Genomic DNA, 115343 nt, shown 5'->3' on the forward strand with positions numbered 1-115343 from the left:
CCAAACGGGAAAATGCGGACACAACAAAAAACAACAAACAAAAACCACCAAACACACTATTGAGTTCTCAAACAACAGCCCCGACTGACGCGCAAAGATCTCGCGGCGAAAAGCCGCGATATCTACTGCGGGCAGATGAGGACTCTCACCAAAGTGAGTGACCTCTCGGGAGTCGGCCGCGCTCTCCGGGCTGGGCCCGTGTCGCAGCGACTCCGATAAGTTACGTCAGGGATAACGCGGAGTCAAATGGCCTGCTAGAACCGGTTTTTCGCCCTGATCCCAGCGCGCGCACGGCAAGCGTGCGTTGACTGCTGAGATGACAACGCGCGGACGCGCGTAGTTGTTCCCACGCCGTGAAAACCCTCTGACCTGCACATTGCAGCCCCGTCGCCATCACGCTCTGCGGACACCGGCGATGTTGCGCTTACCGCGGCGCAGCACGAGCCACTGACCGTGCAGGAAGTCCGACGCCTGCGGCGTCCACTCTTCTGTGGCGATCTTCACGTTGTTCACCGACACTCCACCCTCGGCGATCGTCCTACGAGCGGCACCCTTGCTCGCCGAGAGACCCGTCGCCACCAGCAGGTCGACGATCGAATCCTGCCCTGCGGGAGGCACTTCCACGACCTCGCTGTTGCCGGCCTCCCGCAGCGCGGCCGCAAGGGTGGGCTCGTCGAGATCGGCGAGCTCTCCCCTACCGAAGAGCGCCTGGCTCGCGTGCTCCACTGCGTCGGTGGCCGCCTGACCATGGATGAGCGTCGTGAGCTCGCGCGCCAGACGGCGCTGGGCGGCGCGCTCGTGCGGTCGCTCCGCGGTGGCTTCCTCGAGCGCGGCGATCTCGGCTGCGTCGAGGAACGTGAACCACCGCAGATATCCCACGACGTCGGCATCGGCGGTGTTGATGAAGTACTGGTACCAGGCGTACGGGCTGGTCATCTCGGGATCGAGCCACAGACTGCCGCCCCCGGTGGACTTGCCGAACTTGCGCCCCTCGGAGTCCGTCACCAGCGGAGTGGTCAACGCATGCGCCCCGGCACCGGCCTTCTGCCGGACCAGCCGGACGCCGGCGATGATGTTCCCCCACTGATCGGAGCCACCGATCTGCAGTGTGCACCCGTACCGCTGGTGCAACTCCACGAAGTCGTTGGCCTGCAACAGCATGTAACTGAACTCGGTGTAGGAGATGCCGTCGCCCTCGAGACGACGACGCACCGTGTCCCGGTCGAGCATCACATTGACCGAGAAGTGCTTGCCGACATCACGGAGGAATTCGATGGCCGACATCTCCTGAGTCCAGGACAGGTTATCGGCGATGATCGCGCCGGTGGGTGAGTCGTCGAAATCGACGAACCGCTCCAGCTGACCCCGGATGCGTACAGCCCACTCGGCGATGGTGTCGGCGGTCTGCATCGTGCGCTCGCCGACCTCACGCGGGTCACCGATCATTCCGGTCGCGCCGCCCGCGAGCACGATCGGGCGGTGCCCGGACTGTTGGAATCGCCGCAGGGTCAGCAGCGGGATGAGGTGCCCGGCGTGCAGGCTGGGGGCGGTCGGGTCGAACCCGGAATACACGGTGACGGGTCCGTCGGCCAGGGCTTCGCCCAATGCGTCACGGTCGGTCGACTGCGCGATCAGCCCGCGCCAGTCCAATTCCTCGAGGATGTTGCTGCCCACCCACCGATCTTCCCGTACTAGTCACTTTCGCCGGGAGCGGGTGCCCGCGGGCTGCGCCGATAGGGGGATACCTCCATACGACCCGGCACCCAGAAGCGCCACGGCCGATCGGCAGCCTTGCTGACCCCCGTCCGGGGCCCCGCCGCCCCAGGTAGCGGGCGCGCCAGTGAAAGTTGGACCGGCGCAAGCGGATCGAAGAGATCCAGGCCGTTGTCTCCCATCTCGATGCCCAGCGCAGAACACAGATTGCCCGGCCCGCGCGCCAGGGCGAACTCCGTGACCAGCTCGCCCCGCCGCATCCGGGCCGGACCCACGCCATCCTCGATGACGGCCGCTCGGAGCAACACCGCGCCCGCGACACCGTCGGTGGCGCACACCACATTGGCGCACACGTGGATCCCGTGACTTCGATAGGTGTACAGCCGACCCGGCGGCCCGTACATCACGGTGTTTCGTCCCCCGCGCCCGCGAAACGAGTGCGACGCCGCATCCGGCCAGGGCCCGTCATCCGGACCCCCGTAGGCCTCGACTTCCACGATCGTGGCCGTGACATCGCGTCCCGTCAGCCGGGCACCGAGCAGCATCTGCGCTGCAAGGACGGGGTCCACAGCCAGACGCTGCGCCCCGGCGGGGCGTTCGATGTCGCCGCCGTCCACCATGTCGGGCCATCCTACGGCCGGGTCTTGACACCGTCCCGTTGCCAGGCGCAGTATTCATCGCATGATGAGTTCATCGAATGATGAATTAGGGGTCGAGGCGACGCCCGCCGCCATCGAGGTCGAGGACTTGCACGTACGCCGCGGTGGCAGGACTGCGATCGACGGCGTGACGCTGCGCGTGGACCGCGGCACGATCACCGGATTGCTGGGGCCTTCCGGGTGCGGCAAGAGCACGCTGATGCGCAGCATCGTCGGCACCCAGGTGGTGTCGAGCGGCATGGTGCGGGTGCTCGGGCTGCCCGCCGGTTGCGCCGAACTGCGCCACCGAGTCGGCTACGTCACGCAGCAGCCGACCGTCTATCCGGATCTCCGCGTCGTCGACAACGTGCGGTACTTCGCCGCGCTCTACGGCAGCGAGGCCACCGACGTCGACAACGCCCTGGCCGCCGTCGGTCTCGACAGCCATCGCACCGCGCTCGCGGGCAATCTCTCCGGCGGTCAGCGCACGCGGGTGTCGCTGGCCTGTGCGCTGGTTGGCCATCCCGAGGTGCTGGTCCTCGACGAGCCGACCGTTGGCCTCGACCCGGTTCTGCGCACAGAACTGTGGGACCGCTTCGCCGCTCTCGCGCGACGCGGCACCACGCTCCTCGTGTCCAGCCATGTCATGGACGAGGCAGACCACTGTCAGGACCTGCTTCTCATGCGCGAGGGACGCCTCCTGGCGCACACCACTCCGAACCAACTCCGAGAGGACACCGCATGTCAGTCGTTGGACGAGGCGTTCCTGTCCGTCATCCGGCGCGACACCGCAGCCGCACCGGCCTGACGTCGGGCCGCGCGAACCTGGCGCCGCGCGCCTACCTCGCGACCACCGTCCGCATCCTGCGGCAGTTGGCCAGCGATCACCGCAGCGTCGCGATGATCCTGGTGGTGCCCAGTCTGATCATCGCGCTGATGTACTTCATGTTCGACGCGGTACCGACCCGACCGGGACTACCGTCGCCGTTCGACAACGCATGCCTGGTGCTGCTGGGCGTTTTTCCGCTGATCGTGATGTTCCTGATCACCTCGATCACCATGCAGCGCGAGCGGGTGTCCGGCACGTTGGAGCGCATCCTCACCACCCCGCTGGGCCGCCTCGACCTGCTCGCCGGTTACGGAACAGCGTTCTCGCTCGCCGCAGCCGCCCAGGCCACCCTGGCGTGCCTGGTGTCGTTCTGGCTGCTGGATCTCGAGACGGCAGGCAACCCGGTGTGGGTGTTCGTCATCGCGATCGTCAACGCCGTGCTCGGGGTCGGGCTGGGCCTGCTGTGCAGCGCGTTCGCACGCACCGAGTTCCAAGCCGTGCAGTTCATGCCGCTGGTCATCGCGCCGCAGCTGCTGCTCTGCGGCATCGTCGTGCCGCGCGAGCAGCTACCCGACTGGCTGCAGTGGGTGAGCAACGCGATGCCGGCCAGCTACGCTCTGGAGGCACTCCGCCAGGTCGGCGCCCACGCCGAGCTGACGTCGCTGGCCGTCCGCGATCTGCTGATCGTCGCCGCCTTCGCGGTGTCGGCGCTCGCCCTGGCCGCAGCGACACTGAGGCGAAGGACACCGTAGCGACCGTGACGACCGAGCAGGATCGCAAACGTCCGGGACGTCCCCCCGGCGCGTCGGACACCCGCGATCGCATCTTGGCCGTCGCACGAGACCTGTTCGCCCGCAATGGTTTCGACAACACATCGATCCGCTCCATCGCCGCGGGAGCGGGCGTGGACGGTGCGCTGGTTCACCACTACTTCGGCACCAAGACCCAGCTGTTCGCCGCCGCGATCCACATCCCGATCGACCCCATGACGGTGATCGGTCCGCTGCGCGAGGTCCCGGTCGATCAAATCGGCCATGTCCTGCCGTCGCTTCTGCTGCCGCTCTGGGATTCGGAGCTGGGCAAGGGATTCATCGCCACACTGCGGTCCATGCTGGCCGGCAGCGACGTCTCGATGGTGCGGAGCTTCCTGCAGGACGTCATCGCCGCGGAAGTGGGCGGCCGGGTGGACGATCCGCCCGGCACCGGCCGAATCCGCGTCCAATTCGTCGCATCACAACTGGTCGGCGTCGTGATGGCGCGCTACATCCTCGAGCTGGAACCGTTCCGATCCCTACCCGTGGACCAGGTCGTGGAGACGATCGCACCGAATCTGCAGCGCTACCTGACCGGCGATCTCCCCGGGCTCGGTTAGGACTCGCTCGCCGCGGCGACCAGGCGCCGATGCTCGTCGTCGTCCACGGTGACGGCCTCGTCGATCAGCAGGACCGGGATGCCGTCGTCGATGCGGTACTTGCGCTGCAGACGGGGGTTGTAGAGACACCCGTCGACATAGAGCAGGGGACCCCGATCTTGGGGGCACACGAGGAGTTCGAGCAGTGCGGGTTCGAGCGTCATCCCGTCCGACCGGGCATCGGGAAGATGTTGTCGTCGGGATCCTTGATCATCGGGTTACCCGGACCCCAATTCGGCCCCATCGGCGCCTGCACGATGCCCGGAGTCGCCGGCGGCGGCACCGCGGGCTGCTGGACCTGATTGGCTGCCTGCATTTTGATCTTGCGCTGCGTCGCGAGCGTCGCCTGCAGAGCCTCGACCAGCGGAGCCTGATTCGGACGCTTGTCGAGGGCGTCCGCAAGGGCAGCGGTATTGGCGCGCGAAGGCTTGAAGCCCTGCATGCGCAGCGTCATCACCTGATCGATCAGCTTCGAGACCTGACCGCCGCCCGACCCGGTGTTGTACTGCTCGTTGATCATCACGAGGATCCGATCGGGTGACACCGGCGGAGGCGCATCGCCTGTCGACGGCGCTGCGGCCGGATCAGCGGCCGCCAGCGGAGCCGACAGCCCCGCGGCAATGCCTCCGACCAGCGCGGCACCGGCAAGCGCGGTCCCGGCGGCGCGGCGCCAATTGCGTGGTGACATGAATCCTCCTCGGAGTCGCCAGCGCGAGCCTAACAGTGAGGCGCGCACCGGGCATCACTGCTGTGTGCCGGCAATCTCGCTGCGAACAGCCGCAGTCAACCGCTTGTACAGATGGGTATCGGCGTCTCGATACCAGGCGTTACGGGACGCCTTCGGAACACCGTCGGCCTGCATCGGCCCTGCCAGAGGCCGGTACGTGGCGGTCAGTGTCATATCGGGCACGACGTGCACGATGTCAGGTGCGGCGCCGACAGGTATATCGGCCAGCGCCTCGGACACATCGGCGGCGGTGACGCTGCCGCCGGGACGCAGGGCCAGGGCGGTCACCGCTAGCGTCTGAGTCTTGGTGGGCACCGCGTAGGTGACGGCCATGTCGACCGCGCCGAGACGCCCGACTGCGTCGTTGACGGTGGCCGCGAACACCGGTCCGCGGGCGGTGTGGATCACCGCTGCGCGGGTGTCGACGAGCCAGTAGTCGCCGTCCTCGTCGCGGCGGAACAGATACTCGGTCGACACCCAGGTGTCGGCGGGTGCGAACACTCCACGCTTGACCGACGCCAGCGGGTCGACCGGGCCGCGCGGATGCGCGAGCAGGACGCCGACCTCGTTGGTGTCGGCGCGACGGACGAACCCGCGGTCGTCTTCGAGGATCAGGTTGTCCTCCGGGTCGTAGGCGGCCAGCGCGATCTCGCCGCCACCGGGCAGCGGCCTGCCCTTACTGCCCACCTTGGCGCCCGCGACGTTGGCCAGCACAGCCTGCCCGTCGGTGGTTGCGAAGAATTCGACGACCTTCGCCGGTGCGAACTCCTCCACGACCCGTTTCCACAGACCGCTGGGCATACCCGAACCGATGAACACGCGCACCGGGTGGCTGCCGGTCAGCGAGAAGGCAGGATCGTCGATCACCTCGCGCAGCATCGCCCACGTGTAGGACACCACCGTCACGCCGTATTGCCGGATCTCCTGGACGAAGCGGTCCGGCCGCGGACCCCGCGACAACGCGATGCGCGCACCGGCCACGACCGCGCCGCCCAGGCTCACCAGCAGACCCGACTGATGGTGCAGAGGGGTGAGGCAGTAGACGGTGTCGTTGCGGCTGAGGTTCGCCGCCGACGCGGTGCCGAACGCCGACAGCGCCCACCGGTAGTTGGTGATCTGGCGGGCGACCATGTCACCGCTGATCGTGCTGAACCCGATGAACGCCAGATCGCGGGCGAGCCCTGGGTTCGGGCGGTACCAACCGGGCAGATCCACCCGGTCCGGGTCGATCTGTTCCATGTCGATGACGCCGGCATCGTCGGGCAGGTGCAGATCGCGCGATTCGCCGCCACCGAGCACCAGCACCCGGGTGTCGAGCGTGCGGGCGGCATCCAGGTGGCCCGGGTCGGCGATGATCTCGGTGACCGCGCCCAGCCGCGCCGCGGTGGCGAGATCGGCGTCGGGCGGCATCAGCACCGCGACCGCGCCCAGGCGGGACAACGCGGCGATCGCGACCAGCGCGCTGGGCCGGGTGTCCATCAGCACGCCCACCCGGGCGCCCTGGCGCACTCCGACTCCGATGAGGCCGCGCACGACGTTGTTGATGCGGCGATCGACCGCCTCGTAGGTGTGCACGCGGCCGTCGAACAGCAGCGCTTCGCCCTGCGGGGCGTCGCGGGCCTGCTCACTCATGATGCGGCCCAACGAGATCCGGGTGTGGTCGTTGACCTGTCCCAGTCGCGCGAGGCGGGGCAGGGTGCGGGCGGTCTCCACGGCGAGCGTGCGGGCCGAGCGGTTCGCCGCGACGAGCGCGTCGGCGGCCGACTTCGCCAGCGTGAGCGCCATCTCCGTCGCCGCGGCGGTTCCGTGCGCCAGCCGGGAGGTGAGCGAGACACCGCTCTCCGACGATGCCGCCGGTTGCAGCGCCATCGGCGCGACACCGTCGGGCATGGCGCCGGCCCCGTCGAGCCAGCGCACCCACTGTGCCACTGTCGGCCACGTCTGGCTGGCCGCCTTCGAACCGACCACGAGCCCGAAATGTCCTGCCCTGATCATGAATTCGTAGACATCGGCCTGTGGCGCGGCCCGCTTGATACCGCGCACGGATGCGGGTTGGCCGATGTCGTCGACCTCGCCGACGACTGCCAGCACGGGACAGTCGATGTCCGAGAGCGTGACCAGATCGCCGTGCACGGAGAAGCCACCGGTCATCATCCGGTTGTGGGCGATGAACTGCTTGAGCAATTCCGAGATCGCCGGACCCGACCATGCGATCCAGCCGTCGGAGGCCAGGAACCGGCGCTGCTGCTCGCGCGGGAGCAGGGCTTCCCGGTCGTGCAGCTGCAGCAGGAACTCCAGCCGCGACTGGGCTGTCTTGATCGGGTCGAGCATCTGGAAACCGGTGCGCGCCATCCAGCCGGGGATGTCGATGCGGCTGAAGACGTGGTCGGCCATGAAGTCGGCGGCGGCCGGGGCGAGGCTGGCCGGCAGGTTCATCGGCAACGCGGCCAGGGTGTCGACCGGCGAGCCGAACGCGATGATGCTCGCCAGATCCTTCGAGCGCCGGTAGGCCGCAGTCTGATAGGCGAACATGCCGCCCTGCGAGTATCCAGCCACGTGCACGTCGCGCCCGGTCACCGACTTGACCGTGTCGATCGCCTCGCTGAGAGCGACGATGTGGTCGGCCAGGTTGCGTTGCATCCCGCCCTCGACCTTGTCCGGCGACCCGAAGTCGATCACCCACGGGTCGACGCCCGCGCGGTGCAGGATGCCGACCGCGCCGTCCTGGCGGGTGACGTCCCACATGTCGGCCGACATCATCATGGGGTGGACCATCAGCACCGGTGGGCCTGCGGGTTTGGCGCCGGGCCGGGTGTCGGGCGGGAAGTAGCGGCGCAGCCGGTACATCGGCACGCTCTCCACGATCTGGAACGGTGAGGGCACCGATCCGGTCTCCAGACCGCCGTAGCGCAGCACCTCGAGACCGTTCTGGGCGGTCGCGACCAGTCGGCCGACCGGTCCGGTGATCGCCGAGAGATCCACCAACGCCTGCTCCCCTATCGCCGACCCCGAACCCCTGATCCCCCCAGTGCAGACGTCATCATGGCACAGCAGAGGCCTATCATCGGCGCCTGATGGCGAACCTGATCAACCTGGAAAAGGTCACCGTGGGCTACGGCACCCGCACGTTGCTCGATGCCGTCAGCCTCGGTGTCGAGGAGGGCGACGCGATCGGCGTGGTCGGCCGAAACGGCGACGGCAAGACGACGTTGCTCAAGGTGCTCACCGGCACGCTGGCACCCGACTCCGGGCGGGCGACCCACACCTCCGGCCTCTCGGTGGGCTACCTGCGGCAAGCCGACGACTTCGCACCGGAGGACACCGTGCGCGGTGTGATCGTCGGGGGCCGGCCCGACCACATCTGGGCCGCCGAGCCGACCACCCGCGCCGTCGTCGAAAACCTGTTGGCCGAGGTGTCTCTGGACGCCCGGGCGGCGGATCTGTCCGGTGGTGAGCGGCGCCGCGTCGCGCTCGCCGAGGTGCTGCTGGCCAACCACGACGTGCTCGTGCTCGACGAACCCACCAACCACCTCGACGTCGAGGTGATCGGCTGGCTGGCCGGGCACCTGTCCGCGCGGCCCGCCCGGGCACTGGTGGTGGTCAGCCACGATCGCTGGTTCCTCGACGCCGTCGCCACGAGCACCTGGGAGGTGCACGACGGCGTCGTCGACGCCTACGAGGGCGGCTACGCGGCGTTCGTGCTGGCGCGTGCCGAACGCATGCGCATGGCCGCCGGCACCGAGGCCCGGCGCAGGAACCTGATGCGCAAGGAACTGGCGTGGCTGCGGCGCGGGCCGCCCGCGCGGACGTCGAAGCCGAAGTTCCGCATCCAGGCCGCCAACGACCTGATCGCCAACGAGCCGCCGCCGCGCGACTCGCTGATGCTGCAACGATTCGCCACCTCACGGCTCGGCAAAGACGTGTTCGATCTGCACCGGGTGAGTCTGCAGGTGGGCGATCCGCCGCGCACGCTGCTCGACGGCATCGACTGGTCGATCGGGCCGGGCGCGCGCATCGGACTGGTCGGCGTGAACGGCACCGGGAAGACGTCGATCCTCAAGCTCCTGGTCGGTGACCTGCCGCCGACGTCGGGCACGGTGAAACGCGGCCAGACGCTGTCGATCGGCTACCTCAGCCAGGCGCTCACCGAATTGCACCCCGACGAGCGGGTCCTCGACGCCGTCGAGAGCAAGAAGCGCCTCACCGAGGTCGCGGGCGGCCGCGAGGTCAGCACCTCGACGCTGCTGGAGGATTTCGGGTTCACCGGGGACAAGCTGACCACGCGGCTCGGCGAACTGTCCGGCGGTGAGCGGCGGCGGTTGCAGTTCCTACGGCTGCTGCTCGACGAACCGAACGTGCTGCTGCTCGACGAACCGACCAACGATCTCGACATCGACACGCTGACCGTCATCGAGGACTACCTCGACGGCTGGCCCGGCACGCTGATCGTGGTCAGTCACGACCGCTACTTCCTCGAGCGCGTCAGCGACGTGACCTACGCGTTGACAGGCGGTGGGCGCTGCGATCTGCTGCCCGGGGGCGTGGAGCAATACCTCGCCGACCGGTCAGCAGCGGCCACCCCGGCCCCCGCCCGGGCCGAGCCGGTGCGGGGCGAATCCGGCGCCGCCCGCGATCGCCGCGCCGGCAAGGAGATGGCACGGATCGAGAACCAACTCGCCAAACTCGACGATCGGATCGCCGCCCTGCACGAGGCGATGGCCGATGCCGCCGCCGACCACGTGCGGGCCGGCGAACTCAACGGCGAGCTGAGCGACCTGCTCTCCCGTAAGGACGACCTGGAGCAGGCCTGGCTCGAATTGGCCGAGGACGCCGGATGAGTACGACCCAGATACGTACGACGGCGGAGTATCTCGCCCGCCCGTTCGTGCTGTTCTGGCGGTACTGGCCTCAGCTCGCCGCGTGTTATCTGCTCGGGCTGCTGGGGCGCCGAGCCGCGATCGAGCTGGCCGCGTGGGCCGGGTACGACAACGATCTGTGGGCCTCTCTGATCATGCCGCTGGCCGGTCTCGCCCGGCTCGGGTCCTACGTCGCGATGTTCTTCGTGATCCGGTCGGGCATTCCGGCGTTGGCGGCGCTGCCGCCGCGGACCGCGCGCCGCGTCGACGTGTTCGCCACCGTGATCGTGCCGTTCTTCGCGATCTACCTGGCGTGGAAGATGTTCGCCGAGGACTGGATCGCCTACGAACAACGGGCGCTGGGCTATCGGATCGGGCAGAGCATGACCACCCCTGGTGGGGTCGAACTGCACCCCGAGGCACTTCCGGGAGGCACGCTCACCGTGGTGCTGATCGTGACGGCACTCGTCCTGCGCTATGTCCTGAGCCGCTTCAAGGATCTGATGCCGCGGTGGATGATCGCGGTCCGGGTCTACGTGGACGCTCTGTGGGTCTTCCTCAGCCTCAGCTTCGCGGCCAGCAAGGACGTCACCTTCTTCGTCAACCCGAGCGGTTGGCTGCAGCAGCGGCGGATCGTGGTGTGGTTCACCGACACTCGCGCAGAGCTGTTCTCCCACTTCCGGCCGCTGGAGATCCTGTGGGACACGGTCACCTGGACGGTGAGCACTGTGTTCGGGGGCGCCACCATCCCGCTGCTGTGGCTGGCCGTCGCCGCGATCGTCTACGGGGTGTCGATGCCGGCGGATTGGCGCAGCGCCGCTCGCCGCGTCGCCGGTCAACGTGCCGACCTGCTCTTCGAGCGGGCGTCGACGCGACAGAAGCGGGTGCGGGACCGGTGGTCTCGGCTGTCCGATGTCCGCCGCGACGAGGCGCGCGACGTGCTGCTGTCCCGGCTCGGCAACTACCGGCCGATCACCGATTCTGCCCGGCTCATCCTGCACGGCGGCGTGATCGCGTTGGCGCTCTACGTGCTCGGCTATCTCGGGCTGGCCTGGCTGGACATGGCGGGCAGTTTCTACCGCCCCGAGGTACGCACCGGACAATTGTTCCGCGGCGCGGCGTGGCTGCTCGGGCCGCACCCGGAAACCTACTGGGATGCCGTCCGGCCCACGCTCGTCTTCCTGTCGAATCTGATCATCGAGCCGTTGCGGGTGTGCCTGATCGCCTCGACGGTGGCGTACTGCCTCGAACACGTACGCGCGCAACCGGTTACAGCAGCACCCGCACAGTGATCTGGCCGTTGTGCGTCACGTCCATGGCCGTGGGCACGACGTCGTCGGGCAGCAGGAACGTGAACTGGACGGGGCCGGGCAGGTGGCAGAGCGATGTGACCCCGTCGGGCGGGATCGGGGTGTAGCCGCCGACCCCCTCCGCCGTCCAGCGCGTCGTCCCGTCGGTGATCACAGCGGTGCAGTAGCCCTGCTGCGGGGTTCCCGACCGGTCGAAGTCGAGCACGGTCAACACCGTGCCCTTCGGCAGCGCCGGCCCGAACCGAACGGGGCTGCGGTTGAGATGCGTGACCTTCGTCAGCCGCCACGTCTCTCCCCCGGCCGAGCCGCTCTCGCCCTTGGGGATGACGACTTCAGGTTGCACGGAGTGTCGGTAGGTCGACCAGTCCGGTCCGAAGTCGATGACGACGAACACGGCGATTGCGCAGGCGGCCGCGACGGCGCCCAGCACGTTGCGCTGCCACAGCGCGGTCAACCGGCCGCTCATGCACGTGCCTCCGGCGGAACCAGCTCGAGGTCGGCGCCGCGGCTGACGGCCTGAGGTGGGATCGTGATCACCAGCCGCGAGTCGAGCAGGTCACTGCCCACCCAGACCCGCAGCGTCAGTAGGTCGGGGGCGCGGCCGTCGACCAGTTCCGACGCGACGTCGAAGACCCAGCTGCCGCGCTGCTCGATGCCCGGCGCCAGCGCTCGTCCGAGGGTCTTCGTCAAGAACCGGTCGGTGGGGATGTAGGTGTTCGCGCCGACCAACAGATCAGCGTGCGGCACATCGGTACTGCCCAGCGCCTGCATCGTCGTGTCGACGACCACCCACCGGCCGGCCGCCGGTACCGAGTTCACCGTCGGCGCAACGCTCACCGCGGTGACGGTGGCAGTGACGCCACGGCCGCGGACCGGCTCGCCAGCTTTCCCGTGGACGTCGAACGGTCCGTAGAGATCGGTGGGTGTGGGCAGGTTGTGCCAGACCAGTGCCGCCGCTGCGATCAGCACGATGACACACACCGCCGACAGCACCGACCGCATCCTCGTCGCGGTCATGCCGGTTCCTTCACGGTCAGCTCGGTGACGCCGTAATCGGTGAGGCTGTCGAGCCACTCCTTGCCGCCGTAGGCCACCATCAGTTGCTTGAACTGCTTCTTCCACACCCGCACGCTGATCGTGTCGCCGGGCCGAACCGCGTTCTGCGGCACCACCCACAGGTACGCGAGCTTCTCCGTCAGACCGGGTCCGAGGGTCTGGATCGGCGACCCGTCGCGGAAGCGGAACGCGCCGAAGAACTCCTTGCCGTTCACCATGCGCAGGTCCAGCTCGTTGCGGAGGCGGCCGGGCACCGTTCCGTCATTGGCGAGCGTGACGGTCACTCCGAGGTAGAGCTTGCCGGGCTGGGCGGGGCCGATCGTGCGCGTGCCGGCGGTGACCTTCGGCAGCAGCGAGGCCCCGTGGATGTTCACGGTGTACTGACCGTCGGAGAAATCCTCATCGGCCGCGAACGGGACCGCTCCGGTGTTGACGGTGTCGAGTCCCCCGAACAGTGCGGCGACCGCGAGGACCGTGGCCAGCGCGGCCTTCCACCACTGCCGCAGCGGGCGTTGCGCCAGCCAGCGCCGGAGCCGAGCGCGCCGGCTGGTCGCCGTCTGCTGCTCGCCGGAGTCCATGGTGCCGAATGCTAGCGGCGCAGCCGGATTCGCAGTTCGTCGGCCGCGGCTCGCACCGCGCTCAGCTGTCGGGCCACCTGCACGGGCGCGGTGCCGCCCCGCGCATCGCGCGAGTTCACCGACCCTTCCACGGTCAGGACGTCGCGAACTTCCGGCCCGAGGTCGGGATGGATCGCGGCCAGTTCGGCGTCCTCGAGGTCTTCGAGGCCGACGCCCCGGGCTTCGGCGGCGCGCACGGCAGCACCGGCGGCTTCGTGCGCCACCCGGAACGGCACACCGCGCCGCACGAGCCATTCCGCGACGTCGGTGGCCAGTGTGTAGCCCAGCGGGGCGAGGGCGACCATGCGGTCCTCGTCGAACTCGAGCGTCGACACGAGTCCGGCCATCGCGGGCAGCAGCATCTCCAGCTGTGCCGCCGAATCGAAGACGGGCTCCTTGTCTTCTTGGAGGTCCCGGTTGTAGGCCAGCGGCTGGGCTTTGAGCGTCGCGAGCAGTCCGGTCACGTTCCCGATCAGCCGACCGGCCTTGCCGCGTGCGAGCTCGGCGATGTCGGGGTTCTTCTTCTGCGGCATGATCGAACTGCCCGTCGACCAGGCGTCATGCAACCGCACATACCCGAATTCCGTTGTGCTCCACAAGATGATGTCTTCGGCCAGCCGAGACAGATCGACGGCGATGAGGCCGAAGACGAACGCCGCCTCGGCCGCGAAATCCCGTGCGGCGGTGGCATCGACAGAGTTGTCGGCGGCGGCGGTGAAACCCAGCTCCTCGGCGATCGCATCCGGGTCCAGACCCAGCGACGACCCGGCCAGAGCGCCCGAGCCGTAGGGCGACACCGCGGCGCGCTTGTCGGCGTCGACGAGCCGGTCGATGTCCCGCAGCAGCGGATGGGCATGCGCGAGCAGGTGATGCGCGAGCAGGATCGGCTGCGCAGACTGCAGGTGCGTCTTGCCGGGCATGATCGCCGTGGGATGCGCGGCGGCCTGGGTGGACAGGGCGGCGACGACCTCGAACACGCCGTCGGCGATCCGGCGTATCGCGTCGCGCAGCCACATCCGGAACAGCGTGGCGACCTGATCGTTGCGCGACCGGCCGGCACGCAGCCGCCCGCCAAGATCGGCACCCACGCGGTCGATCAGGCCACGCTCGAGCGCGCCGTGCACGTCCTCGTCGGTCGCGATCGGGCCGAAGCTGCCGTCGGCGACGTCGGTACCGAGACTGTCCAGCCCGGCGAGGAGCCCGTCGCGCTGGTCGTCGGTGAGCAATCCGGCACGATGCAGGACCCGTGCGTGCGCCTTCGATGCGACGACGTCATAGGGCGCCAGCACCCAGTCGAAGTGGGTCGACTTGCTCAGTGCGGCAAGCGCATCCGACGGCCCGTCGGCGAACCGACCACCCCAGAGTGACCCCTCGTTCGTGCTCACGTCAGCGCCCCCGTCCCGCGTCGAGATCGACCTTTTGGTGGATTCCACTCGCACTTTCCCGCCCAAATGTCGGTTTGGGCGATGAGGGGGTGCTCACAGCTGTTGCTCTTCGCGCAAGCGGCTCATCGGTCGCCGGCCAGGTCCCGCCGCGCCGACAGGCTCGACGAGAGCCCGTGCACGTGCACGAAGCCCTTCGCCGCGGACTGGTCGAACGTGTCGCCCTCGTCGTAGGTGGCCAGGTTGAAGTCGTACAGCGACTCGGCGCTGCGCCGGCCGTTGACCGCGATGTGGCCGCCGTGCAACACCATCCGGATCTCACCGGTGACGTGCTGCTGGGTGTGCGCGACGAACGCCTCGAGCGAGGACTTCAGCGGCGAGTACCACAGGCCGTCATAGACCAGCTCGCCCCACTTGCGGTCGGTGCCGCGCTTGAAGCGGCCGAGTTCGCGTTCCAGCGTGACGTGCTCGAGCTCGGTGTGCGCGGTGATCAGCACCATGGCACCGGGCGCCTCGTAGATCTCGCGGCTCTTGATACCGACCAGGCGGTCCTCGACGACATCCAGGCGGCCCACCCCCTGCGCCCCGGCCCGAGCGTTGAGCGCCTCGATGGCCTGCAGCACCGTCACCGGCTGGCCGTCGATGCTCACCGGCACACCCTTGTCGAACCCGACGATCACCTCGTCCGGGCTGCTCCAGTTGACCGTCGGATCCTCGGTGTAGTCGTAGACGTCCTTCGTCGGGGCGTTCCAGAGGTGTTCCAGGAAGCCGGTTTCCACGGCCCGACCCCACACGTTCTGGTCGATCGAGAACGGCGACCGCTTGGTCACGTTGATCGGGATGTCGTTCTGCTCGGCGAAGGCGATCGCCTTCTCCCGGGTCCACGCGTAGTCACGCACCGGGGCCAGCACCTGCAGATCGGGCGCCAGTGACGCGAACCCGACCTCGAAGCGGACCTGGTCGTTGCCCTTGCCGGTGCAGCCGTGCGCGACGATGCCGCCGCCGTGCTCACGTGCCGCGTCGACGAGGTGCTTGACGATCAGCGGCCGGCTCAGCGCCGAGACCAGTGGGTAGCGATCCATGTAGAGCGCGTTGGACTGGATGGCCGGCAGGCAGTACTGCTCGGCGAACTCGTCGCGGGCGTCGACCACGACGGCCTCCACCGCGCCGCAGTCCAGAGCCCGCTGACGCACGACCTCCATGTCCTCACCGCCCTGCCCGAGGTCGATGGCCACCGCGACCACCTCGCGGCCGGTCTCCTTGCCGATCCAGCTGATGGCCACCGAGGTGTCCAGACCGCCGGAATACGCCAGGATGACGCGCTCGGACATATGACTCTCTCCCTTGTTCGTGTCACGCTTTGGCGAGGCTCTCCAGAGCCTCGCCGAGTTCAGCCCCGGTCATCGGCTCACGCGCGATGACGAAGATCGTGTCGTCGCCGGCGATGGTGCCGACGACATAGGGCAGTGCGGCCCGATCGATCGCACTGGCCAGATAGTGCGCAGCACCCGGGGGTGTGCGCAGCACCGCGAGGTTGGCGCTGGCGTCGGTGGCGACCAGCAGGTCTCCCAGCAGTCGCGACACCCGCTCGGTGCCGCCGGTCACCCCGCGCACGGGGCTGCCGTCCTCGGGGACGATGTACTGGCCACCGCCACCGTCGGCGCCGCGTAGCTTGACCGCGCCCAGCTCTTCGAGGTCGCGCGACAGCGTCGCTTGCGTCACTTCGATACCGTCGGCGGACAGCAGCGCCGCCAACTCCCCTTGGCTGCGTACCGGCTGCGCGGACAGCAGCGCGACGATGCGCGCCTGCCGGCCCGCGCGCGTGGAGGCGGTCACGAGTTCTCCAGCAGCCACACCAGCAGCGCTTTCTGCGCGTGCAGCCGGTTCTCGGCCTCGTCCCACACCGCGCTGCGCGGACCGTCGATCACCTCGTCGGTGATCTCGTGCCCTCGATGGGCCGGAAGGCAGTGCAGTACAACAGCTTCCGAGTCCGCCTGGTCGAGCAGCTCCGCGTTCACCTGGAACGGACGGAACGGCCTGACCCGGTCGAGACCGTCGTTCTCCTGACCCATGGAGATCCATGTGTCGGTCACCAGCACGTCGGCACCGGCGGCGGCATCACGCGGATCGTCGGTCACCCGCACCGTGGCGCCGGTCTGGTGGGCGCGGGTCTCGGCGGCAGCGACGAACATCGGGTGCGGGGCGAAGCCGCGCGGCGCCGCGATCGTCACGTGCACGCCGGCGGTGACGCCGCCGAGCATCAGCGAGTGGGCCATGTTGTTGGCGCCGTCGCCGAAGTAGCTCAGCCGCAGCCCGTTCAGACCGCCCTTCCACTCGGCGAGCGTCTGCAGATCGGCGAGCACCTGGCAGGGGTGGAATTCGTCGGACAGCGCATTGACGATGGGGACGCTGGAACCGGAGGCCATCGCGGTCAGCCGCTCCTGCGCGAACGTGCGCCACACGATCGCGTCGACGTAGCGGGAGAGCACCGCGCCGGTGTCCTCCAGCGTCTCCTCCCGGCCGAGCTGGGTGCTTCTCCCGTCGACGACGACGGCGTGCCCGCCGAGCTGGGCGATGCCCATCTCGAAAGAGAACCGCGTTCTGGTCGAGTTCTTCTCGAAGATCACCGCCACGCCGCGCGGCCCTTCCAGCGGCCGGCGGCTGAACGGCTCCCGTTTGAGCTCGGCGGCCAGCGCGAGCACCTCGGCCTGCTCGGCCGGGCTGAGATCGTCGTCGCGCAGAAAATGCCGGGTCATGATCCGCTCGCGGCATCGAGAATGGCCGGCAGTGCGGCGACGAACGACTCCGCCTGCTCCTCGGTGAGCACCAGCGGCGGGGCGAGCCGGATGATCTGCGGCGCAGCGGCATTGACGAGGAAGCCGGCATCGCGGGCGGCGGCCTCGACGGGCTTGGCGACCTCGGCGGTCAAGACGATGCCGCGCAAGAGGCCGCGGCCGCGGACATGGTCGATCAGCGGATGACCGAGCGCCTCGATGCCGTGGCTCAGCGTCTTGCCCAGCACGTCGGCGCGCTCGATGAGGCCGTCGTCGGCGAGCACCTTCAGCACGGCCAGGGCCGCGGCGGTGCACACCGGGTTACCCCCGAAGGTGCTGCCGTGCAGGCCCGGGGTCAGCAGCTCCGCGGTCGGTCCGATGGCCAGGCACGCCCCGATGGGCAACCCTCCGCCGAGCCCCTTGGCCAGCGTGACGATGTCGGGGGTGATGCCGTCGTGTTGGTGCGCGTAGAAAGCTCCGGTCCGCCCGATGCCCGTCTGCACCTCGTCGAGCACCAGCAGGGCGCCGTGGCGCGCGGTGATCTCCCGCGCAGCGACCAGGTAGCCCGCCGGCGGAACGACGACGCCACCCTCCCCCATGATCGGTTCGAGGAATACCCCGGCAGTCTGGTCGTCGACGGCCGCGCGCAACGCGTCGACGTCGCCGTAGGGCACGTGCGTGACGTCGCCGGGCAGCGGCTCGAAGGGTGCCTGCTTGGCGGGTTGACCGGTCAGCGCCAGCGATCCCATGGTGCGACCGTGGAATGACCCCTCGGCGGCAACGAGTTTGGTGCGTCCGGTCAACCGGGTGATCTTGAACGCGACCTCGTTGGCCTCGGTGCCGGAGTTCGCGAAGAACACCCGGGCGGGCGCCCCGAGGTGACCGACCAGCGCCTCGGCCAGGGCGATGCCCGGCTCCGTGGCATAGAGGTTGGAGGTGTGGCCGAGCGTGCTCATCTGCCGGTGCACGGCCTCGATGACGGCGGGATGGCCGTGGCCCAGCACGTTGACCGCGATACCGCCGAGCAGGTCGACATAGGACTTGCCGTCGCCGTCGGTGACGACGGCGCCCGCTCCGCTGACCAGCGCCACCGGCGGGGTGCCGTAGTTGTGCATCATCACCGCGGACCAGCGGTCAAGCAGTGTCTGGCTCATGAGGGCACCACCTTGGTTCCCGCGCCTTCATCGGTGAACAGTTCGGCCAGCACGCAGTGTTCGACGCGGCCGTCGATGACGTGCGCACTGGGGACGCCGCCGGTGATCGCGCGCAGGCATGCCTCGATCTTGGGCACCATGCCCTCCTCCAACGTCGGGAGTAGTTGCGTCAAAGCAGCGGAATCGATTTCGCTGACCAGGGAGCCGCGGTCCGGCCAGCTGGTGTAGAGCCCCTCGACGTCGGTGAGCATGAGCAGCTTCTCCGCGCCGAGCGCCTCGGCCAGGGCAGCGGCTGCGGTGTCGGCGTTGATGTTGTACACGCGCCCTTCGACGTCCGGCGCGATCGTCGACACGACGGGGATGCGGCCGGCGGCGATGAGATCGCGCACCGCGTCGGTGCTGACTCGCTCGACGTCGCCGACGAGGCCGATGTCGGTGGCCACTCCGTCGACGAGCACACTGCGGCGCACCGCGGTGAACAGGTGCGCGTCCTCGCCGGTGATGCCGACGGCGTAGGGCCCGTGGGCGTTGATCAGGTTGACCAGTTCCCGGCCGACCTGACCGAACAGCACCATGCGGGCGACGTCGAGCACCTCGGGTGTGGTGACCCGGAAGCCGCCCTTGAATTCGCCTGCGATGCCGAGCTTCTTGAGCATCGCGCTGATCTGGGGGCCGCCTCCGTGGACGACCACCGGATGAACACCGCAGTTGCGCAGGAAGACCATGTCCTCGGCGAACGCCGCTTTGAGCGTGTCGTCGGTCATCGCGTTGCCGCCGTACTTGACGACGACGATCTTGCCGTGCAGCGCCTTGAGCCAGGGCAGCGCAGCGGCGAGCACCAGCGCCTTCTGCGATGTCGCGATGCTCATGAGCTGTACGCCGAGTTCTCTTCGACGTAGGCGTGCGACAGGTCGGTGGTGCGGATCGAGGCCGAGGCGGCGCCCACACCCAGATCCACCGTGACTGCGATGTCCTCACCCGTGAGGTCGACCTCCCGCGCGCCCGGCGCCCCGACGCTGTCCACACAGACCGGAAAGCCGTTGAAGGACACGGTGATGCGGTCGGCGTCCAGCGGCACCGGCGCCATACCCACCGCGGCGAGCACCCGGCCCCAGTTGGCGTCGGAGCCGAACAGCGCGGTCTTGACCAGGCTGTCGCGGGCGATCACCCGCGCCGCGGTGACGGCGTCGTCCTCGGTCGCCGCCCCAGTGACGGTGACGGTGATCCGCTTGGTCACGCCTTCGGCGTCGGCCTGCAGCTGGGCGCAGAGGTCCTCGCAGACGGCGAGCACAGCGGCGTCGAGGTCGTCCTGGCTCGGTGCGATCTCCGAAGCCCCCGAGGACAACAGCAGCACCGTGTCGTTGGTGGAGCAGCTGCCGTCGACGTCGAGCCGATCGAAGGTGGCCGCGGTCGCGCGGCGCAGCGCACGGTCGAGGGCGGCGGCGTCGGCCACCGCGTCGGTGGTCAGCACGCACAACATGGTGGCCAGCGACGGCGCCAGCATGCCCGCGCCCTTGGCCATGCCGCCGACGGTCCACCGGTTCTGGTGGTGCAGCGCAACCTGTTTGGGCACGGTGTCGGTGGTCATGATCGCGCGCGCGGCCTCTTCCCCACCGGTGAGGCCGCCGGCCATCTCGTGCACGATCTCGGTGACGCCGGCGCGCACCTTGTCCATCGGCAGGCGGTCACCGATCAGGCCGGTCGAGCACACCGCGACCTCGATCGCGCCGGTCTCGGTGCCCCAGTCCGACAGCGCCGCCGCGACCGCCTCCGCGGTGGCGTGGGTGTCTTGGAATCCGGCAGGGCCGGTGCAGGCGTTGGCGCCGCCGGAGTTGAGGATCACCGCGCGCAGCCGACCGGTGGTGAGTACCTGGGTCGACCACAGCACCGGCGCGGCCTTGACCTTGTTGCGGGTGAAGACGCCAGCCGCGGCGTGATCGGGGCCCTCGTTGAACACCAGGGCGAGGTCGAGCGCGCCGGATGCCTTGATGCCGGCGGAGATTCCCGTCGCCCGGAATCCGGCAGGCGCGGTCACCCCCTGCGTGCGCAGCAGCCGGGCGCTGTCGGCCAGGTCGGTCACGGAGCCACCCCCACGGTCGTCAGTCCATCGGTCTCGGTCCAGCCCAGTGCCAGGTTCATCGACTGCACGGCCGCGCCCGCGGTGCCCTTGACCAGGTTGTCGATCGCGGCGATCGCGACGAACGTCTGGGCGTCGGTGTCGACGGCGATCGCGAGCTGGGCGGCATTGCCACCCACCACGGCACCGGTCTGCGGCAGCCGTCCTTCGGGGAGCAGGTGCACGAAAGGCTCAGCGTCATAAGCCTTCTCGTAGGCAGCGCGCAGATCCGACACCGAAGCCTGGGTGCGTGCGGTGCAGGTGGCCAGGATGCCGCGGGCCGTCGGGATGAGCACCGGGGTGAACGACACCGACACGTCCGCGCCGGCGGCCACTGCAGCCAGACCCTGGGCGATCTCGGGGGTGTGCCGATGCTTGCCGCCCACGTTGTATGCCCGTGCCGAGCCGATCACCTCGGCCGCCAGAAGGTCGACCTTGGCGGTCCGGCCCGCACCGGAGGTGCCGCTGACGGCCACGACGGTCACGGCCGGCTCGACGAGTCCCGCTGCCACCGCGGGCCACAGCGCCAGCAGCGCAGCCGTGGGATAGCAGCCGGGGACGGCGATCCTGGTGGCGCCGCGCAGACGGTCACGCGCGCCGGGCAGCTCGGGCAGACCGTAGGGCCAACTGCCTGCGTGCTCGGAACCGTAGAAGCGCTCCCACGCGGCGGGATCGGTGAGTCGGAAGTCCGCGCCACAGTCGATGATCACGGTGTCGGGGCCCAGCTGCTCGGCCAGCGCGGCGGAGTGACCGTGCGGCAGACCCAGGAACACGACGTCGTGGCCCGCCAGCACCTCGACCTCGGTCGGCTCGAGGACGCGATCGGCGAGCGGCAGGAGGTGGGGGTGGTGTTCTGCGAGTGTGGTGCCGGCACTCGCCGCAGCGGTCAGTGCTCCCAGGGTGAGGGTGCCCTGCGCGTAGGCGGGGTGCCCGAGCAGCAGCCGCAGGATCTCCCCTCCGGCGTATCCGCTGGCTCCGGCCACGGCGACGGATGTCATGGCGTCGATCTTTGCATTCTTATGCAGGAAGATGCAAATTCATTATTGCAGCTGGTCAGCGCCGCTGCTGGGCGCCGACCGCGGCGGCCGCGGCGGCCACCGCCGCATCGCGTGCGGCGCTGGCCTCGTCCTCGGTCAGCGTCCGATCGTCGGCGCGGAAGCGCAGCGCGAGCGCCAGCGATTTGCGGCCCTCGCCGACCTGCGGACCGCTGTAGACGTCGAAGAGCCGGACGTCTTCGAGGAGGTCACCCGCACCGTCGCGCACCGCGTCGACGACCTCCTGCGCGGGCACGTCGTCGTCGACGACGAGCGCGACATCCTGGAACACCGCGGGAAACGGTGAGACGCGCGGAGCCGGCAGCAGCTCGGTGATCGGCACCGCGTCGAGGTCCAGCTCCACCGCACAGGTGCCCTTCGGCAGACCGGAGCGCTCGATCACCGCGGGGTGCAGCTGCCCGGCGTGCCCGACGACGGTGTCGCCGAGGCACACCGCAGCGCACCGGCCGGGGTGCCAGGGCAGGTACTCGACCGCGCGCAGCGTGAACTCGACGCCGGCCGCCCGGCCGACGATCCGGACCGCCTCGAAGGCGTCGAACGGTTCCACGGGACGTCCCGGGCCCCACGGGCCGGCGGGTTCGCGCAACCCGGTCAGCACCGCGGCGACGTGCTGCGGCTGGCGGGGCAGCGACGCGTCCAATGTCGCGATCTCCTCGTCGGTGGGGCGCCGGTCCGTGGGGATGCGGTCCACGGCCCGCGTCGCGGTCGTGGGTTCGACGACCTGCGCCAGCGCGAACAGCGCCGCATCGGCGGCTCCACGGGAGACGTTGCGGCTCAACGCTTCCAGCAGGCCGGGCAGCAGCGTGGTGGCCAGCGCCGGTCGATCGGATTCGAGGGGATTGAGCACTCGGGTGGTGGTCCGGCGCGGGTCGTCGGCCGCGAGTCCCCACTGGTCGAAGATTCCCGCGGGCAGGAACGGCGTCGGCAGGATCTCCACGTAACCGCCGAGCGCGAGGGCCTTTCCGATCGCTCGGCGCCGCTTCTGCACCGGGGACAGGCCGCGCCCGGCGGGCGCGGCAGGCAGCACCGACGGGACGGCGTCGAGACCTTCGAGGCGCATCACCTCTTCGACCAGATCCGCGGGTTCCCGCAGGTCGGGGCGCCAGCTGGGCGGTACCGCCGTGAGGTCGTCACCGTCGACGGTGACCGTGGCACCGATCTGGGTCAGTCGGCGCTGGGCGGTCCCGGCCGGGTACTCGACCCCGGCCATGCGGTCGGGCAGGGTGACGGGCATGCGGACCGGCGGCGGTGACCAGTCCTGCCGCGGCGGCTCACCCCGCCAGTCGGTGAGTGTCGGTTGTGCTGTGCCGCCGGCGATCTCGGCCAGCAGCGCGGCTCCCCTGTCGAGGGCGGCGACCGAGATCGCCGGGTCCACGGTGCGTTCGTAGCGGCGACCGGCCTCGCTGTGCAGACGGAGCCGGCGCTGGGTGCGCGACACCGCGGCCGGATCCCAGACCGCGGCCTCGAGCAGGACGTCGGTGGTGCTGTCGCGCACTTCGGTGGTCCCGGCGCCCATGACACCGCCGATCGCAGCCGTCGCGACGTCGTCGACGATCAGCACGTCGGCCGGGTCGAGCCGACGGTCCACATCGTCGAGCGTGACCACGGTCTCCCCCGGCTCGGCGAACCGAACCCGGAAGCCACCGTGGATCAAGCTGTGGTCGTGCGCGTGCATGGGTTGGCCGAGCTCGAGCATGACGTAGTTGGTCACGTCGACGGCCGGGGAGATCGCGCGAATTCCGCTGAGCAGCAGGCGGCGCCGAAGCCACCAGGGTGAGACCGCCGTGGGGTCGATACCGGTGACGGGGCGCAACGTGAAGCGCTGTACGCCGGCCGCGGGATCGATCGCCACCGGCAGCGCCTCACCGTCGCTGGGCAGCGCGGGTACCTCGAGCGCCGGATCGACGTAGTCCAAGTCGTAGGCGTTGGCGATCTCGCGGACCAGGCCACGCACCGACAGGCAATAGCCACGATCCGGGGTGATCGCGAGGTGGAAGACCACGTCGTCGAGTCCCAGCACCTCGTGGGCGGAGTCCCCCGGTGCCGCCGTCTGCGGCGGGAGCACAAGGATGCCGGAGTGGTCGGCGCCGAGGTTGAGCTCGGCCGACGAGCAGATCATGCCGTCGGACGTGCGCCCGTAGGTCTTGCGGGTGGCGATCGTGAACTCACCGGGCAGCACAGTGCCGGGCAGCGCCACCACGACCAGATCGTCGACCGCGAAGTTCGTTGCGCCGCAGACGATGTCGCGTGGTTCCTCTTCACCGACGTCGACCTTCACGGCGCGGATGGGCTTCTTGAACTCCGTGAGTTCCTCGATCGCGGCGACGCGGCCGATCGTCAACGGGCCGCGCACGGGTCCGACGGGGATGATCTCCTCGACCTCGTGGCCGATCCGGGTCAGCGTCTGCTCGAGGTCCTCGGGCGTCACGTCCCAGCCCGGAGCTCCGGCTGCTACGACGTCGCGCAGCCAGCTGTAGGGAAGACGCATCAGGCGCCCACCCCGAACGGCAGCGAGAAGCGCACGTCACCTTCGACCATGTCGCGCATGTCCGGAATGCCGTTGCGGAACTGCAGCGTGCGCTCCAAACCCATACCGAACGCGAAACCCGAGTACTCCTCGGGGTCGATACCGCACGCGCGCAACACATTCGGGTTGACCATGCCGCAACCGCCCCACTCCACCCAGCCAGGCCCGCCCTTCTTGTCGGGGAACCAGACGTCGACCTCGGCAGACGGCTCGGTGAACGGGAAGAAGTGCGGCCGCAGCCGGGTCCGCCCCTGCGGCCCGAACTGCGCACGCGCGAACGCGTCCAGCGTGCCGCGCAGGTTCGCCATGGTCAGTCCTTTGTCGACGGCGAGTCCCTCCACCTGGTGGAAGACCGGTGTGTGGGTGGCGTCGAGTTCGTCGGTGCGGAAGGTGCGGCCGATCGAGACGATGTAGACGGGCAGCTCCCGCTCGAGCAGCGCGCGGATCTGCACCGGGGAGGTGTGGGTGCGCAGCACCTGCCGGGAGCCGTCAGGCGCCACGTGGAAGGTGTCCTGTTCGCTGCGGGCAGGGTGATCGGGCGGGAAGTTCAACGCGTCGAAGTTGAACTGCTCGGTCTCCACTTCCGGTCCCTCGGCAAGCTCCCACCCCATCGCGACGAAAGTGTCCGCTACGCGCTCGGCCAGGATCGTGATCGGATGCCGCGCGCCGATCGGTTGCCGACTCGACGGCAGCGTCACGTCGATGCGCTCGGCCACGAGCACCGCGGCGTCGCGTTCGGCGCGCAGCGCCGCCAGCCGCTCGTCGTAGGCGCCCTGCGCGGCGGTCCGTGCGACGTTGACGCGCTTGCCTGCGTCGGCCCGTTCGGTCTTGGGCAGGCTGCCCAGTGCCTGACGAGCCAGAGCGATCGGTGAGCGGTCCCCGAGGTGCTCGGTTTTCGCGCGCGCGAGGTCGTCGAGGGTCGCCGCCTCGGCGAAGGCGCGACCGGCCGCACTGACCGCATCGGTCAACGCGTCGTCGGTGAGTTTCCCTGGCTGATCAGCCACCCGGCGATCATAGGCGATGGCGCGATACCCTCACGCCGTGGTGATGCGGCCGCTGGTGATCGCAGGAATCTGGCTGCTCGCAGCGGGCGCGGCAGCGCTGACCGCCCTGTCGCATGCGGGGTGGGCCGTCGCCGCGATCGTGCTGCTGGGGCTCGCGACCCTCGGTTCGTGGGATCTGATCCAGCGGCGGCACACGATCCTGCGCCTCTACCCGGTCATCGGCCACGTGCGGTTCCTGATGGAGATGATCCGCCCGGAGATCCGGCAGTACTTCATCGAGTCGAACATCGAGGCCACGCCGTTCGACCGAGAGACGCGCGATCTGGTGTACGAGCGGGCGAAGGGCACCAAGGGCGACGAACCCTTCGGCACCGAACGCGATGTCACCGCGCTCGGTTACGAGTTCCTGCGCCACTCGCTGCGCGCTCGATTCGCCGACGACCTCGACCCGCGGGTCCGCCTCGGCGGCCCGGACTGCACGCAGCCCTACGACATCGCGCTCCTCAACGTCTCGGCCATGAGTTTCGGAGCGCTGTCGGCCAACGCGATCACGGCGCTGAACACGGGCGCCGCCCGCGGTCGGTTCGCCCACGACACCGGCGAGGGCGGCATCAGCCCGTATCACCTCGCCGGAGGCGGGGATCTGATCTGGGAGATCGGGTCGGGCTACTTCGGATGCAGAGACACCGAGGGACGCTTCGACGCCGCCCAGTTCGCCGAGAAGGCAGCACTTCCCGCGGTGAAAGCGATCTCGATCAAACTGTCCCAGGGCGCCAAGCCCGGGCTGGGCGGCGTGCTGCCGGGCGCGAAGGTGAGTCCCGAGATCGCCGAGACCCGCGGCGTCCCGGTGGGCCGCACCGTCGTCTCCCCGCCGGCGCACACCGCATTCGGCACGCCGGTGGAGTTCGCTCACTTCATCGCGGCGCTGCGGCGCGCCTCCGGCGGCAAACCCGTCGGCTTCAAGCTGTGCGTCGGAGCCCGCACCGAGTTCCTGTCGCTGTGCAAGGGTTTCCTGGCCACCGGGATCACCCCCGACTTCGTGATCGTCGACGGTGCCGAGGGCGGAACCGGCGCGGCCCCACAGGAATTCGAGGACCACGTCGGGATGCCGTTGACCGAGGGCCTGATGCTGGTGCACAACTGCCTCGTGGGCGCCGGGTTGCGCGACCGGATCGCGATCGGTGCGTCAGGCAAGGTCGCCAGTGGCGTGGACATCGTCAGCCGGGTCTGCCAGGGCGCCGACTTCACGATGGCCGCCCGCGCGATGATGTTCGCGGTCGGCTGCATCCAGGCCCTCAAGTGCCACACCAATCGCTGCCCGACGGGTGTGGCGACCCAGGATCCCGCTCGCAGCCGTGCCCTCGATGTCACCGACAAGACGGCCCGCGTGGTCAACTTCCAGCGCGCCACCGTCGAAAGTGCCGCGCAGATCGTTGCTTCCATGGGGCTCAACGGGTTTCACGAGCTGTCCCCTGCCATGCTGAACCGCCGCATCGAGGGTCAGCGCACCAGCACCTACGCCGAGATCTACGAGTGGCTGGCCCCAGGCGAACTGCTCGACGACCCGCCGCAGTCCTGGCGCTCGGACTGGGTGACAGCATCAGCCGACGAATTCGCCTGACCTGCTGACGCACGCACCGGTTCCGAGCGCCGCAGGCGTTCGACACCGGCGGCCGCCAGTGCCCCCGCGGTGCCCCATGCGGCGCCCTCGACAACCCCGACCAGACCGTCGGCGAGCATCAGGAACGCGAACGCCCCACCGATACACAGCAGGGCTGCCGTGGGCACCGACCAGCGCGCGCGTGCGTGCAGCCGAGTCGACACGATCATGCCGAGGGCCAGCGCCACCGTGTGCCCGATGTCGGTGAATCCACCGCCACCAGTCACCACGACAACGGCCGCCGCGCACCAGAATCCGATCCAGGCCGCGCGCCATCGGGCGGGAAGGGCCGCGGTGAGCACCCCGACCACGGCCATCGCGCCGTAGCTCATGCCGACGTCGGAGGCCCGGGCGATCGACGCCGACAGCCAGTCGAGTTTGACGGCGGCCACCAGTCCGACGGCCACCAGCAGTGTCGCCCCGACGTGGCCCGTTGCGAAGGTGAGCGCGGTCCGGCCGCCCCCGAGCGTCAACTCGGCCACCAGCAGCAGGCACACCAGGCCGGGGAGCCACAGATAGATCGGGCCGGCGTCGACGACGAATGCGCTGCTGATCAGCGTCCCGAACCGGCCTCGGCTCAGGTTGTGCAGGTTCGTACTGGCGTGACGGATCAGCGCCTCGTGCATCGCCGGGTCCATGCGCACCATCGCGGCGGTGACGGCGGACACCGCCACGGCGTAGCTCAGGGTGAACCGCGCCCGGCGGAGGCCGACCAGGAATCCGGACTGCACCACATCCACTATGCGCCGGACGCGGCGTCGTTCTCGTCCTCGTTTCCTGCGAACTGCCTGCGAGTTCTCAGCCGGTACATCACGAAGTCGTCGGGCACGCCGTCCTGTTTCGCTGCGAAGACGGGCTTGCGGAGCCGTTTCGCGGTGACACCGAGACGGTCGAGCTCCTCCTCCGCGATGCGCTCCAGCGTCGCCGCCGACACGACCAGTTCTCCGCGGGTCGCGCGTTCCATCACCCGGGCGGCCAGGTTGACGTCGATACCCAGCCAGTCCGAGCCGATACGTTGCGGGCGGCCGGTGTGGATCCCCACCCTCATGCGGGGCGTGTACCCGTCCAGCTCGATGGTTCGAATGGCCTCTCTGGCGTTCAGCACGGCGCTCAGCGCGGTGGACGGATCGGCGAAGACCGCCATCAGTCCGTCGCCCATGCGTTTGACGATGTGTCCACCGGCCGCCAGCAGCGGCGGCTCCACGACCTGTGCGACGCGGCGCAGCAACCGCAGCGTGGCATCGTCGCCGGCGCGCAGTGACCAGGTGGAGAACGCGACGAGATCGGTGAACACGAGCGTCACCTCGTCGTTGGCCGGCCGGCCCGACACCCGCTCGGTCAGGGCCTGCCACACCTGAAGCGCGCCGAGGCTCACCTCGCGGGTCAGTGCTTCGCGCTCCAACAGCCGGTCGGCCGCTCGCGCGGCCGCGCGCGGACCTCCCATGCCCGCGACCGACAGCGGATCGCCGAACTCGGGGTCGCCGGGCAGGACACGGCGTGCGCGGCGGAGAAACGCGACGGCCCCGGCGTGATGGTTGACGGTGCGCAGCCACGCCAGTGGCCCCGACGCCTCACTGTCATCCACAGCGGTCAGCGTAATCGAGCGCGTCGGCGCAGCTGAACAGCCAGGTCACCCGCGTGCGACCGCACGATGGCGGCCCGATAACAGGGTCCGCCCGACCGTAGACAACGGCCGTTGTCAGTCATTAGCGTGAAGTGATGCGATCACCGGCGATGGCTCAGCGCACCTCGACATCGGACCCGCTGGGCCCGGACTCGCTGACGTGGAAGTACTTCGGCGACGTCCGCACCGGCATGCTCGGGGTGTGGATCGGCGCGATCCAGAACATGTATCCCGCCCTCGGCGCCGGTGTCGAGGATCACTCGATCCTGCTGCGCGAGCCGCTGCAGCGGGTCGCCCGCTCCGTCTACCCGATCATGGGCGTGGTCTACGACGGTGAACGCGCCGCCCAGACCGGTGCGCAGATCAAGGGCTACCACACGACCATCAAGGGGGTCGACGCGTCGGGCCGTCGCTACCACGCGCTGGACCCGGACACCTTCTACTGGGCGCACGCGACGTTTTTCATGCTGATCATCAAGACGGCCGAGTACTTCTGCGGCGGCCTGACCGACGCCGAGAAGCGGCAACTGTTCGACGAACACGTCCAGTGGTATCGCATGTACGGCATGAGCATGCGGCCCGTGCCCGGCTCGTGGGAGGAATTCTGCGAGTACTGGGACCGCACGTGCCGCGAGGATCTGGAGATCAACCGCGCTACTCGCGACATCTTCTCGATCCGCATTCCCAAACCCCGCTTCGTGATGATGCCCACGCCGCTGTGGGACCAGATGTTCAAGCCGATGGTCGGCGCGCAGCGCTGGATCGCGGCGGGACTGTTCGACCCCGCGGTGCGGGAGAAGGCCGGCATGCGCTGGACGCCCGGCGACGAAGTCCTGCTGCGGCTGTTCGGCAAGCTGGTCGAGCTGGCGTTCGTCGCGGTGCCCGACGAGATCCGGTTGCACCCGCGCGCGGTGGCCGCGTACCGGCGCGCCGACGGCACTGCCGCATCGGACTCCCCGCTCGTGGAAGCGCCCGCGTTCATGGGGCCTCCACGGGAGCGCCGCGGCCTTCCCATGCACTACGTCCCCCACGGCAAGACGCTCCTCGACCGCGCCGGTTCGCTCGTGCACACCACCTTCGCGCTGGCCGCATTGCGGCCGGGGCGTCCGCGGGGCCGCACGGCGGCCTGACGGACCTGACACACTGAGGGCTCCGACCATCGAAGGAGCCCCGCGTGGAGTTCACCGACAGCACGGCGTTGATCACCGGCGCGAGCGGCGGTATCGGCGAGGAGTTCGCGGTCCAGCTCGCAGCGCGCGGCGCCGATCTGATCCTGGTGGCCCGCCGCGCCGACCGGCTCGAGGCGCTGCGTGCACGCCTGGCGGAGCGCCATCCCGGCATCGTCGTCGACATCGTCACCGCCGACCTCGCCCGCCCGGGGTCCGGCGCCGAGCTTGCCGCGCGCGTCGGTGAGCTCGATCGCCGCGTGGACATCCTGATCAACAACGCGGGCATCGGCCTGCACGGCGCGTTCCACACCCAAGATCCCGACGCCAATGCCGGCGCAGTGCAACTGAATTGCGGAACGCTGGTCGATCTGACGGCACGCTATCTGCCCGCGATGATCGAGCGGCGCCACGGCGTGGTGATCAACGTGGCGTCCACGGCGGCATTCCAGCCCACCCCCGGCATGGCCGTCTACGGCGCCACGAAGGCGTTCGTGCTGTCCTTCACCGAGGCGCTGTGGCAGGAATGTCGCAAGACCGGCGTGCGGGTCCTCGCGCTCTGCCCGGGCGCGACAGAGACCGAGTTCTTCGACCGCACCGGCGAGACCTTCATGACCGACGGGCGCCAGAGCGCCACCGAGGTCGTCGACACCGCGCTCACCGCGCTCGACAAGTCGACGCCCACCGTGGTCTCCGGGCTGAAGAACGCCATCCTCGCCTCGGGGTACCGGGTGGCACCGCGCAAGCTCCTGCTCGCCGTGTCGGAGCGGATGCTCAAAGCCGAGTAACGGATCAGCGCTGCGCGGCGCGACGGCTACGGGCCGATGCGTAGAGGCAGATGGCCGCCGCCGAGGCGACGTTGAGGCTCTCCGCCTCCCCCAGCATCGGAATACGGACCCGCGCGGTCGCGAGTGCCGTCACGTCGTCAGGCAGGCCGTGTGCCTCCGGACCGAACAACCACGCCGTCGGGTTCGAGGCATCGACGTCGTCGACGTTAACGTCGCCGTCGAGGACGGTGGCCAGGATCTGTACACCGGCCGCCGTCAACCGTGAGACCACGTGCGGCGCATCGGGTTCGGAGACAACCGGAATCGAGAAGATGCTGCCCGCTGAGGCGCGCAGGCATTTGCCGTTGTAGGGGTCGACGCTCTCGCCGGCCAGCACGACGGCATCGGCGCCCATCGCATCGGCCACCCGGATCAGGGTGCCGGCGTTGCCGGGCTCGGAGATCCCGACGGGGACGGCAAGCATCGTCGGTCCCGCGGCCAGCACGCCGTCGAGGTCGACGCTCGGTTGCTCGCACACCGCGACGAGCCCCACCGGAGTCACGGTGTCGGACAACGCTTTCGCGGCCTTCTCCGTGACCAGCTGGACGGTTGCCCCGGTCAGCAGGTCCGCGAATCGCTGCGCGGCAGCTTCGGTGGCGAACAGCTCGGAAACGAGTCCGCGCCGCAACGCTGCCTCCACGAGGTTGGGCCCCTCGGCGAGAAAACGTGCGGCGCGGCGGCGCCCGGTGTGGCGGTGCAGCTTGGCTGCCGCCACCACCCGGGCAGATCGCTCAGTCAGCTCTGACAGAGTCAGGCAGCCTCACCCGACGGCGCGTTCACGTCCTCGGGCAGTGCGGCCTTGGCAGCCTCGACCAGCGCGGTGAACGCAGCCGGATCGCTGACGGCGATCTCGGCCAGGTTCTTGCGGTCCACCTCGATGCCAGCGGCCTTGAGCCCCTGGATCAGACGGTTGTAGGTGATGTCGTTGGCCCGTGCGGCGGCGTTGATGCGCGAGATCCACAGCTTGCGGAATTCGCCCTTGCGAGCACGCCGGTCACGGTAGGCATAGGTCAACGAGTGCAGCTGCTGCTCTTTGGCCTTGCGGTACAGGCGGGACCGCTGACCGCGGTAGCCCTTCGAGGCCTTGAGTACTGTGCGCCGCTTCTTCTGCGCGTTGACTGCGCGCTTCACGCGTGCCATGGGTGTTTCCTATCTGGGTTGGTTAAGGGAGAGGGCGCGAGCGCCCGAGAGAGTCAGCCGTTGAGCATCTTCGCGACACGCTTGGTGTCGTTGGCAGCCACCGCGGTGCGGCCGTCGAGCCTGCGGGTGCGCTTGCTCGCCTTGTGCTCGAGCAGGTGGCGACGGCCGGCCTTCTGGCGGACGATCTTGCCGGTCCCGGTCTTGCGGAACCGCTTCGAAGCGCCGCTGTGGGTCTTCGCCTTGGGCATGTTTCCTCAGTTCTTCTGTGATGTGTCGGGCTGGTTTTCGGCGGGCTGCGCAGGAGTGCGCTGCTGCGCCGGTGCGTCCGCATCGTGGGCTGCCTTGGCACGAGTCTTCGCGCCGCGGTGCGGCGCCAGCACCATCGTCATGTTGCGGCCGTCCTGCTTCGCCGACGTCTCGACGAAGCCGTAATCGGCGACGTCGGCGCCCAGGCGCTGCAGGAGGCGGAAACCCAGTTCGGGCCGCGACTGCTCGCGGCCGCGGAACATGATCGTCACCTTGACCTTCGACCCGGCTTCGAGGAAGCGAATGACGTGACCCTTCTTGGTCTCGTAGTCATGCGGGTCGATCTTGGGACGGAGCTTCTGTTCCTTGACGACGGTCTGCTGCTGGTTCTTGCGAGACTCGCGAGCCTTCTGCGCCGTCTCGTACTTGAACTTCCCGTAGTCCATGATCTTGCACACGGGCGGCTTGGCGTCCGGCGCTACTTCCACGAGGTCGAGATCGGCGTCGGCGGCGACGCGGAGTGCATCTTCGATGCGCACGATGCCTACCTGTTCACCGCCCGGTCCGATCAGACGGACTTCAGGTACGCGGATGCGCTCGTTGACGCGGGTCTCAGTGCTGATGGGGCCTCCCGGGGTAGATCCTGTTGTCATCACAGAGTCCCCACCCCGGCGGCAGACGTCCCCATAGGAACGAATAAGCCCTGCTCATAGCAGGGCCCAATGCCGACCAGGCCAGACGCCGGTGACGTCGTCACCGATATCCGGACCGGACCGCGCTACCTGTGATAATTCGTCGGCAGGCGGTGGGAGTTGGGACTCCACTTGCTGTCCCTGGCGTTAGCCGGGACGGTCGCGCATGTCAGTCTAGCAGCCATGACCGATAGCTCTGCACATCCCGAACCGGACGCCGGGCCGCCCGCGCGCGAACTGGCCGAGGTGCCCGCGGTCGAGGTGATCACCCGCGCCGCGGTGATGCTGATGAGCGCGGCCGCCGAGAAGCTCGGCCTGTCGGCAGACGACCCCGACGACAGCCCGCACCGCGACCTCGACGAGGCACGACGCCTGATCACGGCCCTGGCGGGGCTGGTGACGGCGTCGGCGGAGTACCTCGGTCCGCACGCCGGACCGGTCCGCGACGGCCTGAAGAGTCTGCAGCTGGCGTTCCGCGAGGGCAGCGCCGCACCCGATGAACCCGGCAAAGGCCCCGGAGAGAAGTACACCGGTCCGGTCTGGTGACGTCGGCGCGCGGCCAACATGCAGCCGCGACGCAGCGTGAGCGCCTATCCTCGCGCCCTATGACCACCACTGGCGTTGCCAGGACCCGTCCCGCACCCAGCTTCGGATGGGTGCCTGCCGCCGCCGGCTGGATCGTCGGCGTCATCGCGACGCTGTCGCTGCTCGCCAGCATCTCGCCGCTGATCCGCGCCGCCATCAAGGTGCCGCGCGAGTTCGTCGACGACTACATCTTCAACTTCCCGGACACCAGCTTCGCCTGGGCGTTCGTGCTCACGCTGCTGGCCGCGGCGCTGGCCGCCCGCAAACGCATCGCGCTGTGGATTCTGAGCGGCTACATGGTCGCCGCAGCCATCTGGAACCTGGTCGCTCTGATCGACGGCGGCGAGCGCTGGTTCGAGAAGGTCGGCGAGATCATCGGTCTCGGCTTCCACATCGTCGCCGTCGTGTGCCTGGTGCTGGCGCGCCGACAGTTCTGGGCCCGTGTGCGCCGAGGCGCCCTGCTCAAGGCGGCGCTCGTCCTGCTCGCCGGCATGACGGTGGGCACCCTGGTCGGCTGGGCGCTGCTCGAGGTGTTCCCCGGCTCGCTGGCCCGCTCGGATCGCTTCTGGTACGCGCTGAACCGGGTGGGTGCGTTCGCCGGAGCGGACTCCGACACCTTCGCCGGCCACCCGCATGTCTTCGTCAACGCGCTGCTCGGACTGTTCGGCGCGCTCGCGCTCATGGTCGCCGCGATCGTGCTGTTCCAGTCCCAGCGCGCCGACAACGCGCTCACCGGCGAGGACGAATCCGCGATTCGCGGGCTGCTGGAACAGTTCGGGAAGAACGATTCGCTGGGCTACTTCGCGACCCGCCGCGACAAAGCCGTCGTCTTCGCACCCAACGGCCGCGCCGCGATCACCTATCGCGTCGAGGTCGGCGTGTGTCTGGCCAGCGGCGACCCGGTCGGTGATCCGCGCGCCTGGCAGGCCGCGATCGCCGCATGGCTGGAACTGTGCGAGACCTACGGGTGGGCGCCGGGGGTGATGGGGGCCAGTTCGACGGGAGCCCAGGCCTTCCGAGAGGCCGGGCTGAGCGCGTTGCAGCTCGGCGACGAGGCGATCCTGCATCCCGACGACTTCCGCCTGTCCGGACCCGACATGCGCGCGGTCCGCCAAGCAGTCACCAGGGCCCGCCGCGCCGGTGTCACGGTGCGGATGCGCCGCCACCGCGACCTGTCCGCCGAGGAGATGGCGGCCGCGATCGAGCGGGCCGACACCTGGCGTGACACCGACGACGAACGCGGCTTCTCGATGGCGCTGGGCCGGCTCGGCGATCCTGCCGACGGTGACTGCCTTCTGGTCGAGGCACTTCAGGACCCGGCCACAGAGGGCACCGAGGAGGTCGAGGTCGTGGCGATGCTCTCGCTGGTGCCGTGGGGCACCAACGGGGTGTCGCTGGACCTGATGCGCCGCTCCCCCGCCTCACCCAACGGCACCATCGAGCTGATGGTCAGCGAGTTGTGCCTGCAGGCCGAGGAGATCGGCATCACCCGGGTGTCGCTGAACTTCGCGATGTTCCGGTCGGCCTTCGAGCAAGGCGCCCAGCTCGGCGCGGGACCAGTGGCCCGGATGTGGCGGGCTCTGCTGGTGTTCTTCTCCCGGTGGTGGCAGCTGGAGACCCTCTACCGGTCCAACATGAAGTACCAGCCAGAGTGGGTGCCTCGCTACGCCTGCTACGAGGACGCGCGGCTGGTTCCGCGGGTCGGGATCGCCTCCGTCATCGCCGAAGGCTTTCTGGTTCTTCCGTTCTCGCGCCGCCACGAGCAGCCTCACACCGGCCACCACACCGCCGTGCCCGGTTCGGTGATCGCCACGGGCACGTTGCACAGCGACGGCACCGCACCCGACCTCGACGGCCTGCGCACCGATGCGCCCGAGGACAGCGGCGTTCCCCGGTTGCCCGAGCAGGTGCGGGTCCGCATGGCCAAGCTGAAAGCGTTGCAAGACGACGGCATCGACGCCTACCCGGTGGGCAGTCCGCCCAGCCACACCGTGGCCCAGGCCCTCGACAGCCCCGAGGGCACAGCGGTGACCGTGGCAGGCCGCGTGCTGCGGCTCCGCGACTACGGTGGCGTGCTGTTCGTCGAACTGCGGGACTGGTCCGGCGATGTGCAACTGCTGCTGGACAATTCGATGCTCGAGACCGGCTGCACCGCGGACTTCACCCGCACCATCGATCTCGGCGACCTCGTCGAGGTGACCGGCACGATGGGACGCAGCCGAAAAGGCGTCTGGTCGCTGCTGGTGGGCCGGTGGCGGTTGATCGGCAAGTGCCTGCGCCCGCTGCCCGACAAGTGGAAGGGCATGACCGATCAGGAGGCCAAGGTACGGGCCCGCTACGTCGACCTCGCGGTCAACACCGACGCGCGTGAGCTGATACGGGCGCGCAGCGCCGTGCTGCACGCGATCCGGGAAACACTGGTGCACAAGGGTTTCCTCGAGGTCGAGACGCCCATCCTGCAGCAGATCCACGGTGGGGCCAATGCGCGTCCGTTCCTCACCCACATCAACGCCTATGACCTCGACCTGTATCTGCGCATCGCCCCCGAGCTGTACCTTAAGCGGCTCTGCGTCGGCGGCGTGGAGCGGGTCTTCGAACTCGGCCGTGCATTCCGCAACGAGGGCGTGGACTTCAGCCACAACCCCGAATTCACGTTGCTGGAGGCTTATCAGGCGCACGCCGACTATCGGGTGTGGATCGACGGCGCCCGGGAGCTGATCCAGAACGCCGCCCAGGCCGCCAACGGTGAGCAGGTGTTCATGCGCCCGCGCGAGGATGGCACCCTGGAACCGGTCGACATCGCCGGACCGTGGCGGGTCACCACCGTGCACGACGCGGTGTCCGAAGCGCTGGGTGAGCACATCGCGCCCGACACGGATCTGGGCACGCTACGCCGGCTCTGCGACAACGCCACCATCCCCTACCTCACGCACTGGGACACCGGCGCCGTGGTGCTGGAGATGTACGAGCACCTCGTCGAGGATCGCACCGAGGCGCCGACGTTCTACACCGATTTCCCCACCTCGGTGTCGCCGCTGACCCGTCCGCATCGCAGCATCGCCGGAGTCGCCGAGCGCTGGGATTTGGTGGCCTGGGGCGTCGAACTGGGCACGGCCTACAGCGAACTCACCGATCCGGTGGAGCAGCGCCGCCGCCTGCAGGAGCAGTCGCTGCTGGCCGCCGGCGGGGACCCCGAAGCGATGGAACTCGACGAGGATTTCCTGCAGGCGATGGAGTACGCCATGCCCCCGACCGGCGGGCTGGGTATGGGCGTGGATCGGGTGGTGATGATGATCACCGGCCGCAGCATTCGCGAGACATTGCCGTTCCCGCTGGCCAAACCTCGTTAGCAGCAAGGTCACAGCCTGCTCCAAGCTTCGGCCGTCAAGGTGGAGACGTGACGACGTCCGGTCCGTTCTTCGACTCCGTGCGCCACCATCTGTCTCTGATGCACGGGTGGTTGCCCGTCGCCATCCAGGTTCTGGCGATCGTTGCCCTCGTGACCGCCATCGGCTGGCGCACCCGACGCTGGCGGATGGTGTGGTTGCCGTGGTCGGCGGTGATCGGAGTGATGCTGACCGTCGGCGCCTACTGGTACACCGAGACCGCGGGTGTCGCCGACGACACCAATCCGGCACCGCAGACGCTGTGGGTGTGGATCGCGTTGTCGGGCATAGCGTTCGGTGTGCTGGTGTCGGGCTGGCGTGACGCGCAGTGGTGGCGACGGGGCGTGGCCCTGGTTGCGGTTCCGCTGTGCGCACTGTGCGCCGCTCTGGCGCTGAACCTCTGGACGGGCTACTTCCCCACCGTGCAGACCGCGTGGAGCCAACTGACGGCGGGCCCGCTGCCGGACCAGACCGACCAGGTGACGGTCAAAGCGATGCAGCGCGCCCACACGATCCCGATCAAGGGCAGCGTCGTGCCCGTCGACATCCCCGACACCGCATCCGGTTTCAAGCATCGCGGTGAGTTCGTCTATCTGCCGCCCGCCTGGTACGCCACCGATCCGGCGCCGCCGCTTCCGACGATCATGATGATCGGCGGAGAGTTCAACACGCCGGCGGACTGGATGCGCGCAGGCAATGCGATCAAGATCCTCGACGACTTCGCGGCCGCGCACCACGGCCAGGCCCCCGTCGTCGTGTTCGTCGACCCGGGTGGCGCCTTCAACAACGACACCGAATGCGTCAACGGGTCGCGCGGGCAGTCGGCAGACCACCTGACCCGCGACGTCGTGCCGTACATGAGAGCCAACTTCGGCGTCAGTCCTGCCGCGGCGAACTGGGGCGTTGTCGGCTGGTCGATGGGCGGCACCTGCGCGGTGGATCTGGCGGTCATGCATCCCGACATGTTCAGCGCGTTCGAGGACATCGCCGGCGATCTCGCGCCGAACTCCGGCAACCAGGCCCAGACGGTCGCCCGCCTCTTCGGCGGCAACAGTGCCGCCTACGCGTCGTTCGAACCGAGCACCGTCATCGCTCGCCACGGCCCCTACCGCGGCGTGCAGGGCTGGTTCGACGTCAACGGCCCGCTGCCGGGGTCGGGTACCGGCAAACCGAACGATCAGGCGATCGCCGCCTCGACGCTGTGCGCATTGGGGAGCAAGTCAGGCATCGACTGCGCGGTGGTCAACCAGCCGGGTAATCACGACTGGCCGTTCGCCTCCACCGCTTTCGCGACCGCGCTGCCGTGGATGGCCAGCGCGATCGGCACCCCGGGGGTGCCGCCCGCGGCGCTGCCTGCCAGCCCGCAAGCGCCGCCCCCGCCTGCGAGCCCGCTCCCGCCGGCGGCCGCCGCAGTGGAAAAGGCGGCCGCTCGCTAGCGGCCGCCGGTAGCGTGGGGATCATGCCCGACGACCCCACCGACACCGGCTACACCGACGACGGAATACCGACGTTCGACGCGGTGCGCGAGAAGATCGAGAACCGGTTCGCGACGTCGCTGGGTTCGACCGAGCTGGCCTCCGAGACCCCGGAGGGACGGGCGGCTTCCGAGCAGTACGACGCGCGGCAGCGCGCGGCAGCCGAGCGGCTGGCGCAGATCAGGCAGTCGATGCACCCGGACGAGGCCGACGGGGATTCTCAGTAGTCGGCTTCGGCGGCCAGGAGCTCGGCCAGGAAGACTCCGTCGCCGGAACTCGCGAGCCGGGTGCGGGCAAGCGTCCGCACTCGCTCACGCGCAGAAGGAGATTCGTCGGCATCGGCGCCGACGGTCACCGCCGCCCCGCTCCAGTCGTGGTCCCAGGCCGCGTCCTCGGTCAGTGGTGACTCACCGTCGAACAGTGGCACGGACGCGGTGCCCGCAGCGTCCAGGGCTCCGGCGCCGGCGTAGCTCCCGCTGCTGAACCGGACCGGAATCCCCTCGGGCGATCCGGCACCCCATACTTGGGCGCGCACCATCGCGGTGACCGTCGGGCCTGTCGCCTGCACCGACCAGGCGACGGTGTTCTCGGCGGCATCGAAGATCCCCGGCGGCACCGCCGCCCACCGCACCGAATCCCGACCCTCGGCGATGGCCTCGCCCAGCCGGCCCGGCCGTGCGTCGGGCCCGGCCGCGAGTGCGTAATCGTCGCGGCGCCTCTGTGCCCCGGAGGCGCCGACAGTTTCCTCGACGGCCCCTTCGTCGGCCAAGCCGAGGTCCTCGGCCAGCGTGAGGCAGGACTGCGCGAGGTCGGCGACACGCGAATCATCGTGCTGAGCAAGCACACTGAACAGGGGCCTGTGCGGGCGCAGCAGATCGGTCACCTCGGCGTCGAACGCGTCGTCGTCGAAGAACTCCTGCGTCGCCTCGGTCAGCACGGCCAATTCGCCGTCGAGAAGGGCCATGTCGAGATCGACGATGCCGTCCTGTCGGCTGGCCGGCCACCACCGCCGCAGCCAGTGCCCCAGCGCCAGGCGATGCAGCGCGTCCAGCGATCCGGGTTCGACGCCGGCGTCCGGGATGTCGACCACCGTGCCCGTGTCCCCCTCGAGCAGCGCCGCCACCACGGCCTCGTGACCACCCGGGCCGAGGACCCGCCACAGCCACTCCGCCTCGGTCACGTCGGTGAACACGATCTGAGGTTGCGCGCCGGCGTCGTCGACCGGCCAGCTCAGCACGGCGCCCGCAACCTCGATGACCGCGGTCAGCGGCGGCGCTGGCGGGGTCGGTCCCGTAGTCCACAGCCCCGCGTCGTTGTGCATCTTCACGACGCCATGCCCTCCGCACCGAGCATCGCCTTGATGCGTTGCCGGTGATCCAGGCTCACCGAACGGGCGACTCCGTCGAGGAGCGCACGCACGTCCTCGGCATCAGAGCACGGCTCCTGCCAGACGTCGCGACCGTGCAGTCGCGCCCACAGCCGGTTCAGGTAGGGCCGGCGGAAGGAGGCGAGCTCGTCGATGACCTGCTGCTGGCGCGGATGTACCGCAGCGCCGTCGGCCAGGTAGCGGCGGGCATGCAGGACATAGGCCTCCTTGCGCAGCCGGGCCTGGACGCGCGAGGACAACCCGTACCGGGGGCACGCGGTCGAATCCAGCGGTGCCAGATCGGTGGCCACCTCGATACCGGCGAGCAGCGTCGCCTGCTTGTCCTCGCCCAGCAACCCCCACGGCGCGGCCGCTCGGTCGACCTCCTCGGCGCACAGCAGCGCGATGTCGGGCAGCTCGTCGCGATCCATACCGCGGCGCAGCGTCGCGCGCACCCGATCCACCACGCTGCGGTCCAGCGGTCGTTCCCCCTCGACCCGCGTCGGCCGCGTCACGGCCGGACAGCGTTGCGGCTCCGCCGACGACAGCCCCAGGTCGGTCAACGACCAGGGCAGGTCCGCGCCGTCGACGCGGGCTGCCGCACCGAGGTTGTAGGGGGTCATGTCGTCGACCAGCGCGGACCACACCCGCGACCGGGCCGCGCCCGCGTTGTGGCCGGCGGCATCGGCCAGCACCGTCGACAGACCCGCCAGGAACGGCGCACTGGCGCCCCGCCCGGGCAGGACATCCCGCCACGCCCGGTCGAGTTGCTCGTCGAGCTCCGCGACGACGGCCGGGTCGGCGACGTGACTGTTCAGCAGGTCGATGGCCGTACGGTCGCGCTCGGCGTGCACGTCACGCAGCACGCGTTCGGCCTCGGCGGCGTCTGCGGGCCCCGCGGTGACTGCGAGCTCGTAGCAGACCGGGAAGTACAGCTCCTGAGCGTTGCCCTGGGTGATGCGCAGCCGGCGGCGCTCACGCTTGAGGAGGTCGAACCACGCGGCGGTGTGCTGCAGTGTCTCGCCCTGCTCGACGATCGCACCGTGCATCTCGGCGGCGACCTCCGCGGTGACGACGGGCGCGGAGTAACGCGTGTTCACCCGCAGCCGCAGAACCAGCGGGTCGATGATGCGTTTCACGGTCCGGGTCAACGGCGCGCCGTCGTCGCCGCTGAGGCATTCCACACCCGGGCCGATCGCCCTCCAGGCAGCGTCGATCACCGCGCGGCGCGGTTGCCGCACGCCCACCGACTGCCCGGCTTCCGCGCTCACGCGAACAGAATAGGAGGTGAGGTGGCATTCCAGGACGCTCATCGCGCACCGTCCACGGCGAAGGTGACCAGCGCGGCCCAATACAGCGGGCTGGCCGTGCCGTCGCCGGCCCGCCAGCGGGCCAGCTGAGCGCGTTGCCACGCGTTCACCGCCCGGCCCGCTTCCGACGCATCGTGGGCGGTGTCGACCGCGACCACCACATCCCCCATCGGGTCGGCCGATTCGATTGCCGCACTGCAGAATCGGCGGAATCCGGCCGTCGTCGGCAACGACCACAGGGTCGCGGTGACCAGCACGGCGCCGTTGAGGATGAGGGCGGCCACCAGCCCGGTCGCCTCGTCGAACCGGTAGTCCCCGCCCGATGCGCAGGCCAACAGCGCGACCCGTGCGGGCATCGGCAGCGCCGCGGCCATCAGTTCCCCGGCGCTCAGCGGGTCAGCCTCGGCGAGGTGGATCGCCGCCCTGTCGGCGTGGCCGACGTCCCCGTCTGCGGCCGTGGCATGGCCGACGTAGAGCAATCGGCCTGGTTCCCGTCGCAGCTGTGCGGCCAGCCAGCCACGGTCGGCCTCCGCGCGGCGGAACAGCTCGAGCGCGGAGCCTGCCGCCGGCAGCACCTCGCGCCGGGTCATCAGCGCGGCGAAATGGCGGGCCACCGGGGTCTGCGGGTCCGGCCTGCCCAGCACCGAGCCCAGCGCAGAGTCTGGCCGCTGACCGGGCACCCGCGGGTCCAGGACCAGCAGCGGCGCGCTGTCGGGCCGCCACGGTGTCGGCCGGCGAGGTGCGTTAGCGATGTTCGGTGGTGCTGCCAGAAGGATGTCGACGAGGTCGATCAGGCGCCGCCCGTCGGCGGGCATCGCGAGGACCGACCAGGGCACCTGAGCCAGTCGTGAGGTAGGTGCCGCGAAAAGGACGGCGCCCGGTTCCGCGGCGGTGTCGACGAGCAACCGCCACGCCGCCTCGGGCATGAGGTGCTCGCCGAGCACCTCAGCCAGGTGTTGTTCGGCCGTCTGGGACGCGAAAGATCCTGCGGTGACGGCTCGTTGCACGGCGTCGGCGATACTCTCCTGGGGACGCGGGTCGGGCAGCGCGTCGGTCAGCAGATCCCGGACGGCGCCCATCGCAGCCTCGTCCATCACCCACGTCACGGTGCTCGCCGGCCTGCCGACCACACGGAGGCTGGCGTAGGTCGCGACGCCTACGTCGGCGTAGCGCAGCAGCAGATGGTCGGCGGTCACGGCCATGTGGACCACTCACCCTCCGCGGCGATGACCTCGCGGCCGTAGCGGGCCGCCGCGAGATCCCGGTACCGGTGCAGCACCAGGTGGCCGTCGGGGTCCATGCGCAGCGGCGGCAGCGCGCCCAGCCGGGTCAGCGGGCCTGCACCGACCACCGCACCACCCGAAGCGACGAGGGCGTACTCCTCGGCCTCCTCGACGGGTACCGTGGCCGTGGCGGTGTCCGCCCATGCGGCGGTCTCCGCTTCGGGAGCGATGAACGTGCCACGGGCGCAGTGATATTCGATCAACTCGCTGACCAGTTCCGTGTTGCCCCACTCCCACGCGACGGCGAAGGCACCCGCGAGCATGCGGGAGGAGACGTAGGTGGCCCAGCGCATGCGGGCGTCGGCGTCGGCGATCGAGTACCGCACCGAATCGACCGCCAGGGCGGCAGGGATCTTCAGCTCGGCCGCTTCCGCCAGTTTCTGCTCGGCGGTCGCGGGGTCGGCCTGGGCCTGGGCGCGCAGCAGCGTGCCGACGTGGTCGTCGAGGCGCGCGTACTGCAACCAGCTGTGCCGGGGCCAGGCGTCCAACAGCGCCCTGGCCTCCTCGACTCGGGCGGCGGCTGCGGCGAAGTCACCGCGAAAGATGTCGACCCAGCTGCGCTGCAACAGGATTCGATGGATGTGCAGGGGCTTGCCGAGTTCGCGCCAGTGGCGCTCGGCGTGGCCGAGGCGCTCGTCGGCGTCGTCGTAGGCGCCGACGGAGATGGCGATCAACCCGAAATACAGCCAGCAGCGGGAGACGTCGTGGGCCCGAATGTGTTCGGCGATGGCCGGATACGCTTCGTGGACCAGTTCCTGGGCTTTCGGCCGATCCCCGGCGGCCCACGACGCGGTCGCGCGCTCCAGCTGGGTGCGGGAGGTGGCCAACCGCCAATTGCGCGCCTTCGCTCGTGCTCCGGCCCTGCGCAGCCACGGCTCGGCTTCGGTGAGCCGGCCCGTTTCGACGCAGAACCGCCCGTAACCGGTGCCCGCGAGAACCCGGAGCGCATCGGAGTGTTCGCTGCCGTCGCCGGGACCGTCGACGGCGTCGAGCACCTGCTGCCACAGTGGCAGGGACTGCACGTGCAGATCGTCGTCGCACAGCGCGACGGCGCAGAGGATGCGCGCATAGGTGATCAGGTAGGCGTGCTCGGCTGCCAGCTCCTCGAACATGCCGGCCTCCTCCATCAGTGCCTCTAACGCCGTTGCGGCCGCTTCGTGTTCGCCGTGCGCTGCGGCGTGTCCGGTCTCCAGGAACAGCGCGCGCCGCGTGTACCGGCAGATCATGCGGGCGATCTGGGGATCTGGTGAATCCGTCGCGACGTAGTTCTGGAGGCAGTCCCGGATTCTCGTGACGGCCTCGGTGACACCGGAATACGCGGTCCGCACGAGGTAGATCTCTCCGAGCTGGGCGAGGACCTCGAGCGCCAGGTCGTCGCGACCGGCGTTCTCGACACGCGGCAGCAGGGACAGCAGCAGCTCTTTGGCCGCCTCCTCGTCGGCGGCGAATGCGAGATGACGAGCTTTGTCGAGATCTTCCTCGATCGTCATCGCGTCATCATAGGAAGCGGCGGGCGTGCGGGGCACGCCCGCCGCTCGATCCGGCATCGTCGTGGCTGCAACGGTCTCAGCTGCAGGTCACGGTCACCGTGAACGGCTTGGAGAGCATGCCGGCCATCGGATTGCTCATGTCGGCACCCACCGCCTCGCCGGTGATCGTGTACCGGTTGCCGTCGACCTTGACCTCGGCCGAGCCGCTCTTGGCGCCCATCGCGTTGGCTACGGCCAGCGCATTGCCGTCGACCACCATGCCGAGCGATTCGACCACCGGGGTGGCCGCGTCGGTCATCACGACACCCAAACCCTGCTGACCGCCGATCGCACCGCTGGCGACCGTGATCTTGCCGCCCTGCTTCACACAGGTGACGGAGTTCAGATCCAGGCCGGCCAGATCGGCCCCGTCGACCTTGACCTCGGTTGCGCCGCCTTGCGCCACCGCGGAGGTGGCTGACTGGGAGCTACCGGGCGCGGGGGTCTCCTTGTCGCTGGAGCAGCCCACCAGCATGGCGGTGCCCGCGGCCAGACCGATCACGCCTGCGACAATTCGCTTCATCGTTGTCATTCCCTTCGTCGTACTCCGCCTCGTTGGCGTCGTGTGAGAACAGTGAAATGGGCGGACTGAGCTACCGATCCCAACTTCGGTGTCGGACGGGGCGACTACGGTCGGGAGACGATGCGCACCATCACCGTCGAGCAGCGCCGCGCCCGTCTCGCGCACCGGCACATGCTGAGTCCGCCTGCGGCAGTCGGGGCGTCGGTGTCCGACGTGACCGAGCGCCTGGTGGCCCTGCATGCCACCGACCCCGCGACGCCGTACCTGTCGCTGTGGGCCCGCCTGCCGGGTTTCGTCCACGACGACGTCGACGCTGCGCTGTACAGGGACCGCTCGGTGATCAAGCACCTCGCGATGCGCAGAACACTGTGGGTGGTGCGGCCGGAGGACCTGCCCGCGGTCCAGGCGGCGGCCAGTGACCGGGTGGCCGCCAACGAGGCACGGCGATTGGCCGCCGACGTGGAACGCGCCGGCGTGGCCGCCGACGGCGCCGCCTGGCTGCACACCGCGTGCGCTGCGGTTGTCCGCCACCTACGAAGCGAAGGCCCCTGCAGCGCAAAGGAACTGAGAGAAGCGCTGGCCGAACTGACCGGCACGTACAACCCCGCACCCGGGAAGGCCTACAGCGCGCAGGGCCATGTCGCGCCGCGGGTGCTGACGGTGCTGTCGGCGCGCGGCCACATCATGCGCGGCCTCAACGACGGTGGGTGGCTGACGTCACGACCGCGATGGACGGCCACCGACACGTGGCTACCGGGCCTCGACACCGCCGCCGACGCCGACACCGCGAGTGCGGAGCTGGTGCGCCGCTGGCTGGCGACGTTCGGCCCCGCGACGCTCACCGACATCAAATGGTGGTTCGGCACGACCCTGACGTGGGCCCGAAAAGCGCTGTCCGCTGTCGACGCCGAGGAGGTGCGGTTGGACGGGAACACTGGGTTCGTCCTACCGGAGGACGTGCACGAGCCAGACCCTGAGCCGTGGTGCGCCCTGCTGCCGTCGCTGGATCCCACGACGATGGGCTGGTTCGACCGGGACTGGTACCTCGGTCCGCACAGGGCCGAGGTGTTCGACCGCAACGGCAACGCCGGTCCCACCGCATGGGTGAACGGCCGCGTCGTCGGCGCGTGGCGTCAGGACGACACTGGGCGCGTCGAGCTGGTCCTGCTGGAGAAGGTGGGCCGCCGGGCGACCGCGGCGCTCGAGGCCCGGGCCGCGGAGCTGACCACCTGGCTCGGCGGTGTTCGGGTCAGCCCCCGGTTCCCGTCCCCGGCGTCCAAGCGCTGACAGTGCCGTCGAGGAATGCGTCGCGGTGGCTGGCAGCCCAGTCGCCGAAGGTGACGGCCGGCCGGCCGGTGATCGTGGGCACTGCCTGCGTCACCTCGGCAGGTTCGGTGACTTCGAATGCCCACTGCGCCATCAGCAGATCGAGGTACTGCGGCGGCAGCACCTGCCCGTAGAGGGCACGGGCGTGCGCATCCGTGAGCACCGTGATGCCGATGGACTCGGAGATCGCGCGGCCGATGAGGCCGACTTGCTCCCGCATCGTCAAGGAGTGCGGTCCGGTGAGGACCACCTTCTGCCCGTCGAGCCGTGAGGTGGTGAGGGCAGTCACCGCGACCTCGGCGATGTCCTCGTCGGCGATGGGCGCCTGTTGCGACTCGGGGAAGAGCAGCCCGACGCGCCGATGCTCACGAATCTGGCCGGCCCAGAAGCGGATTGCATTGCGCGCGAAGGCGCCCGGACGCAGGCACACCGTGGCGAAGCCGCCGTCGATGGCCGCGTTCTCCACGGCGAGGTGACGTTGCTTGTTGTATTCGACGAACCGCTCCGTGCGTGTGGTGTCGATGGTGGAGAGCACGACGACCTTCTGGACCCCTGCCGCTCTCATGTGCTCGACGAGTTCGGGCAGGACGTCCGGTCGGGCGAAGCTGACGAGAAAGACGGCGTCGACGCCCTCGAGTGCGGGGCGCAGTGTCTGCGGCTGATCGAGATCGCTGGGCACCGCCTCCACCGCCGACAACCGCCGGCGGTCCGGCCGGCGGCATGTCGCGCGCACCTCGACATCGGTGTCCCGCAGTTGGTCGATGATCATGGAGCCGACCCCACCGTTCGCCCCGGTCACCAGTACTCGCATCGTCGTGTCCTTTCCGTCGTCCCGACAACGACGGTAGGAACAGCGAATCATCAGCGCCAATCATGAGTGGTGATGTGGGACATTCATCTGATGAATCTGTCCGGGGTGGATCTCAACCTCCTCGTGGTCCTGCACGCGGTCCTCGAGGAGCGCAGCGCCACCAGGGCCGCGGCGCGCCTGCACCTGACCCAGCCCGCGGTGTCGAACGCATTGGCGCGACTGCGGGTCCTGCTCGACGATCCGCTGGTGGTGCGCACGGGCCGCGGCCTCACCCCCACTCCCGCCGCCCTGGCCGTGCAGCCCAGCCTCGACGAGGCGCTCCGCCTCGTGCAGGGAATCGTCTCGGGCCTCGACGTATTCGATCTGGCCACGACGACCCGCGAGTGGGTGATCGCGTTCGCCGATCTGTACGGCCCCCTGCTGTTGCCGGGACTCGACCGCCGGCTGCACGAGCAGGCTCCCCACGCACGGGTGCGGGTGCAGGCGCTGGACCGGATCAGCATCGCGGATGCCCTGGCCAGCGGCGAGATCGATGTGTACATGGGCATTCCGACGACCACACCGGCGGCGTGGCGTTCAGAGCCTGCGTTCACCGACGACATGGTCGGCGTCATCGCGGCAGAACACCCCGACGCCGCCGCCACGATGACGCTCGAACGGTTCGTCGGCCTCCCCCACGCCAACGTCCGGATCAGCGCGGGGCGCGGCCGCGAAGTGGACGACGAGTTGGCTCGTCTCGGCCTCACCCGGCGCGTCCGGCTCACCGTGGCGCACTACAGCTCTCTGTTTCCCGTCGTCGAGAACGGCCACTGCATCGCCGTCGCTCCCCGCCGCCTGGCCGAGTACCACGCCCGCACGTCGGCGATCAGCCTCTTCGCGATTCCGCTGACCCTGCCGACCTATGACGTTCGAGTGTTCTGGCACCCGCGGGCAGACAACGACCCCGGCATCACGGCGTTTCGTCGGATCCTGCACGATGTCCTCGCTGCAGAGCCCGAGCCGATGGTCTAGGCGCTGACCTTTCTGCGGCTGCGTGCCTTCGGTTTCGGCTGCGCCATGCCCAAGGTCTCGGCGAGGAAGTGACCGGTGTAGCTGTCCGGATCGGCCGCCACGTCCTCGGGCGTGCCCGTCGCGACCACAGAGCCGCCGCCCGAGCCGCCTTCGGGCCCCATGTCGATGATCCAGTCCGAGGTCTTGATGACGTCGAGGTTGTGCTCGATGACGATGACCGTATTGCCTTTGTCCACAAGGCCGTTGATGACGGTCAGTAGCTTGCGGATGTCCTCGAAGTGCAGACCCGTTGTCGGCTCGTCGAGGATGTAGATCGTTCGGCCGGTCGAACGCTTCTGCAGCTCGGAGGCCAGCTTCACGCGCTGCGCCTCACCGCCTGACAGCGTCGGCGCGGGCTGCCCGAGCCTCACGTAACCCAGGCCGACGTCGACGAGCGTCTTGAGGTAGCGGTGGATCGAGCTGATCGGCGCGAAGAACTCCGCCGCCTCCTCGATCGACATGTCGAGCACCTCGGCAATCGTCTTGCCCTTGTAGTGCACCTCGAGCGTCTCGCGGTTGTAGCGCGCGCCCTGGCACACCTCGCACGGCACGTACACGTCCGGCAGGAAGTTCATCTCGATCTTGATCGTGCCGTCGCCCGAACACGCTTCGCAGCGGCCGCCTTTGACGTTGAACGAGAACCGGCCGGGCTGGTAGCCGCGCACCTTGGCCTCCGTCGTCGCGGCGAACAACGTTCGGATCTTGTCGAACACGCCCGTGTAGGTCGCCGGGTTCGATCGCGGCGTCCGGCCGATCGGTGACTGGTCCACCCGCACCAGCTTGTCCAGATGGTCCAAGCCGTTGACACGGGTGTGCCGTCCCGGAACCAGGCGGGCGCCGTTGAGCTTGTTGGCCAGCACCGAGGCCAGGATGTCGTTCACCAGAGTCGACTTCCCCGACCCGGACACTCCCGTCACCGACGTCAGCACGCCGAGCGGGAACGCGACGTCGATCTCGCGCAGGTTGTGTTCGCGCGCCCCGACGACGGTCAACTGACGCTTCTTGTCGGGCACCCGGCGCATCGTCGGAACCTCGATCTCCTCTGCGCCTGACAGATAGGCGCCAGTGATCGACTTCGGGTTCTTCAGCAAGTCCTTGTAGGTGCCGCTGTGCACGATCTGACCACCGTGCTCGCCGGCGGCGGGACCGATGTCGACCACCCAGTCGGCGTGGGCGATGGTGTCGAGGTCGTGTTCGACGACGATCAGCGTGTTGCCGAGGTCCCGGAGCCGAACGAGCGTGTCGATGAGCCGGCGGTTGTCGCGCTGGTGCAGGCCGATCGACGGCTCGTCGAGCACGTACAGCACCCCGACCAGACCCGACCCGATCTGAGTGGCCAGTCGAATGCGCTGCGCCTCGCCACCGGACAGCGTGCCGGCAGCGCGTGACAGCGACAGATAATCCAGCCCGACGTCGAGCAGGAAGCCCAACCGGGACTGGATCTCCTTGAGCACCTGCCCGGCGATCGCCGCCTCACGGGTACCGAGCGTGAGCGCGTTGAGGAATGCGGCGCAGTCGGCGATCGACAACTCCGCGACCTCGGCGATCGACTTGGCGCCGTACTCACCGGCCGTCATCGTCACGGCCAGGATCTCGGGCTTGAGGCGGGTGCCGTGACACTCGGGGCACGGCACGTCGCGCATGAAGCCCTCGAGGCGCTCCTTCATCTGCTCGGAGTCCGTCTGCTCCATGCGGCGCTGCAGGAACGCCAGCACGCCTTCGAAGTCGGCGTAGTAGGACCGCGTACGGCCGTAGCGGTTCTTGTACCGCACGTGCACCTGCTCGTCGCACCCCTCGAGGATCGCTTTGCGCGCCTTGGCCGGCAGCTTCTTCCACGGGGTGTTCACGTCGAATCCGAGCTGGTCCCCCAGGCCTGCGAGCATGCGGGTGAAGTATTCCGCGGTGTGCCCCATCGACCACGGGGCGATCGCCCCCTCGGCCAGCGTCAGATCGGGATCGGGCACCACGAGGTCGGGATCGACCTCCTTGCGGATGCCCAGGCCGGTGCACTCCGGGCACGCGCCGTACGGCGAGTTGAACGAGAACGACCGCGGTTCGAGGTCGTCGACGGCCAGCGCGTGCCCGTTGGGACACGCCAACTTCTCGGAGAACCGCTGCTCGCGATGCGGATGATCGTCTTCACGGTCGACGAATTCGAGGACGACGATGCCGTCGGCCAGGTTGAGCGCGGTCTCGACCGAGTCGGTGAGCCGCTGCTTGGCCGACGCCTTGACCGTGAGGCGGTCGACGACCACCTCGATGTCGTGCTTCTCCTGCTTCTTGAGTTTCGGCGGATCCGTGAGCGGATGGACCACGCCGTCGACACGGACGCGGCTGTAGCCCTGCGTGTTCAGCTTGTCGAAGAGGTCGACGAATTCACCCTTGCGGGTCCGCACGACCGGCGCGAGGACCTGGAAGCGCAACCCCTCGTCCATCGCGAGCACCTGGTCCACAATCTGCTGCGGCGTCTGGCGCGCGATGCGCTCCCCGCAGACGGGGCAGTGCGGCGTACCGGCGCGGGCGTAGAGCAGACGCAGGTAGTCGTAGACCTCGGTGATGGTGCCCACGGTCGACCGCGGGTTGCGGTTGGTGGACTTCTGGTCGATCGACACCGCCGGCGAGAGGCCTTCGATGAAGTCGACGTCGGGTTTGTCCATCTGTCCGAGGAATTGGCGGGCGTAGGCCGACAGCGACTCCACGTAGCGGCGCTGGCCCTCGGCGAAGATCGTGTCGAATGCCAGCGACGATTTGCCGGACCCCGAAAGCCCGGTGAACACGATCATCGCGTCGCGCGGCAGATCCAGATCGACGCCACGCAGATTGTGCTCCCGGGCACCCTTGACAACTAGGCGGTCAGCCACGGTGTCCTTTCCCTCCGAGAAGAAGACGTGCCCGATGCGTCCTCTGGACGCAGTACAGACTCATGCTAAGTCGACCCACCGACAGGTTTCACCCGGCGGTGGCGGCGCAGGTCGCGCAGCGAAGTACCGTGGGTCACCATGACCGTCGTCGACGACAACTACACCGGCCACGTCGAGGCGCGCACCGCGGCGCGGCGCACACTGCCCGGCGCGTCCATCGTGAAGGCCTCGGTGGGTCCCATGGACAACAACGCCTACCTGGTGACCTGTTCCCGCACCGGCGAGACGCTACTCATCGACGCCGCCAACGACGCCGAGATCCTTCGCGGCCTGATTGCCGACCACGCGCCGACCCTGTCGTTGATCGTCACCACCCACCAACACCAGGACCACTGGATGGCGCTCGAAGAGGTGGCGGGCGCCACCGGCGCCCCCACCGCAGCGCACCGGCTCGACGCCGACCCGTTGCCCGTCACTCCCGAGCGCGTCCTCGCCGACGGCGACCGCATCGACATCGGCGACCTGCACTTCGACGTGATCCACCTGCGGGGCCACACGCCCGGCTCGGTGGCCTTGGCGCTGCGCGGCGCCGACACCGGCCAGGACGGGCAGGACCGCGTGCACCTGTTCACCGGGGACTGCCTGTTCCCCGGGGGCGTCGGCAAGACGTGGAAAGAGGGGGACTTCGAACAGCTGCTGGGAGATGTGAGCAGCCGGGTCTTCGACGTCTTCGCGGATTCGACCGTCGTGTACCCAGGGCACGGCGACGACACCACCCTCGGGACCGAACGCCCACACCTGGACGAGTGGCGCGAACGCGGCTGGTGAGCCAGCGCGTGCCGAGATCGGGTCCAGCTGTGCTCAGTCACCCGACTGATGCACCGGCGACTCACCCGCGTGCACACTCACGGAATGTCACACGGCCAGGACAACGTCGCGACCGTTGAGACACCGCTGACCGGTTCGGCACCTCCGGTTCGCGCCGCGCAGAGCATTGCGAAATTTCTGCAGGACAACGGCGTGCAGTACGTCTTCGGTGTTCCCGGCGCGAAAATCGATGCGGTGTACGACGCTTTGGTGGACGTCGACATCGACGTAGTGGTGTGTCGTCATGAGCAGAATGCGACGTTCATGGCGGCGGCGATCGGCCGACTGACCGGGAGACCAGGAGTGGTGCTGGTGACCTCGGGTCCGGGGACGAGCAATCTCACAACGGGACTGTTGACGGCCACCACCGAACAGGATCCGCTCGTGGCGATATGCGGTGCGGTACCGCGGGCTGATCGTCTCAAACGCACCCACCAGTCGTTGGATGCTGCGGACCTGTTGGCGCCGGTGACGAAGTTCTGCGGAGAAGTGGACGCCGCGGAGAACGTCTCGGAGACGTTGGCCAACGCCTTCCGGGCCGCGATGGACGAGCCGTGCGGCGCCGCGGCCGTCGTGCTGCCCGCCGACGTGGCCGCCGAAAGGACCACCACACCGGTAGTGACGGCGTCAGCCGTCCCCCGGTTGGGTCCGGCTACCGCGCAGGACATCGAGGATGCTGCCGCGTTGATCGCCACCGCCACGCGGCCGGTGCTGCTGGTCGGTAGTCGCGGCGCGTCACCTGCGGCATGCGCCGCGATCCGCGAGGCCATCACCGGTTCCGATCTTCCTGTGATCGAGACGTTCCAAGCCGCGGGGGTCATCTCGCGGGATCTGGAGAACCACTACCTCGGCCGGGTGGGTCTCTTTCGCAACCAACCTGGTGACGTGGTGGTGGCGCACGCCGACGTGGTGGTGGCTATCGGCTACGACCCGGTGGAATACGATCCCGCTCAGTGGAACTCGGATGTGAAGCGGCCAGTGATCCACATCGACTCGGTCATCGCAGGTATCGACAACCACTACCGGCCTGCGCTGGAGCTGCGCGGTGACATCGCAGCGACAGTGCGAGCGCTCGCCGCGACGTTGCGCCAGGTGTCGTTGGCCGACGATGCCGCCGCCGCGGTCGACGAGCAGCGGCAGCGACTCGCGGCGATCGACGACGAAGCCCGGCGTAGGCGTCCGTCAGACGCGGGTCTACCTCCCGCAGCGGTGGTGCTCGCCCTGCGGGAGCACCTTGCCGATGATGCGACCATCACCTGCGACGTCGGGTCGGTCTACATACACATGGCCCGCCACTTCCGGGTGTACCGGCCGCGTCATCTCCTGTTCTCCAACGGCCAGCAGACGCTCGGTGTTGCTCTTCCGTGGGCGATGGCCGCTGCGCTGACCCGCCCTCACACGCAGGTGGTGTCGATCTCTGGCGATGGCGGATTTCTCTTCTCCGCACAGGAATTGGAAACAGCACACCGGTTGGGGCTGACGCTGATCCACGTGATCCTGCGCGACAACACCTACGACATGGTCGGGTTCCAGGAAGTCCTCAAGTACGGCCGAAAGTCCGGCGTGCAACTCGGCGATTACGACGTCGAACACTTCGCCGCCGCGTTCGGCGCACGGGGTCATCGGGTGTCCACGATGGCCGAATTCCGTGCCGCGCTCGAGACGGCGACCGACCACCGCGGGATCTCGATCATCGACCTGCCCGTCGACTACAGCCACAATCTGGAATTGGCCGCCGATCTCGCCGATGACCCTTTCCACTGAGCCCCCACCGACCACAGCATCAGAGGAAACCCGATGCCTCGCGATCACGACGATCACGCCCACGGCGCACTGGTCCGGCTCGCCGAGTCCGTTCACCACCGCCTGACGGTCCGCCGCCAGAGCCCCCACACGGTATTCCAAACATCAACGATGGCAGCGCTTCTCGCGGGTGTGTACGACGGAGACGTCAGCATCGCCGAGCTGCTCGAGCACGGCGATTTCGGTGTGGGTACGTTCAACCACCTCGACGGAGAGATGATCATCATCGACGGCGTGTGTCACCATCTTCGCTCCGACGGATCGGCCTCGCGTGCCACCGGAACGGAATTGACACCCTTCGCCGTCGTGACGTGGTTTCGGCCGCAGGTGTCATTCACCGTGGCGAGACAAACCACACGCGCTGAACTGGCTCAGATGGTGGCGGAGAAGATCACCAGCAGAAACGTGGTTCATGCGGTGAAGGTCCGCGGTCGATTCAGCGAGGTGCGCACCCGCACGGTCGCACAACAGGACAAGCCCTACCCACCGCTGACCCAGGCGACGCGAGGCCAGGCCGAATCGATCGTCACCGACATCGACGGAACGTTGGCGGGCTACTTGACGCCGGACTACGAGCAGGGCATCTCGGTCGCCGGATACCACCTGCACTTTCTCGCTGACGACGAGCACAGCGGCGGGCACAGCCTCGACTTCACCCTCGAGTCGGGCACAGTCGAGTTGGACACCGACGACGAGATTCAGCTGAGCCTGCCTCGCACCGAAGCATTTCGGCGCGCGGCGCTGTCGACGAGTTCGGTTGATGCTCAGGTACGTCAAGCAGAGGGTGGCTAGCGGCCGGGCCCGTAGAGGCCGAAGCGTAGGGCGGGATCATCGGGAACCCAGGTGTTGGTGAACTGGGAGCGTTCGGCCATGGCGACGACACGGCGCAGCAGTGCCTCGCTGAGCTGCAGCTGCGCCGGTTCCCATGTGGCGAGGGCCGCGGCGACGTCGCCGCCGGCCTCGCGCAGTGCTGCCGCCAGTGCCCAACCGTCGGCTGCTGCCTTTGCGGTGCCGGCCGCAGCGTGAGGCCGGGTGGCGCACGCCGCGTCTCCGATCAGGGCGACCCGTCCCTGCGCCATGCGGGTGGAGCGCACGTCGGACAGAACTTGCAGGTACGGGGTCCGGGTGGATGTGACCACTTCCGCGACCGCGGGGGCCAGAAGGTCAACAGCGTCGCGCTTCATCTCTGTGATGTAGCGGTCCTGGACCTGGCCCGGGTGCACCGACACCGCGCCGGAGATGCCGCGCTTGTCGATGAGCATTTCGGTGAGGTCGGGGCCGGCAGGGACATTGCGGTACCAGACATAATTCATCAGCCGATCGTCGAGGCTCACGCTGTTCTCACCGGGGATGGGGTACATCGTGATGTGCGAGTGCGGTATCACGTCGTAGGTGATGGCGTCGCGCAGGACCTCCTGGGTGGTCTGGGCAAGGTCGCTCAGGGCGACGGTGCCGCGCCACCCGATGTATCCGGCGTAGCGCAGTACCGCGTCGGGATCGAATCGTTGTCGCGCAACCGATGTCACCCCGTCGGCGAACACGATGAGGTCGGCCGATTCGGTGCGCCCGCTGACGAATCGAACGGTGGCGCACTGATCGCCTTGGCTGAATCCGCAAGCGAATTCGCCGTAGTGGTAGTGCTCGGCGCCGAAGTCGGCCAGCAAGGCCCGGTAGAAGGTGCCCCATGAGGTGTAGGTCCAGGTGCACTCTTCGCGGTAGCGACGTTCCCCGGTGCGGTCGAGATATTGCACGTAGTTGGTCGCGGTGCTGAGGTCGGCGATGTCCTGGGTGCTGCGTTCGGTGAACCAGCGTGTGGTGTCGGGTTGGAGCACGATGCCGCTGCCGCGCCCGTCGAGTGCGGTGGATGAGCGTTCGTAGACCTCGACCTGAAATCCGAGGTCTCGCAGCAGCAGTGCGGTGGTGAGGCCGCCGATCGAACCGCCGACGACAATGGCCGTGCCGTCGCCGTGATGGGTCATGACGGGCCTTTCTCGGAGGAGGGCGTGCCGACCTCGTCGTGAGAGGGGTCGACCGGCAACGTGTGGCCGCGGGTTTCGCGGGCGAATGCCAGGCCGATGAGCGCGACCAGCCCGAGGGCGGCGACGCAGGCGGTGGCCAGGCCGAGGTTGCCGCCGAACCACGAGGTGGCGATCGCGCCTGCGGTCAGCGGGCCGAGAGCGGTGATGTAGCGGCCGACGCTGTTACAGACCGCCAGTGCGGTGGCGCGCACGCTCGGCGGGAACAATTCGGGACCGTAGATGAACGTGCCCGACAGTGCGCCGAAGAGGCCGAATCCCAGAAGTGGCATGGCGATGAGGAATTCGGTGTAGCTGCGATCGAAGGGGAAGGTCCAGGCGACCATGATCGCCGACACCACGAAGCTCATCAGAAATGTCGCGCGGCGTCCGACCGCGTCGGCCAGGAAACCCCAGGACGCGTAGCCGACGATACCGCCGGCATTGAACAGCATCGCGGCGATGGCCACCCGATGGTCGGCGACGTCACGGGTCAGCTGTTCGGCGGCAGAAATCTGGCGCAGCATCTGCGGATACCAGGTGGTGACGCTCCAGAAGGCGATGAGGGCACCGGAGGCGAGCGCGGTGCACACCAGCATGGGCCGCAGCAGCGGCGGTTCGAACAATCTGCGAAGCACGAACCGATCCGCGGCGGTGTCGGTGCCGAGTCGCTTCCGCTCTCGACGTGCGTTCATGTGAGATTCGATTTCGGGGGGCTCGGGCACATAGCGGCGGATGAACCACACCAGCAGGGCGGGGAGGCCGGCCAGGAACAGCATCGCCCGCCAACCATGGTGACCGAAGAGTGCGTAAGCGCCTGCAGCAGCGAAGAATCCGGCCGCGTAGCCCGACATCATGATTCCGCACGCGCGGGATCGGTAGCGGTTCCGCCACGTTTCGGCGATCAGCGCGGCGCCGACGGGCGCCTCGACACCACTTCCGAGTCCGGCGATGAAGCGCAGGATTCCCAGCTGCCACCAGGTGTCGGCGAAGGCGGCCAAGGCGCTGAACACGGCGTAGGTCACGATGCCCATCGACAACACGCGAGTGCGTCCGAAGTAGTCGGCAAGCAAGCCGAACAGGATGCCGCCGGTGGCCCATCCGATGAGGAACAAGGCCACGGTGAGGCCACCGTAGTAACCGATTGCGGAGGGCTCCACCTGAACCCCGCTGCGCGGCAGGAGTTCGGTCATGGCCGGTCCGAGGACCAGGATGTAGAGGCTGCCGGCGAATCCGTCGAGGCCCCAGCCCAGGGTGGTGCCGGCGAGCACCAGCCATTGCGTTCGGGTGATCTCGCTGCGCCACCCTGCGTTGGGTGTGGTCATTGTTCTCACCTTCTGTTGTGACTGAGGCGTTTTCATCAGTTCAGCCGTCCCTGTTCGTGTCCGCCGTACCAGTCGACGGGTTCGGCGGAGGTGCGCGTGACGATGGTCTTGATCCAGGAGAAGTCGTCGAACGACTCAGTGCCGGCGTCTTTGCCCATCCCGGATTCCTTCGTGCCACCCCACGGCAGTGACGGTTCGAGGCGATGATGATCGTTGATCCACACCATGCCCGCGGTGATGCGCGAAGCGACGCGGTGGGCGCGTGCCACGTCGAGGGTCCACACGCCGGCGCCGAGGCCGTAACGATTGTCGTTGGCCATCGCGATCGCATCGGCTTCGTCGTCGAATGGGATGACGACCGCCACAGGTCCGAAGATCTCCTGCTGGGCAACAGTCATGTCGATCGTGGCATCGGCCAGGACGGTGGGTTGCAGGAAGAAGCCATCGCGCAGCGAGGCGGGCAATTCAGGTACGGCCCCGCCGGCGGCCAAGCGGGCCCCCTCTGTGATGCCGATCTCGATGAGATCGGTGACCTTGTCGCGTTGGCGAGCGCTGATCACGGGACCCATCTGGGTATCGGCCGCAGTGGGGTCACCGATCCGAATGCTGGAGGCGCGGTGCGCGAGGGCGGCGACGAAAGCGTCGTATATGCCGCGTTGCACCAGGAACCGTGAACCGGCGACACAGGATTGGCCGGCAGCGACGAATGCGGCGAATGCCGCACCCTCGGCGGCGTCGACGGGGTTCACGTCATCGAAGACGACGACGGGTGTCTTGCCGCCGAGTTCGGCTGTCACACGAGCAAATCGCGCGGCAGTGGCGACGGCGGCGGCTCGTCCCGCCTCGGTACCGCCCGTCAGGGTGATCTTGGCGACATCGGGGTGCTGGGTCAGCCGAACTCCTGCTTCGCGAGCACCCGTGACGACGTGGAGCACACCGTCGGGAAGACCAGCCTCAGCAGCGATCTCAGCGAGCGCCAGCGTCGTCAGCGGGGTCAGTTCGGAGGGCTTGACCACCACGGTGTTGCCGTTGGCCAGTGCCGCCGACAGACTGCGGGCAAGGATCAGCAGCGGATGGTTGAACGGGGTGATGATCCCGCACACGCCCAGCGGTATCCGCTGCTGGTAGGTCAGGTGCGGACCGTCGCCGGGGAGGACGGCCCAGCGTTGCGCGGCGAGGAGTCCGGCGTTGTAGCGAAACCACTCTGGCACGCGGGACAGTTGAGCGCGGGTCTCGGTGATGGGCCGTCCGTTGTTCAGGGCTTCGAGCGTGTAGAGCCGTTCCGCGGAGGCTTCGACAGCGTCGGCAATGCGCAGCAGGAGGCGGGCGCGTTCGCTACGTGTCATCGCCGGCCAGGGTCCGGACTGGAAGGCGGCCAGCGCGGAAGCCACGGCATCGTCGATGCCAGAAGCGCCGTGCTCGGCCACAGTCTGGATGGTGGCTCCGGTGGCAGGGTTGACGATGCTGCGGGTTCCCGGCGTCGACGTCACCTCGTGCGGGTGTGTCGTCTCGTTCACGGTGTGGGTCATGACATGAGTGTCGTCACAGTGAATGCGGTTCTCAATGTCTCGGCTGACACTACTTGGGATGCTGGTATGTTCCCGACGACATATCGATCGCATTCCCGAGCTGCCACGGTGCGCCGACCGTCGTCACCGCGCTGATACCGACGCAACTGCGGCGTGCACCGAGCTGATCGCACTGGAGCCCTCCCCCACCGCTGCGGCAACCCGCTTGATCGAACCCGATCTCACGTCACCGACCGCCATCACCGCGGGCAGGCTCGTCTCGAAAGGCAACGGGCGCCGAGAAAGCGCACCCCAGCGGGGACCAAGCGCGTCGTCGGGTATCTGCGCGTCGGTGAGGATGAACCCGTGATCGTCGAGGGCGACGCCGGTCAGCCAGCCTGTGGCGGGCGCGGCGCCGATGAAGCAGAACAAGCCGATGCAATCGCGACGGTCGACACGGACACTGCCGTCGTCGAGGGTGGTGGTCGTGGTGATCGCCGCGAGGTGGTCGGCGCCGTGCAATCCGGTGATCTCGGTGCGAGTGTGCACCGTGATCCTGGGATGGGCCAGGATTCGATCGGCGAGGTAGGCCGACATGCCCGCGGTCAGTGACGTACTGCGTATGCATATGTCGACCACGCTGCCGCGCTCGGCGAGAAACAGTGCAGCCTGCCCTGCCGAGTTCGCTCCGCCGACAACGGTCACCGGGGAGGAGGCACATGCGCGTGCCTCCAGTTCCGTTGCAGCATAGAAGATCCCAGCTCCCTCGAAGTCCGACCACCGATGCAGGGGCAGCGATCGATACTGCGCGCCGGTCGCGACGACGACCGCTCGTGCGGTGATGACGCCGCCATCGGCCAGTCGAACCTCGATGCCGTCATCGGCGCAGTGGATGCCGGTGACGCGGCGAGGGGCGTCGATGCGAGCGCCGAACTTCTGTGCCTGAATTGCGGCGCGGCCGGTGAGGTCGGCGCCGCTGAGACCGGAGGTGAACCCGAGATAGTTCTCGATGCGGGAGCTGTTGGCCGCTTGACCTCCCGGCGCGACAGAATCCAGCACCAGCGTCCGCAGCCCCTCCGACGCACCGTAGACCGCAGCGCCCAGTCCTGCCGGGCCCGCTCCGATCACGACCACGTCGACATCGGCATCATCGATCTCGCGATGAGTGAAGCCGAAAACATCAGCCAGGTGAGCGGGTGTAGCGCGGCGTATGACCATGTCGGCAGTCATCACGGCAGGGAGATCGGCTGCGGTCAGCGCGGCGTCGCGGGCCAACCGGACACCTGCCTCGGAGCGGAAATCGCTCCACGTGAAAGGCAATTGGAGGCGGTCGAGGTAGGTGTGCAGGGCCAGCGCGCGTGCTGACGGAGCGCCGGCGAGGATCTCGATGGTGCCGGCCTGCCGAGTCAGCAGGTTCTGCCTGCGGGCCACCAGGGCCCGCAGGATGACATCGGATAGGTCGGGTTGCTCGTCCATCAGACGGCGGAACTGCAAGGGGTCGATTCGCACGACCGTGCCCGCGGTGGACACGCGGCCGTCGAAGTAGGTGGCTTGACCGGTGAGCAGATTCAATTCCCCGCTGAACTGACGAGGTCCATAGTGTGCAACCACCTTCTCCGGCGTGTCGGAGATGGCGCGCCGGACCACTTCGATCGTGCCCGTCTGCACGAGGACCATGTCGCAACCGGCTTGGCCCGCCTCGAACAACAATTGGCCGGCGGTGACGTTGTGTCTAGTTCCATAGCTGCTCAACACTTTCCACTGGTCGTCAGTGAGAAGTGGGGCGGCCGGGTTGTCGCCGGCTCGCGCCGAGCAACCCAGCGCCACCGCCAGCGCCGAGGTCGTCTGCCGAAGCGCGGCCACAGCTGCAGCGGTATCGGCCAATGCATCCAGTGCGACGAAGTCGTGGATGGTGCCGCCGTAGCGCACCGAGGTGGTGGGAACACCGGCATGCCGCAGCAGGGCGGCCAATGCCTCTCCGTCATCGCGGACCGGGTCGGCTTCGGCGGTGATGACCAGCGTCGGCGGCATGCCGACGAAGCGGGCGTGACCGGCACTCAGCAGGGACGCCTCGTCGCCGCTCGGGTCGTCATCGCCGGTGTGGTGCTCCCACCACCGTTTCACGGTCTCCTCGGAGAGGAGGAATCCGTCGGCGAAGTCCCGATGCGACGGTCCGCTGCGGCCGGGATCGGCCAGTGGACACACGAGCGCAACGTAGAGCAACTCGAACTGTCTGCACTGCAACGCTTTTACGGCGACCGCCGCCGCGAGCGTGGCTCCGATCGAATCTCCGACAAGGGCAATACGGGTCGGATCGATACCTCGTGGGGCGCCGTGTTCGGCCACCCATCGGCACACCGCGTGAATCTGCTCGACGGTGCGCCGACTGCTGGTCTGCCAGGCATCGCCGTAGTCCGGGCAGACCACGGTGGCGCCGGTGTGCACGACCAGATGGTGCACCAGTCGGTCGTGGATGATCGCCGCTCCGGACATCAGTTCCCCGCCACGCACGTAGACGATGGCCGGCACCGGGTCGGTGATGGCGGTGGGTCGCACGATGCGCACCGTGATTACCCCGGAGTCTTCGCAGTCGACGACGCTCCACTCCTCATGGTCGGAGTCGACGGCAGCCCGCTGCTCTCCCGACGACGTCGAGTCGCCGGACAGCAGCGCCTGCACTGCGGGGTCGAGTCCTGAGGTGCTCACCTGACCGGCCATCGGATGATCCCTTCGTCGAGTCGGCTCCACCTTCTCCCAGGCAGTCGAGGCTGCCATCAGTCGGTTGACTGATGACAATGGTTGGCGTGCGGGCCTTTTGAGATGTGCCCGTGCCGGTCACCGCGCACTCAGTCACCCGACTGATGCGGCTATCGCGCGCGGTGTCACACACTGACGACATGACAGCTGTTGACACCTTGGCCGATGAGTTCATCAAGGTCTTGCCGGGCGCCGGGGCGGTGATCACCAACGCCACCGACCTGACTCGGCACGGTCGCGACTTCTGGGGGTTCGGCGGCACCCCCGGATTGCTGCTGCGGCCCCGCACCCGTGACGAGGTGGTCGCCATCGTCACCGTCGCTGCGGAACTGGGTGTCTCCCTGGTGACCCGAGGTGGCGGCTCCAACTGTGCCGCAGCCGTCATGGCTGACCCGAGCCGAGTGATGATCGACATGTCGGCGATGAATCAGATCCTGGCCGTGGACCCGGATGGCCGCACAGCGCGCGTTCAACCAGGAGTGATCAACATTGCGCTGCAGGAGGTTCTGGCGCCACACGGGCTTTGCTTCTCGCCGGATCCGGTATCGGCGCATCTTGCGACCGTCGGAGGCAACATCATCGAGAACGCCGGCGGCCCGCACGCACTGAAATACGGCGTCACCTACAACCACGTGCTCGAGGCCGAGGCGGTGCTCGCTGACGGGACGGTGATCCGGCTACGCGCCGACGACGACGGTGCCGATCTACTCGGCATCCTCATCGGGTCAGAAGGCACCCTGGCCATCCTCACCGAGGCCACCGTGTCGTTGCGCCCACTCCCGCCGGTGACCCGCAGCCTGATGGGTAGTTTCGCGACGACCCACGCAGCTGCGGACACAGTGGCCGCGATCATCGAGACCGGCACTGTGCCCGCGTGTGTCGAATGGCTTGACCACGCCGGCATAGTGGGCCTGCAGCCCTACGCCGACACCGGATATCCCCCCGATGCGGCCGCGATCGTGCTGATCGACATCGACGGCACGGCCCAAGAAGTGGAGCGAGACTCCGCGGTCGTGGAGGCGGTGCTGCGACGCAACGCCGTCGAGGTCCGCCGCGCCGATGACGACGATGCCCGAAACAAGCTGTGGTTCGGGCGACTGCACGCACCCGACACTGTCGTGCAGAGCGGCAAGGGCTTCTTCATCGGCGACGTCACCGTTCCGCGTCAGCACTTCCCCGAGATGCAGGACGCGATCCAGGCGGCCGCCGCCCGCCACGCCGACGGTCTGCTGTTCATCATGGTCTGCGGGCACGCCGGGGACGGTGACCTGCATCCCTTCACGTTCTACGACCGCGACAATCCGAAGGCGCCCGCCGCGCTGCGGGCGGCCAACGACGAGATCGTCGATGCCGCTCTGCGTCTGGGTGGGACCATCACCGGCGAACACGGGGTCGGCACCGAGAAGCGCCTGTTCATGACCAAGCGATTCACCGCGGTCGAGATCTCGGCCCAGCGGGCGATCAAACGCGTTTTCGACCCACGCGGCCTGTTCAATCCCGGCATCATGTTGCCCGACCAATCCGTCGACGAACCCACAGTGGGGCGGTTCGAGGCCGCGGTGCGCAGGGCGCTGAGTCGACATCGGCCGGCCGCCACGGGAGGACAACCCGCTCGAGACGGTGCTGCGGCGCCCCCTCCGGGTGAGCGGGAACCGTCCGGCCCGAGCACCGAGATCACCGTCAACAAAGCCAATCTGAGCTTGGTCGTGGGAGCCGGGGTGACGCTCGCCGACCTGGCGGCATACCTCGACGAACAGCACGTCGGCTGCGCGGCGATCCCGACGCGGGCCACCGGCCGGACTGTCGGTGAGTTGATAGCCACCGCCAGTGGCAGCGAGCGCGACGCCATACGTCACGCTCTTCTGGGCGTGGACGTCATCCTGCCCGATGGTGACGCGCATGCGCGGTTCGGTGGGGAGAGCATGAAGGACGTCGCCGGATATGACACGAAGCGACTGTTCATCGGCAGCGGTGACGCGTTCGGGACCGTTGGCGCGGCCATCTTCAAGATCACGGTCGATCGCGCCGCGGCCTGAGTGCTAGGGGGTCATCGGCTATCACTGCCGGCGGTCGCCGTGTCCGCAGCGAGGAACTGCGGGCCGGTGGGGCCGAGACCGGACTGCGCGGCCAGCCGAACACCGGCACGAGCGACGGCATGCAGATGGTGCAACCGTGCCCGCTCCCACAGGCCCAATGAGGGCAGCGGAAGCGCGGTTCCGGGGACCCACCCCGCCAACGTCCGGGCAAGCCCGGCCGCGTCGCCGAACGCCTTGGAGGTGCCCGAGGCGGTGTGGGGTCGTACCGTTCCGGCGGCGTCGCCGATCAGCACCACGTGATCGGCGACCATGCGGGCTGGGGGGAGGTCGTACACGGGTTGCAGGAACACCCGAGACGCAGCGATCAGTTCGTCGAAGGCCGCGGGTAATCGGCTGGCAGCCAGATCGCGAAGGGCGGTCATCGAGGCGTCGCTGAGTTCCCCCGGCGGTAAGAACTGTTCGAAGCGTTGCCCGCTGCGTCCGGTCACGAGCGATGCGACCCGCGCCTCGGCGGTGTTGACGTACAACACCCAGTTGACACGACGCAGGCCCGCGGAGGTGTGCCCGGTGGACCCGGGCACCAAGTAGCACAGCATCTGCAGTCCCGGAACGGCGAAGATGGTGAATCGCTCGGCAAGCAGATCGACCAGGCGCTCAGAGATCTCAGCTTCAGCCTCGAGTCCCCGAAACGCCACGTAGCCGCTGTATCTCACGTCGTCTCGCCCGGTGAGCAGTCGCCGGGTCGTCGACCCGATGCCGTCTGCGCCGACGACGACATCGCCGGTGGCGGTGTTCCCGTCACCGAATGTCGCGGTCAGCGCAGTTTCGCCGCCCGCGAGGCCGGTCAGTGTGCTGTCGAGTCGTAAGACGTCGCCGAGCGGCTCACGAAGGGCGTGATACAGGGTGTCCCAGGCGGTCATCCACTGCGGCGCCGAGTAGCGATGGGGGTCACCATCGTGATGCAGCTGCTGACGTTCGGCCAACAGCACGCTGACCGAGGGCACCGACCGGCCGAGTCGGGCGAGCAGATTGGCGACCTCCTGCTGCATGACGATGCCGGCGCCACGCGGCTGCGTGCGGTCCACCGACCGCTCGTACACCGCGACATCGGCTCCGATCGAACGCATTTCGTGGGCACACGCCAGCCCACCGAGGGATCCGCCGACGATGAGCGTGTGCATCTCAGCCGAACGCCCTTGCATAGCGGACCGGATGGGACAGGTGGTGGCCGAGATGATCGGCAGCCTGCCGAATCCACGCCGGGTTGCGAAGCAGTACGCGGGCCAGGAACACCGCGTCGGCGTTCCCGTCGGCGATGATCCTGTCAGCCTGCTCCGGGTCGGTGATGAGCCCGACTGCCGCAGTGGGAATGTCGACGTCCCTGCGCACCCGAGCGGAGAAGGGCACCTGGTAGCTGGGTGAGACGGGAATGGTGGCATCCGGTGCCGATCCGCCCGAGGAGACGTCAACCAGATCGACACCGAGGCCCTTGAGCCGCGCGGCCAGCTCGACGGTGTCGGCGAGCGTCCACCCCGGCCGGACGTCGTCGGTGTCACCGGCGAGCCAGTCAGTGGCCGAGACGCGGAAGAACAGCGGTAGTTCGTCTGGCCAGACCGAGCGCACCGCAGCGACGACTTCGAGGGCGAACCGCATCCTGTGCTCCAGGGGGCCGCCGTAACCGTCGTGACGGTGATTGGAGTGTGGCGACAAGAACTGATGGATCAAGTAGCCATGGGCGCCGTGAATCTCCAGCGTCTGGAAACCGGATTCGGCGGCGCGGCGCACCGCGTTCGCGAACGCCTCGACGATGGCTGCGATGTCGTCGGTGCTCAGCTGCGCCGGGGCAGGCAACCGCCCGAACGCCACCTCGCTGGGCCCCACGGTTTCCCAGGGCTGGTGCGGGGGCCGGTTCTCGTCCGGCCAGGGAACCCCCGTGGAGCCCTTACGCCCCGCGTGCACTATCTGGATGCCGGGGACAGTCCCCTGGTCCTTGAGGAAGCTGGTGAGACGGCGAAACGACTCCGCCTGAACGTCATTCCAGAGGCCCAGGTCGTGGTGACTGCTTCGCCCCAACGGGTCCACGGCGGTGGCCTCCACCATCACCAGCGCGGCACCGGCCACCGCGCGGGAGCCCAGGTGTTGCAGATGCCAGTCGGTGGGTGAGCCGGTAGCGGGACCCTCGGGGACGCCGGCGAACTGCATCATCGGCGACATCCAGGCCCTGTGGGCGTAGGTGATGTCCCGCAATGTCAAGGGCGAGAAAAGATGTGGCATCGTGATCCCCGATCAGCCTGTGAGAAATTCGAGAAGGTCGGCATTGATGACGTCGGCGTGTGTGGTGGGCATCCCGTGCGGGAATTGGTCGCGGTAGGTGCGCAGGGTGCTGTTGCGCAACAGCGCAGCCGATTTCGGTCCGGCCGCTACATAGGGCACGATCTAGTCGTCGACGCTGTGCATCACCAGCGTCGGGACAGTGATCTTCTTCAGGTCTTCGGTGAAGTCGGTCTGCGAGAACGCGACGATGCCGTCGTAGTGCGACAGGGCGTCGCCCATCATGCCCTGGCGCCACCAGTTCTCGATGATCGCTTCTGACGAAGGGACGCCGGGCTGGTCGAAGTTGTAGAACGGTCCCGCGGGCAGTGCGCGGTAGAACTCCGATCGGTTTGCGGCGAGCTGGGCCTGCAATCCGTCGAACACGCTCTTGGGCAGTCCCTCCGGGTTGGCATCGGTCTGCACCATCAGCGGCGGGACGGCACTGATGAGAGCGGCCATGGACGCGCGCTCTTCGCCATGGCGGGCCAGGTACCGAACCACTTCTCCGCCGCCGGTGGAGTGACCGATGTGGATGACGTCGTGCAAGTCGAGGTGCCCGACGAGGGCGGCCAGGTCATCGGCGTAGTGATCGAGATCGTGCCCACCCGGTGTTTGGGTGGAACGTCCGTGGCCGCGCCGGTCGTGCGCGATCACACGGTAGCCCTGGGCCAGGAAGAAGAGCATCTGGTTGTCCCAGTCATCCGACGAGAGCGGCCAGCCGTGACTGAAGACGATCGGCTGCCCGTGCCCCCAGTCCTTGAAGAAGATCTCCGTCCCGTCGGCGGTGGTGATGGTGGCCATGAAAGCTCCTCGGTGGTGATCGGTGACTCGGCCTCAGGACCGTCCGACGCCGAGCGCGTCGACGGGATTGGTGGGCGTGCTCGACCATCGGTGGCCAGGCCGTTGTCGACCTCGGGTCGAGTATCGGCGAGGACGTTCCCAGCGTCATCAGTCGTGTGACTGATGGCTCGGGTTCGCGCAGGTGGGAGCGTTGCACGATGAGCCGAATCGTCGAGGGACGGTTTATGATCGACGCAGATCACGCGGTGACAGGCCGCGTCTGGGCGGCAGGGCGCGGCGTGTGAGTTTCGATGGACGACCTGGTGGTGTGGTTCTCGACCCGGCAGCCGCCGAGTTGGTCGAGGCGATGCGCACGCCCCCGACGCTGCGGGACCTCGGACCCGAAGACGGTCGAGTGGCGCTGCGCGAAGTCCAACAGAGCAGCATCGCAGGTCCGGGGATCGTGGCGAGATTTCACACCGCCGAGGTGGGGCCGTCGGATCTGACCGGGTTCTGGATCGTGCGACCAGAGGATGCCGTCGGGCCGCTTCCCGCGGTTCTGTACCTGCACGGGGGACGCTGGATGTTCGGCGATGTCGACACCCACGCCGCCGTCATCGGAGAGTTCGCGCTGCGGTGTCAGGTGGCGATGGTGGTGCCCGAGTACAGCCGCACCCCGGAGGCGCGGTATCCCGTAGCGCTGGAGGAGTGCTACGCAACGCTGCGGCGGATCTACGACGACGCTGACGAATTCGGTTTGGACGCAAAGAATTTCGCCATTGCCGGCGACTGCGCCGGGGCGACCTTGGCGGTCGCGGTCGCAATGGTGACCAAGTCCCGCGGCGGCCCGCGCCTTCGCGCTCAACTTCTCTACTATCCCCCCACCGACGCATCGTGCCGATCGGAGTCGCACCGGACTTTCGCTTCGGGATATCTGATCAGCAGCTCTGAGCAAGCGTGGTACTGGGACCAGTACTGCGACGGTGACGTCGAATGTCCCACGGTGTCACCGCTCTACGCGACACACGACGATCTGAGCGGTCTGCCGTCGACCCTGATCGTCACCGCCGAAGCAGATGTCGTCCGCGACGAAGGCGCGCACTTCGCCGTGAAACTACGGCGCGCGGGTGTCGAGGTGACGGCGGTGCGCTATCTGGGCGCGGTGCACGACTTCGTGGTGCTCAGGCAACTCGCCGACAGCCCACCCACCAGGGCGGCGGTTGAACAGGGTGTCGCATTCCTCAACGAGGCCCTCCTGCGATGACCTCCACCCGTACTGTGTGCCCCGTCGGCCGCGCCGACGCGATCGCGGCTGTATCGGCGGTCGCCGGTGGCGTCCCTGGCGCCGCCCCGGCGCTGATCGTGTTCGGGGCTGCCGGCATCGGAAAGACGACCCTGCTGCACTACGTCATCGACCATATCGGCGACCGGGGCGTCGTGTTGCCCACCTCAGGCACGGCACGATCACCGTTGCGGGTACGGATGGTCAAGTTGCTCTGGCCATTACGCGACCACGTCGCCGGCCTGCCCCGCGCGCTCCGCGAGGAACTCGACGATCTCTTCGACGGCTCTGCCGCAACGGCACTGCACCGTGACCTTCTCATCGACGCCGTCACCGCATTGCTCGACGCAGCCCGCGTCCCGGTGTTGCTGACCGTCGACGACATCGACCAGGCCGATGACGACGCTCGCGGCCTGCTTCTCGCTGTGGCCGCGCAGCTGACCGGGACGCGCGTGCGAGCCGTCCTGGCTGCGCGTCGGCGCGATGTCCTCGGTGGTGCCGCACGATCGATCGCGACACTGGACCTGGGCCCGCTGTCGGCGTCTGCATCAGCCGAACTGCTTGATGCCCAGCTGATTCAACCCGACCGAAGTGTTCGCGGTGAGATCATCCGCTGGGCGCGTGGCAACCCGCTGGCGTTGATCGAGTACGCCCGCGCCTACGGCCGCAATCAAACCAAGACATTTCACGGCGCCACGTTGAACGAACTGGCCGGCTACCACCCGGTGTTCGTGGATCAGATCTCCGCGCTCCCCGCCGACACGCGTCGGCTCCTGCTCGTGGCTGCAGCGGCCACCGGGTACGAGACCATCGACGCCATCACTGCGGCCGCAGGCCTCGACGATGACTTCACCGCATGGCAGCCGGCCCGCGCCGCGGGCATCGTCGAGTTCACCGACGACCGACATGTCGTCTTCGCGAACGCCATGATCCGTTCGGCCGCATTCGCCGACGGAGATCTGGGCTCTCAACGCAGCGCGCACCGCGCGCTGGCCGCCAGTCAGGGCCTCAAGGACAGCCTGCGGGCCTGGCATCTGGCTGCCGCGGCGTCCGAGCCGGACGAGACGATCGCCGCAGCCTTGGAAGACACAGCCATCGCCTCGTCGTGCCTGGGCAGGGAATTGGAATTGGCACGCGCACTCCAGCGGGCAGCAGAGATGAGTCCTCGGCGTAGCGACGCCGCACGGCGCTACGCGCAGGCCGCCAGTGCCGCGAATTTCGGGGGCGATCCCGGTTGGGCACACGCGCTGACCGAAGTCCCCCTCACCGAGGCCGACGATCCCGATGTCGCGGGTTTCGCGGCATTGACCGGTGCGTCGGTACAGCTGCAGTACGGGCGCGTCACCGAGTCCTTCGACACGATTCGCGCCGTCCTGGACGGCCGTCGGCCCACCGACACCCACCTGCAGCTCGCGCTGCTCTACGCGGCAGCAGGCGCATCCTTCTACACCGGTGCCCGCGAGCACCGCCAACACCTGCAGGGTTGGTTGCCGACCATCGAGACACCCACCGCGCCGAGCCGCTACGCGGTTCCATTCCCCACCACCGTGGCACCGTTGCAGCTCGCATACGTCAGGATGTATGCCGAGACGGCCGCATCGACGACGGCGCGACCCCGTGAATTCGACCGCGCATGGTTGCGGACCCAGTCCCACCAGGACGCAACGGCTCGTACGGCACGACAACTCATCACCGGAGCGATGGCGTACGCCTGCGAGGAAAGCGCCATCGCCGCCGCCGAACTGGGTCACGCCGTGGACGACATGTCAAAGCTGACGGGACTACGCGGGTTCGCCTTCGCGCTGGCACCGCTGGCGTGGGCACTGCTCGACACCGGCCGGTGGGACGAGTTGACTCACCTGTTCGGGCTTGCCGACTCAGCGACCGCCGTGCATTCCATGGTCCTGGTCGAGCGTGAGATTACTGCCTGCGCAGCTCAATTACACGCGTTCCGAGGCGACGTCACGGCAGCAGCCGCTGCGCTCGGCCGCGCTCGCAACGTCACTCCCGGCACCGGCACGCCCCCGCCGGCGACCGACGTGGCTCTCACCCGCGCCTCGGGCTGGATGGCGGTGGCTGCCGGAGACTTCGACGAAGCCTTCCGCCGATTCCGAGCGGCTTTCCAGGACAACGCCGATCCGGTCCACTTCGTGGTTTCCTACCGCGCGGTGGCCGACATCGCGTGGGCGGCCGCGCGATGTGGGCGAGCCGAGGAGGTCGCGCCCCTCATCGCCAAGATCGGCCGCCACGTGATGACCAGGCCCCCCACCCGGCTTCGTCTGCTCCAACATCAGGCCCTCGCCCTGACCACCGCCGGCCACCGTGCCGAACACCATTTCAAGCTCGCCGTGTTCGACCCCGCTGGCGACCAGTGGCCGCTGGACAGGGCACGGGCTCGGCTGCATTACGGCGAGTGGCTTCGACGGGCCCGCCGCCCCGCCGAAGCGAGATTGCTGCTCGGCGCGGCGTTGGAGGTGTTCACCCGACTCGGCGCTGCACCGCTGGCCGACATCGCGCGCAGCGAACTGCGTGCCGCTGGCGTGCTCACCGACGAGCCGGCCTCCCCCGATGCCCTGCAGGACCTGACCGCCCAGGAACGTCAGATCGTGACGATGGCGGCGTCCGGAATGACCAACCGTGAGATCGCAGACCGACTGAAGATCTCGCCGCGCACGGTGGCATCCCACCTGTACCACGTGTACCCGAAGCTGGGTGTCACACGCCGTCACGAATTGCGTGTGTTCACCACCTGACCTATGGCTGATCGCTGTGCGCGGCGGTGCCAAGCGTGCTCTTCAGCACCGAACAAGCCTGTGCTAGAGCCGATTTCGCTGCCGGCGATTGCCGCAGAGCGGTCAAGACGACGAAGTCGTGGATCGTACCCTCGTAGCGCACGGCCGCCGAGGCGGCGCCCGCCGACCGTAACCGCGCCGCAAACGCCTCACCCTCGTCGCGCACGACATCTGCCTCGGCGGTGATGATCAACGACGGTGGGAACCTCGCGAGGTCAGCATCGTCGGCGCGCAACGGGCACACTGTGGCGTCCAGACGTGCGTCCACATCGGGGGCGTATTGATCCCAGTACCACTGCATGTCATCACGACGCAATCCGTAGCCGCGCGCGAACGTTCGATAGGACTCGGTGGCGAAGTTCGCGTCGACTACCGGGGTGAAGGCCACCAGCTGCTCGAACTGAAACGTCTTGCGCCGAAGTGCCGTCAGGATCAGGCTGATCGCGAGGTTCGCGCCTTCGGAATCTCCGGCGATCGCCAGGCGGTTCGGGTCCAGTCCGTGATCTGGCCCGCGTGCGACGATCCAGGCTGCCGTGGCATACGCCTGCTCCAGCGCGAGTGGGTAACGCACCTCGGGTGAGCGGGAGTACTCGAGAAAGACCACGGCAGTCTGGGTTCGCACCGCGATGTCGCGCACTAGGAGGTCATGGGTGGCGGCGTCCCCGCGGACCCAGCCACCGCCATGCAGATAGAGCACAGCCGGCGCGGGGCGTTCCAGCCGCGGCGGCTCGACGATGCGGATGCGCAGTGCGTCTCCATCGGGTCCCGAGATCGTGATCCAGCGTTCGCTGACCCCGGGCTCCGCCGTCGTCGAGCGTTGCAACTCGACGAATGCCGCGCGGTGCATGTCCACTGACGCCACACCCGCCGGGACACTGCGATCTGCGATGTCGACGAACGCCTGCGCGGCGCGATCCAACGCCACGCCGTGCGGATTGGCGGCCCCGCCACCGCGCTCGCCGGAGATCGACACGCTCCTCAGTGTGGGGTAAACCGCGTGTATGTTCATCAGCCGGGTGACTGAGATCAGGGGAGACCGAATCCCGTCAGTCATATGACTGATGACCTGCCACACCCCCTACGTTCAGGCTGGTTGGCTGAGGCTAGTCAGGAAGGGCAGCGTGATGACGACGGCACCAGAGGCCATGGGACGGCCCATCAGCCGCGTCGAAGGCTTCGACAAAGTGACCGGCAAAGCCCAGTACACCGCCGACGTCGTCCTCCCTGAACTCGCGCACGCGGTGTTGGTGCAGACCGAGATCCCGCACGGCCGCGTCACCGAAGAATCTCTGCGAACCGCCGCCGTCGTGGTCGGTGGTGCACCGGGCGTACTGCATGTCCTGACGCCCCTGAACTGCCCGCATCTGCGTGCCTTGCCGCGGGACCTGACTTTCGATCTGCCGCTGGAGCGACGTCCGCCGCTCTCGGATCTCACCGTTCAACACGTGGGCCAACATCTGGCCATGGTGGTGGCGGACACCCTGGAGAACGCCGTCGCCGCCGCATCGCTGTTCACCGTGAACTACGAAACGGCACCAGCGCAATTGAACGCCCACGCCGTCGTGGAGCAGCCGACCGCGCCCGACGAGAAGGACGGCCAGATCCGTCACGGCAGCTACCTTCCCGATCACTTCGTGAAACTGCACGAGGAGAAGCTGCAAGACCACCGGGGCCAGCCCCCGTCCGCAGGCCCGGACACGATCCGCATCGACGCGCACTACACGACACCGACGAATGCGCACTACCCCATCGAACTCTCGGCGACCATCGCCCACTGGGATGGCGACCACCTCGACGTTCACGACAGCACCCGGTGGATCGCCGGCGAGCGGACCGCATTGGCCGCTTACCTCGACATGCCGGAGGATCGCATCCGCATCGTCGCACCACTGGTGGGCGGCGCCTTCGGGTCGAAGAGTTTCCTGTGGATGCACGTGGTGTTGTGCGCGGTCGCTGCGCGAGCCGTGGATCGGCCGGTGAAGGTCGTGCTCACGCGGGACCAGATGTTCACCTCGACGGGGCATCGTCCCCGGACCTACCAGGACCTGTCACTGATCGCCGACACCGGCGGTTCGATCCTCGGCACCGAGCATCACACGTTGACCGAGACGTCCACTGTCGCCCACTTCTGCGAGCCAGCCGGCCTTTCCACCCGTTTCTTGTACTCCTCCCCCAGCCTGGTCGTCTCCCATCGCGCCGCGCGAATCAACTCGCCCACACCGTGTTTCATGCGCGGCCCGGGCGAGGCGCCGGGATTGTTCGCGCTCGAGTCCGCGATCGACGAACTGGCCGAGAGACTCGGCATGGACCCGCTCGACCTGCGCGTCCGCAACCACGCAGACATCGATCAGGCGAGCGGTAAACCCTGGTCGGGCAAGCACCTGCTCGAGTGCTACCACGACGGTGCACGTCGGTTCGGCTGGAACGATCGGCCACTGACCCGGCGGGCGATGCGCCGCAACGGCATTCACGTCGGTTGGGGTATGGCGACCGCCACCTACCCTGGTCGTCGGATGCCCGCGGGATGTCGCGTGGAGACCGACGCGCAGGGCAGCGTGCGATTCTCATCGGCCACCCACGAAGTCGGCAACGGCGTGCGCACCGTGATGACGCAGGTCGCCGCCGACACCACCGGACTGCCGATGTCCCGGGTGACTTTCCTGTCTGGCGACTCGCTGTTCCCGGCGGCCCCCTACAGCGGCGCATCCCAGACCACGGCCACAGTCGGTTCTGCCGTCTTCGCGGCCGCCACGGAGTGGAAACGCCGATTCGCCGACGCGGTGGTCCGTGACCAGTTCTCGCCGTTCCATGGCTGCGAACCCTCCTCTGTCGACATCAGCGCCTTGGCTCCGGAAACAGCCGCCGCCTATCGCGACACACTGAGCTTCGACATCACCAGCGACGAGGGCGAGCAGCGGGCAGAAGCGTTCCAGTCGTTCGGTGCTCACTTCTGCGAAGTCGAAGTCGACGAGCAGATCGGACGAGCAAGCGTCACCCGGTGGGTCGCCGTCATGGACTGCGGTCGGGTGCTCAACCCGAAACTGGCCCGAAACCAGGTGATGGGAGGCATCACCTTCGGGCTCGGCATGGCGCTCCTCGAGCAGGTCCCGCACGACGAAACGACCGCGCTTCCCATCGGGGAGTACTACCTACCGACCCACGCCGATCGCCCAGAATTCGATATCTCCTTCATCGACAAGCCCGACTACGGGCTCGATCCGATCGGCGTGCGGGGCATCGGCGAGATCGGTACCTGCGGGGTGCCGGCTGCGATCGCGAATGCCATCTACCACGCCACCGGCACGAGGCTGCGTCACCTGCCGATCACTCTGGAGGACCTCATGCGCCCCTACCAGCCGCCGAACCCCACCTCGTGACGACCAGCGACGCCGACACCGGGCACGGTGGGCCAGACCGCCAGCGCGGCTACCGCCTGGAACTGCGCATCAACGGCGACCTCCATCGAATCACTGTCGACCCCCGATCGACCCTGCTGGACCTGCTTCGGGAGCGACTCCACCTCACCGGCACCAAAAAGGGCTGCGACCATGGGCTGTGCGGGGCCTGCACAGTGGCAGTGAACGGTGAGCGGGTCGTCAGCTGCCTCACACTGGCGGCATCGATCGACGGGGCCGATGTCCTCACCATCGAAGGAATCGCAGACGGAAACCAACTGCATCCAGTCCAGCAAGCCATGCTCGACTGCGACGGATTCCAGTGCGGATACTGCACACCCGGTCAGATCTCGTCAGCCCACGCGATGTTGGCGGAGCACCAGCGCGGAGACATCAGCACGAGCACCTTCGAGGGCACTCGCAACGATGTGATCGCCGGATGTCGCAGGCTGACGACGCCGGAGATTCGAGAACGGATGGCGGGCAACATCTGTCGGTGCGGCGCGTACGCCAACATCGTGGCGGCGATCCAGACGGTGGCCCAGGAGCGGCACCTGTGAAGACCTTTCAGTTTCGCCACGCCACCTCCGTCGCCGACGCCATCGACGCCGCCACCACCACCGGGGCGAAGTATCTCGCCGGAGGGACGAACCTCATCGACCTGATGAAGGGAGGCGTCGAACAGCCCGAGGCGCTGATCGATCTTCGGCGCCTCGGCCTCACGTCCGTCTCGGAGACCGACATCGGAGGCGTCTTCATCGAGGCAAGCGTCACGAACAGCGTCGTGGCCAACCACCCGCTCATCCGGACGCAGTACCCCGTGCTGTCCCATGCGATCCTCAGCGGCGCCACCACCCAATTGCGCAACATGGCCACCGTTGGTGGAAACTTGTTGCAGCGCACGCGATGTCCGTACTTCATGCAGACAACCTTCACGGCGTGCAACAAACGCAACCCAGGCACCGGTTGTGCTGCGCGACACGGATTCAACCGGGAACACGCGATATTCGGCGCCAGCGACGGATGCGTGGCGATCCATCCCTCCGACATGGCCGTGGCACTGGAAATCCTCGACGCACAAGTGCACGTGCAGAATTCGACGGGCCGACGAACCGTTCCGATCAACGATTTCTTCGCTCTACCCGGCGGGACGCCCGAGACCGACAACACGCTGCAGCCGCACGATCTGATCCTCGGCGTCGAGCTGCCGCCCTCCAGATTCTGCGACAACTCCTGGTACCTCAAGGTGCGCGACCGCCACAGTTACGCGTTCGCGCTCGTGTCCGTCGCCGTTGGTCTTCACCTCGACAACGATCGCATCGTGTCAGCAGGGCTCGCCTTGGGTGGTGTGGCCGCGAAGCCCTGGCGGTTGCATGACGCCGAAGCCAGCCTGATCGGGCAGGCGCCTACAGCAGAGACCTTTCACGTCGCAGCGCAGCTCGCGATGACCGGCGCGCAGCCACTCAGTCAGAACGGATTCAAGATCGACCTGGGCCGCCACAGCGTGGTCAAGGCGCTCACCCTGGCCGCAGTCGACCGCGGTACCGGGGCCTGAGACCGGTTCCTTTCCCCGCAGCAGCGCACGTGTTAGAACCTACGAACATGAACACCGATCAGCACACCGCCGAACAATTCTCCAAGGTGCAGCGTGGCGCCGGCTTCATCGCAGCCCTCGACCAGAGCGGCGGCAGCACCCCCAAGGCGCTGAAGCTGTACGGCATCGACGAAGACGCCTACTCCGGTGACGCGCAGATGTTCGATCTCGTCCACGAGATGCGGACCCGCATCATCACCAGCCCGAGTTTCGACGGCGACCGCATCCTGGGCGCGATCCTCTTCGAGGACACGATGGATCGCGACGTCGAGGGCAGGCCCACGGCGGACTACCTGTGGAACGTCAAGAGCATCGTGCCGTTCCTGAAGGTGGACAAGGGTCTGGCCGACGAGCAGGACGGCGCGCAGGTGATGAAGCCGATCCCCGGGTTGGACGATCTGCTCGCCCGTGCCCGCGACAAGGGCGTCTTCGGGACCAAGATGCGCTCGGTCATCAAGGCACCCGGCGCCGGTCTGCAGGCCGTGGTCGACCAGCAGTTCGAGGTCGGCAGGCAGATCCTCGCCACCGGTCTGGTGCCGATCATCGAGCCCGAGGTGGACATCCACAGCCCCCAGAAGGCCGAGGCCGAGGATCAGCTGAAGGCCGCGCTGCTGGCGGCCCTCGACGGCCTCGACGAGGCGGTGATGCTGAAGCTGACACTGCCCAGCGTCGACGACCTGTACCGCGAACTCGTCGACCACCCGAAGGTGGCGCGCGTGGTCGCGCTGTCCGGCGGTTACGACCGCGACGAGGCCTGTGACAAGCTCGCAGCGAACCACGGTGTGATCGCGAGCTTCTCGCGCGCTTTGACCGAGGGGTTGACCGCGCAGCAGAGCGACGACGAGTTCAACGCGACGCTGGACGCGGCCATCACCGCGATCGCCAAGGCATCCGCAACCTGAGCACCACGGCGTGACGAAACCCTGGGTCGGTTCTCCGACCCAGGGTTCGTTGTCGTTCGGACGTCAGGACGTGTGGACGATCAGCACGTCGGACTTCGCCCGGCGGGCGACGTTGGCCGGCACCGATCCGAGCAGTCGGCCGGCGATGGTGCTCAGTCCGACATTGCCGACGACGAGCAGGTCGGCGCCCACTTCCTCGACGAGATCGACCAGCGCATCCACCGGAGCGCCGACAACGGCCTTCTCCTCGATGTTCTCGGCGCCAGCGGCCTTCGCCCGGTCCCGCGCCTCACGCAGGATCGCGTAGATCGGGGCATTGCCGGACATCTTGTACCCCTCGTCCTTGAGCAGGTCCGCGGCGCGCTGGTCCTCGCCCTGAGGGAAGTACGCCGTCGAGACGATCAGTTTGGCGCCCGCGCCGGCCGCGATCTGGCCGGCACGATCCACCGCGCGCAACGAAGAGTCCGAACCGTCCGTGCCGACCACCACGGTTTGGTAGGCGCTCATTCAAATCCTCCCGATGTGAGTTGCTGCTCTGCCATTCCCAGGCCAATCGTGACAGTAACCCGGTATCCGGCGAACATGGGTGCGAATCACGACACCAGTGCGCCATTTGCCCAGGATCGGCGCTGCCGTGCGCTGGCAACGTCACCTCGGGGGTGGCGGCGTGACCTGGCCGACATGGCATCAGGGTGCACGGGCGCGGGTGCGCCTCGTCCGCGGCAGCGGATCAACCGCCAGGTCCTGCCGCAGGTGTGTACTCGGCCGCGGGAACATCCTGCTGCGCAGACAATTTGGTGTCGACGGCGAGGCCGACGACACGCCGCGCAGCGAATGTTGCGGCCTCGTCGATCATCCCGTTCCACATGTAGGAATAGTGGGCGAACATGTCGAACCCTTTGGAGCAATAGGGATCGTTGGTCGCGCAGAGGTCGATCGTCTTGCTGCCGTAGAGCGGACTCAACGTGGTCAGCGGACCGAGGTTGGCGTAGTCGCGTGACGGGTTGCCGAAGACCGCGATCGCCGAGACGTGACTGACCATCGCGTCGGGCAGCGGTGAGGGCGTGAAGAACCACAGCTTCTTCTTCCCGATGGTGATGAGGTCGATCACCCCGGCGCCCTGGGAGATTCCGCCGAGCACGATCTTGGTCTGAGGACAGATACCGGCGATGTACTGGACGTGCTTGTTGGCGTCGACTGCACCTTCGGATGTCGACTTCGAGAAGTCCCAGCTGGCGGAGTAGTCGACCGCGTAGGCCTCGATCTTCTTGGTGTTCAACTTCTTCTGCAGGGATTTGACGAAGAGCGTACCGACCGGGCCGAATCCCGGCTTGTCGCTGGTGCCCCGCGCGAAGACGACTTCGACGTCCGGGCACGAGGCCGCCGCAGCGACGGGTGCACGAACGGACAAGGCACACAGCGCCAACACGATGGTGACCGCAATCCCGAGCGCACGAGCTGCCTGGCGAGTGCTCACGCGATCACCGTGTCACAGTTTCAGCAAACATAGCGAGTTCGGCAACTCAATGGTGATCGATGCGTTGCCGAACTGTGTCGCAGCTGCGCCATAAAGCGTTGTGACGTGCTGCAATTCACAATCACCTTTTCGCTATGTGGATAGCGAATCCCCCGGGATGTCGAGCTCAGTGGGCGGCGCCGAGCTCGACGAGCAGCACACCAGCCACGATCAATCCCATTCCGGTGAGCATGGTGGGCGTGAGCGGCTCGCGGAACAGGATGCGCGACGCCGCAGCGGTCAGAGCCACCCCCGCCGCGGCCCAGATGCCGTAGGCGACACCGAGCGGCATGCCGTGCTGCAACGACGCGGACAGCATGGTGAACGCGACGACATAGCCGATGAGCACGACGCCGTAGAAGGCGCGACGGCCTCCGGCGGCCACCCGTAACGCCAGGGTGCCGGTGACCTCCGACGCGATGGCCCCCATCAACAGCACGTACTGCACTACGGCGCACCGTCCGCGGAGTCCTCGGCGTGACGCGCGCCCATCTCGACCAGGAGCACGCCGGCGATGATGCACCCCATGCCGATGCCCATCAGCACGGTGAACGCCTCACCGAAGACGATCGACGACAGGATCGCGGTCAACGCGACCCCGATCGCCCCCCAGATGCCGTAGGCCACCCCTAGTCCCATACCGCGTTTGAGGACGAGCGTGAGGAACACGAACGAGGCGAAGTAGCCGCCGACCACGACGACGTAGAGCGCGGGCGTGGCGACCGCGCCTTTCAGCGACAACGTGGCGGCGACCTCGCTGACGATGGCGCAGAGCAGGAGAAGCCACGTCACGAGGACTCAAGGTACCCGGGTACCGGTGCGAGCGGATGACGGGATTCGAACCCGTGTAAACGGCTTTGCAGGCCGGTGCCTAGCCACTCAGCCACACCCGCACTGCCCGTTACTCTGCCGGCCCGCGCCGCGTCAGCCCAGGCTTGTGCTCACCGTGATCCTTGACCGGGCACGGGGCGGCCGCTGCGGATGGCGGAGACCACCGCCGAGGCTGCCAGCACCGCGAACACGGCGAACAGCCAGTGCGCGGCCGTCGCATCACCGCGATCGGAGACGTTGACCACCACGCCCGCCAGCGCAGCCCCGAACGCGCCGCACATCACCTGCACGGTGTTGATGGCCGCCGCGGCCGCGGGCCCCTCGGCGGGATCACGCACCTTGCTCATCGCCCACGCCGACAGATGCGGCCACGCCATGCCGATCCCCGATCCGGTGATCACCAACGAGAGCGCCCACGCCGCGATGAACCACACCGAGGCGTCCTGCCGCTGCGTCAGCGCACCGATCGTCAGACCCGCCGCCATCACCAGCGGGGCCACCGCCACCACGCGCACGATCACCGCCGGCCTGCTCAACGACGCGCTGGTGATCTCCCCCGCCGTCCACCCCACCGCCAGGCCCGCGCCGAGGAATCCCGCCGCCAGCGGGGCGAGATGGCCGAGCCGCTGCCCGAACAACGGTACGTACATGTCCACCATCGTCGCGGCCATCAACACGCCCAGCGTCAGGTAAACCCACTTCAACGGTCCCGGGGCGAACGCGCTGGGTGGCAACACCGCTGCCCGGGCCCGGCGGTCGACGATCACGAACACCGGGATCAACGCGAGGCCCGCAGCCACCAGAGCCGCCGTCGCCCGCGCGTCATGCGGAACCCCGGCCGCCGAGACCAGCAGCGCCGCCGTGCCGAGCAACAGCAGCGACCGCACCGGGACCCCGACCCGCGCCGGCGGGCTCGCGTCGGCCGGACGGCTGGGCAACGCCACCGGCACCAGGACAGACATCGCCGTCGTCATCACCACGAGCACACCGAAAGCCCAACGCCACGAACCGAACTGGGCGAACAGTCCGCCAGCGGCCGGCCCGACCAGCGTGCCGACCCCCCACATCGCCGACACGAGGGCCGACGCTTTGGTCCAGAGTCGGCTCGGCAGCGCGGTGTTGATCACGGCGTATCCGAGTCCGGCCAGCATGCCACCGGCCGCGCCCTGCACCGTCCGGCCGACGAGTAACAGCTCCATGGTGGGCGCCATCGCACACGCGAGGCTGCCGACCCCGAACATGCTGAGCCCGAGCAGGTATGACCGGCGCGGTCCCCACCGCATCAGGATCGCGTGCACGGCGGTGGCCGCCACCACCGATCCGACCAGATACACCGTGGTCACCCACGCGTAGAGCCGTTGTCCGCCGATGTCGGCGACCGCGCTGGGCATGAGGCTGATCGTGAGGAACTCGTTGGTCGCGTACAGCGCCACGCCGCCGGCGAGCACGGTGGAGGCACCCAGATACCGCGGCCCGAGGAGGTCGCGCCATGTCCCGGCGTTCCGCTGCTGCACCGCAGCCCCGTCAGCGTCGATGTCAGTCACGCCGTTGACCGTAGGACCTCAACAGCCCTTGAGATCAAGCTATTTCAGCCCCGCAGCGTCCATGCCGCGCAATTCCTTCTTGAGATCCTGGATCTCATCGCGGATCCGCGCGGCGAGCTCGAACTGGAGGTCGCGCGCCGCGGCCATCATCTGCGCCGTCAAATCCTTGATCAGATCAGCCAATTCGGCTCGCGGCATGTTGCTGGTGTCGCGCCCCTCGATCACCCCGGCACTCACCGCCCGACCGGGCTCGCCCTGTGCGCGCCGGCCGCGCGAGGCGTTGCGGCCCGAACCGCCCACCTCCACCGCCGCGTCCGTGTCGTCGGCCTCCCGATACACCTGATCGAGGATGTCGGCGATCTTCTTGCGCAGCGGCTGCGGGTCGATGCCGTGCTCGGTGTTGTAGGCGATCTGCTTGGCCCGGCGGCGATCGGTCTCGTCGATCGCCTCCTTCATCGAGTCGGTGATCTTGTCGGCGTACATGTGCACTTCACCGGAGACGTTGCGCGCCGCACGGCCGATGGTCTGGATCAGGCTGCGCGGCGAGCGCAGGAACCCTTCCTTGTCCGCGTCCAAGATCGCCACCAGTGACACCTCGGGAAGGTCGAGGCCCTCCCGCAGCAGGTTGATGCCGATGAGCACGTCGTACTCCCCCAGCCGCAGCTGCCTCAGCAGCTCGACCCGGCGCAGGGTGTCGACCTCGGAGTGCAGGTACCGCACCCTGATGCCCATCTCCAGGAGGTAGTCGGTGAGATCCTCCGCCATCTTCTTCGTCAGCGTGGTGACCAGCACTCGCTCGTCGCGCTCGGTGCGCAGGCGGATCTCCCCGATCAGGTCGTCGATCTGCCCCTTCGTCGGCTTGACGATCACCTGTGGGTCGACCAGACCGGTCGGCCGGATCACCTGCTCGACGAACTCACCGCCGGTCTGGCTGAGCTCATACGGTCCCGGCGTGGCCGACAGATACACCGTCTGCCCGATGCGGTCGGCGAACTCCTCCCAGGTCAAGGGTCGGTTGTCGACGGCCGACGGCAACCGGAAGCCGAATTCCACCAGGTTGCGCTTGCGGGACATGTCGCCCTCGTACATGCCGCCGATCTGTGGGACCGTCACGTGGGACTCGTCGATGACGAGGAGGAAGTCCTCCGGGAAGTAATCGATGAGCGTCGCGGGTGCGGAGCCGGCGGGCCGGCCGTCGATGTGGCGCGAGTAGTTCTCGATTCCCGAACAGAATCCGACCTGACGCATCATCTCGACGTCGTAGTTGGTGCGCATCCGCAACCGCTGCGCCTCGAGGAGTTTGCCCTGACTCTCCAATTCCGCCAGGCGAGCCTCGAGTTCGGCCTCGATGGTGGAAATCGCCTGCGCCATCCGTTCGGGGCCGGCGACGTAGTGGGTGGCGGGGAAGATTCGCAGCGAGTCGACCTGCCGAATGATGTCGCCGGTCAGCGGGTGCAAGTAGTACAGCGCCTCGACCTCGTCACCGAAGAATTCGATGCGGACCGCGAGCTCCTCGTACGACGGGATGATCTCGACCGTGTCGCCGCGCACCCGGAACGTCCCGCGGGTGAACGACATGTCGTTGCGGGTGTACTGCACGTCGACGAGCAGCCGCAGCAGTCCGTCCCGGGGCACCTCGTCGCCGACCTTCAGCTCCACCGAGCGGTCCATGTACGACTGGGGCGTGCCCAGACCATAGATGCACGACACCGACGCCACCACCACCACGTCGCGGCGCGAGAGCAGGCTGGAGGTCGCCGAGTGCCGCAGCCGCTCGACATCGTCGTTGATCGAGCTGTCCTTCTCGATGTAGGTATCGGTCTGCGCGATGTACGCCTCGGGCTGGTAGTAGTCGTAGTACGAGACGAAGTACTCGACGGCGTTGTGCGGCAACATCTCTCGAAGCTCGTTCGCCAGCTGGGCGGCCAGTGTCTTGTTCGGCGCCATCACCAGCGTGGGCCGCTGCAGACGCTCGATGAGCCACGCCGTGGTCGCCGACTTACCGGTACCCGTCGCGCCGAGCAGGACGACGTCGCGTTCACCAGACCGGATCCGCTGCTCCAACGCCTCGATCGCCGCCGGCTGATCACCTGCGGGCTGGTACTCGCTGACCACCTCGAAGCGACCGCCCGCGCGCACCACCTGGTCGACAGGGCGGTACTCCGAATGAGCGAGCACCGGGTGTTCAGTCGCGAAAGCCATGTTCACCAGGGTAGAACCCGGCACCGACAACTTCTCTTCCCCGGGGAGGCGCCTATCCTTGTCGGCATCCACCCGCCCAAACGCGAGACCTTCGATCTCGTCGCCCGCACCAACACCGACCCGAAGGGCATCGTGCGCGACGTCGACGTCTTCGCGGTGCACGCCTGGGGTCTGTACATGGCCCGGCCCACCCCCGGGCGGGCACAGTTCGGCTACCTCGAGTCGTGGCTGTTGCCGACCCTGAACCTGCGGGTGACGGTCTTCCATTTCCATCCCGGCCACGAGCGAGACCAGGACTTCTACCTCGACATCGGCGTCTACACGCCGGGCCCGCACCTCTGGAGCGGCGAGGATCACTACCTCGATCTGGTGCTGCGTACCGGCCGCGGGGTGGACGTGACCGACGTCGACGAGCTCGTCTCGGCGGTCCGCGAGGGCCTGCTCGACCCCGCTGACGCCGAACACGCGATCCACACCGCGGTGCGCACCACCGAGGCCCTGGCCCGCCACGGCTACGACCTCGACCAGTGGCTGGCAACCGTCGGCATCACGCTGACATGGCGCGGAGCATAGACTCCGCGGTGTGAGATCGAGCAGACCGAGCCGGACCGCCTGGGCGAGAGCCGGTGCCGCGATCCTCGCGACCGGCGCGCTGATGGTCCCGATCGGCGGCCCCACCGCCGCAGCCGACCCCGCTGTCCCCGACCCCGCAGCCCCCGGCGCCGCACCGCCCGCGCCGCAGGAACAGCACAACGTGATCTACCGCGCCCGCGCCGACGGCACCTCCCGTGGCGCCGTGGTCGCCTACAAGCAGGACGACCAGAACGTCAACAGCGCGCAACCGACCATGCTGCCGGGGCAGACGTTCGAGGTGAACACCGTGCTGACCGATCCCAAGCTCGCCGGCATGCAGATCTCGATCCAGTGGCCCTACGGGTCCAATCTGCACTGCGAGATCCTCGTCGACGACCAGATCGTGGCGCAGGCCGACCAGTTCATCGCACCGCGGTTCTTCCGTGTGAAGGACGATCCGCTGTACGGCACGTTGCAGTGTGGCGCCCCCCTCGACATCCCGGCCGGCGGCGAGCCGGCCCCACCCGCGGAACCCGCGGCAGACGCAGCGCTGCCCGCGCCACCGCCGTCGACGTAGGTCTTGACCCTCACGGGACGTGAGGCAGCAGCCTGGTCTACGTGACGCAGGAGATGGGTGTGGAAGAACTCACCGTCGGTGAGGTCGCGCAGCGATTCGGTATCACGGTCCGGACGCTGCACCATTACGACGACATCGGGCTGCTGACCCCGAGACGACGGAACGCCTCGGGCTACCGGGTGTACACCCCGGCCGATCTGACGCGGTTATCCCAGATCATCGTCTATCGCCGGCTCGAGCTGCCTCTCGAGGAGATCGCGAGCCTGGTGAACAAGGGCGACGAGGTCAGCCATTTGATACGTCAGCGCGAACGCGTCATGTCCCGGCTCGACGAGATGAAAGACCTCGTCGAGGCCATCGATCAGGCATTGGAGAAAGCAATGGCGAACACCCCCATGACCGACGACGACATGCGCGAGCTGTTCGGGGAAGGCTTCGACGACTATCAGGCCGAAGCCGAGCAGAAGTTCGGTGAGTCCGACGAGTGGAAGGAGTCGCAGCGCCGCGCGAAGTCCTACGGCAAAGAGGACTGGATCCGCATCAAAGCCGAGGGCGAGGCGGTCGAGACGGCGCTGTCCGACGCGTTCCGCGCAGGGCTACCCGCCGACTCCCAGACGGCGATGGACGCGGCTGAGCAGCACCGGCTACACGTGAACCGGTGGTTCTACGACTGCCCGCCTCCGATGCACCGCACGTTGGGCGACATGTACGTCAGCGACCCGCGCTACGTCGCCCGGTACGACGACTCGTTCGGCCTGCCGGGTTTCGCGGCCTACTGCCGCGAGGCGATCCACATGAATGCGGATCGAATCGGAGACTGAGCCGGCGCTCAGGGGTCCTGGCGCCAGCCTGACGCCTCGGCCCACGTCCACGCGCGGTGGTATGCGTCGGCGAACCACGGCTCCTTGGCGTCCGCATAGTCCCCGGTGGTCGCGTGGCCTTGCCCGGCGATGTGGCGCTTGAGGTCCAGGTATTCGGCGCGTGCCGCAGGGTCGGCCGTCAGCCAGTCGACGAACAGCAGCGCGAAGAGCTGATTGGGCCAGCCGTCCACCCGCACATGCACGTTGGTCGGACGGCCCGGGTCTGCGGAGCAGAAGAGCCTCTTGCCCCACTGTCCGTCGACGCCGGGCTTCGCCGAGTCCTTGGCGATGTCCTCGGTGATCGCCGTGCGGACATAGCCGGCGCCCAGCAGTGCATCGGCGAGCTCGTCCGCGACGTCCAGCGACGCGACGGTGACCTGCACGTCGATGACGTCTTTGGCGTCCAGGCCCGGTATCGCCGTCGAGCCGACGTGGTCGACGCGTGAGGCGTGGTGCCCGCACGCGGTGCGCAGTCTGGCCAGGATCCGCTGCGCCTGGGCCGGCCACTCGGGATCCGGCGGCACCAATCGCGGCTCGGTCGGAGCGGGCCGGCCCGCGCGAAGGTTGTCGGCGAATGGCTGGATGCGCTCATGCCACAGCCTGCGGGCCGCGCCGACCAGTTCATCGGCAGTGCCCGAATTATCCAGCCAGACATCGGCGACGGCCCGGCGATCGGCCTCGGTGGCCTGTGCTGCGATCCGCGCCCGGGCGTCCTCTTCGGTGAAACCGCGGTGTTCGATCAGCCGCTCGACCCGGACCTGTTCGTCGGCGTGGACGATGATCACCAACGGGAACAACGGCGCCATCTGCGATTCGACCAGCAGCGGGATGTCCTCGACGATCACCGCGTCGTCGTCCGCGGCGGCGATCAACTCGGAACGTCGTTGTCCCACAAGCGGATGCACGATTCCGTTGAGTGTCTTGCGTTTCTCGTCGTCGCTGAACGCGATCGCGGCCAGCGCCGGCCGGTTCAACGATCCGTCGTCGGCGAGGATGTCCTCCCCGAAGGCCTCGACCAGCTTGGCAAGCCCCTCGGTGCCCGGCTCCACCACTTCCCGGGCGATGACGTCGCCGTCGACGACGATTCCGCCGAGTTCGTCGAACGTCGCCGACACCGTCGACTTGCCCGCCCCGATTCCTCCGGTCAATCCGATACGCAGCACGCCACACAGTCTGTCAGGATTCTCTGGCGCGCCTGTCGATCGGGCCCGGCGCAGTTCGTCGATCAGGTAGAGAGTGGACACCAGGTCCCTCCCGACCCGTGAAGGAACACGATGTACTACTTCGCACTGCTGCAGACCCCGGAACGCGAACTCTCCCCCGGCGACCTCGTCGCAGAGATGCAGGCGTACAGCGACTTCCACGCCCGCGCCGCTCACGCTCTGTCCGCAGGCGACGCGCTGTCCCCTGCCGCCGAGGCAGTCCGCATCGATGGCGGGCCCGACCGTCCGGTGATCACGGACGGCCCGTTCGCCGAAGGCGCCGAGGTGGCCGGAGGCTTCTACGTCTTCGACGCAGACAACCTGGACGAGGCGCTCGAGCTGGCCCGGCAGGTGCCCGCCGCCCGGTACGGCGCCGTCGAGGTGTGGCCGATGGTGCACTGGAACAGGCCGGACACCCCGACGACCGGCGGCGACTGGCTGGCGCTGCTGCTGGAACCCGCCGAACAGCTCACCGAGCCGGGGACACCGGAGTGGGTGGAGGGTGCGCGCCGGCACGAAGAACTCGGCCCTGCTGCGGGTCAGCGTGTGCTGGGTGGCGCGCCCCTGCACCTGCCGACGACGGCGACGACGGTGCGGGTGCGCGGCTCAGATGTCTTGCTGACCGACGGACCGTTCACCGAGGGCGCCGAGGTGGCCAACGGCTTCTATCTGATCCGTGCCGGCGACCGCGACCAGGCCGTCGAAGTCGCGTCGATGATCCCGGCCTCCGCGGTGATCCTGCGCCGCCTCGCCGGTGCGGGAGGGCTGTAGCTTCCGTGGCGCATCTGGACGGCGTCTTCCGGCGGGAATGGGGTGCGGCCGTGGCTGCGATCGCGCGCTGGTGCGGCGATCTCACCGTCGCCGAGGACGCCGTCCAGGACGCCTGCGCGGAGGCCGTGCGCGTGTGGCCCCGCGACGGAGAGCCCGACGCGCCCGGCGCATGGCTGGTGACGGTCGCGCGCAACCGGGCCCGTGACCGTCTGCGGCGCGAATCCTTGCGGCCCGGAAAGGAATTGGCAGCCGTGCTCGACGACATCATCGCGCGCACCGATGGCCCGGCGGTCCCGCATCGCATTCGCGACGACGAACTGCGGATGATGTTCACCTGCGCCCACCCCGCGCTGGACCGGCCATCACAGTTCGCGCTGACGTTGCGGCTGGTGAGCGGGCTGACCGTGCCCGAGATCGCCCGCGCGCTGCTGCACAGCGAAACCGCGGTGGCGGCGCGGATCACGCGCGCCAAGGCCAAGATCCGGCACGCCAACATCCCGCTGCGCATTCCGCCCAGCCAGTTGCTGCCCGAGCGCACACCGCATGTGCTGTCCTGCGTCTACTCGGTGTTCACCGAGGGGTACTGGCCCACCGCCGGGCCGTCGCCGGTGCGTGACGAACTCTGCGACGAGGGCGTACGACTGGCGGGCGAGCTGCACGCATTCCGTCCGCACGACGCGGAGATCGCCGCGCTCAATGCTCTTGTTCTGCTACAGGATTCGCGGCGCAGCACCCGGGTGGACCGCCACGGCGCGCTGCTGCCGCTCGAGGAACAGGACCGGCCGAGCTGGGATCGCGCCATGATCGCCCGCGGCCTGCAGTTGCTGAGCAGCGCCGCTGGCTCCGGCGGGCCGTACCTGCCGCAGGCCGTTATCGCCGCCACACACGCCACCGCACCGTCCTGGCAGGAGACCGACTGGCGGACGATCTGTCTGGCCTACGACCGGTTGCTCGGCGTTCTCGATTCGCCCGTGGTGCGCGCCAACCGTGCGCTCGCGATCGGCCTGCGCGACGGCCCGGCGGCCGGGCTGGCCGCCCTGGCCGCGGTGGCCGACGATCCACGGTTGGCCCGATCACCGCTGCCGGTCACCATCCGTGCCGACCTGCTCCGCCGGGCGGATCGACCCGCGGACGCTGCAACGTGCTATCGCGAAGCCTTGCGCCGCAACGGCTCCGAGCCCGCGCGCAGATTCCTGCAGCGCCGCCTCGCCGAATGCGGTGCAGACGACGAAGGCCCCGACTCGGTGAGTCGGGGCCTTCGATCGTGAACTGACTTACGCGTTGCCTGCGAGCTTCTCGCGCAGCGCAGCGAGCTGAGCATCGCTGGCCAGCGAACCACCGGCGGACTCTTCGGAACGCGACGAGCCGTTGGAGGACGCGGGACGGGCCGCCTCTTCCGCCTCGGCCGCAGCGAACTTCTCCATCTGCGCGGTGTGCATCTTGTAGCGACGCTCGGCCTCGGCGTAGCGGGCCTCCCACTCGTCCCGCTGCTTCTCGAAGCCTTCGAGCCATTCGTTGGTCTCGGCGTCGAAGCCCTCGGGGAAGATGTAGTTGCCCTGGTCGTCGTAGCTGTCGGCCATGCCGTACTTCCAGGCCTCGAACTCTTCGCTGTTGTAGTCCTCGTTGGCCTGCTTGAGGCTCAGCGAGATCCGGCGACGCTCCAGATCGATGTCGATGACCTTGACCATCGCGTCGTCGCCGACCTGGACCACCTGGTCCGGGACCTCGACGTGGCGCTCGGACAGCTCGGAGATGTGCACCAGACCCTCGATGCCCTCCTCGACGCGAACGAACGCACCGAACGGCACCAGCTTGGTGACCTTGCCCGGCACGATCTGGCCGATGGCGTGGGTGCGGGCGAAGTGGCGCCACGGATCTTCCTGAGTCGCCTTGAGCGACAGCGACACCCGCTCGCGATCCATGTCGACATCGAGCACCTCGACGGTGACCTCGTCGCCGACCTGAACCACCTCGGACGGGTGATCGATGTGCTTCCAGGACAGCTCGGAGACGTGCACCAGGCCGTCGACGCCGCCGAGATCGACGAACGCGCCGAAGTTGACGATCGAGGAGACCACACCCTTGCGGATGGCACCCTTGGTGAGCTGGTTGAGGAACTCGCTGCGCACCTCGGACTGGGTCTGCTCCAGCCAGGCGCGGCGGCTCAGCACCACGTTGTTGCGGTTCTTGTCGAGCTCGATGATCTTGGCCTCGATCTCCTTGCCGATGTACGGCTGCAGATCGCGGACGCGACGCATCTCGACCAGCGACGCGGGGAGGAAGCCGCGCAGGCCGATGTCGAGGATCAGGCCGCCCTTGACGACCTCGATGACGGTGCCCTTGACGGCCTCGTCCTTCTCCTTGAGCTCTTCGATGGTGCCCCAGGCCCGCTCGTACTGAGCGCGCTTCTTGGACAGGATGAGGCGGCCTTCTTTGTCCTCTTTTGTGAGGACCAGCGCTTCGACCTCGTCGCCGACGGACACAACCTCATTGGGGTCGACGTCGTGCTTGATCGAGAGTTCGCGGGAAGGGATGACGCCTTCGGTCTTATAGCCGATGTCGAGCAGGACCTCATCGCGGTCCACCTTGACGATGGTCCCTTCGACGATGTCGCCATCGTTGAAGTATTTGATGGTCTTGTCGATGGCGGCGAGGAAATCCTCCGCGGAGCCGATGTCGTTGAGGGCTACTTGCGGAGACGTGACGGAGGGACTTGGCATGTGGTGGGTTGCTCCGGACAGGTTCAATCGTAGGGACAGAGAGTGTTTTGTTTATCGCACCCGCGAATAGAACGCACAGGTACCTGTCGAGGTTACTCGACGGGGTACACGCAGGACAAACCCGCCCCATGCAGCCACTACTGTGCTGGGCGTGACACGCGTTCGCCGGGTTGGCGCTCCCCTGGGTCTGCTCATCGCACTCGGCACCGTCGCCGGCCTCATCGTGATCGTCCTCACCACCGTCAACCCGGTCGGCACCTCGATCGGCTTCGTGCTCTCGAGCATCGCCATGACCGTCGTGGTGCTGTCCTACCTCTGGTTGGACCGGTGGGAGCCGGAGCCGCCCCGGCTGCTGCTGTTCGCCTTCCTCTGGGGCACCTCGGCGGCGGTCGTCATCTCCGCGGTGCTGCAGATCCTGCTCGAGGCGTGGGTCCATCCCCCGGGCTCCGGAGACATCAGCCCACTGACCCTCGTCGTGGGTGCTCCGGTGACCGAAGAGGCCGCCAAGGGCGTGTTCCTGCTGATCATGATGACCGGCGTGCGACGCAACGAGGTCAACTCACTCACCGACTGCCTGGTCTATGCGGGTCTGGTCGGCGCGGGTTTCGCATGGCTGGAGGACATCCTCTACATCGGGGGCGGAGAGTCCGTTGCCGAATCCCTAGTGACCGCGGCACTGCGTCTGATCATGTCGCCGTTCGCTCATTCCCTGTTCACCACGATGACGGCCTTCGGGGTCTGGTACGCGCTGCATCGCCGCACCGCCGCAGGCAAGGCCGGCGCGCTGCTGCTCGGCTACGCGGGGGCGGTCCTGCTGCACGCGATGTGGAACGGCTCGTCGCTGCTCGGGGCGGGCGCCTACTTCGCGGTGTACGCGCTGTGGATGGTGCCCGTCTTCGCGCTGGCGATCACGCTGGCCGTGCGCAGCCGGCGGCGCGAGCAGCACGTGGTGGCGGGCAAGCTGCCAGGGATGGTCGCCGCCGGCCTGGTCAGCCCGAACGAGGCGACCTGGCTGGGGTCGCTGAAGACACGAAAGCTCGCCGTCGACACCGCGCACCGCTTCGGCGGGAAGGCCGCCGCGACCTCGGTTCGACAGTTCGCCCATCGGGTCGTCGAACTGGCCTTCGTTCGCGACCGGATCGATCGGGGCTTCGGCGACCACCGCGTGATCGCCCTGCTCCACGAGGAGACCTACGCGCTGTACGCGGCCCGCGCCGCGTCGCCCGCCCTACAGCACATGGCGGGTTTCCGGGCGTTCTGAGCGCCATACTCTGCTGGTGATCCAGCACATCCTCAACTACCTCGGCATCGCTGCCGCCGCGGCGTCGGGCGCCGTCCTCGGCGTCCGCAAGGGGTTCGACGTTTTCGGGATCGCGGCGATGGCGGTGCTGACCGGCGTCGGAGGCGGGGTCCTGCGCGACGTCCTCCTCGACATCGATCCACCGCAGTCCCTGCAGCGCTGGCCCGATGTGATCGTGTGTCTGGCGGCCGCCGCACTGGCGACGCTGTTCGCGCGCACGGTCATCAGACTCCACCACCCGGTGGCCATGCTGGATGCAGTCGGAATGGGCTTCTTCGCCACGTCCGGTGCGGCGCTCGCGGTCGACCACGGCGCCAGTTGGTTCGCCGCAGCTCTCCTCGGCATGGTGTCAGCGCTGGCGGGCACCATCTTCCGCGATGTCACCGCGCGCGAAGTGCCGGTGGTGATGGGGCCCGACGACATGTACGCCGTTCCGGCGATGATGGGCTCGGTGATCTACGTCGTCATCGACTACTACGGCCCGCAGTGGATCGGCGTCGCCGTCGGCACGCTGGTGGCGACGCTGCTGCGGCTGGCGGCGATCACCTTCCACTGGCGGCTGCCGACGGGGCCGCGCGAGCTGATCGTGCGCGGACACCAGCCGCCATAGTCGCTACGTCTTGAAGTAGACGATCTGGTGCGTGGTGGCCAGCAGCGTGCCCGCACGACTCCAGAGCTGCGCGGACTGATCGAAATAGCCACCGGAAAAGCGGTTGGCCGATGCGCAGCCGAGGACGAAATCGTCTCCCGCAGAGGCTAGTTCGGGGCCCGTAGCGTGGAAATAGGTGGTCAGAGAGATCGTGCCGGCCGGCGTGGGCCCGCCCAGCCGCAGGTAGACCCGCGGATAGAAGATGTCGCTGGCCGCGGTGAGCGCGGCGAAATCAAGGGGGCGTCCCAGTCGATCGCGAGCCCACAGCATGGTGGTCGACGAGTCTGCCGGCGCCGCACCCTTCGCCGGAACCGCGCCGTCGATGAAGCGCATGTCGTAGTTGCGGGCCCACGCGATCATCGGCGGCAGCCCTCGTTCCTGCACGTTCTCGGGCGCGGGAACGTGCGGCATGAGCTTCTCGGTGTCCGACCACGTGTCCCGCCGCAGGCCGAACACCGCCGTCGCCGTGGTGGTGACCGTGCCGTCCTGTACCAGTTCGACGAACCAGTGCTGGTTGCTCCGGTTCGTGCGAACGGGGCGCGCGGCGACGTCGAATTCTCCGTCGGCAATGGGTGCCCCGAAGTTGACGGTGAGCGCCAGGGGCTCACCGGTGCACTCCGGGTGCAGTTCGATCGCGCGCAACAGCACGGCCGCCGTCACGCCCCCGAAGGGACCGACCATGTTCGCCCATTCGGCAGTGGTCTTGCCGCGGAGGACGCCGGCCTCGACGGGTTCGAGCCGAATCGACTCGTCGAACGGGTGCTCGGCCACGCGCGTGCCTCCTGCTCAAGCCCACCAATTATGTAGGCTTGTATATATAGCAGACGCTCAATGCGCGGCGGCGTCCCAGCTGCGGCCGTACCCGACCGACACCTCCAGCGGCACGTCGAGGGCATAGGCGGCGCCCATGTGTTCGCGCACCAGCGCCTCCAGTGCGTCCCGTTCGCCGTCGGCGACCTCGAAGAGCAGCTCGTCGTGCACCTGCAGCAGCATGCGTGAGGTCAGCCCGGCGTCGGCGATCGCGCGGTCGACGTTGATCATCGCGACCTTGATGATGTCGGCGGCGCTGCCCTGGATGGGCGCATTGAGCGCGGCCCGCTCGGCGGCCTCGCGCACGTTGCGATTGCTGCTGTCGAGCTCAGGGAGATAGCGCCTGCGGCCGAACACCGTCGAGGTGTAGCCGTCCTTGCGGGCCTGATCGACGACGTCGCGCAGGTAGTCGCGGATACCGCCGAACCGGTCGAAGTACTGGTCCATCTGCTGTTTGGCCTCTTCGGTGCTGATCTTCAGCTGAGCCGACAGACCGTAGGCGCTCAGCCCGTAGGCCAGGCCGTAGGACATCGCCTTGACCCGGCGCCGCAGGTCCGCGGTCACCTCGTCGATCGGGACGTCGAACGCCCGCGAGGCCACGAACGAGTGAAGGTCCTCGCCGGTGTTGAACGCTTCGATCAGCCCCGCATCCCGGGACAGGTGCGCCATGATGCGCATCTCGATCTGGCTGTAGTCGGCCGTCATCAGCTCGCCGTAGCCCGCACCGACGACAAACGCGTCGCGGATTCGCCGGCCCGCTTCCGTGCGGATAGGGATGTTCTGCAGGTTGGGCTCGGTCGAGGACAACCGGCCGGTGGCGGCGATCGTCTGGTTGAACGTGGTGTGGATCCGGCCGTCGCCGGCCACCGAGTTCAGCAGCCCGTCGACCGTCACCTTCAGCCGCGTGGCGTCCCGGTGGGCCAGCAGGTGCTGCAGGAACGGGTGGCCGGTCTTGTCGAACAACGACTGCAGCGCATCGGCGTCGGTGGTGTAGCCGGTCTTGGTGCGCTTGGTCTTCGGCATCTCCAGCTCGTCGAAGAGCACCACCTGCAGCTGTTTGGGTGAGCCGAGGTTGATCTGCTTGCCGATCACCGCGTACGCCGCCTCGGCCGCGTCGCGGATCTGCCCGGCGAACTCGCTCTGCAGTTCGGTGAGCATCTCCAGATCGACGGCGATGCCTGCGGTCTCCAGGGCGGCGAGCACCCGTTGCACCGGCAGTTCCATGCTGCCCAGCAGCGCCGACGAGTCGATGCGGGCCAGTTCCTCGTCGAGCGCGTCGGCGAGATCCATCACGGCGCTGCCGCGCAGCAGCAGGGTCTGCACGGCCTGGTCGTCGACGCCGTCGCTGTCATCGAGCAGCGAGAGTTGTTGCTGCTCAGGGTTATCGGCCCGCAGCTCGCGCTTGAGATATCGCAGCGAGAGGTCGTCGAGGGTGAAGCTGCGTTGGCCGGGCCGCACCAGGTACGCCGCCAGCGCCGTGTCCGAGGTGACACCGGCCAGCGTCCAGCCGCGGCCCTGCAGGTCGTGGATGGCGAGCTTGGCTTCGTGCAGCGCCTTCGGCTGCGACGGGTCGGCGAGCCAGGAGGCCAGCGCGGACTCGTCCTCGGGAGTCAATGCGGCGGTGTCGATGTAGCGGCCGTCGCCGTCCGGGGCGACGAGCGCGAGCGCGGTGGCGTCGCTGTCGAACGCCAGGTGATTGCCCACCACCGCGACACCGAAGCGCCCGCTGTCGGCGCGCTCGGCGAGCCATCCCGCCAACGTGCCCGGCGCCAGGGCCTCGCCGCGCACCTCGAAACCCTCGTCCACTTCGGGATCGGCCGAGGCCAGCGTGTCGAACAGCCGGTCACGCAGCACCCGGAACTCGAGGTCGTCGAACAGGCGGTGGATCTGGTCGCGATTCCAGGGCTGCATTCGCAGCGTGTCCGGTGTCTGGGCCAGCGGAACCTCTTTGACGAGGTCGGTCAGCTCACGGTTGAGGATGACGCTGGACAGGTGCGCGCGCAGCGCGTCGCCGACCTTGCCCTTCACCTTGTCGACGTTGTCGACGAGCGCCTGAAGCGATCCGTACTCCGCGATCCACTTCGTCGCGGTCTTCTCCCCCACCCCGGGGATGCCGGGCAGGTTGTCACTGGGGTCACCGCGCAGAGCGGCGAAGTCGGGGTACTGCGTCGGCGTCAGCCCGTACTTCTCGACGACGGCGTCCGGGGTGAACCGCGTCAGCTCGCTGACACCCTTGCGGGGATAGAGCACCGTGACGTCGTCGCTGACCAGCTGCAGTGAGTCGCGGTCCCCGGTGACCACGAGCACCCGGTACCCCTCGTTCTCGGCCTGGGTGGCCAGCGTCGCGATGATGTCGTCGGCTTCGAACCCCGCCTCGGCCAGCACCGTGATGCCCAGCGCCCCGAGCACCTCCTTGGTGATGTCGATCTGACCGCGGAACTCGTCCGGCGTGGCCGACCGGCCCTCCTTGTACTCCGGATACTTCTCCTTGCGGAACGTCTGGCGGGACACGTCGAACGCAGCGGCGATGTGGCTGGGCTGCTCGTCGCGTAGCAGGTTGATCAGCATCGCGGTGAATCCGTAGACCGCATTGGTGGTGAGACCGCCCTGGGTCTTGAAATTCTCCGCGGGCAGGGCGTAGAACGCGCGGAACGCCAGGGAGTTGCCGTCCAACAGCATCAGGGTGGGTTTCTGATCGGTCGCCGATGCGGTCTTGGCTGGGCTCACGGCCTTCACTCTAGGCATCGCGACCGACACGTCGACCGGCGGGAATGAACGCCAGGTCGGCGCGGTTGCAGCGGAAGTCAAGTTATGTAACATCGTTCTATAACGAGCAGGAGCCCGTCATGACGAACATCGTCTTCATTCACGGCCTGTGGGTCGCCCACACCGCGTGGGAACCCTGGATCGACTACGTCGCCGAGCACGGTCACCACGCCATCGCGCCTGCCTGGCCCGGTGAGCTGCCGACGGTCGAGGAAACCCGGCAGAACCCCGCGGCGCAGGCCGGCATCGGTATCGACGAGCTGACCGCGCACTTCGCGAAGGCGCTCGCCGAGTTCGACACCCCACCCGTGGTGATCGGCCACTCGTTCGGCGGCCTGATCGCTCAGAAACTGCTCGGCGAGAACAAGGCGGCTGCGGCCATCGCGATCGACCCCGCCCCGATCAAGGGCGTGACGGGACTGCCCCTCGCGCAATTGCGGTCGGCGCTCCCCGTGCTGGGCAACCCGCTCAATCGCGGGCGTGCCAAAGCGCTGACGGCGGCGCAGTGGCGCTACGCCTTCGGCAACGCGCTGACGGTCGAGGAGTCCGATGCGCTGTGGGAGCAGTGGTCGATCCCGTCGCCCGGCAGGCCGTTGTTCGAAGCCGCCGCGGCGAATCTCCGCCGGCATTCACCGGCCGCCGTGGACACCGCGAACGCGACGCGCGGGCCCCTGTTGATCACGGCCGGATCGGTCGACCACACCGTGCCGCGCTCGACGGCCGAGGCAGCCCACCGGCTGTACCAGACGGACGCGATCACCGACTTCCACCAGTTCGACGGGCGGGGCCACTCGCTGACAATCGATCACGGCTGGCGTGACGTCGCAGACGACGTGCTGGCCTGGCTTGCCCGCCGGGGCGTCGCCGAGGAGTCGTGACGGTGGCCAGGCGCCGCACCGCGAGCGAACAGGTCTCGGCCGCACTGTTGAGCGCGGCCGAGACCGTCCTCGAGCGCGACGGCGCCGCGGCGATCACGGTGCGGTCCGTCGCCCGGGAAGCCGGGGTGGCGCCGATGGGCGTCTACAACCGCTTCACCAACAAGGACGGACTGCTCGCCGCGCTCGCGCTGCGGGCCTTCGACGGTCTTGCCGCGGCCATCGACGTGGGGTCTGACGACGGCACACCGGCCGACCGGCTGCGCCGCGCGACGCAGGGCTACCGCCGTTTCGCACTCACCCATCCGGCTCGCTACGCACTGATCTTCGCGACCGGATCCCCGGCCGCCGACTCCGCATCGCCAGTGACGGTCCGGGGGCGCGAAGTGTTCAGCACCCTCGTCGACATGGTCGCCGGGCTGCCCCTGCGGGCCGATCTCGACCCGGTGCACGCGGCGCAGGCGATGTGGAACGGCCAGCACGGCGCAGTCACGCTCGAACTCGCCGGAGTCAGCCAAACACCTGATGCGGCAGCGACATTCGCTCAGACCATCGACGCGCTCATCCGCGGTCTCCAGGCCTGAGCGCACGTCGCGCCAGCGCGCAGAACGCGCGCGCAGCCGGACCGGCAGCATCACGGCGCCATGCCCACACCAACCGACCGCGCAGCACCGGCGTCAGCCGAAGTGCGTGCAGGCCGGCGTCACCGCGCACCATCGACCGGGGCAGGATCGCGACTCCCATTCCCCGACGGGCCAGTTCGGCCAGCTCGAGCGGATTCGTCGCCTCGAAGCAGATACCGGGACGCACGCCGGCCACCGCACACGCCTCGTCGAGACGGGACCGCAACCCGGTCCCGACGGGCAAAGAGATGAGCGGGAACTCACACAGCTCAGGCAGCGTCAATGTCGCGCGGCGCCGCAGTGGATGGTCGAGGGCGACTGCGGCCGCGATGATCTCGTCGGTGATCACCGCGCAGTCCAGTCCCTCGGGAGCAGCATCCGCAGCGATCGAGACGATCGCCGCGTCGAGCCGACCGTCGGCCAGCTTGTCGAGCAACACATCGGAGTTGTCCGTGAGCAGGGTGAGTTCCACCTGCGGATGATCTCGATGAAAGTCCGCCATCAGCGCCGCGATGTCGACCGGGTGAAGCGTCACCGTGCCGATCGCCACGGAGCCGCGGACCACGGCGGCCACCTCGTCGACCGCACGCTGGGCGTCCCGAACCGCGGCAAGCGCCGCCCTGGCGTGGGGCAGCAACGCCGCGCCCGCTTCGGTCAGCCGCACCTCACGGCTCGAGCGCGTCAGCAGCTGCTGACCGACCCTGCGCTCCAGACGACGAATCTGGGCGCTGACCGCGGGCTGTGCGACCCGCTCCCGTTGTGCGGCCCGGGTGAAGCTGCCCTCGTCCACGACGGCGACCAGGTATTCGAGCTGACGTAGCTCCATAACGGTTGATTATACGAAGCAGAATGAAGATGTACTGGACTTATGGGTGGTTCCGGTCCACGGTGGAGACATGACCACAGCACCCGTCGTGATCGCCGGGGCCGGAATCGGCGGCCTCACCGCCGCATTGGCGCTACACCAGCGCGGCATCGACGCGATCGTCGTCGAGCGCGCCGCAGACCTGAAACCCCTCGGGGTCGGCATCAACCTGCTCCCCCACGCCGTCCGCGAGCTCGACACACTCGGACTCGGGCAGGATCTGGAGCTGATATCCGTTGCACCGCAAACTATCTCGTACTACGGCACCACGGGGCGGCATCTCTTCTCCGAACCGCTTGGACTGAGCGGTGGGTACGGCCACCCGCAACGTTCGGTGCACCGCGGGGTGCTTCACGACAGGCTGCTGACCGCCGCGCGAGAACGACTGGGCGCCTGCGCGATTCACGTCGGAGCCGCGCTCGACAGTTTCACGCGCACGGGTGAGGGCATCGTGGTTCACACGGCGCGCGGCGATCTCCACGCCGCCCGCCTTGTCGGCGCGGACGGCATCCACTCCGCGGTCCGCGGCGTTCTGCATCCGGGGGCGGACCCGCTGATGTGGTCCGGGGTGCGGATGTACCGGGGTGCGGCACGGATCCCGGCGTTCCTCGACGGCACCACGATGGCGATCGTGTACGGCGACCCCTACCAACTGGTGACGTATCCGATCGGCGACGGACTGGTGAACTGGGTGCTGTTGGCTGACGACGGAGAACCCGGCCCCCTTCCCGGACACGCGCGGTGGAACCAACCCGCCGACCCTCACCAGGTCGCCGCCTACGTCGAGGGATGGGAGCTGGACTGGCTCGATGCCTCGGCGCTGCCCCGGCACAGCGCCGAGGTCTTCGAATACCCGATGGTCGACCGAAACCCGCTGGCGCAGTGGGGAGACGATCGGGTGACGTTGCTCGGCGATGCCGCCCACCCGATGTATCCCGTCGGCGCGAACGGAGCCTCCCAGGCGATCGTCGACGCCCGGGTACTGGCCGAGGAGCTGGTCGCGGATCCGGCACACGGACTATGCACCTACGAGGCGCGCCGACGGCCGCACACCGCGGCCGTCGTCGCCGCCAACAGAGAGATGCACCGGACGGCGCAGCCGACCTCGGATGCGATCGCCCGCGCCACCACGAGATACCGCACCGCCACCGAGAGGAGCACCTCATGACCACCTATGTTCTCGTGCCTGGAATGTGCCACGGCGCATGGTGTTTCGACCAACTGGCCGGGTCCTTACGCGAAGCCGGCCACCACGTCGTCGCCGTCACGCTCAGCGGCGTCGCCGAACGCGCCCACGTGCTGCGCGGCGGTGTGAACCTCGACACCCACATCACCGACGTCGTCGCCGCCATCGACAATGGAACCGCCAGCGACGATCTCGTCCTGGTCGGGCACAGTTACGGCGGGATGGTGATCACCGGCGTCGCCGATCGGATCGCCGAGCGGGTGGACTCGCTGGTGTTCGTCGACGCGGTGGTCCCCCACGACGGCGAGTCCTGTTGGGACCTGGTCAACGACGACGAACGACGCTGGTACCTCGGCGTGGACGAGAGCGGGTTCGGCGTGCCGCCGCTTTCGTTCTTCGACTCGCGCGCGACCGCGCATCCGCTGGCATCGGTGCTGCAGCGCCTGAGGCTGCATGGCGACCTCGGCCGCTTCCGCCAGCGCACCTACGTCTACGCGCTCGACTGGCCGGGAGAATCCCCGCTGAGCCTGTCCTACGACCGCGTGCGCGAGGACCCCGCCTGGATCACCCATGAACTCGACGGCAAGCACAACCTGATGCGCGACAACCCCGACGAGCTGCTCGCCGTCCTGCTCGCGACGAGCCCTCAGTAGCCCAGGAGAGTGCGGAACCGCCGGCCCACGGCCATCGACTGGCCCATACGCTGGATCCAGCCGTCGAGCGCCGCCTTCGTGGCGGCCTCGCCCCAGCCGCGCTCGACGGCCAGGGCCAGCATGCCGGCCTCGTCCACGATGCCGCGCGACTGAGCCTCGCGCGACAAGCTCGCGTAGTCCTCCAGCGAGATTCCGTTGATCGGAGCCCAGATCGGATCGCCGTCGGCGACCGGACGCGTCGAGGGTCCGCCGAACATCGCCGGGTCCACCCCCTGCTGTGTAGCGCGGGCCGCGGTGTCGAAAGCCTTCTTGAAGAACCCCATCAGTGCCTCCTTTTGTCGTCGTGGTGTGCGATCAGTGCACCGCGCTGTGTCGGCTACCGATCCCAAGGTGAAGGCGAACTGGAACACGTTTCAGTTTTTTGACGGAACTGGGTAGGCTGACCGCGTGTCAGCATCCACGCAACCCGCCGTCGAGGGCTGGTTCGCCACCGACGGTTCTGGCGAGGCCTACCTCATCGGCGCCAAGTGCCATCAGTGCGGGACCTACGTCTTCCCGCCCCGCGAGAACAACTGCCCCAACCCCGGCTGCGACGGGGACGATCTCGCGCAGGTGCCCCTGTCGCGGCGCGGCACGCTGTGGAGCTACACCGAGAACCGATATGCGCCGCCACCGCCGTACCCGTCGCCGGATCCCTTCGAGCCGTTCGCCGTCGCCGCGGTGGAGCTGGCCGACGAAGGGCTGATCGTGCTGGGCAAGGTCGTCGAGGGCACGCTGGCCGCCGACTTGAAGGTCGGGATGGAGATGGAGCTGACGACGATGCCGCTCTACGTCGACGACGACGGGACCGAGCGCATCGTGCACGCCTGGAGGATCGCATGAGTCCAGAACCCGTCTACATCCTCGGCGCCGGTATGCACCCTTGGGGCAAATGGGGACGCGACTTCACCGAGTACGGCGTCGTCGCCGCCCGCGCGGCGCTGGCCGAAGCGGGGCTGGACTGGAAGCAGATCCAGCTCGTCGCCGGCGCCGACACCATCCGCAACGGCTACCCCGGCTTCGTCGCCGGTGCCACGTTCGCCCAGAAGCTCGGCTGGAACGGCATTCCCGTCACGTCCAGCTACGCCGCGTGCGCCAGCGGATCGCAGGCGCTGCAGAGTGCCCGCGCGCAGATCCTGGCCGGGCTGTGCGATGTCGCGCTCGTCATCGGCGCCGACACCACGCCGAAGGGCTTCTTCGCCCCGGTCGGTGGCGAACGCCGCAACGATCCGGACTGGCAGCGCTTCCATCTGATCGGCGCAACCAACACCGTCTACTTCGCGCTGCTCGCCCGGCGTCGGATGGATCTGTACGGGGCGACGCTCGAGGACTTCGCGCAGGTGAAGGTCAAAAACGCCCGCCACGGCCTGAACAACCCCAACGCGCGCTACCGCAAAGAAGCGACCATCGAGGACGTGCTGGCCAGCCCCGTGGTGTCCGATCCGCTGCGACTGCTCGACATCTGCGCCACCTCCGACGGCGCGGCCGCGATCATCGTCGCCAGCAAGGCGTTCACCGAGAAGCACCTCGGCTCGGCGTCCGGGGTTCCGTCGGTGCGCGCGGTGAGCCTGCAGTCGCCGCAGTACCCGCAACATCTGCCCGAATTGCCTGATATCGCAACGGATTCCACCGCGGTGGTGCCCGGGCCGAAGCGGGTGTTCAAGGACCAGATCCTCGATGCCGCATACGCCGAGGCCGGCATCGGGCCGGAGGACCTCAGCCTGGCCGAGGTCTACGACCTGTCGACGGCGTTGGAGCTCGACTGGTACGAGCACCTGGGGCTGTGCAAGAAGGGCGAGGCGGAGAACCTTCTGCGCAGCGGTGCCACCACCATCGGTGGACGCATCCCGGTGAACGCCTCGGGCGGGCTCGCGAGCTTCGGCGAGGCCATTCCGGCGCAGGCCATCGCGCAGGTCTGCGAACTCACCTGGCAGCTCAAGGGTCAAGCCACCGGCCGTCAGGTCGAGGGTGCGACCGTGGGCGTCACCGCCAACCAAGGCCTGTTCGGCCACGGCTCGTCGGTCGTCGTCGCCCGCTAGCTGTTCGGCGAGCGCGCGTGTTTGCACGCGACACGCCGCGCCAAGCTGGAATTGCGCGCGCGCTCGCGGCTGAATGAGCGGGTGGCTGACGTCATTTCGGTGCGGGTCAAACCCGGCAGCGCCAAGGGGCCGCTCGTCGAAACAGACATCGACGGCACGCTGACGATCTACGTGCGTGAGCGCGCGGTCGACGCCAACCAGGCTGTCATCCGGGTGCTTGCCGAACATCTGGGTGTGCCACGCAGTCGCGTGACGCTGGCCTCGGGTGCCACCGCGCGGCTGGAGCGCTTCCGCGTCGATTAGCGCGCGGTCAGACCGCGTCGAGCGCGCGGACAACGACGGAAAGACTCGGTGTGTTGCGTGCAGACACGCGCGCTCGCCGAATAGGGGTCAGGCGACGCCGAGGTACGCGGCGCGAATGCTGTCGTCGGCCAACAACTCTCGCGCGTCGCCCGACCGGGTGACCTCGCCGGTCTCCAGGATGTAGGCCCGATCGGAGCGGCTCAGCGCCTGCTGGGCGTTCTGCTCGACGAGCAGCACCGTCGTCCCGGTGGAGTTGATTTCGGCGATGATCTTGAAGATCTGCGAGATCACCATCGGCGCGAGCCCCATCGACGGCTCGTCGAGCAGCAGCACCTTTGGCCGGGCCATCAACGCCCTCCCTATCGCCAGCATCTGCTGCTCGCCGCCGGACAGCGTGCCACCGACCTGAGTCTTGCGCTCGGCCAGCCGCGGGAACGTCTCGAGAATCCAGTCCAACTTCTCGTCATGCTCAGCTTTGGAAGCGAATTTGCGCCCGTAGCAACCCATCTCGAGATTCTCGAGGATCGTCATGCCGGGAAACACTCCGCGGCCCTCGGGTGCCTGGATCAGGCCGTCAGTGACGCGCCGGTGCGCTTTCACCCGGCTCACGTCCTTCCCGTCGAACCACACCGAGCCCGACGTCAGCGGGAGCAGCCCCGAGATCGCTCGCATCATCGTCGTCTTGCCGGCGCCGTTGGAACCGAGCAGCGTGACGAGCTCGCCCTCGTGCACGGTCAGCGACACCGAGTGCAGCGCCTTGATGCGGCCGTAATGCACCACGACATCGCGGGCCTCCAGCAGCACCGGCCGGGACTCAGCTGAGTTCGTCATCGGGCACTCCCAGGTAGGCGGCGATGACCTTGGGGTCTTCGCGGATCTCAGCAGGCAGGCCGTCGGCGATCTTGCGTCCGAACTCCAGCACCACGATGCGGTCTGTCACCCCCATCACCAGCCGCATGTCGTGTTCGATCAGCAGCACGGTGTAGCCGTCGTCGCGAATCTTGCGGATCAGGTCGATCAGCGCCGACTTCTCGCTGGGGTTGAACCCGGCGGCGGGCTCGTCGAGGCACAGCAGCTTCGGTTCGGTGGCCAACGCGCGAGCGATCTCGAGGCGACGCTGGTCACCGTAGGAGAGGTTCTTGGCCTTCTCCTCACCCCGGTGCGCGATGCCGACGAAGTGCAGCAGGGCCGCCGACCGTTCGATTGCCGAGCGCTCCTCGCGCCGGTGCCGCGGCGAGCGGAACAAGGCACCCGGCACCGAGGTACGGTGCCGCGCGTCGGTACCGACCATGACGTTCTCCAGCGCCGTCATCTCCCCGAACAGCCGGATGTTCTGGAAGGTGCGGGCGATGCCCCGGCGGGTGATCTGATGCCGCTTGATCCGTCCGAGCACCTCGCCGTCGAACGTCACCGATCCCGCGGTGGGCCGATAGACACCGGTGATCGCGTTGAAGCAGGTCGTCTTCCCCGCGCCGTTGGGCCCGATCAGGCCGAGGATCTCGCCACGGCGAATGTCGAAGGTGACCGAATCCAGCGCGGTCAGACCGCCGAACTGCACGGTGAGGTCCTTGGTGGCCAGCAGCACCTCGCCCTCGTCGGCAGCGATCTCGCGGTGCACGCCGGCCAGGTCCTCGATGCTCATTGCGCCGACTCCTTCTCCGACGGCCCAGTTCTGAGCAGATTGCGGGCAGCCTTGCCGTAGGTGAGCAGCTGCTGACGCGCCGGGAAGAAGCCCTGCGGCCGGAAGATCATCAGGACGACGAGCGCCAAACCGAAGAACAGGTATTTCAGGTTGCCCATGTCGATGCCCAGGAAGTGCACGCCCAGAAGGCGATTGGGCAGATAGACGATGATGAACGCGCCCAGGATGACGCCGAGCTTGTTGCCCTGACCACCGAGCACGACGGCGCACAGGAAGAGCATCGAGTTGATGATGTTGAACGTCGGGGGTGCGACGTACTGCACCTGGCCGGCGTAGAGCGCACCGGACAGCCCGCCGATCGCCGCACCGATCGTGAACGCCCACAGTTTGAACTTGAAGGTGTTGACGCCCATCACCTCTGCGGCGTCCTCGTCTTCGCGCACCGCGATCCAGGCGCGCCCCACCCGGCTGCGTTCGAGATTGCCGACCAGCAGCAGGATCACGACGATCAGCAGCAATCCCACCCAGAACCACCAGGTGCCGTAGTTCGCGTCACCGGTGGAGTTCGACACGGAGAAGACCCCGCGTGGATTCTTCTCCGTCTCCAGGATGTGCGGAAAGGCAACCCCGTTGAGACCGCGGGGCCCGTTGGTGATGTCGGCCAGGTTGTCGGCCAGCAGGCGGATGATCTCGCCGAACCCGAGGGTGACGATCGCCAGGTAGTCGCCGCGCAGACGCAGCGTCGGGAAGCCGAGGATCAGCCCCGTCAGCGCGGTCACGGCCATCGCCAGCGGAACGCACGACAGCCAGGCCCACGGCTCGCTGAAGAAGCCCGTCGGCCCCATCCTGTTCCAGGGACTCTCCGGGCTGGTCAGCAGCGCCACCGTGTAGGCGCCCACCGCGTAGAACCCGACGTATCCGAGATCGAGCAGACCCGCTTGTCCGACAACGACGTTGAGGCCGATCGCGATGATCGCGACCATAGCGAACTGCGCCATCGTGCCGCCGAAGCTGATGCCGGGGGTGTCGATGAACGGCGGGGTGAACAACGGCGACAGTCCCACGCCGAGGAACAGGATGACGCCGAACACCCACTTCTGAGGACGGGACAGACCGTCCCACCAGTCCGTCACCCGGGAGATGAAGCCGCTCATGGCGCTGTTCATGCTCGTGCCTTTCCGAGGCTCTCGCCGAGTATGCCCGTCGGACGCACCAGCAGGACCAGCACCAGCAGCACGAACGCCACCACGTCACGCCACTGCGTACCGAACACCGCCTGGCCGTAGTTCTCCATGATGCCGAGGATCAGGCCGCCCAGCAGAGCGCCGCGCAGGTTGCCGATCCCGCCGAGAACGGCGGCCGAGAACGCTTTGATGCCGAGCAGGAAGCCGCCCGAGTAGATGATGCCCTGCGGGACCTTCAGTGTGTACAGCAGCGCGGCCGCGCCGGCCAGCAGACCGCCGATCAGGAACGTCGTCATGATGATGCGCTCCCGGGACACCCCCATCAGCGTGGCGGTGGTCGGGTCTTGGGCGACGGCACGGATACCGCGGCCGAACTTCGTGCGGTTGATCGCGATGTCGGTCAGCACCGCGAGCACCAGCGCCGCGACGATGATGACGATCGTGACGTTGGAGATGGCCACCCCGAAGAAGGTGAACTGAGTCTTCGGCTGCACCAACACGATCGGCTGCTGAGCGTTCGGCCCGCCGTAGCCCGGGATCAACTTGGGCAGGATGAACAACACGAACTGCTGCAGTACGAACGACATTCCGATCGCGGTGATGAGGAATGTCAGCGACCGGGCGTGCCGTTTACGCAGCGGCCGGTAGGCGATGAACTCCAGACCGACGGCCGCACCGCCCGAGACCAGCATCGCGAACAGCATCGCCACGCCGAGATAGACGATGGTCAGCATCACCCCCTTGTTGTAGGCGTTACCGCTGGGGGTGAAGCCCAGGATCATGTCGAGCGCGAAGTACGCGCCGAACATGCCGAGCATGAAGATCTCGGAGTGGGCGAAGTTGATCAACCGCAGCACCCCGAACACCAGGGTGTAGCCGACCGCCACCAGGGCATAGATGGCGCCCCAGGACAATCCGTCGATCGTGAGCTGCCAGAAGCTGTCGAACAGCGCCCCGACGTTGAAATTGATGTTGGCGGCCAAGAGCATTGGCGTGGCGAACTCCTCGGAGAGTGCAAAACGCGTCCGAGCCGTCGAGCTCGGACGCGTTTCGCGTCAACAGTTACTGAACCTCGTACATCCAGATCAGCGTCGTAGTGAGCTCACCAGCGGGCGTCCACTGGTACTTGCGAGCCACGCCCTGGCCGTCGTAGTTGCGCACGAAGTCGAGCAGCGCGGGACGGGTGATCGCCCCCGAGTCGATGCCCTTGAGCAGGATCGTGCCCAGGTCGTAGCCCTCGGTGCTGTAGGTGCCGGGCTCCTGGTTGAACTTCTTGGTGTACTCGTCAGCGAACGCCCCGGTGGCCGGGCCGCACGGGCAGGACAGCAGAGCGCCCTTGGAGGACTCACCGGCCTGCTTGACGAACTCCGGATCCTTGGTGCCGTCGGCGCTGACGAACTTGCCTTCGAAGCCGCCGTCCTTGAGCTGCTGGATGAACGGTGCCGCCTCGGCGTAGTAGCCGCTGTAGAACACCGAGTCAGGCGCCGCACCCTTGACCTGGGTGACCGCCGCCGAGAAGTCCTTGTCGCCCTTCTTGACCGAGATGTTGCACGCCGCGTCGGCCACTGGGCCGAGCGTGTCGCGGACCGCCTGCGCGAGGCCCAGGCCGTAGTCGGTGCTGTCGTCGACGACGCACACCTTCTTGTTGCTGAGCGTGTTCTTCAGGTAGTTGGCGACCGAGGGGCCCTGCACACCGTCGTTAGCCAGGCCGCGGAAGAAGGTCTTCCAGCCGTTCTCCGACAGCGTCACGTTGGTCGCTGATGCGGTGGCGGCGACGAGACCGGCCTGGTCGAAGACGCCGCCGGTGGCCTTGGTCTCCCCCGAGAACGCCGGTCCGACGAGGCCGATCGTGTACTGGTCGTCGACGATCTGCGGTGCGATGGCCGTGGCCTTCTGCGGGTCACCTTCGGTGTCGAACGGCTTGAGCTGCACCTGGCAGCCCGGGTTGGCGGCGTTGTGCTTGTCGATTGCGAGCTGCACGCCGTTCTTGATGTTGATGCCCAGCGCGGCGTCGGGGCCGTTGAGCGCCCCGGCCATCGCGATCGACACCGGCGGGCAGGTGGCCTTGCCGTCACCGGCCGGATCGGCCGGCGCCGCACCGCCGGCAGCCTTGACCTCCGCGCCGTTCTCGTCGATCTGCACCTTCTCGACGATCTTGAGATTCGCCTGCGCCGCCTGCTCCTCGGGCGCACCCTGGCTGCAGCCGGCCAAAGCCAGCACAATCAGGCTCGCGCTCCCGAGAGCAAATGCATTGCGTGCCACGCGACCGCGCACGTCCCACCTCCGGTTCATGTGTTGATCGACACCGACGTGCCTCCCCCGGACGGCGTTGGCGGCGGTGCTTCGCCGACGACCATAACCAACGCATCGCCGTGGTGCGCGATGTTGAGGAACGCGTGGCGCGCATCCGGGGTCCGGATTCGATATCCGGCGGTTCCGGAAACGCAGTCTTAACGGACGGGGTGCTGTTTCGCCGTCATTCGGCGGGTGTGGCGGCTTCCGCGGCCGGCGGGTCGAGTGTCTCGAGGACCACCTCGGCGACGCGCTTCATCGTGGTGCGACGGTCCATCGCGGCCCGCTGAATCCACTTGAACGCCTCGGGTTCGGTCATGTTCTGCTTGCTCTGCAGCAAACCCTTGGCGCGCTCCACCAGCTTGCGGGTCTCCAAGCGGTCGGAGAGGTTCGCGACCTCTTTCTCCAGTTCGGCGATCTCGCTGAACCGGCTCACCGCCACCTCGATGGCGGGGATCAGGTCGGTGATGTTGAACGGCTTGACCAGGTAGGCCATCGCGCCGGCATCTCGGGCGCGCTCGACGAGATCGCGCTGGCTGAAGGCGGTGAGGATGACGATCGGAGCGATGCGCTTCGCGGCGATCTCCGCGGCCGCGTCGATACCGTCGCGCCGTGGCATCTTGACGTCCATGATCACCAGATCAGGACGCAGGGATTCGGCCAGGTCGACGGCCTCCTGGCCGTCGCCGGCCTCGCCGACGATCTCGTAGCCTTCCTCGCGCAGCATCTCGGCCAGGTCGAGCCGGATCAGCGCCTCGTCCTCGGCGATGAGAACTCGGTGCGGCGCGGCGGCATCTGTCGGGGACGCAGTCATGCCCCACATTGTGTCCGGCGATGCCCGAATGAGCGAGCGCGGGGCCATCCTCTAAGGTGAGAGGCCGCACGGCGCCGCGCGACGTGCTACCCGCAGTGTTGTAGGCCGCAGTGTTGTCGACAAAGCCCCCGTATCCCAACTGGCAGAGGAAACGGATTCAAAACCCGTCCAGTGTGAGTTCGAATCTCACCGGGGGCACCACATCACCCGGGGCACCTGAACAAGAAGCCCCGCCTCCGTGACGGAGGCGGGGCTTCCCGGGAGAGCTGGAGCGGTCAGCTGTCCGATCCGGTGCTGTTACCGGACTCTGATGACGAAGGGGCGCCGGCCGTCTCGTTCTTCTCCGGCGCGGCCTCCTTCGTGTCCTTCTTGTCCTTCTTTGTCGTCAGCTTCTTCACCTCAGTCTTGATGGTGTCGCTGAGGTCTTTGATGACGTTCTTCGTGACCTTGGCGGTGTCGGCACCGTCGCCGTCGGCATCCGGCGCGCGGTGCTTGCCCACGTAGTCCGACAACGTCTTACGCTCGGCGGTCTTCACGGCCTCCTGCGAGTCCTCCACCGGCACACTGACTTTCAAAGTCCCGTTGGCGGTCGACGGCGCCGCTTCCGGCAGCGGGATGGTGACGATGCCCGTCTGCCACTTCTTCTTCTCGACCACGTTGTTGCGCTTGTAGGCCGAGTCGATGATCGGCTTCAGCATCGCGCTCATCTTCGCCAGCTGCGCCGGGTCCGCGCCCGCCTCGAGCATCGGATGCAGGAGCGGCAGGATCGGATCGTTGTACGGGATCAGGATCGTGGTCACCGTGCCGCCGTCGGCGTTCGACTCGACCTTGTAGCGCATGGGGTCGTTCTCGAAGTCCGTGTTGAACGCCGCGTCGACATGGAGCAGGTCCGCGCCCTGCATCGCATTGAGCACAGCGAGGATGTTGAGCATGTTGTCGGGCATGTCTGCCACACCGTCGTACTCCGCCGACACCATGTACACGTCATACGGGGTGACGGGAATGTCGGGCCGGTACTTGACCCCGGCGTAGTAGAGGCGGCTCGGCGCTCCGTAGATCATGACGTTCATGTGCTCGGCGTCGGGGACCGCACCGCCGGCCTCACGGGTCGCCTCCACCTGACGAAGCGCCTCGAGTACCGAGGGCGCTCCCTTGCTGACCCCGCCGATGGTCAGCACGATGTCTGGGTTGTTGGTCTTGGCGGCGACGACCGCGTTGTAGAGATTCGTCGCACCGACCGGGATGGACTGCGAGAAGTCGGCGTCGCCGGGGAATGGAACGCTGGTGCGCTGGTCGTAGGGGCGGAAGTACCCCCCGAACGCTGATTCCATCTGATCCTCGGTGAGCGTGGCATAGGACCCCTGCCCACCCACCAGCAGCGCCGTCACGCCGTTGCACCCCTGTTCGGGACACGGAGCGACCTCGACCGCGCGAGCAACGGGAGCAAATATCAACGCACCGACGACAATGCTCCCCGCGAACTGAACTGAGCGCTTTCGGACGCGCGCACCAGTGACCTGATTTCCCACCGAGACCCTCCCCCGATCAAATTTAGGAACCCTCCCTGAGCTCCATTAATAGGAATCTAGCAGTAACAAGTAGCACGGTCATGCAGGTTCAGCAAATTATGATCGAGATCGAGGATGTGGCGGTACGCCCCCGCGCCCGACGCAAGCCGTCCCACGGGGGCCACTCACATTTGCGCGTGATGTCGCTATTTCAGCAAGCGAACACGTGCGCCAAGGGACGCCACGGCTGGCACGCTGGTGTTGTGCGCAGTTTTCGCCCGACGCCCGTACGCCGTGTGGCTGGCGTATTGGCGGTGACCGCAGGCATCAGCTATCTGCTGGTCGAAGCGATCGCAGCGGCGCGAGTGCCTGCGTACAGCTACCTGGGCAACGTCGTGAGCGATCTGGGACGCCCGACGTCACCGCTGTCGTGGTGGATGAACGCCGCGTTCCGTGTGCAGGGCATGGCGTTCGTCGTGACTGCAGCCGCGCTGGTCGCGACGGTGCGACCTGCGCGCGGCGCGCTGACCTTTACCGTGTTCGCGTGCCTGTACGGGGCGGGCTCGGTCGTCGTCGGCCTGGTCCCCAGCGGAGGCAGCCAGCCTGCCCAGCTACTTCATGTCGCGGGTGCGACGGCGGCGATCGTCGGAGGCAACCTCGCACTCCTTGCGGCCGCCATCATCGGACTCCCCGACCGCTCACGCGTTTCCCGCGTCCTCGGCTACGGGCTCGGTGCCCTCGGCCTGATCGCTGCCTGCGCGCTGATCGCCACCGATCTGCCCCGGGGACTGTCCGAACGGGTGGCGATCTACACGATCATCGGGTGGCAGGTGGCGGTGGGCGTCCGCCTGCTGCTCAGTAGAGGTCCAACCGACGATCGTCGAGAAGATGAACGTGCTCGGTGAGGTTCTTGTCGCGGCTCAGAGACAGATCGAGGTCGGCCATCGCGACAGCCTCCCCCGGCCCGGCCTCGGCCACCACCCAGCCGTCGGCGCCGACGATCGCCGTGCCCTCCGTCCAACGCTGACCGCGCTCGATACCGGCACGGTCGCACGCTGCGACGGCGACGTGGTTGGTGCGTGCGGTCGACATCGCGGTGATGACCTCACCGGGATGTTCGCCCTCCGGACGCGGGAACAGCGGCCAGTTGACCGGCGCGACGATGAGGTCAGCGCCGTCGACGACGGCTCGGCGGGTCAATTCCGCGAATTCCAGGTCGTAGCAGAGCATCACGGCCACCGTCCCGTGTCGGGTCTGCACGACAGGTGGCAGATCGCGTCCGGGGGTGAAGATCAGTTTCTCCCGGTCCCACAGGTGGGTCTTGCGGTAGACCGCCGATACCCCGCCCCCATCGAGCACCGCCGCGCTGTTGTACAGCACGCCGTCCTCGCCCAGTTCGCAGAACCCGAGTGCGACCCACGAATCCCCCGCTGCCGCAGCCCATTCCGCGAACCGGGGGTCATCGGGAGTCTGCGCCACCGAGCGGGCCTCGGCATCGTCGGCGAGCATGTATCCCGATGTGACCAATTCGGGCAGCACGATGATGTCCGCGCCGGCCGCCCGAGCGTCGGCGATCGCCGCGGCGATACGTTCGGCATTGCCGTCGAGGTCACCGATCCGCGGATCGATCTGGCAGCACGCGATACCCGTCATTCGAGCAGGCTATCGCCGTGATCGGCGATAAGCTCCGCACCGTGCGCAACGTGCGATCCGTCTGCGTGCCCGAGGTGGCACTCGAGGGACGCGCGACCTCGCTCAGCCGCCACCGCGCCGAGGCGGTGTCGCGCCGGGTCAGGGTGCTGACCATCGCTGGATGGATCGCCGCTGCGGTCTCGCTACTGTTCGGCTCGTTCCAGGTCGTCGTCGGCGGCGGGTTCGCGTGGCTGGGCATCGTCAACATCCTGTGCGGGCTCGCCTTCCTGAGCATCCCGCGGCTCTGTCCGCTCGGCGAGGTCGTCGCACCCGTGACGTTCGTGGTCTTCGCGTATGTCTCGGTCGGATTCTTCTGCTACACGATGGGCACCGACTCGGGGCTTCAGTTCTACTTCCTGGTGGCCGCGTCGCTGACCGTCCTGGTGCTGGGCATCGAACGGATCGCATTGGCCTCGGTGATCGCCGGCTCCGGAGTCGTCCTCATCATCGTGCTCGAGCTGACCGTGCCCGACGATCGCGGCCTCGGTCCCTCGTGGTTCCTCAGAGTCGGCTTCATCTCATCGGTGGTGTCGTCGGTCGTGATGATCGTGGCGACGCTGTGGTACACGCTGCGCGAGACCGAGCGCGCCGAACGCGCGATGGAGGCCGAGTACGAGCGCTCCGAACGGCTACTCGCCAACATCCTGCCTGTGACCATCGCCGACAGGCTCAAGGATCCGGCGCGCTCGGTGATCGCCGACAAATACGACGACGCGTCCATCCTCTTCGCCGATATCGCCGGTTACACCAAACGCGCCAGCGACACCGCCCCGGCCGAACTCGTCCGTTTCCTCGACCGGCTCTACACCGATCTCGACGCGCTGGTGGACCAGCACGGGCTCGAGAAGGTGAAGACCAGCGGGGATTCCTACATGGTGGTCAGCGGAATCCCCACTCCACGTGTCGATCACCTGGAGGCTCTTGCCTCACTGGCACTCGACATGGCCGACGCCGTCTCGGGACTCACCGACGCCCGGGGACGGGCGGTGCCACTGAGGATCGGGATGGCGTGCGGGCCGGTGGTGGCCGGCGTCGTCGGCGCCAGGAAGTTCTTCTACGACGTGTGGGGCGATGCGGTCAACATCGCCTCGCGCATGGAGACCACAGACGTCGAGGGCAGGATCCAGGTGCCCGACGACGTGTACGAACGGCTGCGAAACCGGTTCGTGCTCGAAGAGCGCGGCATCGTCGACGTGAAAGGCAAAGGCCCGATGCACACCTGGTATCTGGTGGGACATCGGGCTCCCGCGGTCACACCTTCCGGTTCTCCGACTTGAGCAGCCACGCGAGCTTTTCCAACCCGTCGATCAGCTGGTGCAGGATGTCGGCGGTGCTGGGGTCCTCGTCGTCGACCACGTCGTGCACGTCCCGCAGCGTGGCCACGACCGCGTAGATGCGCATGGTGACGAGGTCGACGACCTGGGCGGTGCTGTGCTCGAAAGCGGGGAACTCGGGCAGCGAGGTGGTCGCGGCGACGGTGTCGGAGCGGCCGTCGGGCACCGCATCGAGCGCGCGCATGCGTTCGGCGACCGTGTCGCTGGCCTCGCGGGCGAAGTCGACGACCTCGTCGAGCTGCAGGTGGAGATCGCGGAAGTTGGTGCCGACCACGTTCCAGTGCGCCTGCTTGCCCTGCAGGTGCAGTTCGATGACGTCGACGAGCACGCGCTGCAGCGCCTCGGTCAGTGCGGGTGATGCCTGGAAGCCGGCGATCTCGGCGTCGGTCCGCCGTGTTTGCGACAGTGTGTTCATACCCATGACAACATCTCCTTTTCTGGACTCAATCCAGTCTAGTGCGTGTCGGTCATCACCTGGTCCTGGCGCTCGAGCAGCCGCGCATAGCCCGCTCCCATCCCGAGCAGAATCAGCCCGACGACGATGAACACCGCCACCCGGAACATCCCGTCGAGCGTGCCCAGGTCGAACAGAAACAGCTTCGCCACCGCGGCGCCCACCAGACCGAGACCCCCGGCGATCGGCACCGACCGGTCGACCCGCGGGAGACGCACGGCGTGGCCGAGCAGCGCCCCCGCCATCGCGATCCAGCAGATGGTCGCGACCATGTGGCCCGCGAAGAAGCCGTGGCCCTCACCACCGATCAGCACACCGGCGGTGACGGCGAACGACGTCACCGCGTAGGCGACGACCCCGGCCGCGGCAGCCGCACCGACCGCGCGCTGCGGGCCTGACCACGACCACGCGATCGTCACAGCGGCGATTCCGATCAGCACGCTCGACACCAGGGTCGACGCGCCTGCGGTCTCCATAGTTGCGGATGCGGAGAGGACGGTGCTCGGCGGAGCATAGGCGAGGTGCATCAGCGCACCGATGCCGGCGAAAAGTCCTGCGGCACAGCGGGCGACGATGTCCCGCCGCCCAGCGACGGCCACCACGACGGCCATCGCGAGCAGCACCGGGCCCGCCACCGGTCCGTCGAAGGCGACAGTCACCGCGATAAGGGCGGTCACTGCGGACAGGGCGGAGAACACCCGGCGGGCGATGCCCGCGATGCCCGGCAGCTGATCGCCGACCAACACGATGGCCAGCAGGACGCCCGCCAGCGCGGCGATCATCAGGGCGGCCACCACGCGCTCGACGACCAACCCGACGCACAGCAGCGGCGTCACCCCCGCAGCGGTCAGCAGCGCAAGGGCGGCCGCACGACGGGAGCCGGGCAGCAGGATCACCGCCGCGACGACGGCCAGCACCGCGGCGATGGCGCAGCCGCCGGCCACCCAGAGGTCGTCTCGCCCGTCGATGTGGCGCACCACGAGCGCGAACAGCAGCGGCAGCGTCGCCGCGGCGGTACGCGCCGCATGCAGCCACCCCCAGTCCTTGCCCAGTTGCACCGGGAGCGAGGCGGCGGCGAGCGCCAGCATGAAGCCGACGAACGGCAGGGTGTCGCCATCGGTGACGACCGGAGCGAGCACGGTCAGCGGGATGAGCACCAGCAGGCCGAGCTGCTCGGAGTCCCAGCGGCGGGCGAGCGTCAGGCCCGCACCGCCGACGGCCGAGGCCAGCAGAAGCCCCACCACCGCGGGAACCCATCCGTAGATCGTCGTGACGGCGATGACGTCCATGTAGCCCGCCGCGATCCCGGTGGCCGTCAGCGCGATCGCGCCGACGCGCCCTCCGGGACGGCCGTGGAGCCGCCATCCCGCACCCACCAGCGCGACGGCGAGCACCGCCCCACCGGCGACGCGGAACTCGGGCGCCAAGATGCCGGCTTGGGCGGCGAGCACGAGCAGCAGCACGACACCGATCAGCGTCACCGCGACACCGGCGACCGCCAGCAGCTTGCCGATCCAGCCCTCGGAACGCTCCCGCGGAGGTGCCGGGGGTGTCCACGCGGGAGGCGGGGCTACCGGCATGGGCACCGGGGCAGGCATCGGCGCCGGCGCGTAGCGGGGAGGCGAGGGCTGTGGCTGTGCAGGCCGCGCGGAGAGAATTCGGTCGAGTTCGGCGAGGTCGGCCGAGACCCGGGCCAGCTGCTGCGAGAGCGTCGTGAACTCCGCGGACAACCGGGCGACGACAGGGGCGTGCGGTTCGGTCATGACGCCATGGTGGCAATCGAATGCCCACACCGGATGAGTACAACTACTCGTCGAGCCCGTGTTCGATCGCGTAGCGCGCGAGTTCCACGCGGTTGGCCACCTGCAACTTTCGGAACGTGGCCTGCACGTGGTTCTCCACGGTGCGGTGACTCAGCGACAGCCGGGTGGCGATCTGCTTGGCGGTCAACCCCTTCGCGACGTGGCGCAGGATCTCGGTCTCCCGCTCGGTCAGGCTCGGTTGTGCGGGGCCCGGCTCGTCGCGCGCGATGCGCCGGTACTCCCCCAGCACGAGACCCGCCAGGCCCGGGGTGAACACCGCCCGGCCCTGGGCCGTCGCCCGCACTGCGTCGGCGAGGTCCTGTTTCGAGGCACTCTTGACCAGGTAACCGGTGGCTCCCGCCTTGACGGCCTCCAGCACGTCGTCGCGTTCGTCGGACGCCGAGAGCACGAGTACCCGCGACGATGGTGACACCGCCAGCACCTGTGCGGTGGCCTGCGCGCCGTCGCCGTCGGAGAGCCGCATGTCCATCACCACCACCGCGGGATTGACCACTGCGGCCCGGCGCGCGGCAGAACCCACCCCGTCCGCCGTCGCGACCACCTCGAAACCGTCGTCGGCCAGATCCCGCGCCACCGCGTCGCGCCAGATCGGATGGTCGTCGACGACCATCACCGTGATCGCGGTACCGTCAGCTCCCATTCGACCCCCATCCCCGGGCCGGTGTGCAACTCCGCCCGGCCGCCCAACCAATCCAACCGTCCCACAATAGATTTCGCGATACCGATGCGGCCCTCCGCCACGGCTTCGGCGAGCCGCCCGTCACGGATTCCGACACCGTCGTCGCGCACGCTCACCGTCACCGCGTCGCCCATGTCCTCCAGCAGAACATACGCGCGGGCACCGTCGCCGGCGTGCGCCTCGACGTTGTCGAGCGCGTTGCCGACCGCGGCGCAGAGCTCGTCGGCGACCGCGGATTCCAGCAGCACCGCGTGTGCGGGCACACTCACCGACACCCGGTCGGTGGCCCGGCGACGCAGCATCGCCGCGAGGTCGGCCTGCGCTCCGCCGACGGCGGTCTGGTCCCCAGCCACCACCAGGCGTCGCAGCGCGCGCTCCTGTTCACCGGCCAGCTCCGCCAATTGCGTTGCCTCACCGCCGATCTCATGACCCCGACGAGCCACCAGCGCCAACACCTGCAAGACGCCGTCGTGCACATGGCGGGACAACCGTTCGCGTTCGGAGACCGACGCGGACAACCGGGCGGCCCGTTCCAGTTCAGCGTGCGCGCGCCGTGCGGTTTGGGCGGCCATCCCGATCGCCAGACCCACCGCCAGCTCGATGACGATCGTGGCGTTGCGGCTCACGTCGACGTTGACGTACCCCTTGAGCACAGCGCTCAGCGACATCACCACCAGACCGGTCAGCATGCCGCCCACCGGACCGAACAGGATGGCTGCCGAGATCGTCGCGTTGGTAGCCCACAGTGTCGTCGGCAGCGACTGGTTGTCGGCGATCCACGCATCCGAGGCGACCAACTCGGTACACATCACCAGGGCGACCACGACCGCCAGCTCGGCCAGCACCCACGCCGGACGGCGGCCGAACCCCTGCAGGTAGGCGACCGCGCACGCCACGCTCCAGCCGACCAGCGCCGCGAAGACCACCCAGCCGCCGAGCGGCCGGGCCAGCTCGTCGTTGACCGCGAGGCCGAAGCCCAGCGCGTAGAGGCAGCTGAGGAGCCGGAACACCTGGGCAGCCCGCCAGAGCGGGGTGACCGGATCCGGCGCTACATCACCTTGGAGAGAAACGCTTGGGTCCGTTCGTGTTGGGGGTTGGCCATGATCGAGCGCGGGTCACCACGCTCGACGACGACGCCGGCGTCCATGAAGGCCAGCTCGTCGGCGACCTCACGCGCGAAACCCATCTCGTGGGTGACCACCACCATGGTCATACCTTCGGACGCCAGCGTCTTCATCACCGTGAGGACCTCGCCGACCAGTTCGGGGTCCAACGCGGAGGTGGGCTCGTCGAACAGCATCAGCTTCGGATCCATCGCCAGGGCACGGGCGATCGCCACCCGCTGCTGCTGTCCGCCCGACAGCTGAGCCGGGTAGGCGCCGGCCTTGTCGGCCAACCCCACCCGGTCGAGCAGCTCCTTGCCCCGCGCGTTGGCTTTGGCCTTGTTCACGCCCTTGACCTGGATCGGCGCCTCGATGACGTTGCCCAGCGCGGTGCGGTGCGGGAAAAGGTTGAAGTGCTGGAACACCATGCCCACCTCGCGGCGCTGCTTGGCGACCTCGCTGGGCTTCATCTCGTGCAGCTTGCCGCCGCGCTCGGTGTACCCGACGAGTTCGCCG

General features: G+C 68.1%; 103 protein-coding genes, 2 tRNA genes and 1 pseudogene (1 of these 106 running past the window's edge). 41 read left to right on the forward strand and 65 right to left on the reverse strand.

Going from position 1 to position 115343, the window contains the following annotated elements:
- Positions 1-393 precede the first annotated feature (393 nt).
- On the reverse strand, positions 394-1674 hold the full coding sequence (gene tyrS, locus ACZY1G_RS24495; protein WP_463818037.1) for a tyrosine--tRNA ligase: 1281 nt from the start codon (positions 1672-1674) through the stop codon (positions 394-396).
- A 17-nt stretch (positions 1675-1691) separates the two neighbouring features.
- Positions 1692-2333 (reverse strand): DNA-3-methyladenine glycosylase, encoded by a 642-nt coding sequence (locus tag ACZY1G_RS24500; RefSeq protein ID WP_463818036.1) that lies wholly within the window; start codon positions 2331-2333, stop codon positions 1692-1694.
- Positions 2334-2394: 61 nt separating this feature from the next.
- Here ACZY1G_RS24500 and ACZY1G_RS24505 point away from each other — a divergent pair, with 61 nt between their 5' ends.
- Genes ACZY1G_RS24505 through ACZY1G_RS24515 form a run of 3 tightly spaced genes read left to right on the forward strand, consistent with a single transcriptional unit; the run spans position 2395 to position 4552 of the window.
- The gene (locus ACZY1G_RS24505) at positions 2395-3159 is read left to right on the forward strand and encodes an ABC transporter ATP-binding protein (RefSeq protein ID WP_463818035.1); all 765 of its coding nucleotides are present in this window, start codon (positions 2395-2397) and stop codon (positions 3157-3159) included.
- Positions 3093-3932, forward strand: a complete 840-nt coding sequence (locus ACZY1G_RS24510) for an ABC transporter permease (protein WP_463818034.1) — start codon at positions 3093-3095, stop codon at positions 3930-3932. The genes ACZY1G_RS24505 and ACZY1G_RS24510 overlap by 67 nt, the downstream gene beginning before the upstream one ends.
- A 5-nt stretch (positions 3933-3937) precedes the next feature.
- Positions 3938-4552: a TetR/AcrR family transcriptional regulator gene (locus ACZY1G_RS24515; protein ID WP_463818033.1), complete on the forward strand. Its 615-nt coding sequence runs from the start codon at positions 3938-3940 to the stop codon at positions 4550-4552.
- Here the strand turns inward: ACZY1G_RS24515 and ACZY1G_RS24520 are convergent.
- From ACZY1G_RS24520 to ACZY1G_RS24530, 3 genes are read right to left on the reverse strand one after another with little or no spacing between them, the layout of a single operon-like run.
- Positions 4549-4755, reverse strand: coding sequence for a Trm112 family protein (locus ACZY1G_RS24520; protein ID WP_463818032.1), 207 nt, complete (start codon positions 4753-4755; stop codon positions 4549-4551). The two genes, ACZY1G_RS24515 and ACZY1G_RS24520, sit on opposite strands and share 4 nt — an antisense overlap.
- Positions 4752-5279, reverse strand: a complete 528-nt coding sequence (locus ACZY1G_RS24525; protein ID WP_463818031.1) for a hypothetical protein — start codon at positions 5277-5279, stop codon at positions 4752-4754. Before ACZY1G_RS24525 ends, ACZY1G_RS24520 begins: the two co-directional genes overlap by 4 nt.
- 54 nt (positions 5280-5333) lie before the next feature.
- Positions 5334-8303 carry an acyl-CoA synthetase gene (locus ACZY1G_RS24530; protein ID WP_463818030.1) on the reverse strand — a complete coding sequence of 990 codons (2970 nt, stop codon included), beginning with the start codon at positions 8301-8303 and terminating at the stop codon, positions 5334-5336.
- 89 nt (positions 8304-8392) lie between these two features.
- Here ACZY1G_RS24530 and ACZY1G_RS24535 point away from each other — a divergent pair, with 89 nt between their 5' ends.
- Both ACZY1G_RS24535 and ACZY1G_RS24540 read left to right on the forward strand, forming a co-directional pair.
- Complete coding sequence (locus tag ACZY1G_RS24535; RefSeq protein WP_463823861.1) at positions 8393-10156, forward strand: ABC-F family ATP-binding cassette domain-containing protein; 1764 nt, start codon at positions 8393-8395, stop codon at positions 10154-10156.
- Positions 10153-11466 (forward strand): hypothetical protein, encoded by a 1314-nt coding sequence (locus ACZY1G_RS24540; protein WP_463823862.1) that lies wholly within the window; start codon positions 10153-10155, stop codon positions 11464-11466. The genes ACZY1G_RS24535 and ACZY1G_RS24540 overlap by 4 nt, the downstream gene beginning before the upstream one ends.
- Here the strand turns inward: ACZY1G_RS24540 and ACZY1G_RS24545 are convergent.
- The 13 genes from ACZY1G_RS24545 to pheS all read right to left on the reverse strand — a co-directional run bounded on the left by ACZY1G_RS24545 (position 11444) and on the right by pheS (position 25169).
- The gene (locus ACZY1G_RS24545) at positions 11444-11950 is read right to left on the reverse strand and encodes a hypothetical protein (protein ID WP_463823863.1); all 507 of its coding nucleotides are present in this window, start codon (positions 11948-11950) and stop codon (positions 11444-11446) included. The two genes, ACZY1G_RS24540 and ACZY1G_RS24545, sit on opposite strands and share 23 nt — an antisense overlap.
- On the reverse strand, positions 11947-12501 hold the full coding sequence (locus ACZY1G_RS24550; RefSeq protein ID WP_463823864.1) for a hypothetical protein: 555 nt from the start codon (positions 12499-12501) through the stop codon (positions 11947-11949). The genes ACZY1G_RS24545 and ACZY1G_RS24550 overlap by 4 nt, the downstream gene beginning before the upstream one ends.
- The gene (locus tag ACZY1G_RS24555) at positions 12498-13118 is read right to left on the reverse strand and encodes a hypothetical protein (RefSeq protein ID WP_463823865.1); all 621 of its coding nucleotides are present in this window, start codon (positions 13116-13118) and stop codon (positions 12498-12500) included. The genes ACZY1G_RS24550 and ACZY1G_RS24555 overlap by 4 nt, the downstream gene beginning before the upstream one ends.
- Before the next feature lie 11 nt (positions 13119-13129).
- Entirely contained in the window at positions 13130-14542 is a 1413-nt protein-coding gene (gene argH / locus ACZY1G_RS24560; RefSeq protein ID WP_463818024.1) for an argininosuccinate lyase, read from the reverse strand.
- Positions 14543-14664: 122 nt separating this feature from the next.
- Entirely contained in the window at positions 14665-15870 is a 1206-nt protein-coding gene (locus tag ACZY1G_RS24565; protein ID WP_463818023.1) for an argininosuccinate synthase, read from the reverse strand.
- A 22-nt stretch (positions 15871-15892) separates the two neighbouring features.
- Entirely contained in the window at positions 15893-16441 is a 549-nt protein-coding gene (locus tag ACZY1G_RS24570) for an arginine repressor (protein ID WP_463818022.1), read from the reverse strand.
- Positions 16372-17295, reverse strand: a complete 924-nt coding sequence (argF, locus tag ACZY1G_RS24575; protein ID WP_463823866.1) for an ornithine carbamoyltransferase — start codon at positions 17293-17295, stop codon at positions 16372-16374. Before argF ends, ACZY1G_RS24570 begins: the two co-directional genes overlap by 70 nt.
- On the reverse strand, positions 17292-18467 hold the full coding sequence (locus ACZY1G_RS24580; protein ID WP_463823867.1) for an acetylornithine transaminase: 1176 nt from the start codon (positions 18465-18467) through the stop codon (positions 17292-17294). Before ACZY1G_RS24580 ends, argF begins: the two co-directional genes overlap by 4 nt.
- On the reverse strand, positions 18464-19336 hold the full coding sequence (argB, locus tag ACZY1G_RS24585) for an acetylglutamate kinase (protein WP_463818019.1): 873 nt from the start codon (positions 19334-19336) through the stop codon (positions 18464-18466). Before argB ends, ACZY1G_RS24580 begins: the two co-directional genes overlap by 4 nt.
- On the reverse strand, positions 19333-20547 hold the full coding sequence (gene argJ, locus ACZY1G_RS24590) for a bifunctional glutamate N-acetyltransferase/amino-acid acetyltransferase ArgJ (RefSeq protein WP_463818018.1): 1215 nt from the start codon (positions 20545-20547) through the stop codon (positions 19333-19335). Before argJ ends, argB begins: the two co-directional genes overlap by 4 nt.
- Complete coding sequence (gene argC, locus ACZY1G_RS24595) at positions 20544-21581, reverse strand: N-acetyl-gamma-glutamyl-phosphate reductase (RefSeq protein ID WP_463818017.1); 1038 nt, start codon at positions 21579-21581, stop codon at positions 20544-20546. The genes argJ and argC overlap by 4 nt, the downstream gene beginning before the upstream one ends.
- A gap of 55 nt (positions 21582-21636) precedes the next feature.
- Positions 21637-24126, reverse strand: a complete 2490-nt coding sequence (gene pheT, locus ACZY1G_RS24600) for a phenylalanine--tRNA ligase subunit beta (protein ID WP_463823868.1) — start codon at positions 24124-24126, stop codon at positions 21637-21639.
- Positions 24126-25169: a phenylalanine--tRNA ligase subunit alpha gene (gene pheS / locus ACZY1G_RS24605; RefSeq protein ID WP_463818015.1), complete on the reverse strand. Its 1044-nt coding sequence runs from the start codon at positions 25167-25169 to the stop codon at positions 24126-24128. Before pheS ends, pheT begins: the two co-directional genes overlap by 1 nt.
- Before the next feature lie 43 nt (positions 25170-25212).
- Here pheS and ACZY1G_RS24610 point away from each other — a divergent pair, with 43 nt between their 5' ends.
- Complete coding sequence (locus tag ACZY1G_RS24610; protein WP_463818062.1) at positions 25213-26790, forward strand: FMN-binding glutamate synthase family protein; 1578 nt, start codon at positions 25213-25215, stop codon at positions 26788-26790.
- Here ACZY1G_RS24610 and ACZY1G_RS24615 read toward each other — a convergent pair.
- Positions 26697-27560: a rhomboid-like protein gene (locus ACZY1G_RS24615; RefSeq protein WP_463823869.1), complete on the reverse strand. Its 864-nt coding sequence runs from the start codon at positions 27558-27560 to the stop codon at positions 26697-26699. The genes ACZY1G_RS24610 and ACZY1G_RS24615 overlap by 94 nt on opposite strands.
- A gap of 8 nt (positions 27561-27568) precedes the next feature.
- Positions 27569-28414, reverse strand: a complete 846-nt coding sequence (locus ACZY1G_RS24620) for an adenylate/guanylate cyclase domain-containing protein (protein WP_463818013.1) — start codon at positions 28412-28414, stop codon at positions 27569-27571.
- A gap of 149 nt (positions 28415-28563) precedes the next feature.
- On the opposite strand from ACZY1G_RS24620, the gene ACZY1G_RS24625 reads away from it, so the two are divergent.
- Both ACZY1G_RS24625 and ACZY1G_RS24630 read left to right on the forward strand, forming a co-directional pair.
- Positions 28564-29583 carry an oxygenase MpaB family protein gene (locus tag ACZY1G_RS24625; protein ID WP_463818061.1) on the forward strand — a complete coding sequence of 340 codons (1020 nt, stop codon included), beginning with the start codon at positions 28564-28566 and terminating at the stop codon, positions 29581-29583.
- A 44-nt stretch (positions 29584-29627) separates the two neighbouring features.
- Entirely contained in the window at positions 29628-30407 is a 780-nt protein-coding gene (locus ACZY1G_RS24630) for an SDR family NAD(P)-dependent oxidoreductase (RefSeq protein ID WP_463818012.1), read from the forward strand.
- 4 nt (positions 30408-30411) lie between these two features.
- Here the strand turns inward: ACZY1G_RS24630 and ACZY1G_RS24635 are convergent, their stop codons facing one another.
- Genes ACZY1G_RS24635 through infC form a run of 4 tightly spaced genes read right to left on the reverse strand, consistent with a single transcriptional unit; the run spans position 30412 to position 32455 of the window.
- Entirely contained in the window at positions 30412-31164 is a 753-nt protein-coding gene (locus tag ACZY1G_RS24635; RefSeq protein ID WP_463818011.1) for a TrmH family RNA methyltransferase, read from the reverse strand.
- Positions 31165-31196: 32 nt separating this feature from the next.
- Positions 31197-31586 (reverse strand): 50S ribosomal protein L20, encoded by a 390-nt coding sequence (gene rplT, locus ACZY1G_RS24640; protein WP_335333540.1) that lies wholly within the window; start codon positions 31584-31586, stop codon positions 31197-31199.
- A 53-nt stretch (positions 31587-31639) separates the two neighbouring features.
- Positions 31640-31834, reverse strand: coding sequence for a 50S ribosomal protein L35 (gene rpmI, locus ACZY1G_RS24645; RefSeq protein ID WP_046366216.1), 195 nt, complete (start codon positions 31832-31834; stop codon positions 31640-31642).
- Between the two features lie 6 nt (positions 31835-31840).
- On the reverse strand, positions 31841-32455 hold the full coding sequence (infC, locus tag ACZY1G_RS24650) for a translation initiation factor IF-3 (protein WP_335333579.1): 615 nt from the start codon (positions 32453-32455) through the stop codon (positions 31841-31843).
- A 252-nt stretch (positions 32456-32707) separates the two neighbouring features.
- On the opposite strand from infC, the gene ACZY1G_RS24655 reads away from it, so the two are divergent.
- From ACZY1G_RS24655 to ACZY1G_RS24670, 4 genes are all read left to right on the forward strand, one after another.
- Positions 32708-33070: a DUF1844 domain-containing protein gene (locus ACZY1G_RS24655; protein WP_463818010.1), complete on the forward strand. Its 363-nt coding sequence runs from the start codon at positions 32708-32710 to the stop codon at positions 33068-33070.
- 59 nt (positions 33071-33129) lie between these two features.
- Positions 33130-36459 carry a bifunctional lysylphosphatidylglycerol synthetase/lysine--tRNA ligase LysX gene (gene lysX, locus ACZY1G_RS24660; RefSeq protein ID WP_463823870.1) on the forward strand — a complete coding sequence of 1110 codons (3330 nt, stop codon included), beginning with the start codon at positions 33130-33132 and terminating at the stop codon, positions 36457-36459.
- A gap of 98 nt (positions 36460-36557) precedes the next feature.
- Entirely contained in the window at positions 36558-37931 is a 1374-nt protein-coding gene (locus ACZY1G_RS24665) for an alpha/beta hydrolase (protein ID WP_463823979.1), read from the forward strand.
- Positions 37932-37954: 23 nt separating this feature from the next.
- Complete coding sequence (locus tag ACZY1G_RS24670; RefSeq protein WP_463823871.1) at positions 37955-38197, forward strand: hypothetical protein; 243 nt, start codon at positions 37955-37957, stop codon at positions 38195-38197.
- On the opposite strand, the gene ACZY1G_RS24675 is transcribed toward ACZY1G_RS24670, so the two are convergent.
- From ACZY1G_RS24675 to ACZY1G_RS24695, 5 genes are all read right to left on the reverse strand, one after another.
- On the reverse strand, positions 38191-39291 hold the full coding sequence (locus ACZY1G_RS24675) for a hypothetical protein (RefSeq protein WP_463823980.1): 1101 nt from the start codon (positions 39289-39291) through the stop codon (positions 38191-38193). The two genes, ACZY1G_RS24670 and ACZY1G_RS24675, sit on opposite strands and share 7 nt — an antisense overlap.
- 2 nt (positions 39292-39293) lie before the next feature.
- The gene (locus ACZY1G_RS24680) at positions 39294-40649 is read right to left on the reverse strand and encodes a hypothetical protein (protein ID WP_463823872.1); all 1356 of its coding nucleotides are present in this window, start codon (positions 40647-40649) and stop codon (positions 39294-39296) included.
- A complete protein-coding gene (locus ACZY1G_RS24685; protein ID WP_463818006.1) occupies positions 40646-41848 on the reverse strand; it encodes a CHAT domain-containing protein in 1203 nt (400 codons plus the stop codon). Before ACZY1G_RS24685 ends, ACZY1G_RS24680 begins: the two co-directional genes overlap by 4 nt.
- Complete coding sequence (locus ACZY1G_RS24690; RefSeq protein ID WP_463818005.1) at positions 41839-43419, reverse strand: hypothetical protein; 1581 nt, start codon at positions 43417-43419, stop codon at positions 41839-41841. Before ACZY1G_RS24690 ends, ACZY1G_RS24685 begins: the two co-directional genes overlap by 10 nt.
- A 76-nt stretch (positions 43420-43495) precedes the next feature.
- A complete protein-coding gene (locus tag ACZY1G_RS24695) occupies positions 43496-43981 on the reverse strand; it encodes a lipoprotein LpqH (RefSeq protein WP_463818004.1) in 486 nt (161 codons plus the stop codon).
- A 120-nt stretch (positions 43982-44101) separates the two neighbouring features.
- On the opposite strand from ACZY1G_RS24695, the gene ACZY1G_RS24700 reads away from it, so the two are divergent.
- Positions 44102-45268, forward strand: coding sequence for a winged helix DNA-binding domain-containing protein (locus ACZY1G_RS24700; RefSeq protein ID WP_463818003.1), 1167 nt, complete (start codon positions 44102-44104; stop codon positions 45266-45268).
- Here the strand turns inward: ACZY1G_RS24700 and ACZY1G_RS24705 are convergent.
- On the reverse strand, positions 45231-46118 hold the full coding sequence (locus ACZY1G_RS24705; RefSeq protein WP_463823873.1) for an SDR family oxidoreductase: 888 nt from the start codon (positions 46116-46118) through the stop codon (positions 45231-45233). The two genes, ACZY1G_RS24700 and ACZY1G_RS24705, sit on opposite strands and share 38 nt — an antisense overlap.
- A gap of 72 nt (positions 46119-46190) precedes the next feature.
- On the opposite strand from ACZY1G_RS24705, the gene ACZY1G_RS24710 reads away from it, so the two are divergent.
- Positions 46191-47129, forward strand: coding sequence for a LysR family transcriptional regulator (locus ACZY1G_RS24710; protein WP_463823874.1), 939 nt, complete (start codon positions 46191-46193; stop codon positions 47127-47129).
- Here ACZY1G_RS24710 and uvrA read toward each other — a convergent pair.
- Complete coding sequence (gene uvrA / locus ACZY1G_RS24715) at positions 47126-50029, reverse strand: excinuclease ABC subunit UvrA (protein WP_463818000.1); 2904 nt, start codon at positions 50027-50029, stop codon at positions 47126-47128. The two genes, ACZY1G_RS24710 and uvrA, sit on opposite strands and share 4 nt — an antisense overlap.
- Before the next feature lie 138 nt (positions 50030-50167).
- Here uvrA and ACZY1G_RS24720 point away from each other — a divergent pair, with 138 nt between their 5' ends.
- From ACZY1G_RS24720 to budA, 3 genes are all read left to right on the forward strand, one after another.
- Positions 50168-50857 (forward strand): MBL fold metallo-hydrolase, encoded by a 690-nt coding sequence (locus ACZY1G_RS24720; protein ID WP_463823875.1) that lies wholly within the window; start codon positions 50168-50170, stop codon positions 50855-50857.
- Positions 50858-50941: 84 nt separating this feature from the next.
- Positions 50942-52660, forward strand: coding sequence for an acetolactate synthase AlsS (alsS, locus tag ACZY1G_RS24725; RefSeq protein WP_463823876.1), 1719 nt, complete (start codon positions 50942-50944; stop codon positions 52658-52660).
- Between the two features lie 33 nt (positions 52661-52693).
- Positions 52694-53491, forward strand: a complete 798-nt coding sequence (gene budA, locus ACZY1G_RS24730; RefSeq protein WP_463823877.1) for an acetolactate decarboxylase — start codon at positions 52694-52696, stop codon at positions 53489-53491.
- On the opposite strand, the gene ACZY1G_RS24735 is transcribed toward budA, so the two are convergent.
- From ACZY1G_RS24735 to ACZY1G_RS24750, 4 genes are all read right to left on the reverse strand, one after another.
- Positions 53488-54678 carry an FAD binding domain-containing protein gene (locus tag ACZY1G_RS24735; protein WP_463823878.1) on the reverse strand — a complete coding sequence of 397 codons (1191 nt, stop codon included), beginning with the start codon at positions 54676-54678 and terminating at the stop codon, positions 53488-53490. The two genes, budA and ACZY1G_RS24735, sit on opposite strands and share 4 nt — an antisense overlap.
- Entirely contained in the window at positions 54675-56039 is a 1365-nt protein-coding gene (locus ACZY1G_RS24740) for an MFS transporter (RefSeq protein WP_463823879.1), read from the reverse strand. Before ACZY1G_RS24740 ends, ACZY1G_RS24735 begins: the two co-directional genes overlap by 4 nt.
- A 35-nt stretch (positions 56040-56074) precedes the next feature.
- Positions 56075-57568, reverse strand: a complete 1494-nt coding sequence (locus ACZY1G_RS24745; protein ID WP_463823880.1) for an aldehyde dehydrogenase family protein — start codon at positions 57566-57568, stop codon at positions 56075-56077.
- A gap of 123 nt (positions 57569-57691) precedes the next feature.
- Positions 57692-60322: an alpha/beta hydrolase fold domain-containing protein gene (locus tag ACZY1G_RS24750; RefSeq protein ID WP_463823881.1), complete on the reverse strand. Its 2631-nt coding sequence runs from the start codon at positions 60320-60322 to the stop codon at positions 57692-57694.
- 122 nt (positions 60323-60444) lie between these two features.
- Here ACZY1G_RS24750 and ACZY1G_RS24755 point away from each other — a divergent pair, with 122 nt between their 5' ends.
- On the forward strand, positions 60445-62340 hold the full coding sequence (locus ACZY1G_RS24755; RefSeq protein ID WP_463823882.1) for an FAD-binding oxidoreductase: 1896 nt from the start codon (positions 60445-60447) through the stop codon (positions 62338-62340).
- An 11-nt stretch (positions 62341-62351) separates the two neighbouring features.
- On the opposite strand, the gene ACZY1G_RS24760 is transcribed toward ACZY1G_RS24755, so the two are convergent.
- From ACZY1G_RS24760 to ACZY1G_RS24770, 3 genes and pseudogenes are all read right to left on the reverse strand, one after another.
- Complete coding sequence (locus ACZY1G_RS24760; RefSeq protein WP_463823883.1) at positions 62352-63521, reverse strand: FAD binding domain-containing protein; 1170 nt, start codon at positions 63519-63521, stop codon at positions 62352-62354.
- 1 nt (position 63522) lies between these two features.
- Positions 63523-64614 carry an NADH:flavin oxidoreductase/NADH oxidase gene (locus ACZY1G_RS24765; protein ID WP_463823884.1) on the reverse strand — a complete coding sequence of 364 codons (1092 nt, stop codon included), beginning with the start codon at positions 64612-64614 and terminating at the stop codon, positions 63523-63525.
- A 12-nt stretch (positions 64615-64626) separates the two neighbouring features.
- Positions 64627-65454, reverse strand: a pseudogene (locus ACZY1G_RS24770) (alpha/beta fold hydrolase).
- Positions 65455-65734: 280 nt separating this feature from the next.
- Here ACZY1G_RS24770 and ACZY1G_RS24775 point away from each other — a divergent pair.
- Positions 65735-66697 (forward strand): alpha/beta hydrolase, encoded by a 963-nt coding sequence (locus ACZY1G_RS24775; RefSeq protein ID WP_463823885.1) that lies wholly within the window; start codon positions 65735-65737, stop codon positions 66695-66697.
- The gene (locus ACZY1G_RS24780; RefSeq protein WP_463823886.1) at positions 66694-69468 is read left to right on the forward strand and encodes a LuxR C-terminal-related transcriptional regulator; all 2775 of its coding nucleotides are present in this window, start codon (positions 66694-66696) and stop codon (positions 69466-69468) included. The genes ACZY1G_RS24775 and ACZY1G_RS24780 overlap by 4 nt, the downstream gene beginning before the upstream one ends.
- Before the next feature lies 1 nt (position 69469).
- Here the strand turns inward: ACZY1G_RS24780 and ACZY1G_RS24785 are convergent, their stop codons facing one another.
- Positions 69470-70480 carry an alpha/beta hydrolase gene (locus tag ACZY1G_RS24785; RefSeq protein WP_463817988.1) on the reverse strand — a complete coding sequence of 337 codons (1011 nt, stop codon included), beginning with the start codon at positions 70478-70480 and terminating at the stop codon, positions 69470-69472.
- A 151-nt stretch (positions 70481-70631) separates the two neighbouring features.
- Between ACZY1G_RS24785 and ACZY1G_RS24790 the strand changes: the two genes are divergently transcribed.
- Genes ACZY1G_RS24790 through ACZY1G_RS24805 form a run of 4 tightly spaced genes read left to right on the forward strand, consistent with a single transcriptional unit; the run spans position 70632 to position 75398 of the window.
- Positions 70632-72884, forward strand: a complete 2253-nt coding sequence (locus ACZY1G_RS24790; RefSeq protein WP_463823887.1) for a xanthine dehydrogenase family protein molybdopterin-binding subunit — start codon at positions 70632-70634, stop codon at positions 72882-72884.
- A complete protein-coding gene (locus ACZY1G_RS24795) occupies positions 72881-73462 on the forward strand; it encodes a (2Fe-2S)-binding protein (RefSeq protein WP_463817986.1) in 582 nt (193 codons plus the stop codon). Before ACZY1G_RS24790 ends, ACZY1G_RS24795 begins: the two co-directional genes overlap by 4 nt.
- Positions 73459-74457 (forward strand): FAD binding domain-containing protein, encoded by a 999-nt coding sequence (locus ACZY1G_RS24800; RefSeq protein ID WP_463823888.1) that lies wholly within the window; start codon positions 73459-73461, stop codon positions 74455-74457. The genes ACZY1G_RS24795 and ACZY1G_RS24800 overlap by 4 nt, the downstream gene beginning before the upstream one ends.
- Positions 74458-74504: 47 nt before the next feature.
- Entirely contained in the window at positions 74505-75398 is an 894-nt protein-coding gene (locus ACZY1G_RS24805) for a fructose bisphosphate aldolase (protein WP_463823889.1), read from the forward strand.
- Between the two features lie 63 nt (positions 75399-75461).
- On the opposite strand, the gene ACZY1G_RS24810 is transcribed toward ACZY1G_RS24805, so the two are convergent.
- The 7 genes from ACZY1G_RS24810 to uvrB all read right to left on the reverse strand — a co-directional run bounded on the left by ACZY1G_RS24810 (position 75462) and on the right by uvrB (position 81491).
- The gene (locus tag ACZY1G_RS24810; protein WP_221361050.1) at positions 75462-75905 is read right to left on the reverse strand and encodes a universal stress protein; all 444 of its coding nucleotides are present in this window, start codon (positions 75903-75905) and stop codon (positions 75462-75464) included.
- A 223-nt stretch (positions 75906-76128) separates the two neighbouring features.
- A complete protein-coding gene (locus tag ACZY1G_RS24815; RefSeq protein WP_463823890.1) occupies positions 76129-76875 on the reverse strand; it encodes a cutinase family protein in 747 nt (248 codons plus the stop codon).
- A gap of 166 nt (positions 76876-77041) precedes the next feature.
- On the reverse strand, positions 77042-77362 hold the full coding sequence (locus tag ACZY1G_RS24820; RefSeq protein ID WP_463817982.1) for a DMT family transporter: 321 nt from the start codon (positions 77360-77362) through the stop codon (positions 77042-77044).
- Positions 77362-77706, reverse strand: a complete 345-nt coding sequence (locus ACZY1G_RS24825) for a DMT family transporter (protein WP_463817981.1) — start codon at positions 77704-77706, stop codon at positions 77362-77364. The genes ACZY1G_RS24820 and ACZY1G_RS24825 overlap by 1 nt, the downstream gene beginning before the upstream one ends.
- 30 nt (positions 77707-77736) lie before the next feature.
- A tRNA-Cys gene (locus ACZY1G_RS24830) sits at positions 77737-77807 on the reverse strand.
- Positions 77808-77855: 48 nt separating this feature from the next.
- Positions 77856-79289 (reverse strand): MFS transporter, encoded by a 1434-nt coding sequence (locus ACZY1G_RS24835; RefSeq protein ID WP_463823891.1) that lies wholly within the window; start codon positions 79287-79289, stop codon positions 77856-77858.
- A gap of 39 nt (positions 79290-79328) precedes the next feature.
- Positions 79329-81491, reverse strand: a complete 2163-nt coding sequence (gene uvrB / locus ACZY1G_RS24840; RefSeq protein ID WP_463817968.1) for an excinuclease ABC subunit UvrB — start codon at positions 81489-81491, stop codon at positions 79329-79331.
- 66 nt (positions 81492-81557) lie between these two features.
- Here uvrB and ACZY1G_RS24845 point away from each other — a divergent pair, with 66 nt between their 5' ends.
- The 3 genes from ACZY1G_RS24845 (at position 81558) to ACZY1G_RS24855 (ending at position 83462) form a co-directional block, all read left to right on the forward strand.
- Entirely contained in the window at positions 81558-82064 is a 507-nt protein-coding gene (locus ACZY1G_RS24845; protein WP_463823981.1) for a ribonuclease FAU-1 family protein, read from the forward strand.
- An 82-nt stretch (positions 82065-82146) separates the two neighbouring features.
- Positions 82147-82641 carry a hypothetical protein gene (locus ACZY1G_RS24850; RefSeq protein WP_463818055.1) on the forward strand — a complete coding sequence of 165 codons (495 nt, stop codon included), beginning with the start codon at positions 82147-82149 and terminating at the stop codon, positions 82639-82641.
- A gap of 59 nt (positions 82642-82700) precedes the next feature.
- Positions 82701-83462: a MerR family transcriptional regulator gene (locus tag ACZY1G_RS24855; RefSeq protein WP_463823982.1), complete on the forward strand. Its 762-nt coding sequence runs from the start codon at positions 82701-82703 to the stop codon at positions 83460-83462.
- Between the two features lie 8 nt (positions 83463-83470).
- Here the strand turns inward: ACZY1G_RS24855 and coaE are convergent, their stop codons facing one another.
- Complete coding sequence (gene coaE / locus ACZY1G_RS24860) at positions 83471-84664, reverse strand: dephospho-CoA kinase (protein ID WP_463823983.1); 1194 nt, start codon at positions 84662-84664, stop codon at positions 83471-83473.
- A 111-nt stretch (positions 84665-84775) separates the two neighbouring features.
- On the opposite strand from coaE, the gene ACZY1G_RS24865 reads away from it, so the two are divergent.
- Together ACZY1G_RS24865 and ACZY1G_RS24870 are read left to right on the forward strand one after the other, a co-directional pair.
- Entirely contained in the window at positions 84776-85474 is a 699-nt protein-coding gene (locus tag ACZY1G_RS24865) for a YciI family protein (protein WP_463817967.1), read from the forward strand.
- 5 nt (positions 85475-85479) lie between these two features.
- On the forward strand, positions 85480-86742 hold the full coding sequence (locus ACZY1G_RS24870) for an RNA polymerase sigma factor (RefSeq protein ID WP_463817966.1): 1263 nt from the start codon (positions 85480-85482) through the stop codon (positions 86740-86742).
- A gap of 6 nt (positions 86743-86748) precedes the next feature.
- Here the strand turns inward: ACZY1G_RS24870 and rpsA are convergent, their stop codons facing one another.
- Positions 86749-88194: a 30S ribosomal protein S1 gene (gene rpsA, locus ACZY1G_RS24875; protein ID WP_463817965.1), complete on the reverse strand. Its 1446-nt coding sequence runs from the start codon at positions 88192-88194 to the stop codon at positions 86749-86751.
- A gap of 151 nt (positions 88195-88345) precedes the next feature.
- Here rpsA and ACZY1G_RS24880 point away from each other — a divergent pair, with 151 nt between their 5' ends.
- Positions 88346-89455 carry a PrsW family intramembrane metalloprotease gene (locus ACZY1G_RS24880; RefSeq protein ID WP_463817964.1) on the forward strand — a complete coding sequence of 370 codons (1110 nt, stop codon included), beginning with the start codon at positions 88346-88348 and terminating at the stop codon, positions 89453-89455.
- Positions 89456-89471: 16 nt separating this feature from the next.
- Positions 89472-90104, forward strand: a complete 633-nt coding sequence (locus ACZY1G_RS24885) for a trimeric intracellular cation channel family protein (protein WP_463817963.1) — start codon at positions 89472-89474, stop codon at positions 90102-90104.
- Positions 90105-90107: 3 nt separating this feature from the next.
- Here the strand turns inward: ACZY1G_RS24885 and ACZY1G_RS24890 are convergent, their stop codons facing one another.
- Complete coding sequence (locus ACZY1G_RS24890) at positions 90108-90914, reverse strand: acyl-CoA thioesterase (protein ID WP_463817962.1); 807 nt, start codon at positions 90912-90914, stop codon at positions 90108-90110.
- Between the two features lie 57 nt (positions 90915-90971).
- Positions 90972-93698 carry a DNA polymerase I gene (polA, locus tag ACZY1G_RS24895; RefSeq protein ID WP_463823892.1) on the reverse strand — a complete coding sequence of 909 codons (2727 nt, stop codon included), beginning with the start codon at positions 93696-93698 and terminating at the stop codon, positions 90972-90974.
- A gap of 101 nt (positions 93699-93799) precedes the next feature.
- On the opposite strand from polA, the gene ACZY1G_RS24900 reads away from it, so the two are divergent.
- A complete protein-coding gene (locus ACZY1G_RS24900) occupies positions 93800-94597 on the forward strand; it encodes an alpha/beta hydrolase (RefSeq protein ID WP_463817960.1) in 798 nt (265 codons plus the stop codon).
- Between the two features lie 2 nt (positions 94598-94599).
- On the forward strand, positions 94600-95178 hold the full coding sequence (locus tag ACZY1G_RS24905; protein WP_463823893.1) for a TetR/AcrR family transcriptional regulator: 579 nt from the start codon (positions 94600-94602) through the stop codon (positions 95176-95178).
- Here the strand turns inward: ACZY1G_RS24905 and ACZY1G_RS24910 are convergent.
- Positions 95156-96043: a LysR substrate-binding domain-containing protein gene (locus ACZY1G_RS24910; RefSeq protein ID WP_463817958.1), complete on the reverse strand. Its 888-nt coding sequence runs from the start codon at positions 96041-96043 to the stop codon at positions 95156-95158. The two genes, ACZY1G_RS24905 and ACZY1G_RS24910, sit on opposite strands and share 23 nt — an antisense overlap.
- A gap of 70 nt (positions 96044-96113) precedes the next feature.
- On the opposite strand from ACZY1G_RS24910, the gene ACZY1G_RS24915 reads away from it, so the two are divergent.
- Positions 96114-97250, forward strand: coding sequence for an FAD-dependent monooxygenase (locus ACZY1G_RS24915; RefSeq protein ID WP_463823894.1), 1137 nt, complete (start codon positions 96114-96116; stop codon positions 97248-97250).
- Complete coding sequence (locus ACZY1G_RS24920; protein WP_463817956.1) at positions 97247-97921, forward strand: alpha/beta fold hydrolase; 675 nt, start codon at positions 97247-97249, stop codon at positions 97919-97921. The genes ACZY1G_RS24915 and ACZY1G_RS24920 overlap by 4 nt, the downstream gene beginning before the upstream one ends.
- Here the strand turns inward: ACZY1G_RS24920 and ACZY1G_RS24925 are convergent.
- Complete coding sequence (locus tag ACZY1G_RS24925) at positions 97915-98244, reverse strand: hypothetical protein (protein ID WP_463817955.1); 330 nt, start codon at positions 98242-98244, stop codon at positions 97915-97917. The two genes, ACZY1G_RS24920 and ACZY1G_RS24925, sit on opposite strands and share 7 nt — an antisense overlap.
- A gap of 124 nt (positions 98245-98368) precedes the next feature.
- Between ACZY1G_RS24925 and ACZY1G_RS24930 the strand changes: the two genes are divergently transcribed.
- From ACZY1G_RS24930 to ACZY1G_RS24940, 3 genes are all read left to right on the forward strand, one after another.
- On the forward strand, positions 98369-98803 hold the full coding sequence (locus tag ACZY1G_RS24930) for a Zn-ribbon domain-containing OB-fold protein (protein ID WP_335332358.1): 435 nt from the start codon (positions 98369-98371) through the stop codon (positions 98801-98803).
- Positions 98800-99999, forward strand: a complete 1200-nt coding sequence (locus ACZY1G_RS24935; protein WP_463817954.1) for a lipid-transfer protein — start codon at positions 98800-98802, stop codon at positions 99997-99999. Before ACZY1G_RS24930 ends, ACZY1G_RS24935 begins: the two co-directional genes overlap by 4 nt.
- 81 nt (positions 100000-100080) lie before the next feature.
- Positions 100081-100302: a DUF167 domain-containing protein gene (locus ACZY1G_RS24940; RefSeq protein WP_463817953.1), complete on the forward strand. Its 222-nt coding sequence runs from the start codon at positions 100081-100083 to the stop codon at positions 100300-100302.
- An 87-nt stretch (positions 100303-100389) separates the two neighbouring features.
- On the opposite strand, the gene ACZY1G_RS24945 is transcribed toward ACZY1G_RS24940, so the two are convergent.
- The 6 genes from ACZY1G_RS24945 to ACZY1G_RS24970 form a co-directional block, all read right to left on the reverse strand.
- Positions 100390-101133, reverse strand: a complete 744-nt coding sequence (locus ACZY1G_RS24945) for an ABC transporter ATP-binding protein (protein ID WP_463817952.1) — start codon at positions 101131-101133, stop codon at positions 100390-100392.
- Entirely contained in the window at positions 101117-101944 is an 828-nt protein-coding gene (locus ACZY1G_RS24950) for an ABC transporter ATP-binding protein (RefSeq protein ID WP_463817951.1), read from the reverse strand. The genes ACZY1G_RS24945 and ACZY1G_RS24950 overlap by 17 nt, the downstream gene beginning before the upstream one ends.
- Positions 101941-103098 carry a branched-chain amino acid ABC transporter permease gene (locus ACZY1G_RS24955; protein ID WP_463823895.1) on the reverse strand — a complete coding sequence of 386 codons (1158 nt, stop codon included), beginning with the start codon at positions 103096-103098 and terminating at the stop codon, positions 101941-101943. Before ACZY1G_RS24955 ends, ACZY1G_RS24950 begins: the two co-directional genes overlap by 4 nt.
- Positions 103099-103106: 8 nt before the next feature.
- Entirely contained in the window at positions 103107-104117 is a 1011-nt protein-coding gene (locus tag ACZY1G_RS24960) for a branched-chain amino acid ABC transporter permease (protein ID WP_463817949.1), read from the reverse strand.
- Positions 104118-104190: 73 nt separating this feature from the next.
- Positions 104191-105402 carry a branched-chain amino acid ABC transporter substrate-binding protein gene (locus tag ACZY1G_RS24965; protein ID WP_463817948.1) on the reverse strand — a complete coding sequence of 404 codons (1212 nt, stop codon included), beginning with the start codon at positions 105400-105402 and terminating at the stop codon, positions 104191-104193.
- Between the two features lie 202 nt (positions 105403-105604).
- Positions 105605-106234 carry an ANTAR domain-containing response regulator gene (locus ACZY1G_RS24970; RefSeq protein ID WP_463817947.1) on the reverse strand — a complete coding sequence of 210 codons (630 nt, stop codon included), beginning with the start codon at positions 106232-106234 and terminating at the stop codon, positions 105605-105607.
- A gap of 124 nt (positions 106235-106358) precedes the next feature.
- Between ACZY1G_RS24970 and ACZY1G_RS24975 the strand changes: the two genes are divergently transcribed.
- Positions 106359-106435: transfer RNA gene (locus ACZY1G_RS24975), tRNA-Leu, on the forward strand.
- Between the two features lie 74 nt (positions 106436-106509).
- Here the strand turns inward: ACZY1G_RS24975 and ACZY1G_RS24980 are convergent.
- A complete protein-coding gene (locus ACZY1G_RS24980) occupies positions 106510-107622 on the reverse strand; it encodes a PE-PPE domain-containing protein (RefSeq protein WP_463817946.1) in 1113 nt (370 codons plus the stop codon).
- A 221-nt stretch (positions 107623-107843) separates the two neighbouring features.
- On the opposite strand from ACZY1G_RS24980, the gene ACZY1G_RS24985 reads away from it, so the two are divergent.
- On the forward strand, positions 107844-108647 hold the full coding sequence (locus ACZY1G_RS24985; RefSeq protein ID WP_463823896.1) for a DUF998 domain-containing protein: 804 nt from the start codon (positions 107844-107846) through the stop codon (positions 108645-108647).
- Here ACZY1G_RS24985 and ACZY1G_RS24990 read toward each other — a convergent pair.
- Positions 108598-109395: a nitrilase-related carbon-nitrogen hydrolase gene (locus ACZY1G_RS24990; RefSeq protein ID WP_463823897.1), complete on the reverse strand. Its 798-nt coding sequence runs from the start codon at positions 109393-109395 to the stop codon at positions 108598-108600. The genes ACZY1G_RS24985 and ACZY1G_RS24990 overlap by 50 nt on opposite strands.
- 17 nt (positions 109396-109412) lie before the next feature.
- Here ACZY1G_RS24990 and ACZY1G_RS24995 point away from each other — a divergent pair, with 17 nt between their 5' ends.
- Positions 109413-110711 carry an adenylate/guanylate cyclase domain-containing protein gene (locus ACZY1G_RS24995; protein ID WP_463823898.1) on the forward strand — a complete coding sequence of 433 codons (1299 nt, stop codon included), beginning with the start codon at positions 109413-109415 and terminating at the stop codon, positions 110709-110711.
- Here the strand turns inward: ACZY1G_RS24995 and ACZY1G_RS25000 are convergent.
- The 5 genes in view from ACZY1G_RS25000 to ACZY1G_RS25020 are tightly spaced (at most 43 nt apart) and all read right to left on the reverse strand, a layout consistent with a single transcriptional unit that may run on beyond the window.
- Entirely contained in the window at positions 110686-111189 is a 504-nt protein-coding gene (locus tag ACZY1G_RS25000; RefSeq protein ID WP_463823899.1) for a Dps family protein, read from the reverse strand. The genes ACZY1G_RS24995 and ACZY1G_RS25000 overlap by 26 nt on opposite strands.
- Positions 111190-111221: 32 nt before the next feature.
- Positions 111222-112985 carry a DUF2339 domain-containing protein gene (locus ACZY1G_RS25005; protein ID WP_463823900.1) on the reverse strand — a complete coding sequence of 588 codons (1764 nt, stop codon included), beginning with the start codon at positions 112983-112985 and terminating at the stop codon, positions 111222-111224.
- Positions 112986-113028: 43 nt separating this feature from the next.
- Positions 113029-113685, reverse strand: a complete 657-nt coding sequence (locus ACZY1G_RS25010) for a response regulator (RefSeq protein ID WP_463823901.1) — start codon at positions 113683-113685, stop codon at positions 113029-113031.
- Positions 113655-114734 (reverse strand): MacS family sensor histidine kinase, encoded by a 1080-nt coding sequence (gene macS / locus ACZY1G_RS25015; protein ID WP_463823902.1) that lies wholly within the window; start codon positions 114732-114734, stop codon positions 113655-113657. The genes ACZY1G_RS25010 and macS overlap by 31 nt, the downstream gene beginning before the upstream one ends.
- Positions 114735-114772: 38 nt before the next feature.
- Positions 114773-115343: the 3' portion of an amino acid ABC transporter ATP-binding protein gene (locus ACZY1G_RS25020; RefSeq protein WP_463818052.1), read on the reverse strand. The gene runs 182 nt beyond the window's last position; only the last 571 of its 753 coding nucleotides appear in the window; its start codon lies off the right edge, out of view; it ends in the stop codon at positions 114773-114775.

It is taken from the genome of Mycobacterium sp. IDUB_5 (assembly GCF_055419565.1).

Coding starts and splice junctions, on each gene's coding strand:
- ACZY1G_RS24805 (WP_463823889.1), top strand. CDS start 74,505: ATGAACACCGATCAGCACACCGCCGAACAATTCTCCAAGGTGCAGCGT.
- budA (WP_463823877.1), top strand. CDS start 52,694: ATGCCTCGCGATCACGACGATCACGCCCACGGCGCACTGGTCCGGCTC.
- ACZY1G_RS24580 (WP_463823867.1), bottom strand. CDS start 18,467: ATGAGCCAGACACTGCTTGACCGCTGGTCCGCGGTGATGATGCACAAC.
- ACZY1G_RS24915 (WP_463823894.1), top strand. CDS start 96,114: ATGACCACAGCACCCGTCGTGATCGCCGGGGCCGGAATCGGCGGCCTC.
- rpmI (WP_046366216.1), bottom strand. CDS start 31,834: ATGCCCAAGGCGAAGACCCACAGCGGCGCTTCGAAGCGGTTCCGCAAG.
- ACZY1G_RS24740 (WP_463823879.1), bottom strand. CDS start 56,039: ATGACCACACCCAACGCAGGGTGGCGCAGCGAGATCACCCGAACGCAA.
- ACZY1G_RS24555 (WP_463823865.1), bottom strand. CDS start 13,118: ATGGACTCCGGCGAGCAGCAGACGGCGACCAGCCGGCGCGCTCGGCTC.
- ACZY1G_RS24990 (WP_463823897.1), bottom strand. CDS start 109,395: ATGACGGGTATCGCGTGCTGCCAGATCGATCCGCGGATCGGTGACCTC.
- ACZY1G_RS24535 (WP_463823861.1), top strand. CDS start 8,393: ATGGCGAACCTGATCAACCTGGAAAAGGTCACCGTGGGCTACGGCACC.
- ACZY1G_RS24510 (WP_463818034.1), top strand. CDS start 3,093: ATGTCAGTCGTTGGACGAGGCGTTCCTGTCCGTCATCCGGCGCGACAC.
- ACZY1G_RS24625 (WP_463818061.1), top strand. CDS start 28,564: ATGGCTCAGCGCACCTCGACATCGGACCCGCTGGGCCCGGACTCGCTG.
- polA (WP_463823892.1), bottom strand. CDS start 93,698: ATGCCTAGAGTGAAGGCCGTGAGCCCAGCCAAGACCGCATCGGCGACC.
- ACZY1G_RS25010 (WP_463823901.1), bottom strand. CDS start 113,685: ATGGGAGCTGACGGTACCGCGATCACGGTGATGGTCGTCGACGACCAT.
- argC (WP_463818017.1), bottom strand. CDS start 21,581: ATGACATCCGTCGCCGTGGCCGGAGCCAGCGGATACGCCGGAGGGGAG.
- ACZY1G_RS24910 (WP_463817958.1), bottom strand. CDS start 96,043: ATGGAGCTACGTCAGCTCGAATACCTGGTCGCCGTCGTGGACGAGGGC.
- ACZY1G_RS24540 (WP_463823862.1), top strand. CDS start 10,153: ATGAGTACGACCCAGATACGTACGACGGCGGAGTATCTCGCCCGCCCG.
- lysX (WP_463823870.1), top strand. CDS start 33,130: ATGACCACCACTGGCGTTGCCAGGACCCGTCCCGCACCCAGCTTCGGA.
- ACZY1G_RS24670 (WP_463823871.1), top strand. CDS start 37,955: ATGCCCGACGACCCCACCGACACCGGCTACACCGACGACGGAATACCG.
- ACZY1G_RS24525 (WP_463818031.1), bottom strand. CDS start 5,279: ATGTCACCACGCAATTGGCGCCGCGCCGCCGGGACCGCGCTTGCCGGT.
- ACZY1G_RS24735 (WP_463823878.1), bottom strand. CDS start 54,678: ATGACCCATCACGGCGACGGCACGGCCATTGTCGTCGGCGGTTCGATC.
- ACZY1G_RS24970 (WP_463817947.1), bottom strand. CDS start 106,234: ATGACTGCGTCCCCGACAGATGCCGCCGCGCCGCACCGAGTTCTCATC.
- rplT (WP_335333540.1), bottom strand. CDS start 31,586: ATGGCACGCGTGAAGCGCGCAGTCAACGCGCAGAAGAAGCGGCGCACA.
- ACZY1G_RS24755 (WP_463823882.1), top strand. CDS start 60,445: ATGACAGCTGTTGACACCTTGGCCGATGAGTTCATCAAGGTCTTGCCG.
- ACZY1G_RS24760 (WP_463823883.1), bottom strand. CDS start 63,521: ATGCACACGCTCATCGTCGGCGGATCCCTCGGTGGGCTGGCGTGTGCC.
- ACZY1G_RS24565 (WP_463818023.1), bottom strand. CDS start 15,870: ATGTCCGAGCGCGTCATCCTGGCGTATTCCGGCGGTCTGGACACCTCG.
- ACZY1G_RS24550 (WP_463823864.1), bottom strand. CDS start 12,501: ATGACCGCGACGAGGATGCGGTCGGTGCTGTCGGCGGTGTGTGTCATC.
- uvrB (WP_463817968.1), bottom strand. CDS start 81,491: ATGGCTTTCGCGACTGAACACCCGGTGCTCGCTCATTCGGAGTACCGC.
- ACZY1G_RS24865 (WP_463817967.1), top strand. CDS start 84,776: ATGTACTACTTCGCACTGCTGCAGACCCCGGAACGCGAACTCTCCCCC.
- ACZY1G_RS24920 (WP_463817956.1), top strand. CDS start 97,247: ATGACCACCTATGTTCTCGTGCCTGGAATGTGCCACGGCGCATGGTGT.
- ACZY1G_RS24955 (WP_463823895.1), bottom strand. CDS start 103,098: ATGAGCGGCTTCATCTCCCGGGTGACGGACTGGTGGGACGGTCTGTCC.
- argB (WP_463818019.1), bottom strand. CDS start 19,336: ATGAGCATCGCGACATCGCAGAAGGCGCTGGTGCTCGCCGCTGCGCTG.
- ACZY1G_RS24690 (WP_463818005.1), bottom strand. CDS start 43,419: ATGACGATCGAGGAAGATCTCGACAAAGCTCGTCATCTCGCATTCGCC.
- rpsA (WP_463817965.1), bottom strand. CDS start 88,194: ATGCCAAGTCCCTCCGTCACGTCTCCGCAAGTAGCCCTCAACGACATC.
- ACZY1G_RS25005 (WP_463823900.1), bottom strand. CDS start 112,985: ATGACCGAACCGCACGCCCCTGTCGTCGCCCGGTTGTCCGCGGAGTTC.
- ACZY1G_RS24780 (WP_463823886.1), top strand. CDS start 66,694: ATGACCTCCACCCGTACTGTGTGCCCCGTCGGCCGCGCCGACGCGATC.
- ACZY1G_RS24655 (WP_463818010.1), top strand. CDS start 32,708: ATGACCGATAGCTCTGCACATCCCGAACCGGACGCCGGGCCGCCCGCG.
- ACZY1G_RS24850 (WP_463818055.1), top strand. CDS start 82,147: ATGGTCCCGATCGGCGGCCCCACCGCCGCAGCCGACCCCGCTGTCCCC.
- ACZY1G_RS24925 (WP_463817955.1), bottom strand. CDS start 98,244: ATGGGGTTCTTCAAGAAGGCTTTCGACACCGCGGCCCGCGCTACACAG.
- ACZY1G_RS24790 (WP_463823887.1), top strand. CDS start 70,632: ATGACGACGGCACCAGAGGCCATGGGACGGCCCATCAGCCGCGTCGAA.
- ACZY1G_RS24745 (WP_463823880.1), bottom strand. CDS start 57,568: ATGACCCACACCGTGAACGAGACGACACACCCGCACGAGGTGACGTCG.
- ACZY1G_RS24685 (WP_463818006.1), bottom strand. CDS start 41,848: ATGGCCGTGACCGCCGACCATCTGCTGCTGCGCTACGCCGACGTAGGC.
- ACZY1G_RS24985 (WP_463823896.1), top strand. CDS start 107,844: ATGCAGGTTCAGCAAATTATGATCGAGATCGAGGATGTGGCGGTACGC.
- ACZY1G_RS24500 (WP_463818036.1), bottom strand. CDS start 2,333: ATGGTGGACGGCGGCGACATCGAACGCCCCGCCGGGGCGCAGCGTCTG.
- ACZY1G_RS24750 (WP_463823881.1), bottom strand. CDS start 60,322: ATGGCAGCCTCGACTGCCTGGGAGAAGGTGGAGCCGACTCGACGAAGG.
- ACZY1G_RS24505 (WP_463818035.1), top strand. CDS start 2,395: ATGATGAGTTCATCGAATGATGAATTAGGGGTCGAGGCGACGCCCGCC.
- ACZY1G_RS24945 (WP_463817952.1), bottom strand. CDS start 101,133: ATGACGAACTCAGCTGAGTCCCGGCCGGTGCTGCTGGAGGCCCGCGAT.
- ACZY1G_RS24935 (WP_463817954.1), top strand. CDS start 98,800: ATGAGTCCAGAACCCGTCTACATCCTCGGCGCCGGTATGCACCCTTGG.
- ACZY1G_RS24950 (WP_463817951.1), bottom strand. CDS start 101,944: ATGAGCATCGAGGACCTGGCCGGCGTGCACCGCGAGATCGCTGCCGAC.
- ACZY1G_RS24695 (WP_463818004.1), bottom strand. CDS start 43,981: ATGAAGCGAATTGTCGCAGGCGTGATCGGTCTGGCCGCGGGCACCGCC.
- pheT (WP_463823868.1), bottom strand. CDS start 24,126: ATGCGTCTTCCCTACAGCTGGCTGCGCGACGTCGTAGCAGCCGGAGCT.
- ACZY1G_RS24765 (WP_463823884.1), bottom strand. CDS start 64,614: ATGCCACATCTTTTCTCGCCCTTGACATTGCGGGACATCACCTACGCC.
- ACZY1G_RS24720 (WP_463823875.1), top strand. CDS start 50,168: ATGACCGTCGTCGACGACAACTACACCGGCCACGTCGAGGCGCGCACC.
- ACZY1G_RS24900 (WP_463817960.1), top strand. CDS start 93,800: ATGACGAACATCGTCTTCATTCACGGCCTGTGGGTCGCCCACACCGCG.
- argF (WP_463823866.1), bottom strand. CDS start 17,295: ATGACCCGGCATTTTCTGCGCGACGACGATCTCAGCCCGGCCGAGCAG.
- ACZY1G_RS24545 (WP_463823863.1), bottom strand. CDS start 11,950: ATGAGCGGCCGGTTGACCGCGCTGTGGCAGCGCAACGTGCTGGGCGCC.
- alsS (WP_463823876.1), top strand. CDS start 50,942: ATGTCACACGGCCAGGACAACGTCGCGACCGTTGAGACACCGCTGACC.
- ACZY1G_RS24520 (WP_463818032.1), bottom strand. CDS start 4,755: ATGACGCTCGAACCCGCACTGCTCGAACTCCTCGTGTGCCCCCAAGAT.
- ACZY1G_RS24610 (WP_463818062.1), top strand. CDS start 25,213: ATGCGGCCGCTGGTGATCGCAGGAATCTGGCTGCTCGCAGCGGGCGCG.
- ACZY1G_RS24700 (WP_463818003.1), top strand. CDS start 44,102: ATGCGCACCATCACCGTCGAGCAGCGCCGCGCCCGTCTCGCGCACCGG.
- ACZY1G_RS25000 (WP_463823899.1), bottom strand. CDS start 111,189: ATGGGTATGAACACACTGTCGCAAACACGGCGGACCGACGCCGAGATC.
- ACZY1G_RS24705 (WP_463823873.1), bottom strand. CDS start 46,118: ATGCGAGTACTGGTGACCGGGGCGAACGGTGGGGTCGGCTCCATGATC.
- ACZY1G_RS24960 (WP_463817949.1), bottom strand. CDS start 104,117: ATGCTCTTGGCCGCCAACATCAATTTCAACGTCGGGGCGCTGTTCGAC.
- ACZY1G_RS24675 (WP_463823980.1), bottom strand. CDS start 39,291: ATGCACAACGACGCGGGGCTGTGGACTACGGGACCGACCCCGCCAGCG.
- ACZY1G_RS24680 (WP_463823872.1), bottom strand. CDS start 40,649: ATGAGCGTCCTGGAATGCCACCTCACCTCCTATTCTGTTCGCGTGAGC.
- ACZY1G_RS24810 (WP_221361050.1), bottom strand. CDS start 75,905: ATGAGCGCCTACCAAACCGTGGTGGTCGGCACGGACGGTTCGGACTCT.
- ACZY1G_RS24665 (WP_463823979.1), top strand. CDS start 36,558: ATGCACGGGTGGTTGCCCGTCGCCATCCAGGTTCTGGCGATCGTTGCC.
- ACZY1G_RS24710 (WP_463823874.1), top strand. CDS start 46,191: ATGTGGGACATTCATCTGATGAATCTGTCCGGGGTGGATCTCAACCTC.